Consider the following 115,343-nt stretch of genomic DNA (forward strand, 5'->3'; position numbering starts at 1 on the left):
GCGTCGCGCGACAGATCGACGCCGGCACCGCCTGGCTCATTCCGGCGGGCGCGCGGCACGATTATGCGGGCGTCGGCGAAAACCGGCAGTTGGTGCTGGATTTGCCGGCCGCTTCGCTCGCCGTGCCGGAACGTCTGTTCGAGCGCGCCCGGGCGGTGACGGTGGATGCATCGCTCACGCAGCTCGTGCATCGGATTGCGGCGCACGCCACCGGCGGCGCACAGGGCAATGATCTGGATACCCGCCGTTTTCATTGGGACGCAGCCGCGCGGTTAGGCGCTGCGTTGGTGGCCGATACGGGCGCGGCGGCTGGGGCTCTGGCGCCCGGCGCCGGCCTCGATTTTGCGCGCATCGACCGCTGGCTGCGCGCGCATTTGTCGGAGCCGTTGCGGATCGGCGACCTCGCCGCGCATTGCGGCTTCGGCATGCGGCGGTTTCATCAGCTATTTATCGAGGCCTTCGGCGAAACGCCGCACCGCTATTTACAACGTCTGCGGCTCGATACCTCGATTACGCTACTCGCCGATCCGCGTCTTTCGCTGATCGACATCGCTCTGGAAATCGGTTTTGGCGACCAGAGCGCCTACACGCACGCTTTCACGCGACGCTTCGGGTTGGCGCCCGGTCAGTGGCGCGCATTGCGCCACTAGCCTTTCAATCCACGAGCCACCCGGGCAGACGGCCCGCAGTCACATCGCCAGGAACCCTTCAGCCCGCCAGACCGCGCTCCAGATCGCCGCGGATATCGCCGGCGTTTTCCAGACCCACGGCCAGACGGATCAGGCCTTCGCTAATGCCGGCGGCCGCGCGTGCTTCCGGCGTCACGCGACCATGCGTGGTGGTCGCCGGATGCGTGATGGTCGTGCGCGTGTCGCCGAGATTGCCGGTAATCGAGCAGATCTTCGTGCTGTCGATCACACGCCATGCGTTCGCGCGCATCGCTTCGGGCGTATCGCCCTTCAACTCGAACGACAGAATCGCGCCGCCCGCCTTCTGCTGACGCATCGCCAGCGCGTGCTGCGGATGCGATTCGAGCCCCGGGTAAAACACGCGATTCACGGCCGGATGCGTGTCGAGCCAGCGCGCGATTTCGAGCGCATTCGCAGACTGCTTTTCGACGCGCAGCGACAGCGTTTCCATACCCTTGAGCAGCACCCATGCGTTGAACGCGGACAGCGTCGGCCCGGCGCTGCGCACAAACGGAAACACCTTTTCCATGATGAATTTCTTCGAGCCGACCAGCGCGCCGCCGAGCACACGCCCCTGGCCGTCGAGGAACTTGGTGGCCGAGTGCATCACCACGTCCGCACCGAGCTTCAACGGCTGTTGCAAGGCCGGGCTGCAGAAACAGTTGTCGACCACGAACAGCGCATTCGCGGCCTTGGCGATCTTGCTGATCGCTTCGATATCGGCAACTTCGGTCAGCGGATTCGACGGCGTTTCGAGGAAGAACATCTTCGTTTCGGGGCGCACGGCGTTTTTCCATGCATCGAGATCGGTCGGATCGACGAAGGTGGTCGTGATGCCGAACTTGCTGAAAATCTGCGAGAACATGCCGAGTGTCGAGCCGAACAATGCCTGCGAACTGACCAGGTGGTCGCCGGCCTGCAGCACGGACATCACCACCGACATGATCGCGGCCATTCCGGAGGCGGTGGCCATGCACGCTTCGCCGCCTTCGAGGGCGGCCAGACGGTCCTGGAACATCGAGACCGTCGGGTTCGTGAAGCGCGAGTAGGTGTAATACTCTTCGGAATTCTTGAAGCGCTCGGCGGCGTCCGCGGCACTCGCGAACACAAAGCTCGACGTCAGGAAAATCGCTTCCGAATGTTCGTTGAAGTCGCTGCGTACTGTGCCCGAGCGGACTGCCAGCGTATCGAAGTTCAGGGAGTCGTCCATATTGGTTCTATTTTCCAATGTTCCATGGCTGGGTTCGGCGCACAGGACTCACCTGCGATGAGTCTGCGAGACGCCAAACGGCAGCAACAAAAAAGCCCGCTTTTGCGTCGGCATAAGCGGGCTTCATGTGCGGGGGAAAGCTGGAGCGGAGGCGGACGATTGCGGCTTGCCCACCATTCGCTTTAGCTGTTTTGGGTTGCCCCGCGTCCGCAAGCTGAGATCAAATCGACGCAAGCCGTTATGCTAACACGCTCGCGGCGTGGCGTGCTGCAGGCCACGCCGCGAGCGAGATCGCTCAACCAACCGACAATTGCAGATGCAGTTGCGAGCGCGCCGGACCGCCGCCGTCGATCGCTTCGCTTGCGGCGTCGCGATCTGATTGCGAAGACGGCGCGAGACGCGCGGTTTCGATGCGGTCGAGGTACTCGGTGGTCACATCGCCGGTCACGTAGTTGCCGTCGAAGCACGAAGCCTCGAATTCCTTCAGCGCCGGGTTGATGTCGCGCACCGCCTGCTTGAGCGCGTCAACGTCCTGATAAACGAGATGGTCGGCGCCGATCATCCGCGCGACTTCTTCGTCAGAACGGCCATGCGCGACCAGTTCGCCGCGCGTCGGCATGTCGATACCGTAGACGTTCGGGAATTTCACCGGCGGCGCAGCCGAGGCGAAAATCACCTTGTTCGCGCCCGCATCGCGCGCCATCTGCACGATTTCGTGTGAGGTGGTGCCGCGCACGATCGAATCGTCGACGATCAGCACGTTCTTGCCTTTGAACTCGATGCCCATCGCGTTCAGCTTCTGGCGCACCGACTTCTTGCGCACCGCCTGGCCCGGCATGATGAAGGTGCGGCCCACGTAACGGTTCTTGAAGAAGCCTTCGCGGTATTCGACGCCGAGTTTCTTGGCCACCTGCATTGCAGCCGGCCGCGACGAATCGGGGATCGGCATCACGACGTCGATCGCGACATCGGGCAACTCGCGCTTGATCTTCTCGGCGAGGTAGTCGCCCATGCGCAGACGCACGTTGTAGACCGGCACGCCGTCGAGCACCGAGTCCGGACGCGCGAGATACACGAGTTCGAAAATACACGGGTTCAGGCTCGGATTCGTCGCGCATTGCTGCGAATGCAGATTGCCTTCGATGTCGATGAAAATCGCTTCGCCCGGCGCCACGTCGCGCACGAATTCGAAGCCGATACCTTCAATCGCCACCGATTCCGACGCCAGGATCCATTCGACGCCTTCCGGTGTTTCCTGCTTGCCGAGGCACAGCGGGCGGATGCCGAACGGGTCGCGGAAACCGAGCAGGCCGTAACCGGCGATCAGCGACACGATCGCGTACGAACCCCGCACCCGGCGATGCACACCCGACACCGCCTTGAACAGCGCGGCCGGATCGAGTTGCAGACCCGAGCTGGACAGCTGCAATTCGTGCGCGAGCACGTTGAGCATCACTTCGGTGTCGGAATTGGTGTTGATGTGGCGGCGATCGATGCGGAACATCTCATCTTTCAGTTGCTGCCAGTTGGTCAGGTTGCCGTTATGCGCGAGGATGATGCCGAATGGCGCGTTCACGTAGAACGGCTGGGCTTCCTCTTCGCTCGACGCCGAGCCGGCGGTCGGATAACGGACCTGGCCGATGCCGGTGGTGCCGGGCAGGCTGCGCATGTTGCGCGTGCGGAACACGTCGCGCACCATGCCGTTGGCCTTGTGCATGTGGAAATTGCTGCCGTTCGCGGTTGCGATGCCGGCGGCGTCCTGACCGCGGTGCTGCAGGAGCAGCAGGCTGTCATAGATCAGCTGATTGACCGGGGATTGGGAAACTACGCCTACGATGCCGCACATGGCATGTCCTTCAAAGGTACGAAATTCGTAACGGCGGCCGGTGCCTGCGATGGAGCATGGAAGCAGCCGGATTGCGCCGGAGTACTGCGGGCTTCCTCTGATCACCCGCCTGATCGTCACACACGGACGTAGGCAGCGAGTGTCTCGGGAAGCAGCGGTTTCATTGCGTGCACGCCCTCGACCGCATAGGGCCGAAGCAAGGCGTTGCGCCAGAATTCCTGTTGGGGCAGTTCGGTCAAGCCGGCAAGGGCGACCAGAATCAGCACCAGAATGACCCCGCGTACGAGGCCGAACATCAATCCGAGCGAGCGGTCCACGCCGCTCAAGCCGGTTGCCTGCACGAGGCGGCTCAGGAGCGCGTTCAATACGCTCGCTACCAGCACCACGCCGATCACGACCAGCGCAAACGCCAGCAGCCACTGGGTCAACGCGCCGCCCGGCCATGTGGACGGAATGTACGGCACGACATACCCAACAAAGCGGCAGGCGATGAAAAATGCCGCGATCCAGCCGATCAGCCCGAAAATCTCAGACAAAAAACCGCGCCACGTACCGCGCAGAGCCGATAAACCGATCACCGCCATTACAGCGTAGTCGAAGGCAGTGAACATCGCTCGCTTACTGTGCGGTGCCGCTGTTCGCGCCCGACGTCAGGCCGGCCTCGCGCACCTTGGCAATCGCGGCGCTGGCCGCGGCACGGTCAGCGAACGGGCCGGCGCGCAACAGTGTGAGCGTCGTGCCGTCAGCCTGCTTCCGATGTTCGGTATATGCGGGCACACCGGCCGCTTTCAACTTGGTCAGCCAATTACGCGCATTGGCGTCGTTCGCAAATGCGCCGAGCTGAACCGCGAAACGGCTGCCTGGCGGCGACGCCGGCGTAGCGGAATCGGCGTCCGCGCTGGTGTTCGTGTTCGTCGCGTTCGTCGTGCTCGTGGTGTTCGTGCTGGTGCTATCGGTGCTCGGGGCCGGCGTAATGGCGGCACTATGCGTGGCGGCCGCCGGTTTGGCCGGTTTGACTGGCGCCGACGCAGGAGTCGCGGGAGTCGTATTGGCGGTGACAGCCGGCGCTTGCGACTTCACGGCCGGTTTGGCCGCGGGCGCTGCGCTCGTATCCGCACTCTGCTGCTTTGTCCCTATTGCCGGTGCGGCCGGTGCGGCCGGCGCGAGGCCGGAAGCGGCGAGCGCCGAGTCGGGTGCCGGGTTGTCAGGCGCTACGCCAGCCTGCGTGTCTTCGTCGGTCTTGGCGACCTTCGGCGCGGGGCGGCTTGGAATATCGATGGAGATGTCGTCCGTGACCGGCCTTGGATGCGAATCCAGCACCATGGGCAGGATGACCACCGCCGCCACGACTAGCGCGACCGCGCCGACGAGCCGGCGACGCGCACGCTGCTTTTCGGGCAACGTGGGGTCGAGCAGCATCGCATCGGCGTCCACGGTGCGCTCCGTGCGGCGGGTTCGCCGCTCCACGCGCTCGCCACGAGTGGAACTGGTGTTTGCGCCGCGCCGGCTGGGCGCGTCGTCTTTCTTGCCGAACGAGAAAATTCCCATGAATCGCTTGGTTCGAGCCTGGCGCCCGTTCAGTGTTGCTGCGATTTACGGTAGGCCATGACACCTGCTACCGTATAGAAACTGCCGAAAACCACGATTCTATCATTCTCTGACGCTCGTTTTAGCGCGTCTTGGAAAGCCTCTGCCGGCGTGGCGTAGCGCGTCACGCTGCTATCGTTGCCGTCGCTCACGCCCTGCTCACGCAGAGCCGCTTCGAGTTCTTCCGCAGAAGCCGCGCGCGGAGTGGGCAAATCGGTCACGCACCAATGGTCGATTTCACCCTCCAGGTGCGCCAGCACGCCGGCAATGTCCTTGTCGCGCATCGCGCCGAACACCGCGTACGTGTATGGGAAAAAGCCCATGTTGCCGAGATTTTGCGTCAACACGGCGGCCGCGTGCGGATTATGGCCGACATCGAGCACGATGGCCGGCTTGCCGGGCAGCACCTGGAAACGTCCCGGCAATTCCACGTTGGCCAGACCAAGGCGGATGTCCTGCGCCGAAACCGGCAGCCGGTCGCGCAGCGCTTCGAGACCGGCGAGCGCCGCCGACGTGTTGATCAACTGATTCGCACCGCGCAACGCCGGATAGGCGAGCGCCGAACGGCGCATCGTCGGGCCCACGTAGCTCCATTGCTGGCGCTCGCTGCCCGCCTGCCCTTCGTAGCGAAAATCGCGGCCGAATAGCCACAGTTCGGCGCCGATCTGGTCGGCATGGTCGATCAGGGTTTGCGGCGCCATCGGATCGGCGCAGATCGCCGGCTTGCCCGGGCGGAAAATTCCGGCCTTTTCAAAGGCGATCTTCTCGCGCGTATCGCCGAGATAATCGGTGTGGTCGATATCGATACTGGTGATGATCGCGCAGTCGGTGTCGAGGATGTTGACTGCGTCGAGGCGGCCACCCAGGCCGACTTCAAAGATCACCGCGTCCAGTACGAGCGACGCAAACAGGCTCATGATCGCCAGCGTCGTGAATTCGAAATAGGTCAGTGTGACCGGTTCAGCGAGGCTCAGGCGTGCGGCTTCGACGGCCTGGAAATGCGGCAGAAGGTCCGCGTCGCTCGCCATTTCGCCGTTCACGCGCGCCCGCTCGTTGAACGACAGCAGATGCGGCGAGGTGTGGCAACCGACCGTGAAGCCGGCGCGCAGCAAGATCGATTCGAGGATCGCGCAGGTCGAGCCCTTGCCGTTGGTGCCGCCGACCGTGATGATCGGGCACGCAAACGATAACTGCATCGCGTCACGTACCCTGGAGATGCGAGCCAAACCCATGTCGATGCCGACCGGATGCGCTGATTCAAGGTGCGTGAGCCACGCGTCGAGGGTGGGGAATGTGGTCATCGAGCGAATCGGTGCTGCGTTGCGAGACCGTGATTATCCCGGAAATGACAGCGCGCCGCTTGATCACTCTCGCGGCGCGCTATTTTTTGACTGTCTAACTCACGGCGGCTACGCCTGGACGGGCACGGCGCCGGATCGGTGCGAAGGCTTACGCGACGGCGTCAGCCGGTTGGTGGCTCAACAGCGCCATCAATTGCGCGATTTCTTCGCGCAGCTTGCGGCGGTCGACGATCATGTCCACCGCGCCTTTGGTCAACAGGAACTCGGCGCGCTGGAAGCCTTCCGGCAGTTTTTCGCGCACGGTTTGTTCGATCACACGCGGGCCAGCAAAGCCGATCAGCGCCTTCGGCTCCGCGATCACCACGTCGCCGAGGAACGCAAAGCTCGCCGACACGCCACCCATGGTCGGATCGGTCAGCACGGAGATGAACGGCAGCTTGGCTTCAGCGAGTTTGGTCAGCATGGCCGTGGTTTTCGCCATTTGCATCAGCGACAACAGGCTTTCCTGCATCCGCGCGCCGCCCGAAGCGGTAAAGCAGATGAACGGTACTTTCTGTTCGAGCGCATTCTGCGCGCCGCGCGCGAAACGCTCGCCGACCACCGAACCCATCGAGCCGCCCATGAACGAGAACTCGAAGCACGCCACCACCACGGGCAGCGTGTGGATCGCGCCGCCCATCACGACCATGGCGTCGGTTTCGTCGGTATCATCCATCGCCTCTTTCAGGCGATCCGGGTACTTGCGGCTGTCTTTGAACTTGAGCGCGTCGACCGGGACGATTTCCTGGCCGATTTCGTAGCGGCCTTCCGGATCTAGCAGGCCGTCTAGCCGCTCACGCGCGCCGATGCGCATGTGATGGTCGCACTTCGGGCAAACGTGCAGATTGGCCTCGACGTCGTTGCGGTACAGCACCGCTTCGCACGACGGGCACTTGATCCACAGTCCTTCCGGAATCCCCTTGCGGCTCTTCGGGTCAGTTTGTTTGATCTTCGGCGGCAGCAGCTTATCGAGCCAGCTCATATCGAATCCTTCTGGGGTCAGCGGTCGCGCAAACGGCGGGACGAACCCGCCGTTCAGGCTACAGACGACAAAAATAATTGTTATCGGGCAGTCGCGACGCTATCGAGCGCCTCGCGCACTTCCGCCACGAAGCGGGTGAGCATCTCGGCGGCGGTGTCAGGCGCGGCTTGTTCGAGCAATTGCACGATACGACTACCGATCACGACGGCGTCGGACACTTCCGCCACCGCGCGCGCCGTTTGCGCGTCACGAATGCCGAAACCGACGCCCACCGGCAGGGGTACGCGCGACTTGATGGCCGGGATTTTACTCGCGATGCTGGAAACGTCCAGATTTGCGGCGCCGGTCACGCCTTTCAGAGACACATAATAGACGTAACCACTGGCGATTTTGCCGACTTCGGCGATGCGCTCGTCGGTCGACGTGGGCGCAAGCAGAAAAATCGGATCAATGCCGGCAGATCGCATCTGTTCGGCGAAGTTAGCGCACTCTTCCGGCGGATAATCGACCACTAGCACACCGTCTACGCCTGCGTCCTTCGCTGCTTTGGCGAACGCTTCGGTGCCCATGCGCTCGATCGGATTGGCATAGCCCATGAGCACGACTGGGGTTTTGTCGTTCGTCTCGCGGAAGCGCTTCACGTCGGCAATCACGCTACGCAACGACACGCCCTGCGCCAACGCGCGCTCAGAGGATTGCTGAATCACCGGGCCGTCGGCCATCGGGTCGGAAAATGGCACGCCAAGCTCGATCACATCCGCGCCGCCGGCGGCGAGCGCATGCATGAATTCGACCGTGCGCGCGGGGTCCGGGTCGCCGGCCGTCATGAACGGAATCAGCCCTTTCTTACCCTGCGCGGACAGCGCGGCAAACGTGTTCTTGATACGGGACATGGAAATATTCTCGGGTTTTTGGGTTACTGCGCGCTCATTGCGCCTCGGTTGGCTGCTCGGCTCTGGCCGCAGCCTTTCGCGTTTTGCGGGCAGCAGCGGGAGGCGCTGCGGCGGCGCTGACGCGTTCGCGCGCTATCGCGCAGTAACTTTCATTGATCTCATAGCCGACGAATTCGCGCTTCTGACGAGCGCAAGCGACCGCGGTGGTGCCGCTGCCCATGAACGGGTCGAGCACGCGCCCGCCCTTGGGACAACTTGCCAGCACCATCCGCTCGACAATTTCCAGAGGCTTCTGGGTCGGATGATCGACGCGTTCGGCGTGTTGCCGATGCAGCCGCGATACCGACCAGACATCCTTTGGATTATAGCCAAGCTCCAGCCACTTACTGCCCTCGAACAATTTACGCGAACGCGCCTTCTTCGTGACGGCATCGTACGGGATGCGGACGGGATCGAGATCGAAAAAATAATCTTTCGATACCGCGAAAAAGCCGATGTTGTCGTGCACCGAGGTGAAACGGCGCACGGTTCCGCCCATGCTCGGCACGCGCCGGTCCCAGATGATTTCGTTAATCATCGTGAGTTTGGTCTTCAGAAAACTGAAGATTTCCGGCGCGTACTGCCAGGTGCAAAAGATATACAGCGAACCTGACGGCTTGAGCTTGGGAATGGCCAGCTCGAGCCAACTGCGCGTCCAGGCGAGAAAATCGTCGCCCGAACGCATGTCGGAATCGTTGCCATAATCCTTGCCGAGCCCATAAGGCGGATCGCACAGGATCAGGTCGATCGACCCGTCGGGAATGTTCGCCACATCGGTCAGAAAATCGCGGTTCAACAGCTGGATGCCGGCAGGCACCTGCGGCAATGAAGGTGCAGGCGCCTCGGCCGCCGCAATTTCAGCGGCCGGGTGGGTTTCAATCGCCGGGCGCGGCTCGTCGAACTCGTCGCGCATCGTCGCGGCGCTCAGAACTGGATACCCGATCGCTCGGCGACCGTGTGCATGTCCTTGTCGCCGCGGCCCGACAGATTGACCAGAAGGTATTTGTCCTTCGGCAGCGTCGGCGCGAGCTTCGCGGCATAGGCCAGCGCGTGGCTGGATTCCAGTGCCGGGATAATGCCCTCGATACGGCAGCAATCGTGAAACGCCTTGAGCGCTTCTTCGTCGGTGATGCCGACATATTGCGCACGATTGCTGTCTTTTAGCCACGCATGCTCGGGACCGACGCCGGGATAGTCCAGGCCGGCCGAGACCGAATGCGTCTCAATGATCTGACCGTTCTCGTCTTGCAGGAGATAGGTGCGGTTACCGTGCAACACGCCGGGACTGCCGGCGATGAGCGAGGCCGCGTGACGGCCGGACTCGATCCCGTCGCCGGTCGCTTCCACACCGATCAGCTGCACCGAAGCGTCGTCAATGTAGGGATAAAAGATGCCCATCGCGTTCGAACCACCGCCAACGCATGCAATCACAGCGTCCGGCTGGCGACCGACGAGCTCGGGCATCTGCACCTTGCACTCGTCGCCGATTACGCGCTGGAAGTCGCGCACCATCATCGGATACGGATGCGGTCCCGCCACTGTGCCGATGATATAAAACGTGTTTTCGACGTTCGTCACCCAGTCGCGCATCGCTTCGTTGAGCGCGTCCTTCAGCGTGCGCGAACCGGACGAGACGGGCACAACGGTGGCGCCAAGCAGTTTCATCCGGTAGACGTTGGCAGCCTGACGGCGCACGTCTTCCTCGCCCATATAAACCACGCATTCCATGCCGAAACGCGCCGCGATCGTGGCCGTGGCCACGCCATGCTGGCCGGCGCCTGTTTCGGCGATCACGCGCGGCTTGCCCATGCGCCTCGCGAGCAAGGCCTGACCAATGACGTTATTGATTTTGTGCGCGCCGGTGTGATTCAGATCTTCCCGTTTTAGGAAAACCTGCGCGCCGCCGAGCATGTCGCTCCAGCGTTGAGCGTGATAAATCGGCGACGGACGGCCGACGAAATACTTCAGTTCGCGCTCGTATTCGGCGACGAACTCCGGATCTTTCTGATATTTCTCATACGCGGCGCGCAGCTCGTCAAGTGCGTGAACCAGCGTTTCGGCAACGAACACGCCGCCATATTGGCCGAAATGGCCTCTTTCGTCAGGCAAGTTGTACATATTGACCACTCTTCTCAGTGTGGCGCGCGGCTTTCGTATGAGAAAACCGCGCCGCCAGAATCATTCGGCATCCGCTGCGCGCACCGCGCGTACGAACGCCGCCATCCGGGCGTGATCTTTCACGCCCTTGGCACCCGGCACTTCGATGCCGCTCGAGACATCGACCGCGTACGGGCGCACGCGATGGATCGCATCATTGACGTTTTGCGCGTTCAACCCACCACTCAAAACGGCCCGATGCGCGAGCTCTGCTGGAATAAGTGACCAATCGAAAACCTTTCCGCCGCCGCCATAGCCTTCGACATGGGTGTCGAAAAGAAGACCGCTGGCTGCTGAATAGTTAAGCGCCGATTTTACCAAATCAGCCGGCTGAGTATCCGCCCCGACGCGCAACGCGCGCAACCAAGGCAAACCCGCAACGCCGGCAAGCGCTTCGCACTGCGCCGCGGTCTCGTCGCCGTGGAATTGCAGTAGTGTCAAGCCGACGTTACTGACGACTTCGCGGATCCAGTCCGGCGTCGCGTTGACGAACAAGCCCACCACCGACACGAACGGCGGCACGTCGTGCACCAGTTCGACCGCCTGCGCGACGCTCACCGAGCGCGGGCTCGGCGGATAGAACACGAGGCCGATCGCGTCGGCGCCAAGATCGATTGCCTGCGTCACGTCTTCCGGCTTCGACAGACCACACAGTTTGATGCGGGTACGGCGCGGCGCTGCGTGCTGCTGTGCGCCCTCTTGGGCTTCGGCGGTCAGGTTTTCAGTTGCATTCATGTTTGCGCTTGGTCGGTCCATACGGTACTCCAGGGCACGCTGCCGGTCTGCGGTGCGGGCACGGCGAATTGCTCAGGATAGCCCACCTGCGCGAGGTACAGGCCGTCCGGCATGAAGGTCGGTGCGGCGCGCTCACGATTGCCGCTGGCGAGAATCTCGGCCATCCATGCGGCGGGATGCCGCCCGCGGCCGATGTCGACGAGGCAGCCCATCAGGTTGCGCACCATATGGTGCAGGAACGCGTTCGCCCGGAAGCGGAAATGAATGAAGTCGCCTTGGGGCCGTAGATCGATCGCATACAGATGCTTGACCGGCGTTTTCGCCTGACATTGCGACGACCGGAACGCGGAAAAGTCGTGCTCGCCAATCAGACAGGCAGCGGCGGTGCGCATCGCGTCCACATCGAGCGGCGTGTGGACCCAGCCGGCCCGCGTGGCAAGCATCGGCGAGCGCACCGGGCTCACGTACAGCACGTAATGATAGGTTCGCTCGAAAGCCGAGAAGCGCGCGTGAAACTCATCGGGCATCGGCTTGGCCCATTGCACGGCGATCGACTTCGGCAGGAACGCGTTGGTGCCGCGCACCCACGAGAAATCGGTGCGATCGAGTTCGGTATCGAAGTGCACAACCTGACCGAGGCCATGCACACCCGTATCCGTACGGCCGGCGACAACCGTGTGCACGGGCACTCGCGCGAACTCGCGCAATGCCCGCTCGAGTTCGTCCTGCACGGTGTTGCCGTGCGGCTGCGACTGCCAGCCGCAGAATGCCGAGCCGTCGTACTGGATCCCTAGCGCAATCCGCTTCACGACAACGGTGCGAGGGTCGAGAGCAACGCGCGAGCCTCAGTGCGCGTTCCCGGATCGTTCACTTCGATCACTTCGTTGATCAGCGTGCGCGCGCCGGACAGATCGCCGAGGTCGATGTACTCGGCGGCCAGATCGAGCTTGTTGCGGGCGATTCGCGAGAGATCGATTTGCGTAAAGGCCGGCAGCGGCTGGGCTGGGCTGGGCGGCAACTCGAGATCGAAGTCGAGCTTCAGTGCGCCGAAGCCGACCGCGCCCAGGCCCGCGACTGCCGCGTGACCCGCGGTGCCGGCGGCGATTTCATCGGCGATGTGCGGGGCGTCATCGGGATCGTGCTGCGCAAGGGCTTGCTGTGCCGTGGTTTCCGGGGACACCACCGGTTGCGTCGCCAGCGAGGCGAGTACGTCCAGGGGATCATCGGCCGATTCGATGCGCGGCGGCAGCGGCATGTCGAGACTGCCGAAGGCATCGACGGCGTCGCGCGGAAACTCGCTCGGCACGGCCGGCGTGGACTGAGCGTGCGCGACGGGAGCCGAGTGCGGCGGCGTTTCGCTGTCCGGTTGCCCGAGTCGCGATGTCGTGTGTGACTCGAGGTGCGGCTCCGTGAAATCGATGACGGGCGGCGGGGCGATCGGCGCGTTTGATGCCGGAGCGTCGTCCCATTGCAGGCCGTGATGCTGCTGCTCCGCCTGCACGGCCTCGCTGACCGGTTCGAGCGGCGTCAGCGGCAATGCTTCGGCACCGAGTTCCGCGGCGGCCGCAAGGCTCGCGGCTGTCGTGGCACCGCTGAAGTCTTCGTGATGAGCCGGGGCAACCGGTTCCGGCGCGAAGTCGCTCCGGGCGGCTGGCGCGACGTCGGTGTTCATCTGCAAGGGTGCAAAGGCCGCTGGCGCTGCCGGGCGGTCTTGCCATGGGTCGCGGGGCGCGCTGGTCTCTTGCGTTGGGAGGGCCGCGGTGGCTTGTTCTGCTGCCTTATGTTCTGCTGCCGCGCGCTCCGCTGCTTCACGTTCTGCTGCCTCCCGCTCCGCTGCCTCCCGCTCCGCTACATCACGCTCGGTGGCCTCCTGCGCGGCTGCGCTACGGATCTCCGCTTCGCGTTCCGCTGCGACACGTTCGGCCGTTTCACGTGCCGCCGCCTCGCGTTCTGCGGCCTCCCGTTCAGCCGCACTACGGATTTCCGCTTCACGTTCCGCCGCTACACGTTCAGCCGTTTCACGCGCCGCCGCCTCGCGTTCAGCGCTCCCGAGCGCCACCGCGGGTTGCACTGCCGCGGCGTCGTCAGTCGCAGCCGATGCTTCGCGCGCCGGCATCGGTTCCCGTGTCGAAACGATTTCCGGAGGGACCGTCGCTTTATTCTCCGTCGACGCCGCTTCGTCCAATGCCATCGCGCGCTTCTTTCGACGCAGACGCAAAGCCCCCAGCAACACGACCAGCGCCGCGCCAACCGCCGCCGCCACGCTCAAATTCGTTTGCGACAGGCCGCCTTCGTTCGACGGCGCCACCGCCGTGCCGCCGTGGGCCGGCACAACCGCCGCAGACGACACACCGGCCGCCGGCTGCGCGCCGCTCGAAACGGCGCTCGTCGCGGCCGGCGAGCCGCCGATGCCATGCTTCTGCAATTCCATCAACACGCGATTTTTCAGCGCCAGCAACTGCTGCAAGCTCGAAACCTGGGTACGCGCCTGCGACGCGGGTTGCGCGCCAGGCGCCGCGGCCTCAGCCGCCTCGCTAGCGGAAGGCTGAACGGATCCTGCCCACACATGCGCGCCGCTGGCCGGCGACGCGGCCGCCTGCGAACCCGCCACCGGTGCCGACGAACCCGCGCCCGCGACTGCCGCACTACTCGGCGCAGCCGGATTGGCCTCGGCCGCTGCGCTGGCCGTCCCTGTCGCCGCGGGTGTGGCGGGCTCCGCAGCCCGAGCCGCGGCACTCGCGGCACTGGCTGCGGCGGCATTGACCTGCGCCACGCCACTCGCCACCGCCGCATTCGCTCCAGATACAGACGCAGACGCAGGCGCAGCGACCGGCGCAGACCCCGCAACCGCCGCCGACGCCGCCAGCGCTCCGGTCGCATCCAGCACCGGTACCGTCAACACCGCACCCACGCGCATCCGGCTCGGGTCGTGGCTCATGAAGGCATTGGGATTTGCATCGAACAACGCGCGTGAAGCGCGCACGAGCGTCGCCCGGTCGTGCGACTGGGTAACGGCGATCGCCACGTCGTTCAGCGATTGACCAGGCCGCACCGTATATTGACCGCCAGCGGCGTAGGAAACGAAGGCAGCATCTGGCGCGCTAGCGGCATCGTCAGGCGCCGCCGACGCGTTGCCAATGCCTACGCCGGCCAGCGCGAGAGCCAGGACAGCCGAGGCCGCGAATCGGCCGGTATCTTCATGAGTGAGCATAGCCCGAAGGGGTGACAATCGAAGGTTCATCGGGACCCCTGGCGCGTCAGCGCGCAGCCCTTGTTTGCGGTTGGAAAATGACAAGATAATCGGAGCACACAATGAAAAAAGCGCCGCGCAAGCGCGACGCTTCTTGAGTTTTCTACGCGTCGTGAGCGCGTAGTTTACTTTACTTGTCGAGCACAATGCGAAGCATGCGACGCAACGGTTCGGCTGCGCCCCACAACAGCTGATCGCCGACCGTGAAAGCCGACAGATATTCGCCGCCCATCGCCAGCTTGCGCACGCGGCCAACCGGCACTGTGAGTGTGCCCGTCACCACCGCCGGGGACAGATCGCGCATCGAGGCTTCGCGTTCGTTCGGCACCACCTTGACCCAGTCGTTGCCCGACGCGAGGATGCTGTTTACTTCGTCCAGCGGCACATCCTTGTTCAACTTGATGGTCAGCGCCTGCGAGTGGCAGCGCATCGCGCCGATCCGCACGCAGAGACCATCCACAGGAATCGAACCCGGTGTGCCCATGGCAGGCTTGCCGAGGATCTTGTTGGTTTCCGCGCCGCCCTTCCACTCTTCCTTCGACATGCCGTTGCCGAGGTCCTTGTCGATCCACGGAATCAGCGAGCCGGCGAGCGGCACGCCGAAGTTGTCGGTCGGCATGCGGTCGCTGTTCATGGCGGACAGCACGCGGCGGTCGATGTCGAGAATCGCCGACGACGGATCCGCCAGATCTTCCTTGGCCGCACCGTACAGCGTGCCCATTTGCTGCAGCAGTTCACGCATGTTCTGCGCGCCCGCGCCCGAAGCGGCCTGATACGTCATGGCCGTCATCCAGTCGACGAGGTTTTCGCGGAAGAGGCCGCCCAGCGCCATCAGCATCAGGCTGACCGTGCAGTTGCCGCCGATGAAATTCTTCTGACCCTTGACCAGCGCGTTCTTGATCACGTCGAGGTTGACCGGATCGAGAATGATGACCGCGTCATCTTTCATACGCAGCGACGAAGCCGCGTCGATCCAGTAGCCGTTCCAGCCCGCTGCGCGCAGCTTCGGGAACACTTCATTGGTGTAATCGCCGCCCTGGCAGGAGATGATCGCTTCGCACTTCTTCAGGTCTTCGATGCTTGTGGCATCTTTGAGCTTGGTCTCGTTTTTGGCGAACGACGGCGCGTTGCCGCCCGCATTGCTGGTGCTGAAAAACACCGGTTCGATAAGATCGAAATCGCCTTCCTGCTGCATACGTTGCATCAGGACGCTGCCGACCATGCCGCGCCAACCTACGAGACCTACGTTCATGACTTCATACCCTTCGAGTGGAAACTTCCCCGCATCTTTGCCCGCAGTGACCGCGCGGGGAAGATGAGCGGGCACGACGGACGATCAGCGTTTCGTGATCGTTTTCGGGGTAATCGTTTTAATGGAAGCTTTGGCGGTAATGGCGAGCTCAACCACACGGGCCGTTGTGCCGTGCAGTTTCGAAATCGAGGAGATTTGAGCTGTGTGTGCCATCGCTACAATATACACGAAAACCGGAATCCGGCGGCGTCATCGAACGCCACTGTCGCCCGTATTACGCGCGAATCGGCCTGTTTCGAGGCCAATTCGCGTTTTAAAGGCCGCTTTCAGACTATTTAGCGACCCAACTACTCTGACCCTGCGATCCGCTTTATAGCGCTGCGACCACGGCGTCGCCCATTGCCACGGTGCCGACCTGCTTGCAACCCGGGGTCAGGATGTCGCCGGTACGGAAGCCTTGTTCCAGCACCTTCTTCACCGCGTTTTCGATACGATCCGCCTGTTCCGCCTTGTTCAGCGAATAGCGCAGCATCATCGCGGCCGACAGAATCGTTGCCAGCGGATTCGCGACACCCTTACCTGCGATATCCGGCGCGGAACCGTGCGACGGCTCGTACAAGCCCTTGTTGCTCTTGTCGAGCGAGGCCGACGGCAGCATGCCGATCGAACCCGTCAGCATGGCGGCTTCATCCGACAGAATGTCGCCGAACATGTTGCCGGTGACAACCACGTCGAACGCCTTCGGCGCCTTGACCAGTTGCATCGCCGCGTTGTCGACATACATATGCGATAGCTCGACGTCCGCATATTCCTTCGACACGTCGATCATCACGTCGCGCCAGAACTGCGACGTTTCGAGCACATTGGCCTTGTCCACGCTCGTCAGCTTCTTCTGACGCTTTTGCGCGGCCTGAAACGCGACGTGCGCAATGCGGCGCACTTCGGGTTCCGAATAACGCATCGTGTCGAAGCCCTCCTTCGCGCCTTCGAACAGCCCATCCGGCGATGAACGCACGCCGCGCGGCGCGCCGAAATAAATGTCGCCGTTCAGTTCGCGGACGATCAGGATGTCCAGACCCGAGACGATTTCTTCCTTCAGCGACGAAGCGCCCGTGAGCTGCGGATAGCAGATGGCCGGACGGAAGTTCGCAAACAATTGCAGGTGCTTGCGCAGACCGAGAATCGCCTGTTCCGGGCGCAGCGCGCGTTCGAGCGAGTCGTACTTCCAGTCGCCGACGGCGCCGAACAGGATCGCGTCGGCTTCTTTTGCCAGCGCCAGCGTCGAATCGGGCAACGGGTGGCCCTTTGCTTCGTAGCCCGCGCCGCCAACCGGTGCTTCTTCGAGTTCGAACTTTTCGCCGAGCACGTTCAGGACCTTGACGGCCTCCTTGACGATTTCGGGACCGATGCCGTCGCCCGGCAAGACTGCGATCTTCATGCGATTTCCTTGATGATTTTCTTCGAGACTTTGTGAGCCTGAATCAGCGAACTCGACCTGGGGCCTTTAGCCGACGATCCGATGCGCCAGCCACGGCTGCTTTGCGATCCGCTCTGCTTCAAACTGGCGGATCTTGTCCGCGTGACGCAGCGTGAGACCAATATCGTCGAAGCCGTTCAGCAGGCAATACTTGCGGAAGGCCGCCACTTCGAACGGATATTCAGCGCTGCCGTCAGACGTGCGGACGACCTGCGCTTCGAGGTCGATCGTCAGCTGGAAGCCGTTGAACGCGTACGTTTCGTTGAACAGGTGATCGACTTGCTGTTCGGTCAGCACGATTGGCAGCACGCCGTTCTTGAAGCAGTTGTTGTAGAAAATATCGGCGAAGCTCGGCGCGATGATCGCGCGGAAGCCGTATTGCTGCAGTGCCCACGGCGCATGCTCACGCGAGCTGCCGCAGCCGAAGTTCTTGCGCGCCAACAGCACCGACGCGCCCTGATAGCGCGGCTGGTTCAGCACGAAATCCGGATTCAGCGGACGCTTCGAGTTGTCCTGACCCGGCTCGCCGTGGTCGAGATAACGCCACTCGTCGAACGCGTTCGGACCGAAGCCCGTGCGCTTGATCGACTTCAGGAACTGCTTCGGAATGATCGCGTCCGTGTCGACGTTCTCGCGATCGAGCGGCGCCACGACGCCGGTGTGTACGATGAATTTATCCATGACGCTTGCGCCTGTTTCAAGACCGGGCAATGCGCGTGACGGCTGGAAAGCCGCTCGCCGCACTGCCGGCAAAAATCAAAAACCGCTCATTTATCAGCGTGGTTGCTGATCGAATTACCGAGGTGGGACATGTCCTCGCCGAATCCGTGCACCGTGTTGCAGCCGGCCAGACCGAGCAATAGCCCGGCCAAGGTGCCGAGTGCGAAACGGCGCAATAGAGTGCTGCGATTCATGTTCTTCATCATGCGATTTATCCAAGCTTGCGAATATCGACGAAATGCCCTTCGATAGCCGCAGCGGCAGCCATCGCGGGGCTCACGAGGTGGGTACGGCCACCGGCGCCCTGACGACCTTCGAAATTACGATTCGACGTGGACGCGCAACGCTCGCCCGGATCCAACCGGTCGGCGTTCATGGCGAGACACATCGAGCAACCGGGCTCACGCCATTCGAAACCGGCATCGGTAAAGACCTTGTCCAGGCCTTCGCGTTCCGCTTGCGCCTTCACCAGACCCGAGCCCGGCACGACCATGGCCAGGCGGATGTTCGGTGCGACGCGGCGGCCGAGCTTCTTCACGACGTAGGCCGCGGCGCGAATGTCTTCAATGCGCGCGTTGGTGCACGACCCGATGAAGATTTTATCCGGCTTGATGGATTCGATCGGCGCATTCGGTTCGAGCGCCATGTATTTCAACGCGCGCTCCATGGCGTCGCGCTTGACCGGGTCTTTTTCGCGCTCCGGATCCGGCACGCGGCCGTCCACGGCTGTCACCATTTCCGGCGACGTGCCCCACGTGACTTGCGGCACGATTTCCGCGGCGTTCAACTCGACTACGCGATCGAATTGCGCGCCGTCATCTGACGTGAACTGCTTCCAGTACTCGACCGCGTGATCCCACTCGACGCCTTCCGGCGAGAACGGACGGCCCTTCAGGTAATCGACCGTGATGTCGTCCACGGCGACCATGCCGGCGCGCGCGCCTGCTTCGATCGCCATGTTGCAGACCGTCATGCGGCCTTCCATGGACAACGCACGAATCGTCGACCCGCCGAATTCGATTGCGTAGCCGGTGCCGCCTGCCGTGCCGATCTTGCCGATGATCGCGAGCACGATGTCTTTCGCGGTACAGCCGCGCGGCAACGGGCCTTCGACCTTCACCAGCATGTTCTTGCTCTTCTTCTGCAAGAGTGTTTGCGTGGCCAGCACGTGCTCGACTTCCGACGTGCCGATGCCGTGCGCCAGCGCGCCGAACGCGCCGTGCGTGGACGTGTGCGAGTCACCGCAGACGATCGTCATGCCCGGCAGCGTGGCGCCCTGCTCCGGCCCGATGATGTGCACGATGCCCTGGCGCAGGTCGTTCATCTTGAACTGCGTGATGCCGTAGGCGTCGCAGTTCGTGTCGAGCGTATCCACCTGGAGCTTGGAGATCGGGTCGGCGATGCCGTGGCTGCGATCCGTGGTGGGGACGTTATGGTCCGACACCGCCAGATTCGCGCTGATACGCCACACCGGACGCTCAGCCAGCTTCAGGCCTTCAAACGCCTGCGGGCTGGTGACTTCGTGCAGCAGGTGACGGTCGATATAGAGAATCGTCGTACCGTCTTCTTCCGTGTGGACCACGTGTGTGTTCCACAATTTGTCGTAGAGAGTCTGTGCCATGGTATTCGGGGTAGTATTGACTGCGGGCTGACTGTGTCGGTCGATTATGCCACGCAGAACCACGCTTTGGGCCCCTGAATTACCGAGAAAACCGATAAAAAACAGGGAGTTGGGTGGTAGTGGCGATACCTGTATGGGTGTTACCCGGCATGGGTTGACACAGCGTGCGCTCCATGTGCCGCCACGCCCGCGTCCGGCCCGCGTCCGGTTAACGATCTAGATCGGACCCCAACTTCGCGTCCCAAAACAAAACGCCCCAACGGTCAACCCGTTGGGGCGTTTTTCAATCAATCCTGGCTCACACGTTCCATAACCTTGCGGGCCATGCAACGCGTGACAGACTAACGCTTAGCGTTGCGTAATCGCCTTCGCTTCACGTTGCGTGTCGCCGATGAACAGCTGACGCGGACGGCCAATCTTCTGTTCCGGATCGGCGATCATTTCGTTCCACTGTGCAATCCAGCCGACCGTACGTGCCATCGCGAAGATACACGTGAACATCGACGTCGGAATACCCAGCGCGCGCTGAACGATGCCCGAGTAGAAGTCGACGTTCGGGTACAGCTTGCGCGACACGAAGTATTCGTCTTCCAGCGCGATCTTTTCCAGCGCCATGGCCAGCTTGAACAGCGGGTCATCGTGCAGGCCCAGTTCTTCCAGCACTTCGTGGCAGGTTTCGCGCATCAGCTTCGCACGCGGATCGTAGTTCTTGTAGACGCGGTGACCGAAGCCCATCAGCTTCACGCCCGAGTTCTTGTCCTTCACCTGCTTGATGAACTCAGGAATGTTGTCGACCGAGCCGATTTCTTCCAGCATGTTCAGTGCGGCTTCGTTCGCACCACCGTGCGCCGGGCCCCACAGGCAGGCGATACCGGCAGCGATACACGCGAACGGGTTAGCGCCCGACGAACCCGCGAGACGCACAGTCGAGGTCGATGCATTCTGTTCGTGGTCTGCGTGCAGGATCAGGATGCGGTCCAGCGCGCGCACCAGCACGTCGTTGACCTTGTACTCTTCGCACGGGTTCGAGAACATCATGTGCATGAAGTTCGCGCTGTACGAGAGGTCGTTCTTCGGGTACGCAAACGGCTGGCCGATGCTGTACTTGTACGCCATCGCGACCAGCGTGGGCAGCTTCGCGATCATGCGAATGGCCGACACTTCACGGTGACGCGGGTTATTGATGTCGAGCGAGTCGTGATAGAACGCCGACAGCGCGCCAACTGCAGCAACCAGAATCGCCATCGGGTGCGCGTCACGGCGGAAACCGCGGAAGAAGAAGTGCATTTGCTCATGCACCATTGTGTGATTCGTGACGGTCTTCACGAACTCTTCTTTTTGCTGCACGTTCGGCAGCTCGCCCTTCAGCAGCAGATAGCAGGTTTCGAGGAAGTCAGCGTTTTCCGCGAGGTTGTCGATCGGGTAGCCGCGGTACAGCAGCTCACCCTTGTCGCCGTCGATGTACGTGATCGCCGAATTGCAAGCCGCCGTCGACATGAAGCCCGGGTCGTACGTGAACTTGCCGGTCTGGCCGTACAGTTTGCGGATGTCGATCACGTCCGGGCCGAGAGTGCCCTTGTAAATCGGCATTTCAACGCTCGGCGAATTGTCGCTGAACGATAGCGTGGCTTTAACATCTGACGGGGTCATAGCACATCCTCAATCGAAGTATGGAAACAGGGTTTCGATAATTGCACGCCTGGAACAACGAACCAGCGGCGCCCAGCCCAAGGCGCTCAAGCGTTGCGCAGCAGCTCCAGCACCCGGATCAGATCCGGGTCGTCGGCAAGGTCGCCTTCCGGTTCCTTGCGTACGAGCAGCAAGTCCATCAGGTCGTTATCGCTCAGCTCGAGCAGGCGGGTGAGTGCGCCTACGTCGGCGTCGCTGAGGTCATGCTCATATCGGCTGAAAAAACGTTCAAAGATCAGATCGTTTTCCAGCAAGCCGCGCCGCGCGCGCCAGCGAAGGCGCGCGCGGCGAAGAGGGTCGGACTGATGCGATGTCTGGTCCATCTCAAACAGCGCGGCGAACCATCAATTCCTTGATCTTGCCAATCGCCTTGGTCGGGTTCAGGCCCTTCGGGCAAACATCGACGCAATTCATGATCGTATGGCAACGGAACAGACGGTACGGATCTTCCAGGTTGTCGAGGCGTTCACCGGTCGCTTCGTCGCGGCTGTCCGCGATGAAACGATAGGCTTGCAACAGGCCTGCCGGACCGACGAACTTGTCCGGATTCCACCAGAAGCTCGGGCACGAGGTCGAGCAGCTTGCGCACAGAATACATTCGTACAGGCCGTCCAGCTCGTCGCGTTCTTCCGGCGACTGCAGACGTTCCTTTTCCGGCGGCGGCGTATCGTTGATCAGGTACGGCTTGATCGAGTGATACTGATTGAAGAACTGCGTGAAGTCGCAGATCAGATCGCGCACGACGGGCAGGCCCGGCAGCGGACGCAGCACGATCTTCTGCGGCAGGTCGTTCATGTTCTGCAAGCAGGCGAGACCATTCTTGCCGTTGATGTTCATTGCGTCCGAACCGCACACGCCTTCGCGGCACGAACGACGGAACGACAAGGTTTCGTCCATCGCTTTCAGCTTGAGCAGCGCGTCGAGCAGCATGCGCTCGTGCGAGTCGATTTCGATCTCGTACGTTTGCATGCGCGGTGCTGCGTCCTTGTCCGGATCGTAGCGGTAGATTTCAAATGTACGCTTGGCCATTTCTGAATTCCTTTGACTTGTGCCTTAGAACGTCCGCGCTTTCGGCGGAACCGATTCGACCGTCAGCGGTTGCATGTGAACCGGCTTGTAGTCGAGGCGATCGGCTTCGCTGAACCACAGCGTATGGCGCATCCAGTTTTCGTCGTCGCGATGTTCGAAATCGTTTTGTGCGTGGGCGCCGCGGCTTTCCTTGCGGGCTTCGGCGGAGACCATCGTGGCGCGTGCCACTTCGATCAGGTTCGCCACTTCCAGCGCCTCGATGCGGGCCGTGTTGAACACCTTCGACTTGTCCTTCAGATGGATGTTGTCGACGCGTTCAGCCACGTCGCGAATCTTCTGGACGCCTTCGGCCAGCAGCGCCGAGGTGCGGAACACGCCGGCGTGAGCCTGCATCGTCGAGCGGATGTCGTTCGCGACGCTTTGCGCGTATTCGCCCGACGACGACTTGTCCAGCTTATCCAGACGCGACAGCGCGAAATCAGCGGCGTCAGCCGGCAGAGGCTTGTGATCCTTGATTTCCCTCACGTGCTTGACGATGTGGTTGCCGGCCGCGCGGCCGAACACCACCAGGTCGAGCAGCGAGTTCGTGCCGAGACGGTTCGCACCGTGCACCGACACGCACGAGCATTCGCCCACTGCGTAGAAACCGTTGACCGGCTCTTCGTGACCGCGCGACGTACCCACGACCTGGCCGTGAATGTTCGTCGGGATACCGCCCATCTGATAGTGGATGGTCGGTACGACCGGAATCGGCTCTTTAATACAGTCGACGTTCGCGAACTTCATGGCGATTTCGCGGATCGACGGCAGACGCTTCATGATCGTCTCGGCGCCGATGTGCGACAGGTCGAGCAGCACGTGATCCTTGTTCGGACCCACGCCGCGGCCTTCCTTGATTTCCTGGTCCATCGAACGCGAAACGAAGTCGCGCGGCGCCAGATCCTTCAGCGTGGGCGCGTAGCGTTCCATGAAACGCTCGCCATTCGAGTTACGCAGAATGCCGCCTTCACCACGCACGCCTTCGGTAATCAGCACGCCCGCGCCGGCCACGCCGGTGGGGTGGAATTGCCAGAATTCCATGTCCTGCAGTGCGATGCCCGAACGCGCGGCCATGCCCAGGCCGTCACCGGTGTTGATGAACGCATTCGTGGATGCCGCGAAGATCCGGCCTGCGCCGCCCGTAGCGAACAGCGTGGTCTTGCCTTCGAGAATGTAGACGTCGCCGGTTTCCATTTCCAGCGCGGTCACGCCAAGCACGTCGCCGTCGGCGTCGCGGATCAGATCCAGCGCCATCCATTCGACGAAGAACTGCGTCTTGGCGGCAACGTTCTGCTGATACAGCGTATGCAGCAGCGCGTGACCGGTACGGTCAGCGGCCGCGCAAGCGCGTTGCACCGGCTTTTCGCCGTAGTTGGCGGTGTGGCCGCCGAACGGGCGCTGATAGATCGTGCCGTCCGCATTGCGGTCGAACGGCATGCCCATGTGTTCCAGTTCGTAGACAGCGTTCGGCGCTTCGCGGCACATGAACTCGATCGCGTCCTGGTCGCCGAGCCAGTCGGAACCTTTGATCGTGTCGTAGAAGTGATAGTGCCAATTGTCTTCGCTCATGTTGCCGAGCGATGCGCCGATGCCGCCTTGAGCCGCCACCGTGTGCGAACGCGTTGGGAACACCTTGGACAGCACGCAGACCGACAGACCGGCGCGCGCGAGTTGCAGCGAAGCGCGCATCCCCGAGCCGCCCGCACCGACGATAACCACGTCAAACTTGCGACGCGGCAGAGAATTCTTGATTGCAGCCATTCTTTTACACTCTCCAGAGAATCTGCGCAGCGTAGCCCGCACACGCGAGCAGCCAGACGATCGTCAGCGCTTGAAGCAACAGGCGGATGCCAACGGGCTTCACATAGTCCATCCAGATGTCGCGGATACCAACCCACGCGTGATAGAACAGCGACAGCAGCGTGACAAACGTGGCGAGCTTCATCCATTGCGTCGCGAAGATCGACGCCCAGCCGTCATACGAGAAATCGCGCGCGCCGAAGAACCATGCGAGCAGGATCACCGTGTAGACGGCCATGATGCAGGCGGTAATGCGCTGGGCGAGCCAGTCGCGCAGACCGTAATGTGCGCCGACGACGAGACGCTTCGGACCGATTCGGTTATTAGCTGACATTTTTTTAGAATGCTCCGAAGAGTTTGAGCGCAAAAGCAATCGTCAGAAGCGACGAAACGACCAGAACGACGATGGAAGTTTGCTTGCCCTTCTCTTTGGTCGTGAGGCCGTGGCTTGTGTCCATGAACAGGTGACGGACACCGGCGCAGAAGTGAAACAGGAAGGCCCACGCCAGAACGAGCGTGATCAGCTTGACGATGATGTTGGACAGGAAGCCTTTGAACACTTCGAAGCTAAGTTCGGAAGTGAGGCTTTGATCGAAGAGGTACAGCAGGAACGGAAGAAAAACAAAAAGCAGACCACCGCTCAGGCGGTGCAAGATCGATACTCGCCCCGCTAGAGGAAGACGGTATGCCGTCAATATTTGCCCGATACCGATGTTCCGGAATTCCGGCCTCGGTTTTTTTACGGCTTCAGCCATGCTAGACCCCTACTATGTAGTCACACTAATCCGCAATTTTAGCGCCTTTTTATATCGCGCTGCAGCGGAAACCACCACAGGACCGTTACAGCATGCGCGATAAAGACGCCTTCAAACAGGCGCATGCGTGAGACGCAACGCCTTCATTCAGCCCGATTCAGCTCAGATCGTTCTGATAGTAATACCCGGTTGTGACATACCAACCTCGCCTGACTTCAACCGGCCGGTCTCCATAGGTATAGGACACGCGCTCAACCGAAAGCAATGGAAAACCAGTGGGCACATGCAGCAGATCGGCCACTGAAGGCTCGGCTGCCACCGCGCGGATCTTCTCGGTTGCGCGAATCATGCGGGTGCCGAATTCCGTCTCGAACATCGCGTAGAGGGGACCTTTATACTCCGATAGGCGTTCGAGCGTCAGCCCGCGGAACACCGCGCCGGGTAGCCAGATTTCGTCGAGTACGGTGACCTCGCCGTCGAACTGCAGCAAGCGCTTGATCAGCACCACCGGATCGGCGGGTTTCAGGTCGAGCTGCCGAGCGATGTCCGCCGAAGCGCGCAAACGCCGGCACTCGAGCAAACGGCTGACGTGCGGATGCTCCGCGCCGTCGTCGGCCAGTAATCTGAGGAAGCGAAACTGGGCGCGGTCTTCGTTGTGCGTTGCAACAAAAGTACCCTTGCCCTGGCGGCGTACCAGCAGGTTGTCGGCCGCAAGTTCGTCGATCGCCTTGCGCACTGTTCCCTGACTGACCTTGTATCTCGCCGCCAATTCGACTTCACTAGGAATGATCTCGCCGGGCTTCCATTCACCGGTTTCGAGGCTCTGCGTAATCAAGCCCTTGATCTGCTGATACAAGGGGCTGAAAGTAGGCGACGTGGCGGGTGTGGCAGCGGATACACCCTCGCCCGCGGCGCCATGGCCGCTCGGATTCGTGGTGTTCGCCGGGTTCGAAGTCATCCGCGCATTTCATCATAAAGGGCCCGGCCGCGTCTAGGGATTTCCCTGCAACAGATATGTCTTATATAAGACATAAGATAATGTTGACTTTGTGCCTCCTGACTCCTACACTCCTTGTCGAGCAAGGGTTTGCGGGTTTTTCGGCGGCATGTTTTCATGCAGCATCGCGATGCGCCAGCAGCCACTCTGCACCACGCCGTTCCCTCGCAGTTCAGGTTTCGCCGCCGCCATCCATTGGTCAGACGCCCGCCGAAACGCGCTGTTTGCAGGAGCCCGCACCGTGCAGCGGCTACCCGGCGTCCGATGTCCCGCTCCTCGTGCAGCAGTACAGATTTCCGGCATGGCGGTCGTGCCGCAAGGCGCCGCACGGCCTCGGCAAAGATTCCGAGCCGTACGCGAACAGTGCATTCCGCCGTGTTTCACAACGCTTCGCTGAACGCGCATATAGAATGGCGTTTTCCCTAGCGTCTAACGCATCGTCCTGGAGATTTCTCAATGGCTAAGCCCGCAAAGCGCGTTGCCGTCACCGGCGCCGCAGGTCAAATCGCTTACTCCCTGCTGTTCCGCATCGCCAATGGCGATCTGCTCGGCAAGGATCAGCCGGTGGTCCTGCAACTGCTCGACCTGCCGCAAGCGCAAGCCGCCGTCAAAGGCGTCGTGATGGAACTGGATGATTGCGCATTCCCGCTGCTGTCGGGTGTCGTGATCACTGACGATCCGAAGGTTGCATTCAAAGATGCCGACGTGGCCCTGCTGGTCGGCGCCCGTCCGCGTTCAAAAGGCATGGAACGCAAGGATCTGCTGTCGGCCAACGCCGAAATCTTCACGGTTCAGGGCAAGGCGCTGAACGAAGTCGCGAGCCGCGACGTGAAGGTGCTGGTGGTCGGCAACCCGGCCAACACCAACGCGTACATCGCCATGAAGTCGGCACCGGATCTGCCGAAGAAGAACTTCACCGCCATGCTGCGTCTGGACCACAACCGCGCGCTGTCGCAACTGGCCGCCAAGTCGGGCAAGCCGGTCGCTTCGATCGAAAAGCTGGCGGTGTGGGGCAACCACTCGCCGACCATGTACCCGGATTTCCGCGTTGCAACAGCAGAAGGGCAGGACCTGACCAAGCTGATCAACGACGAAGAATGGAACCGCAACACGTTCATCCCGACCGTCGGCAAGCGCGGTGCAGCGATCATCGAAGCGCGCGGCCTGTCGTCGGCAGCGTCGGCAGCGAACGCGGCGATCGACCACGTGCGTGACTGGGTGCTCGGCACGAACGGCAAGTGGGTCACCATGGGTATCCCGTCGGACGGTTCGTATGGCATTCCGGAAGACATCATCTACGGTGTGCCAGTCACGTGCGAAAACGGCGAGTACAAGCGTGTTGAAGGCCTCGCCATCGACGCGTTCTCGCGCGAAAAGATGGACGGCACGCTGAACGAGTTGCTTGAAGAGCGCGACGGCGTTCAACATCTGCTCGGCTAAGCGGCTGATGCAGACGAACCGGAACTCCAAAGCATTGATCGCGGCGGGTTCCGGTTTTTTACGTGCGAATGCAGGTATGGCGTTTTGCTCCACCGGCATTCGCACCTGATCCGAACGCGTTTTGCGTGGCTGCCTGACAGAGTCCAGCAGAGCGCGTTCGAATCAGACTTCTTCAAACACTATCAGAACCCCTGACGCCGACGATGCGCGCCCTCACACCCGCCGAAGTGCTGTTTGACGGCGAAGTGCCGCCCGCTGTGCTGCCTGCCTGCGATCACTACGCCGGCAGCGAAAAGCTGATGCTGAAATCGCTCGCGTTGCAGCAGCAACTCGGCCCGGTGTTCGACATCACACTCGATTGCGAAGACGGCGCACGGGTTGGCCATGAAGTGGAACACGCGGAACTGGTCGCCTCGCTGCTGGGCAGCGCGCATGATCACTTCGGCCGCGTCGGCGTGCGGATTCACGACTTCGATCACCCGCACTGGCGTGACGACGTGCGTCTCATTCTCCGCGCCGCCAAGCGAGCGCCTGCTTACATCACCCTGCCGAAAATCCGCAATGTGCCGGACGCCGCCGAAATGTGCGCGTTCATCGAGGCAACGCGGCGCGAACTCGGCATTGCTCAGCCCGTACCCGTGCAACTGCTGGTCGAAACCCATGGCGCACTGACGCGCGTGTTCGATCTGGCCGCGCTGCCGGCCGTCGAGGCCCTGAGCTTCGGCCTGATGGACTTCGTCTCCGCGCACAACGGCGCGATTCCCGATACCGCGATGCGTTCGCCCGGCCAGTTCGATCATCCGTTGGTGCGGCGCGCCAAGCTCGAGATTTCAGCGGCCTGTCACGCGCACGGCAAAGTGCCGTCGCATAACGTCAGTACGGAAGTGCGCGACATGAGCGTGGTGGCGAGCGACGCCACCCGCGCCCGCAACGAATTCGGTTACACGCGGATGTGGAGCATCCATCCGTCACAGATCGAGGCGATAGTTGCAGCGTTTGCACCGCGCGACGAAGAAATCACCACGGCCACCGAAATCCTGCTGGCCGCTCAAGCCGCGCAATGGGGACCGACACGTCATCACGACACGCTGCACGACCGGGCCAGCTATCGCTACTACTGGTCGGTGCTGCGTCGCGCGCAGGCCACGGGCCGGGTCGTCCCACAAGACGCCGCGCCGCTCTTCACGGAAGTGGGCGCTAACGGGCAATCCGCATCATGAGTACGACAATCCGCGTGGCAGAAGCCATGAGCAAGCACAAAGGAGATTGCGGGAGATGAGCGAGACAACGCAAACCGCCGGCGCACAAGGCGAGAACGGAGCCCAGAGCGGCTTCAAACCGAAGAAATCCGTCGCGCTGTCCGGCGTGACCGCGGGCAACACCGCGCTGTGCACGGTCGGCAAGACGGGCAACGATCTGCACTACCGCGGCTATGACATTCTCGATATCGCCGGCGCGTGCGAGTTCGAAGAGATCGCCTACCTGCTGGTCCACGAAAAACTGCCGACGCAAGCCGAGCTGACCGCGTACAAGACGAAGCTGAAAGCGCTGCGCGGCCTGCCCGCCAACGTGAAAGCCGCGCTGGAATGGATTCCGGCCGCCGCTCACCCGATGGACGTGATGCGCACCGGCGTGTCGGTGCTCGGCACCGTGCTGCCCGAGAAGGACGACCACAACCTGCCGGGCGCGCGCGATATCGCCGACAAGCTGATGGCCTCACTCGGTTCGATGCTGCTGTACTGGTATCACTACTCGCACAACGGCAAGCGCATCGAGGTCGAAACCGACGACGATTCGATCGGCGGCCACTTCCTGCATCTGCTGCACGGCACGGAGCCGTCGAAGGCATGGGTCGACGCGATGCACGTGTCGCTGAACCTGTACGCCGAGCATGAATTCAACGCCTCGACATTTACCGGCCGCGTGATCGCGGGCACGGGCTCGGACATCTATTCGGCGATCACCGGCGCGATCGGCGCGCTGCGCGGGCCGAAGCACGGCGGCGCCAACGAAGTGGCGTTCGAGATCCAGTCGCGCTATCAAACGCCTGACGAAGCCGAAGCGGACATCCGCAAGCGCGTCGAGAACAAGGAAGTGGTGATCGGCTTCGGCCACCCGGTGTACACGATCTCCGACCCGCGCAACAAGGTCATCAAGGAAATCGCGAAAAAGCTTTCGAAGGAAGCGGGCAACACCAAGCTGTTCAATATCGCCGAGCGACTTGAAACAGTGATGGCAGATGTGAAAAAGATGTTTCCAAATCTCGACTGGTTCAGCGCGGTGTCGTATCACATGATGGGCGTGCCGACGGCGATGTTCACGCCGCTGTTCGTGATCGCCCGCACGGCTGGCTGGAGCGCGCACATCATCGAGCAGCGCGTCGACAACAAGATCATCCGCCCGAGCGCGAATTACACCGGCCCCGAGAATTTGAAGTTTGTGCCGCTAAATAGGAGAAAATAGCGGTCGCTGTGCGCTTTCGAAGCGCGTGCAGTTCAACCCCGCGGTTGCCAGGACCGGTAGCCCGCGTACTGTTCAACTGAAACTAGATAGAAAGGTTTTCTCCATGAATAAGCTGTTGATCGCTGCCGTAGTCGGCGCTCTGTCCACGACGATGCTGACCGTTGCGACCGATGCCGTTGCGCAAACCACCACGCCGGCCACCAAGGCTGTGCCGAAGAAGCCGCAACCGAAACGTCTGATCAAGCGCAAACCGAACCCAGCCAAGGAAGCGAAGGTCGATCCGGTGCCGGAAGGCGCGGAAAAGTGGTCGTGCAACGAAGGTCTGGCCTTCGAACTGAAGGGCGACATGAAGCGTGACCAGATCGTCACCGTCCACTGGGCTAACAAAAATTACAATCTGCCGCGTGAAGCGACCACCACGGGGGCAGACCGCTTCCACGACGCTTCAACGGGTATGGATCTCGTCGTGATCCCGACGAAGGCCATGCTGTTCTCGGACAAGGACAGCTCGCGTCTGGCCGACGAGTGCAAGACGGCAGCGATGCAGCAAGGCGCACCGGCTCCGACGCAATCGAACGCGATCGACAAGACCACCAACTAATCAGTTACATCAGGAAGGCTCCCCGATGTCCGCTCCGATTTCCAACGTGCGACCCGCCCCGGACCCAGTCCTGGTCGATATCGTCGACTACGTGCTGGATTTTCAGATCGACAGCACGCTCGCGCTGGAAACCGCGCGTCACTGCCTGATCGATACGCTCGGTTGCGGACTCGAGGCGCTCACCTACCCTGCCTGCACCAAGCTGATGGGACCGATCGTGCCGGGCACGATCGTCCCCAATGGCGCGAAGGTGCCTGGCACGTCGTTCCAGCTGGACCCGGTTCAGGCCGCCTTCAACATCGGCGCAATGATCCGCTGGCTGGACTTCAACGACACCTGGCTTGCCGCAGAATGGGGGCATCCGTCGGATAACCTCGGCGGCATTCTGGCGACAGCCGACTGGCTCTCGCGCAGTGCCATCGCAGCGGGCAAAGAGCCGCTGACGATGAAAGACGTGTTGATCGGCATGATCAAGGCGCACGAAATTCAAGGCTGTATCGCGCTCGAAAACTCCTTCAACAAGGTCGGGCTCGATCATGTATTGCTGGTGAAACTGGCTTCCACCGCGGTGGTCGGCCAGTTGATCGGTTTGACCCGCGATGAGTTGATCAACGCGGTGTCGCAGGCGTTTGTCGATGGACATGCGCTGCGCACGTACCGCCATGCGCCGAATACCGGCTCACGCAAGTCGTGGGCCGCGGGCGACGCGACTTCGCGCGCCGTGCGTCTCGCGCTGATCGCGAAGACCGGCGAGATGGGCTATCCGTCGGTGCTGAGCGCGAAGACGTGGGGCTTTTACGACGTGCTCTTCAAGGGCAACGCGTTCAGATTCCAGCGTCCGTACGGCTCGTACGTGATGGAAAACGTGCTCTTCAAGATTTCTTTTCCGGCAGAATTCCATGCGCAAACGGCCGTGGAAGCGGCGATGAAGCTGCACGCGCAACTTGCGGCTCAAGGCAAACGCGTGGAAGACATCAGCAGGATCACGATCCGCACGCACGAAGCCGCGATTCGCATCATCGATAAGAAAGGCCCCCTGAACAATCCGGCCGACCGCGATCATTGCATTCAGTACATGATCGCCGTGCCGCTGATCCACGGCCGCCTCACGGCTGCGGACTATGAAGATTCGATCGCGCAGGACGCGCGACTCGATGTACTGCGCGCGAAGATGGAATGCGTCGAAGACGCGCAGTTCACGAAGGATTACCACGACCCCGAGAAGCGTTCGATCGCCAATGCACTGACGATCGAATTCAACGACGGGTCGACGTTCGACGAAGTCGTAGTCGAATACCCGATCGGTCACAAGCGTCGGCGCGAAGACGGGATTCCGTTATTGGTCGAGAAGTTCAGGACCAATCTCGCGCGCCGCTTTCCGGTCAAGCAACAACTGGCGATTCTCGACGTGTCGCTGGATCAGGCAAGGCTCGAAGCCATGTCGGTCAATGAATACGTCGATCTGTACGTCATCTAGTTAAGTACTGTAGTTCCGCGATCAAACCAAGGAAAACACCATGGCCCACAACCTCCACAAAACGCTCAAGGAATTCGACAGCGGTTCCGGCAAAGGCAAGTTCTACTCCCTGCCGCAACTCGGCAAGGCACTGAACATCAAGATCGACCGCCTGCCGGTTTCGATCCGAATCGTGCTGGAATCGGTGCTGCGTAACTACGACGGCAAGAAAATCGCCGAAGAACACATCGAGCAACTCGCGAACTGGAAGCCGACCGCAGCGCGCGTCGACGAAATTCCGTTCGTCGTGTCGCGCGTCGTGCTGCAAGACTTTACCGGTGTGCCGCTGCTCGCCGACATCGCTGCCATGCGCGGTGTCGCGAAACACATGGGCAAGGATCCGAAGTCGATCGAACCGCTGGTCCCGGTCGATCTCGTAGTCGATCACTCGGTGCAGATCGATCACTTCCGCGAAAAGAATGCGCTCGACCTGAACATGAAACTGGAATTCCAGCGCAACAACGAGCGCTACCAGTTCATGAAGTGGGGCATGCAGGCATTCGACACGTTCAAGGTCGTGCCGCCGGGCGTCGGTATTGTTCACCAGGTGAACCTGGAATACCTCGCACGCGGCGTGCACAAGAAGGCCGAAGGCGCGGACACGGTGTACTACCCGGATTCGCTGGTCGGCACCGACAGCCACACCACCATGATCAACGGTATCGGCGTGGTGGGCTGGGGCGTGGGCGGTATCGAAGCGGAAGCCGGCATGCTCGGCCAGCCGGTGTACTTCCTCACGCCGGACGTGGTGGGCGTCGAACTGAAGGGCAAGCTGCGTGAAGGCCTGACGGCGACCGACCTGGTTCTGACCGTGACCGAACTGCTGCGTAAGGAAAAGGTTGTCGGCAAGTTCGTCGAATTCTTCGGCGAAGGCACGAAGTCGCTGTCGCTGCCGGATCGGGCGACGATCGGCAACATGGCGCCGGAATACGGCGCAACCATGGGCTTCTTCCCAGTCGACGAAAAAACCATCGACTACTTCAAGGGCACGGGCCGCACCGACGCAGAAATCTCCGCCTTCGAAAACTACTTCAAGGCGCAGGGTCTGTTCGGTATTCCGAAGGCTGGCCAGATCGACTACACCAAGGTCGTCACGCTGGATCTCGGCACGGTAACGCCGTCGCTGGCAGGTCCGAAGCGCCCGCAAGACCGTATCGAAATCGGTCACGTGAAGTCGACCTTCAGCGACCTGTTCTCGAAGCCGGTGGCGGAAAACGGCTTTGCGAAGAAGTCAGAAGACCTCGACGCGCAATACACGACGAGCAACGGCGTCGACGTGAAGAACGGCGACATCCTGATCGCGGCCATCACGTCGTGCACGAACACGTCGAACCCGAGCGTGCTGCTGGCCGCTGGTCTGCTGGCGAAGAAGGCTGTGGAAGCCGGCCTGACGGTGGCTCCGCACATCAAGACCTCGCTGGCGCCGGGATCGCGCATCGTCACGGAATACCTGACGAAGACCGACTTGATGCAGTACCTCGACAAGCTCGGTTTCACGCTGGCCGCCTACGGTTGCACGACCTGTATCGGTAACGCGGGCGATCTGACGCCGGAACTGAACGAAGCGATCACGAAGAACGACATCGTCGCGGCAGCGGTGCTGTCGGGCAACCGCAACTTCGAAGCGCGTATTCACCCGAACATCCGCGCGAACTTCCTGGCTTCGCCGCCGCTGGTCGTCGCTTACGCGATCGCCGGCAACATCACGCGCGACCTGATGACCGAGCCGGTCGGCAAGGGCAAGGGCGGCAAGGACATCTACCTGGGCGACATTTGGCCGACCAGCGAAGAAGTCAACGAACTGCTCAAGTTCGCGCTGGACGCAGACGCGTTCCGCAAGAACTACTCGGCGCTGACCAAGAAGGGCGACCTGTGGAGCAAGATCGAAGGCGAAGAAGGTCAAGTCTACGACTGGCCGAAGTCGACTTACATCGCTGAGCCGCCGTTCTTCGGCAAGGACTTCTCGATGACGCCGGCCGACAGCATCGCTCCGGTCAAGAACGCACGTGCACTGGGCATCTTCGGTGACTCGGTCACAACCGACCACATCAGCCCGGCTGGCTCGATCAAGGAAGACTCGCCAGCAGGCAAGTGGCTGAAGGCAAACGGCGTGCAGAAGGCCGACTTCAACAGCTACGGCTCGCGCCGCGGCAACCACGACGTGATGATGCGCGGCACGTTCGCCAACGTCCGGATCAAGAACCTGATGATCCCGGCGAAGGCGGATGGCTCGCGCGTGGAAGGCGGCCTGACGATTCACCAGCCGAGCGGCGAGCAGGAATCGATCTATGACGCAGCGATGAAGTACATCGACGCCGGCACGCCGACCGTCGTGTTCGCGGGCGAAGAGTACGGCACGGGCTCGTCGCGTGACTGGGCTGCGAAGGGTACGCAACTGCTGGGCGTGAAGGCTGTGGTCGCACGCAGCTTCGAGCGGATCCACCGTTCGAACCTCGTCGGCATGGGCGTGCTGCCGCTGCAGTTCAAGGGCACGGACAGCGTGCAATCGCTCGGCATCACCGGCGAAGAAACGTACGACATCGAAGGCCTGGGCGCGGACTTCAAGCCGCAACAGGAAGTGACGCTGGTGATTCGCGGCAAGGATGGCAAAGAGAAGCGTGTTGCCGTGCTGCTGCGTATCGATACGCCGATCGAAGTGGACTACTACAAGCACGGCGGGATTCTGCCGTTCGTGCTGCGTTCGTTGTTGGCTGCGTAAGGTATTCGCTTACGCAAGCAGTCACTGCGATCTGTTTTGCAGGGGCTGCGTCCTGTGGAGGACGCAGCCGACTTTGGAAGCCCGGCTTTGGCCGGGCTTTTTTTATGACTCCGCGCGCTTCTGCTGTTACTTGAATGCGTCCGGGTTGTCGGTGATCCTGCGTTGGGTCATGCGGGCATTCCAGCTGGTGTCGGACCGCACGCTTGCACGGATGGTCGGGGCCGGACGATGTTGCTGGGCAGCCCAGTTCATCCACGACGCGTCCTCTGTCGAAGCATCGTCACGTGGTGCGCTGGCGTTGGCGGCCCATTCGGGCTGCTTCGACACCGCGGGCTGGCTAGCGGGATGAGTAGCGCGGTTCAGCGCCACGCGTTCGTCCACATGCGTTTTGGACAGGCGCATGGCCTCGACCGGCTTGACGGTTTTCTTCGCCGGCGTCGCGGTAATGTCGGTGCGGGCTACGACCTGATCCGTTCGCTTGGACGCGACAGCAGACGACGGGACCGACGGTGCGGGATGGCGCGTCGGCCCGGCTTGCTCATCGCGTTGCGCCTCCGGCGAGTCGGCACTTGCCTGAGCCACTGGCGCCGCACTCGCGACCACCTCGACCGGCAAGGCCGGCTTCCTCTCTGCGGCAATCTCAGCTTGCCTGGTGGCAACGGCCGGCGTAACCGCCGCCGCTTTCGTATGTTCCGCGTCCTTCATCGAGCAGGTGACGAGCAGCCAAGTCAGCGCAATCGTGCAACCGGCAAAAATACCTGCCGCCAGCAGGTGGTCCGAGCGCGACGAACGCGCAGAAACCTTGCCTGCCTCCAGATAGCGCTTCGCTTCCGCCATCGCCGCATCAAAACGATGGGAATCCGGGCGTTGCGGCGGCGTCTTGTAGAACAAAATATGCTTTACGCCCGGGGGAAACGGACTCGGACGAGCCTGTTGGGGCTTGCGCTGCACGGCATCCTGGATCGCCTGTTGCGCTGCGGTCCGCGCCTTATGCCGCCGCGAGCCGAAAGGGGGCGGCAAGCCATCGAACGGCCGCGGCTTCGGGATCGCCAGATTGCCTTCGATCAAGGCCAGCGGTCGGTTCATCATAGGGTGCTCCGGTGTGGGTCGATCGCTGCGTCAAGTTGCGTGACCAAAGTCCTGGCGCGAGTCATGAGCGCGTGGATGACAACGACATCGTGTTCCAGCGGTGCGACACTGGCGCGCCGCAGCGCTTCCATCAAACTGCGCGCACCGACCAACCCTACGGCTCCGCTCAATCTATGCAGCAAGGTGCGCTGCCCGGCGATGTCGCCCTGGCGAATCAGACTGCTCAGGTGCTCCAGATCGTCGTCCATGGAATGGCGCCAGGCGCTCAGAAACGTGTGGAGATTGATGCCCTCTTCAGACAATGCGTCGAGATAGCGAAGTTCGAAAGGTTCAGATAGGGCATCTGCGAATACTTCCTGTGACTGCACGGCAATGCCTGATAGGGGAGCCTGCACCTGGCGGGCCGTTTCCGCGGACAACTCCCATTGCTCAACGGTAAACGGCGCACTAAAGCTCGCGCGAGTGCTGGAATCCGAGCCAGCTGCGATGGAGAGCTCGCCTCGCATACGCTGTGCGAGTATCTGGCAGAGCGGTAAGCAGGCATCAGCGCTGCCAAACCGCTCGACTACGGACGATTCATCTGCGCTCGGCCCGAACAGTTGCAACTGAGCGGCGTGAGCGGTGTGCTTACCGGTCTCCGTCACGCTGATAAAAATGCGCTGCGAACCTGCATTCAGCGGCTCCGCCCGCACGACAAGCGAAATCTCGCCACGCGTGCTGAGTTGGATTGTGCGGTCAAGCAGGTGGAAAAATATCTGCCCGAGCCGAGCGCTATCCGCGAGAATGCGCTCGGCCACCGTTTGATCGATGGTCGAGTTCAAGCGCAAGCCGCGCAGAGCCGCAGACGGAGACAACAGCGCGATAACGCCGTCGACGAGGTCACGCAGGTTCGTCGCGGTTTCGTCGAGAACAAAGGCACGCGACTCCAGTGGCGAAGCATCCAGCAAGTCGTGGAGCGTTTGGCCCCAAGTACGCACTGCCGATTGGATCACAGGCATCTGTGCGCGTTGAGCGGACGGCATCGCTGCCGTTTCGAGAGATTCAAGCAGACCTGCCACTGCAGTCAGCGGAGCTTCTGCATAGAGGCGCATCGCGCCGAGCAGCCAGAGCCGCTCCTGCTTTGCGGCGGCGCTCGCCTGGACGGAGGTTGCGGCGCGCGCAGCCTGCTCGCGCTCCTCAGCAGCATCGCACCGGCGTGCCCATTTGTCTTCTGCACGGTGCAGTTTTTCCGCAGCGCGCCTCAGCGCAGCACGAGATAGGCACGCGCCGGCCAGTGCAACGACCGCCGGCGCCGCGAGCGCCACTAGCCACGTTTGCTGCTCGATAGCGGCATCAGTCGCGGCCGTCGCCAGTTGGCTCGCAGCATCGCGGCTACCAGGCGAACCACGCTTAAAGGACCCACTGCCAGCGGTCCCTTCGCGCGAATCAAGGTTGCGGGCCGGTTGCTCGAGTCGCCCGACTGCGTCGCGTGCGGCCAGCGCCGCGGCCGCACGCGAATCGTCGAGTTGCAGCGTCCGCGGCGTGCCGTCGACTAACGGCGCCGCGTTGGCGCGGACCGAGAGCAGGCTCAGCAGTGCAAATGCAAAGAGACAACCCAATACCGTCGCGAAACGGATCGAAGTGAGTCCCGCCGCATTGCGAGGGAATGTGTGAGAGAGGCGCGGCGTGCGACGGCGCGCACGCGCTGAAGAACCAGCCAGGTTCATTTTATTCATAGCCCGCCAAACTCAGTCGATCAGCCTGTGCAGCGACGCAAACTCGATCAGCGCGGCTAACGATGACAAACCCAGTTTTTCCTGGATGCGGCTCTTGTATGTGCTCACCGTCTTGTCGCTTAGAAACAGGCGGCTAGCAATATCCCGGTTGCTCACGCCCCGGGCGAGATATTGCAGCACTTCTACTTCACGCGCCGACAGGGCGCTCAGTCCGTTTTCAGTCGCCGAATTGGCGGTATCGGCCGGGAAGCAGTCATAGCCGAATAGCACCGTTTTTAGCGCAGTAATCAGTTCGCTGATTTCGCGCCCTTTGCCGACATAACCGTTTGCGCCAGCAACACGCGTATAGCCGGCCATGACATGTTCCGGCTTGGCTGAAAGAACGAGAATACAGATTTTGGTATTGTGTGCCCGAATACGGCGAATCATGGATAGACCATCGAGGCGCGGCAAATCGAGATCAAGAATGACGAGATCGGGATTTTCCTCCAGGACCATTTTCAGGCCGTCTTCACCGTCGCCGCATTCTCCGATCAACTCCAGTTCAGGATCGGCACGCAATACGCCAGCTATCGTGCCACGAATCATGGGGTGATCGTCAATAATCACGATTCTTTTCATTTACCGCTCCATTTCTTGATCATTAATCAATGGGCGTAAAACCGAATCGAAATAGCCCAAAAATAAAATAAGAAAAATATTAACAACAATGCTGAAACATTTTTTCGTCTCGGCGAAGTGATACTTCTGCAATATTTGCGAGAATTTTCCCACCCGATTGATTTGAAATTCCCTACGCGAAAATCGTGATTGCGAGCACCTCGAATCAACTAACCTCGAATTGCAGCGCGAAGTGCTTACTTGTCGAACGGCATGTTTGCGTATCCGGGTTGATACGAAGGTCGGGGGAGTGTGCGACGGCCATGCGCACTGTAATGGATGCGGATCAGGCGATGGCGGTGTTGCGGAACTGGAATTCGCTCGAAGTGGGCGGGATGCAGAGAGCCGGATGAAAAGCGAGCGCGAACACCGTCCGCGCTCGTGATACGTATTGCAGTACTACCGGCTAAATAGGATCGCCGGACTGGCGAGGTCCAGCGGTCACACCCGCCTTACTGGCCCTGCGGGTCCTGCTGTTGCATCTGCTGTGCATGCGGCATAGCTCGCGCCTGCGCGTTACTGCGCATGAAATCCAACTCCACGCGGCGATTCGGCGCAAGGCAGTCAATCAACGCCTGCTGGTTACGATTGTTACACTGCACCACCGGGTCGTCCTTGCCGAGACCGCGCGCCGTCATTGGCACACGCACGCCACCATTCTGCAGGTAACGCTTGACTGTGTCCGCACGCTTCGCGGACAACTGACGGTTGTAACTGTCGCTGCCGAGACGATCCGTATAGCCTTCAATTCGAATGTCCGTCACGTCGTTGGCCTGTCCCAGGTCACGAATCAGTTTATCGAGCTTGGTCCTGTCGGCCGGCAGCATGCCCGCCAGATCGCTGCGGTCGAATTTGAACGTCGCGTCACCCGACAGCGTCATCTTTTCCGGAATCGGCGAATCGATCGGCGCTGCGACCGGCGGCGGCGTGCAGGCCTCGAGTGCCGCACCAATGCCCGGCACACGCTTCTCCACGCCATCAACGATGCGCTGGCTCGCGTCGAAATCGCGTGTCCACGCTTCATGGCCGGCGCGAATCAATTCGACCTCGGAGCAGGCGGTCAGGCGCTGCGCCTCCTGGCACTGTGGGAAAAGCGGCGAAGTCTTCGCAGCGAGAATCTGTTTCCACAGATCAGGCCGGACTACCGAGGCAGTTCGCAATTCCGGATTATCGACGGACAGACCCTGACCGGTTTCAAGCGCCGTGGTCAATCCGTTCGCCTGATGCAGTGCCTCCTCGATAAAGCCCCAGCCGTCGTGGAGGGAGCGTTCATCGCGTGCGGCATTTAGCCAGCATTGCGCCTTATCACCAAAATAGTTGTTCTTACGCTCACCTAGGGCGTTCAGGCGTGTCTGCACCGCATTCAGCATGGGACCGTTCTTGGTACTGCTATAGGTTCCGATCCACTGCGGCGTAACCGCGCCGGATGGCTGGTTCTGAGTTGCGCTGAACCCTGTTTGCAGAACCGTAGGGTCCTGAATTTGCAGCCGATCGCGCGTCGCGGATGACGAACATCCTGCGAGCATCGCGGCAAGCGCGATGGCAATTAACGAATACTTCATGTCTGTTCTCATGGAAAGAGGGTCGCACGGAAGCTTCCCGTGCGACCCAGACAGCTAACGTCTTGAGCTTCTACTCAAGGCCTTGCGGCCATTGCTTAGTTGCCGAGGACGATGCCGATACCAGCGCGAACGATGGTGCTATTGCCGCCCGAAGTGGACACGCCAAGGTTGTAGTTGATCGTGCCCTTCTCGTTCCAGCGGGACACGCCCAGACCAATAGCCTGGTAACCACGGTAGTTGGCAACACCCGCGTTCAGCGTGGTACGGCCTGGCAGGTACGGCGTGACGATGTTCAGCGCCGATGCCGATGCAATACCCTTGGCTGCACTACGATCAACGTTGTTGATCGACTGCTGCATGCCACCCATCGCGTTATTCAACTGACCAAGGTTGACCGCGTCGGTCGCCTGCGTACCGGCTGCGACGTTGGTAATCGTGCGCTCGTTACCGGCAGTACCCACCGACACCGTGTTGTCACGATCAGCCACCGAGTTCGAACCCAGTGCGACAGCATTGTTTGCCGTAGCCGACGAATTGTCGCCGAGCGCGACCGAGTGGTTACCCGGGGTCTTCGTGTCCTTGCCGATTGCAATTGCTGCCTCGCCCGATGCAACCGCACCGTTACCGATCGCGATCGCATCTGTACCCGACGACACCGCAGCCGTACCACCGGAGGCCGGGGTATTGATGTTGATGTAGGTCGTGTCACCCGCACCGCCGCCAGCAAGGTTATTTACCTGGCTTTGGAGGCTCGAGAACTGCGAGTAGTTGACCGCATCGGTCGCATTCGCACCCGCTGCAATGTTCGTCAGCACCACCGGCGTCGTTGAATCCACACCGCCGAGCGTTACCTTGCTCCTGGTTGCGTCATCGTAGGCCACGCCGTTCGCCGTGCCGCCACCGCTACCGGCATGGTCAGCAACATACGACTTCATTTGGCCGAAGTTGACAGCGTCCAGCGCATCCGTAGCGTCAGCAACGTTCTTCAACTGAACCGGCGTACCGACGTTGCCGAAGGTAACCGTGTTCTTGCTGGCGTTGTCGTAGGCGACGAACGCGTTCGTCACGTTGCCCGAAGTGTCGACGTTCAAACCAGCGTCCTTCAATTGCTTGAGGTTCACTGCCTGGTCGTCAGCCTTGGCGTCGGCCACGTTTGCCACCGTCACCGGCGTGCCATTGTTGCCAAGCGTCAGCTTGTCGTGCACCGACGTGTCGTACACCACACCGTCCGGCGAACCGGTCGTCGACTTCGCGTCCAACGCGGCCAATGCTGCGCCAACGCCGTTGTACGTGTTGCCGCTCACCGAGTAGGTCGGCGTCGACACCTTGCCGTCCGAACCCACCTTCGCGTTGCCACCAAGTGCTGTTGCCACGCTGTTCGCCGTACCGTACAGCTGCGAACCGTTGATCGCGTCCTTGCTGTTCGTCGTGACCTGGCCTGCCGCTATGTTGGTCAGCGTGACCGGATCATGGCCCGTGCCGCCAAACGTGACTTTGGCCTTCAATGCATCGTCATAAGCAACGAATGCACCCGTCACATTGCCGCTGCTGTCGATGTTCGCGCCCATCGCCTTCAACTGCTGCACGTTCACCGCATCGTTGTTCGCCTTGCCGTCCGCAACGTTCGCCACCGTCACCGGCGGCGTCGCGGTAGTGCCGCCCAGCGTGATCTTGCTCTTCAGCGAGTCGTCATACGTCACGCCGAGTGTCGAACCGCTGCCAGCCTTTGCATCAACTGCCGCGAGTGCTGCGCCCACGTCGCTGTACGTATTGCTGTCCAGCACGTAGGCCGGCTTCGTGACCGTGCCAGTCGAACTCACGCTGGAACCACCGCCCAGCGCAGCTGCAACGCTGTTCACCGTGTTGTAAAGCTGCGTGCCGTTGACCGCGTCCGTGCTGCTCGACGTGATCTGGCCTGCCGCCACGTTCGTCAGCGCGACCGCCGGAGATGCGCTCGAACCGCCGAGCGTCACCTTGGTGCGCAAAGACGTGTCGTAGGCAACCGCGTTAGGCGTACCACCACCCGAACCACCCGACGAAGCGATAGCGTCATTCAGCTGCTTGACGTTCACTGCATCGGTGGCTGCTGTACCCGCTGCAACGTTGACGATCTGACGTTGGGCGGAACTGCTGCCCACCGAGATCGAGTTGTCGCGATCGGTAACGGAACCCGCACCAAGCGCCACGGAACCAATGTTGGTAGCGGTGGCACCTGCACCCAGCGCCATCGAATTTGTCGCCGCACTCGTCACGGTGGCTTTGCTACCGAGCGCAATAGAGCTTGCGGCATTCGCCTTCGTCGACGACCCGATTGCCAATGTGTCGGCATTCTGGGCTTTAGCCGAATAACCGATTGCTACCGCATTGGTGGCTGTGTTATTGGTCGTCGCATCTGCGCCAATCACTGTGGTGTTCAAGGCCAGAGCAGCCGCACCCGAGCCGACAGCCGTCGAACCATCGAGAGAGGTGCCCGCACTAGCACCGATAGCTACCGAGCCGATGCCCATGCCCGTCGCGCCAGGACCAATCGCCATGGCATCCACGGATTCATCCGTAGTTGTCGATGCACCAGCCGTGGTATTCGGGCTCACAGCGATAAAGCTGGTCACCGGTGTGGAGCCCAGCAGCATCGATCTCACGCCGCTCGACTGCTGCGCAAGCTGCGCCTGCAACTTATCCAGTTGACCGACCGTTGCGGCGTCGGTAGCAAGCTTACCATCGGCCACGTTCATGATGCGACGTTCACCGTCTTCCCAGCCGACCGAAATCGTGTTGTCTTCGGTGGTCACCGAATTCACACCGAGCGCCACTGAGCCCGCGTTGATGGCACGTGCGCCCGAACCGAATGCCAACGCACCCGCCTTGCTTGCGTACGACCCGCCACCGATCGCCACGGCCTCGCTGCCAGACGCGATCGCCGCATTCGATGCCGACACCACCTTGATGTACTTCGTGGTTTGGGTGATGTTGTTATTGATCGAGCTGACGGCACCATCAATGCCCACAAGGGCTGCGCCTACATCGGCGTACGTCCCGTTGCTAAGCTTGTAGCTCGGATTCGTGACCGTGCCAGTCGGGCTCACGCTTGAACCGCCGCCCAGTGCGGCCGCCACGCTGTTTGCCGTGCTGTACAGTTGCGAACCATTCACGGCGTCACTGCTAGTCGAGGCGACCGCGCCGTTAGCAAGGTTCGTCAACGTCACCGCTGGAGGCGTACCCGTGCCGGTGCCGCCCAGCGTTATCTTGAGGTGGGACGACGAGTCATACTGCACCGAGTTAGCCGAGGCCGTGCTGGAAGCCGAGGTCACGGCCGCTTGCAACTGGCTCACGTTCACTGCGTCAGTTGCTGCAGAACCAGCCGCCACGTTCGTCAAGCGGCGCTCGTTGCCAACCGAACCCACCGACACTTCGCCTACCGGCGTCGTACCAGACAGCGTACCGCTTGCCGACAGGTAAGCCGCACCGTTCAGATTAGCCGTCGTCGTCGACTTAGCACCCAGCGCCACCGAGTTGTTCGCGCTCGCGTTAGCGTTGCCGCCAATAGCCACAGCATTCGTACCCGTTGCCGAAGAATCAGCCAGCGTCGAATTGGCGTGGAAATACTTGATGCCGCCGCCATTGGTGATGTTGTTCACCGTATTGCTGACGTTCGCCACGTTCTGGTTCGTCTGGAACAGCTGCGTACCATTGACCGCTTCCGTGCTGGTCAACGACAACTCGCCAGCCGTCAGGCCCAAGATTTTCGTCGAGCCGCTTGCACCCTTCAGCTTGATCGTGTTCTTCGTCGTGTCGTCATACGCGACAAAAGCGTTCGTCATGCTGCCGCTGCTGTCGACGTTTGCGCCCATTGCCTGCAGCTGGCCCAAGTTCACCGCGTCCGTGGATTGCGTGCCTGCCGCCAGGTCAGTGATCAGGCGCGAACCCACATCGACCGAGTTGGGGCGGGTGGCCATCGAGTTCGCACCCAGCGCTACCGAGTTAGTACCCGTCGCCTTGGCGTTGCCGCCGATAGCCACTGCGTCCGTACCCGTTGCCGACGAATCGGCGAGCGTCGAATTGACGTGGAAGTACTTGACGCCGGCGTTACCATTGGTGATGTTGTTCACGATGTTCGTGATATTCGACACGCCACCGGCGACGTTCGCCACGTTCTGGTTCGTCTGGTACAGCTGCGTACCGTTGACCGCTTCCGTGCTGGTCAACGACAACTCGCCAGCCGTAAGCTTCGAGATCTTCGTCGAGCCGCTCGCACCCTTCAGCGCGATCGTGTTCTTCGACGTGTCGTCATATGCAACGAATGCGTTCGTCACGTTACCGCTGCTGTCGACGTTCCCACCCATCGCCTTCAGCTGCGCCACGTTCACTGCATCGTTGTTGGCAACGCCTCCTGCCACGTTTGACAGCGTCACCGCCGGTGCCGAAGTACCTGTGCCGCCCAGCGTCACCTTTTTGTGGTCGGTTGCGTCGTACTGGACCGAATTGGCCGAACCGCCGGCTCCAGTTGCAGCCGCTGCGATAGCCGAGCCAACATCCGTATAAGTCTGACCGCCCACCGTGAAGGCCGGATTCTTGATCGTGCCGTCGGCGTTCACGCCTGCGCCGCCACCGATAATATTCGTCACGCCCTTCAATTGGGTGACGTTCACCGCATCAGTGGCCGCCGTACCGGCCGCCATGTTGACGACCTTGCGTTGGTAAGCGCTTGAACCGACAGACACCGTGCCGTCACGATCGGCAACCGAACTCGCGCCGAGAGCAACGGAGTACTGTCCGGTCGCATTGGCTTTGTAACCCACCGCAATGCCTTGCCCATTCGTGGCCGCTGCCTCGGTACCGATTGCTATCGAATCCGAACCCGTCGCCGACGAATCGGCCCCCGTTGAGTTCACGTGGAAGTACTTGACACCGGCGTTACCATTGGTGATGTTGTTCACGATGTTCGTGATATTCGACACGCCACCGGCGACGTTCGCCACGTTCTGGTTCGTCTGGTACAGCTGCGTACCGTTGACCGCTTCCGTGCTGGTCAACGACAGCTCGCCAGCCGTAAGCTTCGAGATCTTCGTCGAGCCGCTCACGCCCTTCAGCGCGATCGTGTTCTTCGACGTGTCGTCATATGCAACGAATGCGTTCGTCACGTTACCGCTGCTGTCGACGTTCCCACCCATCGCCTTCAGCTGCGCCACGTTCACTGCATCGTTGTTGGCCACGCCTCCTGCCACGTTTGACAGCGTCACCGCTGGTGCCGAAGTACCCGTGCCGCCCAGCGTCACCTTTTTGTGGTCGGTTGCGTCGTACTGGACCGAATTGGCCGAACCGCCGGCTCCAGTTGCAGCCGCTGCGATAGCCGAGCCTACGTCGTTGTATGTCTTGCCACCGATCGCATAGGACGGCTTCGTGATCGAGCCATCAGCGCCGTTCACGCCTGCGCCGCCGCCAAGTGCAGACGTCAAGCCAGTCAACTGGCTGACGTTCACAGCGTCGGTGGCTCCCGTACCAGCTGCAACGCTGGTGATCTGACGTTGCGCGGAGCTGTTGCCCACCGAAATCGAATTGGGGCGATCTGTTGCCGAACCTGCACCAAGTGCAACTGAACTAGCATGGGTAGCACTCGCGCCCGCACCCAGAGCCATCGAATTTGTCGCCAAAGGTGCCACGCCGGCTTTGCTGCCGAGCGCAATGGAGCTTACGCCATTCGCTAGCGCCGACGATCCGATCGCCAATGTGTCGGTATTCTGGGCTTTCGCCTTATAACCAATTGCTACCGCATTGTTGGCATTGTTGGTGGTCGTTGCACTTGCGCCAATCACTGTGGTGTTCAAGGCCAGAGCAGCCGCACCCGAGCCGACAGCCGTCGAGCCATCGAGAGAGGTGCCCGCACTAGCACCGATAGCTACCGAGCCGATGCCCATGCCCGTCGCGCCAGGACCAATCGCCATGGCATCGAGGGCGTTATCCGTAGTTGTCGTCGCACCTGGCGTGGTGTTCGTGCTCACAGCGATAAAGCTGGTCACCGGTGTGGAGCCCAGCAGCATCGATCTCACGCCACTCGACTGCTGCGCAAGTTGCGCCTGCACCTTGTCCAGTTGACCGACCGTTGCGGCGTCGGTAGCAAGCTTACCATCGGCCACGTTCATGATGCGACGCTCACCGTCTTCCGAGCCGACCGAAATCGTGTTGTCTTCGGTGGTCACCGAGTTTGCGCCAAGCGCGACAGAACCAGCATTGATAGCACGTGCGCCCGAACCGAATGCCAACGCGCTCGCCTTGCTTGCATACGACCCGCCGCCAATCGCCACGGCCTCGCTGCCAGACGCGATCGCCGCATTCGATGCCGAGACCACCTTAATGTACTTGGTGGTATTGGTGACGTTGCCGCTGATCCCGTCGATGGCGCTATTGATTCCACTGAGCGCGGAGCCGACATCGTTGAACGTGCCAGTATTGCCGAGCGCGTAGGTAGGCGCCGTGACAGTACCCGTCGGGCTCACGCTGGTACCGCCACCCAGTGCTGCCGCGACACTGTTTGCCGTCTTGTACAGCTGCGAACCGTTCACCGCGTCCGTGCTGGTCGAGGTGACCGCGCCGTTAGCAAGGTTCGTCAACGTCACCGCCGGAGGCGTACCCGTGCCAGTGCCAGCACCGCCAAGCGTCAGCTTGTTGTGCAGCGACGAGTCATAGATGACCGCGTCAGGCGAACCGCCGCCCGAGATGTTGGCAAGCGCCGTATTCATCTGACGCAGGTTTACCGCGTCAGTGTCTTTCGTACCCGCAGCCAGGTTGACGATCTGACGCTCCGAACCTAATGCTCCCACTGAGACCGAATTGTCACGGTCGGCCAGCGAGTTCGAACCCAGCGCCACCGCGTTGTCTGCGGTCGCGCTGGCAGCGCCGCCGATCGCAACAGACTCCTTACCGTCTGCCAACGCAGTGGTCAGTGACGAATTGGTTCGGAAATACTTGATGCCGTTGTTGAATATGTTCGTCACAGAACTGGCCTGGCCGGCCAACGCCAAATTCGTCGCGTACAACTGGCCACCATTGACCGCGTCAGTACTCGAGAGTCCCGAGATATCGCCAGGTGCTACGTTTTTCAGCTTGACCGCTGGGTTGCCCGCACCGCCGAGCGTCAGGACATTGCGAGCCGATGAGTCGTACGTGACCACGAGTGGTGAGGCCGCGACACCGTTGTTGACGATATTGTTGACGACGTTCGTGAGGTTAGTCACATTGCCGGTCACGTTCGTTACGTTCTGGTTCGTCTGATACAGCTGCGAGCCGTTTACCGCATCTGTGCTCCAAGCCGAAGAGATGTCACCAGCGATGAGATTGGTGATCTTCGTGCCAGCCGAGCCCTTCAGCGTGATCAGCCCCATTCCGGAATCGTTGTACGTCACGGCATTGGGCACATTGCCGCCACCGCCGCCGCCGCCGACGCTTGCAATTGCCGCATTCAGCTGGTTGACGTTGACAGCATCGGTACCCGCCGCCCCTGCCGTTACATTGGTAATCTGCCTGGTGTACTGCCCCTTGCCATCCGACGTCAGATAGCCAACCGACACGCTATCGTTACGGCTTGCAACCGAGTTCGCACCAAGTGCCACTGAGTTGGATACCAACGCGGACGAGTGGGCGCCGTACGCACTAGAATTGCCTCCCGTAGCCAGCGAGTATGGGCCGGAAGCGACCGAGTTGGATCCGGTTGCTCGCGCATCGCTCGACGGGTCGCTCGATGCAGAGCTTGCAGTGAAATATCGCGTACGGTTATAGAGCTGCGAGCCGTTCACCGCGTCCGCGCTCGTCGTAGACAAAGCACCATCGGCCAAGCTGGTGATTTTATTGCCTGTCATGCTGACGGTATTGACCATCGAGATGCCGGCGGCGCCAGCCAGTTCAAGGCGGCCATCGCTGAAGCCACTTACGTGGACATCGCTGCCGAAGCCCAGTCCGCCGTGCGCGTCTCCCGCATTATTCAACGAGAACGACATATTCTGCACGTTGCAAAGCACTGGTGCCTGACCCAATACCCCATAGGAAGTCGCTGTTGTGTCAATCGACCCTTGGCACAGCTGAAGACTGCCGAAGCCTTCGTTCAAGTCTGAGTCCGCTGCAACTGCCATACCCGGTAACATGGCCGCGCCAATCGCCATGGCGATTGGCATAAACGCAGCCTTCAACGGGCTTGCCGGACGGTCTGCCCCAACCCTGCCGGATGAGATCGTACGGGAAGACCCAGTTCCTGTACCGCAGTGCGCCCGGGCAGTTTCGGGCGCAGCCACCCACGTTCGGGATGCGTCATTCCAGACGCTGATATACGACTTATTCATAAAGCACCTAAATAGAGGGCAAGCCCCGTTTGCAGTTCGATTTGAGAAGTCGTGCGCACACGCTCCCCGCAAAAAACTGGCCGGGCACCTTAATGGCTCGAGCCAAATAATTTTCACGCGTCGTAAATCTAACCGCCGGCTCTATCCCTAAAAATCAGGAAGTGCGAAAAGCGCACAGGAATTTTCCGAATGATCGCGAGATAATTCACAGCGAACTGAATCGCCGCGCCCTGTCTGAATCCGCATTGAGTCATCTGCGACTGAAAATTCCAGTTTCCGGTTATACGTCATTGCCTCGGCACAGTTGCAACAGAATCGATTTGTCAGATACATTGCGTAGGAAAACTAACTAAATAAGGATGATCTGTCTTGGCCTGAGTCCCGCGGCATAGCCCCAACTCGCCCCCTCCCACGCACATAGGCATAGCCAGACAGCACGCTCCGTCGCGCACAGATCGTCCAGTCGATCAGCGAACCAAAGCGCTTTCCCTCACGGCTTATGGTACGAATCCCTGTCACTTGATGGACAGCGCGATATAGCGAACTACAACGCAAAGGTTCAGAAATTTCTCACCCCTGCAAAACCACGCCCACTCCTATACTTCGTCCCGGCACTGTTGCTCGTGCGTTTTGGGCAGTGAATTGTTTATTTCTGTTTCTGTTCAAGACAACTAAGCTTGCAAAGCCGTGTCTAGGCAACATTCAATCTTTTGCATTAACTTTTTGAAATAGAGATCATGAAACTTTCTCAAATTCGCCGCAAGAACAAGCAACTCGGTCAAGGCATGACGGAGTACATCATCATCGTCGCCTTGATCGCCGTCTCGGCAATCGGTGTGTACTCGTTGTTCGGCCAGACCCTGCGTAACCAGACGGCCGGTCTTGCAGTGGAAATGTCCGGTCAGAACGCCCAGAGCAACATCACAACTGCGCAAACCAACGCGAACACGGCAACTACGAACGCCAACAAGACGAAGAACATGGGTAAGTATAACGACAGCAACAACGCCAACTAATCTTCTCAGATTAGCGATATCCATCATGAAACGCTCTGCCCGCAAGGGCAGGGCCAGGGTCGCCGGCGCTAGCGGGCAGGCGCTGGTCCCTGCACTTATGTTCCTTCTGGTCGGCAGTATCGGCCTCTACGTGGCGTTCAACTCGTTCCAGATGACGAGCGCCAAGATCAAACTCCAGAACACCGCCGACGCAGCTGCGTATAGCGCTGCCGTGCTGCAGGCGCGCGACTACAATTTCTCCGCCTATACGAACCGGGCGATGGTCGCCAATCAGGTCACTGCGGCACAGATAGTCGCACTGAAATCCTGGATTGACGAACTTGATTCGACCTACAGCACGTCACAACTCGATGACATCGTCAATGGGATCGCGGATCATCCGGATAGATGGAATGCTCCGAAACGTGTCGGCAAAAATGACATCGCACCCGTGCGCGCCGCGCTGGACGCATTGTTGCCGACTGTAGCCGCCGGCATTGGTTCTCTTAACCGGGCGCTGAGCGTTGCGCAGGCCAACTATCACGCAGCGACCTTCAGCGCCGTACCGGACACAGCAGACGCGATCGCGCAGCAGAACCAGCCCGATACGCGCGTCACGGCCGGATACTTCACAAGTCAACGCAACGCAGTGCAACTGGCGGCGTGGTCCTCCTATACGGCCACCGTCACGCCTGCCGGCCGCCTTGGCCCCGATGATTTTGCCGACGTGGCTACCGACGGCAACACCCTTGACGGCTTCGTCAAGAATCGCGACTCCGTTCGCAGTGTCGCGCCGAGCTTCCAGCAATTGAACGACTCAGCCGACAAAATATGCGGTGCAAACAGCACCTTCACGATCAATGTCACGCACGACGGCGGCACCCAGCTACGCAACGACAAAAAGGGCTGGGAGTCCATCGATGCAAGTACAGCACACGTCAATATCTCCTGTATTGGACCGCTCGAGGCCGAAGCAGGCTTCGGCGGAAGTGCCAACGGCAATATCAACAACTACATGACAAACCCGCCATTCGCTGCCTGGCAAGACTGGGCCGGCTACGGCGGCTACTTCAATTTCGGCTATCAGGGAAGCTCGACCCCGGGATGGCAGGTGCCAGACGCCATGGCGGAGCAGTTCAGAATCGGTCCCGGCCCGTCGCTAGACGCGGCTAACGGCGGCTTGCTGCCCTATCAGGAAACGAGTGGTGCTCCACGTGCCAGCCGGGCGCCGCGCATCACAATCGAAGTGACGCGCAACAGCGACACCTTGGTGAAAACCTTGGGGCTGCGAGGCGGTGGACGGATGGCGGTCAACGACAACACTGCCAGCGGCGCAATGCGCGCGCTGTCGAGTGCCAACGCCTACTTCGTGCGTCCTGATGAGACGTCCCTTGGCAACTCAATCGCTGGCCGCTTGCTGCACGCCAACGAGTGGGCACGCGCCGATCACAAAACCGAATACCCGAGCCTGTTCAGCCCGTACTGGCAAGCCGCGCTCGCACCGGTCAGCGACAGCGAACGCGCCGCCGCTCAGGCAAGCCAGATGTCGGCAGCACTTCAGGCCAAAAAGCAATGAAACTAACCGACACAAGAAAGTCCGCGCAGTCCGGTCAGGCGATGGTGGAATTCCTGGTTTCCATGACGCTGGTGATGAGCGTGTTGCTGCTCGGCATCGTGATGCTTGGCAAGTTCAACGACGTCCGCAACCGGACACTAATGGGTTCGCGTTACGTCGCCTGGGAACGTACCGTATGGACGGACAACGATCCCACGAAGAATTTTGGCAGCAATCCCGCTACCACTGAAGGCTGGTCCGGCACTTACGGCAGCGCTGCGCTAGCCGTCAGCAAACCCGACGCCGACATCCGCCACGAAGTCCTACAGCGATTCATGGTTGGCAACAACGCGCCGCTTTCCGGTAACGATCGGACGCAAAGCCAGTTGCCCGCTGCCCAGCCGGCGATGTGGGCCGACTACGGCGGCAAACCACTGCTCCGCTCAGCAAGCGACATCCTTGTCACCACTAGCGCGAGCAACGACCCTTCGAGCAGTCGGACGACTGCCGCCGTTACGCCATTTGGGTCGGTGCAGACGGGTACCGGTGGTCAGTACACGGCACAACTAAGCTTGCCGACGCGAACGCTGCAATCCGGCACCCTCAGCATCTCGATCGCCCAGGACAGTGGTGTGCTCAAGCGGTTGTGGCCTAGAGACGGCGATTTACCTGCCTTTAGCGGCCTGACATTTACGGACACGAACGTGCTGATGACTAACACCTGGGTGCCGGACGGCACGAACAGCGCCAAGGCCGTGTTTAGCGCAGCGGTGCCGGCTGCCAATGTTGTGCTGGTCCAGCCCTACGGATATTTGGGCTTGCAAAAGTACGCGCCCGAGATCTCGTCGCTTCAGTTTGGCCGGATTCGACAAGATGTCGTACCTCCAAACCGTTTAAGTCCATGAGATTCGCTCATTTTCTTGCGCGCGGCGGCTGGCTCGCCAGTGCACTGCTCTCTGGCGCGGCGTTCGCAGGCACCGTCTGCAACAAACAGCCCGTGCAGCCGCAAAGTGTTCAGGCGATCGGGCGCGACATGATCGTGAACGGTGTGCCCACCTCGGTGGTCGGCGTGCAGTTCAATGGAACGCCGAGCGACGTCTCCCAGCAATTCCGCGAATTCTGGACTGGCGAAGGCGTACGGACCAAAAGCCAACGCGAACCGTCTGGACTGCTGCTCAGTGCCTTGGACGATCAATGCCTCTACGTACTCAGCATCCCGGTTCAACCGGAAAGCGACCGTACCCGTGGACTCTTGAGCGTAATCAAACTCGGCAGCGACGAGGTACGCCGTCAGGTGCCGGACTCCGCCGTGCCGTTGCCAGAAGGCGGTAAGACGGTCTCGGATGTCGAAAGCCGCGACCCTGGTCAAGCCGGGCGCACCTGGTTAATCGAAATGCCCGGTGAAGCGCGCTGGAACGCGCTGCGATACCGAAACCGGCTTGCCGCGCAGGGATGGTCAAGCATCGGTCGTCAACCTGACTATCAGTCTGGCGCTGCGCAATCATCCCAAGGGACAGCATTCGTCATGCAGCGCGGCAGGGATAGCGTAGATGCGAGTTTTTCGGATCGCGGCGGAAAAACCGTAGCGGTGGTTAATGCAACAAGGAGTCGTTGAGATGAAACAAGCCGGTCAAATGAAACGTTTGCGGCACTGCGGATCTTCTGCGGCCCGTCGTAACGGGCAACACGGTCAGGCTTATGCCGAATATCTGGTGATCACCGGTGTCATCGCCGCGATGGTGTGGGCAATTTCGTTCGACCCCAGAATGTCCGGCGTCTCATTGGTTCTCGCCTTCAAATCGCTTTTTAGTGCTTACAGCTTTACTCTCTCGCTGCCCTGATCCGCAAGGATCAATATGTCATGCTTAAAAAAATCAATCTTCGCTCGCTTCTTGGAAATTCCTGGGTACTGCTTATCCTTGCCGTTTTGATCGCAGGTGGCCTGACTTTCCTTCTCTACAAATATCTAACCGACCGTGAGAACAAGCTCAAGGCCGACATGGCTGCCCGCCGCGTGAGCTCGGGCATCGAGGTCGTCGTGCCCGCGCAGGATGTGCCGGTCGGCACGCCTCTGTCGAGCAGCGATTTCGTCTCGCGCGAAATCGCTCCCGATCTCGTCTACGACGACATGATCCGCGCCGACAGTTTCCCGCAGTACCGCTCTTCGCGTCTGGTCAAAGCGGTGCGTCGCGGCTTGCCGCTGCGCGCAGGCGATATCGATGCGCTACGCGGACGCGACTTTTCCGACATTCTGCCGGCCGGGCAGCGTGCGGTGACGGTTGAAATCGACACGGTCAACTCGACCGCATTGATGGTCCGTCCAGGTAATCGCGTCGACGTGTATTGGGTTGGCAAGACCTTTAGCCTGGATCACTCCTCCGACGAAACGAAGATGGCACAACTCATCATGCAGAACGTGCTGGTTCTTGCCACTGGGCAGGACATGCGCCCGCGTGACGCCGGAGAGGCCATGGAACATGATCAGGCGAACGCCAACAGTAGCGCGATGAGCAGGCAGGATGGCATGGGTTACACGACAGTGACGCTGCAGGTGCCGGCCGACGACGCTCCGCGCATCGCCCTTGCACAGAAGATCGGCGGACTGCGCATTATTCTGCGCAACGCCGATGACCACGGTGTGGATGTCCCCGTGCTTGTCAAAGAGAGCGACGTGTTTATGGACGTGGGTCGTAAAAAGACTACGGCTTCAGCGTCAGCTGCCACGGTCGAAGTGATCGCCGGCGGTGGCGCGAACAGCACCGTGCTGACTCCACAAGGCGCATCGTCCGGTGGACAAGACACGCCGCCCGCTGCCGCACCCGCCCCTGCCAACGCGGTGCGGCCCACGTCGAGCGCACCTTCGGACACGGCTGTCCGTCGGCCGAGTGTCTACGAGCAGGCCAACGCGATCGCCCAACAACTGCAGAAAGCCGTTGCACCCAGCGCGTCCAAGCAGAACTAAAGTACAGAGCACAGGTTTCACACAATGAAAGTCAATCACAATGCGACGCCGTTGCGTCGCCGGGTCCTGCCGTCCGTTCTCATCGGCATTCTGTCGTGCAATGCCGCGCCCGCCGCATTCGCACAAGTCGCGGCCTCGTCCGTCAATGATGACGCTTCGGCCAGCGCCCGCGTACTCGAAATGTTCCGTGGCGAGGTCCGGATTCTGCATCTGCCCGGCAGCATCAAACGCATTGCAATCGGCAATGGCAAGCTGATTACCGCGAACGTGGTCGACGGCAGCCTGATGCTGCTTGGCGAGCAGGACGGCATGACTTCGCTCGTGGTGTGGAACGAAAAGGGCATTGCGCTCCAAACCACGGTGCGCATTGCGAAGGCCGAAGTGAATGCTTCGTTGGAACAGCTGCGTGCCGTGCTGAAGTCGGTGACGGGGCTGCGCATCGATGCGATCGGGTCGAATATTGTCCTGTCGGGAGTCGTGCATCGCGACATGGTGGCGATCGTCAAATCTGCCACGCAAGACATGAAGAATGTGATCGACACCACCACCGTCGACGAAGGCGACGCACTCAAGAAGACCGTCCACTTCAAGGTGCAGATCATGGAAGTCACACGTAATGGGCAGAAAAACCTTGGCATTGCGTGGGACAGCAGCTTCAAAGGACCGCAGATCGGTGGCGCCGCAAGCGTCGCGACGGGTGCCGCGAAGGCTGTCACGGCAGGGACGAGTTACTTCCTCGCGGGCATAGCCTCCAACATCACGTCGCAGATCAACTTCGCCATCGAGAACGGCGACGCATTCATTCTGGCCGCACCTGAACTGAATACGAAGAGTGGTGGCACCGCGAGTTTCCTTGCGGGCGGCGAAGTTCCGATCCCACAGGCCGGCGCACTCGGTACGACCAACGTCGAGTACAAACCGTACGGCATCAAGCTGAGCATTATTCCCGTCGTCGATGCAAACAACATCATCTCCGCGCATCTTACGACTGAGATCAGCCAAATTGACCCGTCGGTAACGTATGGCGGCATGCCGGGCTTCCTCACCCGCAACACGAGTTCTGATATTTCGATGCGCGCGGGGGAAACGCTCGCCATCTCCGGCCTCGTCAGCGCGGACATCCTCACTGACAGCAACGGTATGCCGTTCCTCGGCCAGATCCCGATCATTGGCCAACTGTTCCGCTCTGACAGCTTCCGAGCGAAGAAAAGCGATCTTGTGATTTTCGTGACGCCGGTGATTTCCGATCCGGAGCTGGCACCCAACACGGAACTGCTGGCGCGCGCCGACAAACTGGATCGAAAGTACCGCAAAGAATACGGCAATCCGAGTCCGGTCATTGCGGATGAAGAGGTAGCGACGGCCACGCCAGTGCCCCGGCAACCAATTGGGACAACGCCAGCAGTCCTTCCTACGCCGATCCGCAGCACGCCGCCGCAAGAGCCGGTTGTAGAGCAAACGCCCGCGTCCGCTCCGGTTCAAGCGCCACTGCAAACGAACAGCGACACGCCGACTCAACTCATGCAAACGAGGCCACCGGCCAGTACGCCGCCGGCCGGTGTCGCGGATGCGCTACTCATGCTGAACGCCGCGCAACGCCCGCCAGCTGCGCCGAACACCCCGGCCAATGTCGTGCCGCCTACCGGCAACGGCAAGGTGCCGCCGCAGGTCGGCGTGCTCGGCAACTCGGGCAACTCGGGCAACTGATCGGACCTCACGGAGAAGTAAGATGCTCAATTTGCAAGTACACACGCGTAACGCACCCGTGCGCGTATTCCAGATCGATCAGGGCTGCACGATTGGCAAGGATGCCAGCTGCGACATCACGGTCAAGGGCATGTTGGTCGGCAAGCTGCAGGCACGCATTGTGAGGGAAAACAACGCGTACTACATCGAAGATCAAGGCGGAATCGCGGCTACGCTCGTCAACGGCTCACCGATCACACGCTACGGCCCGTTGACGGAGGCAGATCAGATCGAGATCGGCACAACGACCTTGAAGATCGCTCGTGCGCTCGCGACGGCGCAGCCCGTGCCGTTGATGTCCCCCCAGGCGACATCCACTGCGGCCCCGTCCACGCAAGCGTCAGAAACCATGTATGCCGACGCTCAGCGCGCACCTGCTGCGGCCGCGCCTGAAGGCTGGCCCAATCCGGCGGCCGCCACAGCACAATCGCATGTGGCAGCCCAACCTGGTATGTCCGACCCGGCCTCCATGGCCCACGCCGCTTCACCCGCTGCCCCGGCGCCCGTGCCACACGAAAGCGGCGCTCATCAAAGTGCGCCTGCTCCGGAGGCGCCACTGCGCATTCAACCCGCACGCACAAAGAAATCGGCAGCACCGTTGCTTCCCGTTGCGCCGATCAACAGTCCCGCCGGGATCGAACTACGCAAGCTCGCGCACATGAAGGTGATCGCGGCGCTCGACTTGCGCCGTCTGAACGTCGCGCGCATGGAGGACGACGAACTGCGCAAGACTGTCAGCTCGGCGCTCGACGAAATCCTGACTCACGACCCTAAGTTCCGCGCCACCGACATTCCGCTTGAAACGCTGAAGAAGAGCGTATTCGATGAAGTCATCGGACTTGGACCACTTGAGGAGTTGATCGCCGATCCGACGGTGTCGGAAATCATGGTCAATTGCCACGATGAAGTGTTCATCGAGCAATTCGGTCAACTGTCCCGCTCGCCCGTCATCTTCACCGACGATCGCGCGGTGCTTGGTGCGATCGAACGGATCGTCGCTCCGATCGGCCGCCGCATCGACGAAAGCTCACCAATGGTCGATGCACGACTTGCCGACGGCTCACGTGTGAATGCCGTGATCCCGCCTCTGGCATTGAAAGGTCCAAGCATCACCATCCGGAAGTTCTCCAGGCGCAAGCTGGTCGGCGAAGACCTGATCAAGTTCGGCTCAATGTCACCGGAGATGCTCGAGTTTCTGCACACCGCAGTCGAACAGGGCGCCAACATCATTATTTCTGGCGGCACCGGCTCAGGCAAGACGACGTTGCTCAATGTCCTGTCAAGCTACATTCCCGATCATGAGCGTATCGTCACTGTCGAAGACGCGGCCGAATTGCAACTGTCGCAGCCAAACCTCGTCTCGCTCGAAGCGCGCCCCGCAAACATGGAAGGCAAAGGCGCCGTACACATCCGCGATCTTGTGAAGAACTGCCTGCGGATGCGCCCAGACCGGATCGTGATCGGCGAATGCCGTGGCGGCGAAGCGCTGGACATGCTGCAGGCAATGAACACCGGCCACGATGGCTCTCTCACCACTGCGCACGCCAACACGCCTCGCGACTGTATCGCACGTCTGGAAGTGATGACACTGATGGCCGGCCTCGACCTGCCGGTCCAGGCGATACGCGAGCAGATCTGCTCCGCAGTCGACATCATCGTGCAGCAATCCCGCTTTTCCTGCGGCTCACGCCGCGTCACACACGTCACGGAAGTGAGTGGGATGGAGTCAGGCGTCATTACGCTGCAAGACGTGTTTATCTTCAAGGAGGAGGGTTTCAGCGAAGAGGGCAAGATTCAGGGCAAGTTCGTGCCAACCGCTTATATTCCGGATTTCTACCAGGAACTGATCCGCAGACGCATCCCGGTGAATACGGAAATTTTCACGCGAGTGGGATGAGAGGCCCGTCATGAGTCTTCCCATTATTCTCGCGCTGGCATTCATCGGCAGCATATTCCTGATCTGGCTAGTCGCCCGGATGGGTTCATCGTCGCTCAAGGCTGGCTCCAGCCAGATGGCCGGTGAGATCGAATCGTCCCTCGCTGATGCTTTTGTGTTCGTGAACCGGCAAAAGATGGCCGCGTGGAGCATGCTCGCCATCGTCGGACTGCCGATCATTGTTTTCCTGTTGAGTCACAGCATTTTGATCGCGCTGGCAGCCGTGCCGATCGCCATGTGGTTGCCAAAGAAGTATCTGGCGCGCATGCGTAAAAAGCGCATCGAAATGCTCGAAAAGCAATTGCCCGATGCGTTGCTGATGATGTCCGGCGCATTGCGTGCCGGTGCGAGCTTTCCGACTGCGCTCGAAGCGGTCGTGCATGAAAGCGCCGCGCCGATCTCACAAGAGTTCGACCTGCTGATGCGGGAAATTCGCCTCGGCATCGATCTCGACATTGCCATGCGCAACGTCGAAAAGCGTATCCCGATTCCTGACTTCATGATGGTGACGGCCGCCGTCACCATTGCGCGAGAGGTCGGCGGCAATCTCGCCGAAGCGTTGGAGTCCGTCGCACGCACGCTGCGCGAAAAATTGCAGATGGAAGGCAAGATCAAGGCGCTCACCTCACAGGGACGCATGCAGGGCATCGTGATGACGTGTCTGCCGCTGTTCCTTATGCTGGTTCTGCGTTTCATGGAACCGAAGGCGATGGCGCCACTTTTCAATGAACCGGTCGGCTGGGGCACGTTGGCTGTCATCGGCGTGATGGAATTTCTCGGCTACATGTCGATTTCCAAGATCACTAACATCGACGTATAACCTATGCTGCTATTCATTGCTTTTGCCATCAGTATCGGCGTAATTATCGTCGGTGTTATCGCTTTCAAATCGATCAACGGTTTGACCGGCGTCATTCCAGACGAGGATCGCGTTTTCCTCGACCCGTTGCCCAAGTCGCTGCGGATGTTGTGGCCACTCGTCAATTTTGTCGATTTCCATTTCGGCAATATATTCAGCAAAAAACTCGTCGAGAAAACCGATCTGCAACTGCGGCTGACCTCGCTTACGTTCCTGATGAACGCGCGGCAGTTCCTCTCCCTATCGATCATTGCTTCGGTACTGGTCTCGCTCGTCGCGCTTCTCCTGATGCTGGTACTCGGCATGTTTTCGGTGTGGATACTGGTCGGCGTGGCCTTGCTCGGCTACTTCTACCCCCGCATCTGGACACGTGACGTCCGGCGCCGACGTGTGGCACAAATATTGAAGCACCTGCCGATCTACCTCGACTTCCTGACACTCGCTGTCGAGGCTGGCCTAAACATCAATGGCGCTATCCAGAAAGCCGTCGAAAAGGGGCCGGCGGGACCATTGCGCTGGGAGCTGGAGCACGTATTGCGCGACCTGAAATCTGGCCTGAACCGCACGGAATCACTGCGCCGACTCGAGGACCGCTTGCGTATCAAGGAAGTGACGAATCTCGTGGGTGCCGTTGTTCAGGCCGAACGAATGGGTTCGGGGCTGGCGAAATCATTACGCTTCCAATCGGAACAGCGCCGCTCGGAGCGATTTCAGCGAGCGGAGAAGCAGGCGATGGAAGCGCCGGTGAAACTGGTGTTCCCGCTGCTGATGTTCATTTTCCCGATTACCTTCATCGTTCTGGGATTCCCGATCGCGATGAAATTCGTGCAGGAAGGTCTGCTGTGAAATTGACCCGCCTGCACGTCCACGGACATGACACCGGCGTCAAGGTGTCGATCACCGAAACCACACGTGAGCGCATGCGGGGTCTGCTTGACCACGATCATCTCCCGGTTGACGAGGCGTTGCTTCTCAAGCGCTGCGGGTCGGTGCATACGTTCGGCATGCGGTTTGCCATCGACGTGATCTTTCTCGATCGACACCAGCGCATCGTCGCGATCCGTCACGAGGTGCCTAGACGACGCATGTTGTTCAACCTGCGCGCCACGCAAACCCTGGAAATGCCGGCTGGCGCCGCTCAGCAGCTCGGTTTTGTGCTCGGCGCCCCTCTTGAATTTGAGGCCTTCTGGTGAATCACCCAAATTTTGTATCGCAACAGTCTCCGTCGCGCCGGTCGCGATCGATTCGTCGCACTCGGCCGAGCGGTCAGACAGGTCAGTCGATGGTGGAATTCATCATCATTGCGCCATTGCTGTTGTTCATGTGTTTTGGCATTGTGCAGTTCGTCCTGATCTATCAGGCCAAATCGACACTAGATGTCGCGGTTCTTGAAGCCGCGCGTGAAGGCTCGGTCAATAACGGCTCCATGAAAGCGATGCGCGGCGGTCTGGCGCGCGGTCTCGCACCAATCTATGCGCGCTTCGCGGATGCCGACGGCGTAAGCGCCGCACTCGCCCGCGCGCAGGCTGACGCGACCAGCTTCAGCACCATCACGATCCTCAACCCTACGCCGAAGGCCGTGCAGGATTACTCGCGGCCACGTTCCTACCCTGATCAAGGCGCCACATATTCAGAAATCCCCAACGATTCGCTGATGTATCGCGATTCGTCCATACCGGCAGGCGCGACTTCTGGAATGAACATTCAGGATGCCAACCTGTTGAAAATTCACGTGCATTACTGCTATGACATGTATGTGCCGCTGGTGAGCAAGGTGCTTTACTACGCTGTGAATGTTATCGGCAGCATCGGCACGATGGGCATTTTGACGCGCGAGCCGGCAAACAAGAACCAAGACCCGTACGGCTCACCTCAGAAAGGTGACTATTTGTGCAAAGTCAAACTTGAGGATGGCATCGCGACGGGCCGCTGGCCACTGTCATTGGATTCGGAAGCGACGGTGCGCATGCAGTCGCCGCTTAGAAACGCCGCGATGAACGACTCCCCGAATCCCACGGGTTATTGATGACGCACCGCCTGAACGACTGGCTGCGCGCTTCTTCTGACACCGCGACCAAGCGGTGTCGCGCCGTACCGAATGGAACATTGCCGGGCGCACGACTATATCGGTCAATGCTTGTCTACCTGTTCGCAGGGGTGGCGTACTTGCTAGTAGCCGCGCAGGCCGCTGATAGCAAGACCGTGCGCGTCCGTCATGCGTCCGGGGTTGTCATGATGATCGGCGGAACGTCGAACGCTGACGCGATCGTCGCTCCGCCAGTGCCTGCTGCCTTAGCACAATCAGGTGCATTGCTTGACGACACCAGCCGGCTATCGGTTGTGATGCAGCCTGGCGTTCCGCTATCGGCCGCAGCAGCGATCCCGCCGTCTTCCACCTCCGTCACCTCCCGGGTCATGGCGCTTTCGCCGATGATCGCGGAAGCCGCACGCGCCGCCAACCTGGACAGCGCGCTGCTAATGGCGGTGATCGACGTGGAATCAGGCGGCAATCCGCAAGCGGTCTCGCCCAAGGGTGCAACGGGGCTCATGCAGCTAATGCCCGGCACGGGCGCGCGGCACGGCGCGTCCGATCTGTTCGATCCGCGCCAGAACATCGCTGCGGGCGCACGTTATCTGAAGCAGCTGATGCGCCAGTTCGGCGATCTGCAACTCGCGCTAGCGGCTTATAACGCCGGCGAAGGCGCTGTGCAAAAGTATGGTGGACAGATACCGCCGTATGCGGAGACGATGAGTTATGTGCCGAAGGTAATTGCCCAATATAAACGGTATCAGGATGCCACGTCTTCTACGGGCATCATATCGGCGCAAGACGTATCGGACAGCGTTCGCGGACGCTTCTTGCTGGTCCGTTCAGGCGCCGACGATTGAAGATGAAGCAGGAGATCAGTGCTGCTCGACCGAGCCGAGCGCTTCCTGCACAGACACATCGAGACTCTCGAGCGCATTGACTACGAGTGGCAGAAGCGCTTTTGCAAGTGCGACTTCACGCTCTCGCGTGGCTGTTTCCAGTCGTATCAGCAATGCAATTAGCGCCTTGCAGTCGAGCAGGCGTGCGGACCCTGCGATCCGGTGCGCAGCACTGCCCACCATGTCCCACGACTCAGCATCGAAACTGTCGAGCAATAGCGTGAAGGTGGGTCGATTGGTGTCGAGAATTAGCTGAAGCAGGTGTCTGGCAGTACCGGCGTCGTCGCAAGCAAGTTCAAGGACTTTCGCACAGAACGATTGGCGTTCACTGGGTGCAAGCGCATCGTAGTGTTGCGCAGCCAACGCATTGCACAAAGCAATTTCATCGACAGGTGCTGTCAGGACATCGTCAAAGTGCTCGGTCAGCACAGCGCGTGCCGAATCAGAAACGTCGGACGGTACCACCGCAAATCGCAGGCTGTCGGCGGGCAGAGCAGAATGGTGGGGCATAGCCGTCATCTCTCGACCGCAGGACGTCCATTGCACCAACAGCAGCCTCGCCGAAGCCGGCGTCACAGCAGCATCCGCGCAAGACGTAAAACCGAGACGTTCCAGCATTGCACCCAGGACCTTCGCCTGTCCCCACCCAGCATCATCGCCGGTCAGAATTGCATAGTTCATTGTGTCAACCTCACTCATATCATTGCGACGACGCAATCCGGCAGCGGCGCGCCATATCGATTAGTTCAACGAGTGACTTGACGCCAAGCTTTTGCATAATGCGGGTCTTGTGGCTACTGACGGTCTTGTTGCTAATAAACAGTGCATCGCCGATCGCCTTGTTTGACATACCTTTCGAGAGCATCTGCAAAATCACGAGTTCCTTATCCGATAACAGCGTCAGCCTGTCTTCTTCACCCGTCACATTCGCGGAAGGCGACATGCCGACGCCGTTGGCCGTGACCGGAAACACCGTATAGCCCGCCAGCACCGCCTCGACGCCACGCAGGATTTCCTTCATCTCCTGCGACTTTCCAACGAAGCCGTGCACACCGGAGCGCATCACCCGCGGCGCGAACGTAGCCGGGTCCTGACCAGATAACACGAGCAGGCGGATCGACGGATGGGCGAGTTTAAGACGCGGAATGACATCGAGCCCGCTGATACGCGGAATGTCGAGATCGAGTATTGCAAGCTTCGGCCTGTGCTGCCGTGCCATTTCGACAGCAGTTTGCCCATTGTCGGCCTCGATCACTTCCTCAACGCCAAGCAGTTGCATGAGCTGCATCTTGATGACCAGTCGAAATGCGGGGTGGTCATCGATAACGAGAATGGTAGACATATATTGCATTCCTCATGAAAGCTTCCCCTTGTGGCTCCGTCTCCCGACACCCAGCCGCATTCGACCGGATGTGCGAGCAGGTGCGCTCCAGCCTCGCGGCAGGAAACTGCAGGGAATGATTGTTAAGTGGCTCGTCGCTGAGCCGGGATACAACGCCGGCTAGTCGCAATATCGACCGGCTGCACGACGTCGGCATCCGCTAATGCCGACGGTCATTCCTGACGCGTAGGCACGCTATGAAGCGGCGCGTATGAAATCGATTTCGACACGCCGGTTCGGCGCAAGGCATTTCACCAGTTTGTCGCGGGCCGTTTGCTTGCAGGTAACCACCTGATTTGCGCGGCCCTGGCCTTGAGCGGTCATCGGCAATGTCACGCCGTGGCCGCGCAGATATTGCTGGACCGTCTGTGCGCGCTGCAACGACAGACTCTGGTTGTACGTATCGCTGCCGAGACGGTCGGTGAACCCCGTGATCCTGAGCTCGCGTATAGCGGAAACCTGCTTCAGGCTCGTTGCGACATCATCAAGACGTTGCCGACCAGCCGGCAAGATTGCCGCCTCGTCGCTGCCGTTGAAACGGAACATGGAATCGGCGCGCAACGTAATTTTTTGCGGGGCCTGCGCTGCGGGTGCGGGTGTCGCCGTCTGCTTTGCCTGTTTGCATTGCAACGCCGTTTCCGCTGACTTGCGCAAGTTGTCCTGCACTTCCGGCAAGCGCTTTTCGGCGCTGGAGAACCTGCGCGCCCATGCGTCATGCCCGGCTTGCATCAGTTCGACTTCGGCACAGGCAAGCGGCCGTTGCGCCTCCGGACATTGCGCGGTGGCAGGATCAGCCTTGATGGTATTGACGATCTTCCACAGATCGGGGCGCACCGTCGACACAGTACGCAAGGCCGGGTTAGCGGCGGATAACGGCGTGCCGTTTTCGAGGCTCATGGTGATCATCGCCGCCTGACCAATGGCTTCTTCGACGAAGCCCCACTGATCGCTACCCTGCCGTACCTGTTCGCCGGCATCCAACCAGCATTGCGCCTTCGCGTGAAAATAGCTGTTCTTGTCGCCTGGCACCTGATCCAGACGCTGTTGCAACGATGCCAGCGCAGTGCGGCTGCTGACGATCGGCGCGTAGGCCCCGACCCATTGCCCGTTGACCGCGCCGGCGGCCTCGTCTTGCGAGGCGCCAACGCCCGATTTCAGCACGGTGATATCTTCTATGCCGAGCCGTTCACGCGCGGCATGATCCGCGCACCCTGACAGGGCCAACGCGCACGCGAGGATCGTTAGCTGGAGTTTCATTGGTTTTCTGCGTCGAGCGCATCTTCTTTTAAGAAGGTACTGAGTATGAAGAGACGCAGACGGGCGGGGAATGGGAAGATTCTTAGATATGACGTCGGGGAGGCGACGCTCCTCAGAACAGTTGCATCAAGGACCACGAACGAAACTTCGCGATCCTGGGTCGCATCGGCATGAATCTGCTCACGCGCGGACACCTCCGCGTCAAACGAGATTCTGGATCAGCCGATTGTCGTCGACGTTTGAGTGGCGCACCTTGCGGCAGCGATGGGCAAGCCTCTCAGGCTGCCCGATCGTTTCGCGGGTTGCATGACACTCAGGCCTTCACCGCCCGCGCCGCATTGCGCCCGCGCAGCCACTCCAGCGCCAATAACAGACCTGTGGAGAACACAATCAGAATCGTCGCCAGCGCTGCAATTGTCGGGCTGATATTCTCGCGAATCCCGGTGAACATCTGCCGCGGCAGCGTTGTCTGGTCGGCGCCAGCGAGGAACAGCGTCACCACCACTTCATCGAACGACGTGGCGAACGCGAATAACGCACCCGAGATCACGCCCGGCGCGATCACCGGCAACGTGATGCGGAAAAACGTCTTCAGCGGATTAGCACCAAGCGACAGGCTTGCGCGCACGAGGTTGTAGTTGAAGCCTTGCAGCGTCGCCACCACCGTCGTCACGACGAACGGCACGCCGAGCGACGCATGCGCGAGGATCAGCCCGATATAGGTATTGGCCAGTCCAAGCGGCGCAAAGAACAGATACATGCCGACGCCCACCACCACCACCGGCACGATCATCGGCGAAATCAGGACCGCCATTAGCAACGCTTTGCCGCGGAAATTCGCTTTGGTCAGGCCGATTGCAGCCAGGGTGCCGAGCACCGTTGCAACCACCGTCGCGGACGGCGCCACAATGAAGCTGTTCTTCGCCGCCATACGCCATTCATCGGACGCGATCAGATTCTGATACCAGCGCAGCGACCAGCCCGGAATCGGATACACCAGAAACGTGCTCGATGAAAACGACAGCGGCACAATCGCCAGCACCGGCAGGATCAGATACAGCAGCGTGAGCACGGCAAGCGCGCGCAGCGCGAAATACCACACGCGCTCGACCCAGGACGTGTGCGGCGCAAACAGGGGCTTGGCAAGTTTCATCGCGAGTAGGCTCCGATCAGGCGTTCAGCCGAGGCTCAGGGAAGAACGCGTGAAGCGCCCATAGATCACGTACAGCACGAGCGTCGCAGCGAGCAGCAAGCCGCCGAGCGCACACGCCATGCCCCAGTTGATCGTCACGTTGGTGAAGTACGCGACGTAGTAGCTGACCATCTGATCGTTCGGTCCGCCGAGCAGCGCCGGCGTGATGTAGTAGCCGATTGCCAGAATGAACACCAGCAATGCGCCCGCGCCGATGCCCGGATACGTCTGCGGCACATACACGCGCCAGAATGCGGCGAACGGATGACTGCCGAGCGAGATCGCGGCGCGTTGATACGTCGGCGGGATCGACTTCATCACGCTATACAGCGGCAGGATCATGAACGGCAGCAGGATGTGTGTCATCGAGATATACACGCCGGTGCGGTTGAACAGCAGCGCCAATGGATCGTGCAGCAGGCCGCTCGCGATCAGCGCCTTGTTCACCAGCCCCTCGCTTTGCAGAATCACGATCCACGCGGCCACGCGCACGAGGATCGAAGTCCAGAACGGGATCAGCACCAGAATCATCACCAGATTCGCGCGACGGTCGGACAGCGTCGAAATCCAGTAAGCAAGCGGGTAGCCGAGCAGCAGCGCAAAAATCGTCACGGCGGCGCCGATCACGAAGGTGCGGCTGAACACGGCGATATAAATCTGTTGCTCGGGGTCGGTCTCCTTGATGTGACCGAACGCGTCCTGCTTATGGTCTAAAGAAGCCAGCAGATAGAACGGCGAATACGCGCTGGAATTCTTCGCGATCGCCTGCCAGTAGGCGACATCATTCCAGCGCTCGTCGAGTTCGACGAACTTGGCGTGCATTTGCGCGGGGGTCAGCGTCAATGGCTTGCTGTTCTCGTCGACGAACGGCATCGCGCGTGCGGACTTGGCCACCAGCGAGCGATAACCCGGAATCTCGACGTTCAACCGCCGCGCCAGCGCACCCATACCGTCGCTATCGGCGATTGCGGTGAGATCGGTGGCTAGTGCGACGTAAGCGGTGTCAGCAGGCAGCGTCTTGCGGTCCCATCCGCTCAATGCCTTCAGCGTATGCGGCAGCGCGTTGACCACTTCGGGATTTTGCGCGGCGCGCGTCAATAGTGCGCCAATCGGCACGACAAAAATCAGCAGCAGAAAAATGGCGAGCGGCGCAATGAGCAGGAGCGCCATTGCGCGCTTCTTCGCTTCCGCGGCCTTCAACTCGCGTTTGAGCCGAATGCTCGACTCGGGCGTCGAATCAGCGGCAATCGTCATCGTAGTCACACCCGTCTCCAATCCCACGCATCAGGCCGCGCACGCCTGTCGGACCGACATGCGTGCGCGTGGCGTTACATCATTAAAGCGCGGCCTCCAGACGAGACCACGCCTTCTCCCAGCGCTCTGGTTACTTCGAAGCCCACGACGAAAAACGTTGCTCCAGCTCATCGCCGTGATCAGTCCAGAACGCAAGATTCTGCAGCACCGCGTTCTTGCCATTGGCCGGCGAGTTAGGCAGATTGGCGAGCGTCTTCGCATCGAGCGACTTGATCGCGGCCACATTCACCGGACCGTACGCGATGTTATGCGCGTAGTCCTGCTGCGGCTTCGACGAGATCGAATAAGCGATGTACTTCTCCGCCAGCGCCTTGTTCGGCGTGCCCTTCGGAATCGCCCAATAGTCGAGGTCGTAAATGCTGCCGTTCCACACCACCTTCAGGTTCTTGCCTTCCTTCTGCGCGGCGTCGATGCGGCCGTTGTACGCGGTGGACATCACCACGTCACCCGCCACGAGGAATTGCGGCGGCTGTGCGCCCGCTTCCCACCACTGGATATTCGGCTTCAGCTCGTCGAGCTTCTTGAACGCGCGGTCCTGGCCTTCCTTGGTGGCGAGCACCTTGTAGACGTCCTTCGGCGGCACGCCGTCGGCCATCAGCGCGAATTCGAGGTTGTAGCGCGCGCCCTTGCGCATCGCGCGCTTGCCCGGGAATTTCTTTACGTCCCAGAAATCGGCCCAGCCGGTTGGCGCGGTTTTCAGCTTGTCGGCGTTATAGGCCAACGCGGTCGACCACACGAAGAAGCCGACACCGCAGGCTTGCGGGGCTTCCGGAATCAGATCCGACTTCTTGCCGATCTTCGACCAGTCGAGCTTCTCGTACAGTCCTTCGTCACAGCCGCGGCCGATATCGCCGGATTCGACTTCCACCACGTCCCAGTTCACATGCTTCGCTTCGACCATGGCCTTCACTTTGGCCTGCTCACCGTTGTATTCGACGGCGGTCACCTTGTTGCTCGTCTGCGTTTCGAACGGCTGGTTGAATGCGACCTTCTGCGCGTCGCCATTCGCACCGCCAAAATTGACGACCGTCAGTTCGGCTGCATTGACTTGCGCGGCGCCCAGCGCCAGCGCCACAGCACCGACAGCGATGGCGCAGCGCGATTTCCCGATCTTGCTCATGGTGTGTTGCTCTCCTTTGGTGGTGTGCTTCAAGCGAAGTCCAGTACGGCTTGTTATGTGCTGCTTACTTGAACTACTTGCATCGAACAAACTACGTCGAACGGTTTGCGCGATCAATCAGCGTATTCACGCCCCTGCGAATACCCGCAGATGCTCGGGCGCGAACTCCAGCGCGACCGGCGCGCCGGGCGCAAAGGTATCGAGCAGTGCGGTACCGAGCGGCACCTTGACGAAGCACTCGTCCTGCTCCGGCAGGCCACAGCGCATGCGCACGTGGTCGCCGAAATAGATCAGACCGCGCGCTTCACCGGCGAGCGCATTGGCGCCCGGACGGGACACGCCATTTGCGAGCTTCATACGCTCGGGCCGGATGCACGCAACCGCTGGCGTGCCAGCCCGCGCGCCGCCAATATTGCGACCGGTGAGCCGGGTGCCGTCAATCAGATGAAACTCGCAGTACTCGCCGTCGACATTCGCGATCGTGCCGCGCAGCTTGTTGCTGTCGCCGATGAAGTTCGCGACGAACTCGTTGCACGGCGATTCATACAGACGGTCCACGGTATCGAGTTGCTGCACGATGCCCTTATCGAACACGGCGACGCGATCCGACATGGTCAGCGCCTCGCCCTGATCGTGCGTGACATACACGAAGGTCACGCCCAGCTTTTCGTGCAATGATTTAAGTTCGTACTGCATGTGTTCGCGCAACTGCTTGTCGAGCGCGCCCAGCGGCTCGTCCATCAGCACGAGCTTGGGTTCGAACACCAGTGCCCGCGCGAGTGCGATACGTTGCTGCTGACCGCCGGAAAGCTGCGCCGGATAGCGCTTTGCGAAGCTCTCCATGCGCACCATCTTCAGCGCGTTATCCACGCGATGCGCGCGTTCATCCGCGGAAAGTTTGCGCACCGTCAGCGGATACGCGACGTTCTGTTCGACCGTCAGATGGGGAAATAGCGCGTAGTTCTGAAACACCATGCCGATATTGCGCTTATGCGGCGGCACGGTATTGAGCAGCGTGCCGTCGAGCCAGATCTCGCCGCCGGTGGGAAATTCGAAGCCCGCCAGCATCATCAGACACGTGGTTTTGCCGGAACCGGACGGTCCGAGCAGCGTCAGGAACTCGCCCTGGTAAATATCCAGATCGAGCTGTTTGACGACCAGCGTTTCGCCGTCGTACGTCTTGCGCACACCCCGAAAGCTGACGATCACGTCATCGGTTTTCATCGCCCTTGTCTCCTCTGCGTTCCGGCTGGCTCCCTCCGCGAGACGGAGGGATAGTGTCAATTGCGTGGCTCACTATAGTCTCTTACGGTTCTACAATATGGAACCATTTCATTATTCCGGATAGAACCACTTGGACACCGTCATCTTGTCGGATTGGCTCGCGGCGCGGCTCGACCGCACGGCCACCGAACCGGTCTACAGGCAGACGTTGCGGCTGATGCAGCAGGCCATCCTGACCGGCCAGTTGCCGCCCGGCACCAAGCTGCCCAGTTCGCGCTCGCTCGCCGAGGACCTCGGCATCGCACGCAATACGGTACTACACGTCTACGACCAGCTGACCGCCGAAGGCTATGTGATCTCGACCACCGGCAGCGGCACCTATGTCGCCGACACGCGGCCGGATACAGCGGCAGTGAACACGCGCAAGAAACCGGCGGTGGCGAGCGTCGACCAGAAAGGAGAGACGGCCGCCGCGCCCACGGAGACCCCTAAACGCGATCTCAGCGACCTCTCCACGCGCGGACGCAGGCTGATCGATCAGGCCGGTGTGTCCGCCAAACAATGGGGCGCGTTCATGCCGGGCGTGCCGGATGTCGCCGAATTTCCGGCGCGCACATGGAGCCGCTTGCAGGCGAGATTGTGGAAGGAGGCCAATCCCGACCTGCTGACCTATGCACCGGGCGGCGGCTATCGGCCGCTGCGGCGCGCACTGTCCGACTACCTGCGCGTGGCGCGCTCGGTGAACTGCACGCCGGATCAGATCATCATCACCACGGGTATTCACCAATCCATCGATCTGGCGGTGCGCTTATTGACGGACGTCGGCGATCGCGCGTGGGTCGAGGAGCCCTGCTATTGGGGCGCGCGCAGCGTGCTGCAATCGTCCGGCATCACGCTGGTACCGGTGCCGGTGGATGACGAAGGACTCAACCCGCGCGAGCAGGATCTGCAACAGCCGCCGCGCCTCGCGTTGGTCACGCCGTCGCATCAATACCCGCTCGGCATGGTGATGAGCCTCGCGCGCCGCCGCACGCTGCTCGAATACGCGCGCCAGCACAACGTCTGGATCATCGAGGACGACTACGACAGCGAATTCCGCTATGGCAGCCGTCCGCTTGCATCGCTGCAAGGACTCGACGAGGCCGGCCAGGTGATTTACGTGGGCAGTCTGGGAAAAATGCTGTTTCCGGGCTTGCGGATCGGCTACATGATCGCGCCGGAGCATCTGGTGGACACATTCCGCACGGGCGTGGCGGAGTTGTACCGCGAGGGACAGCTGATGCAGCAGGCCGTGATGACCGAGTTCATCATGGACGGCCATCTCACCTCGCACGTGCGGCGCATGCGGGCGCTCTACGGCGAGCGCCGGCAGATTCTGATCGACGCGATCACCGCGCGCTTCGGCGACGAACTACCGGTCATGGGCGACGAGGCTGGCCTGCATCTGGTGCTCGGCCTGCCGGATCACGCAAACGATCGCGCGGTGACGGCAGCCGCTTACGACGCCGGCGTGATCGTGCGGCCACTCGCTGCGTACTACAGCAGCGAAACGCCTGCGCGGCGCGGCTTGCTGCTGGGCTACGCGTGTGTCGCGAATGACAAGATCGGCCCGGCGTTCGACACGCTCGCGCGCGTCATCGAGCAAACGGCGTTGAAAGCGCCGACACGCGCGGCGTGACAGCTTCGCCCGTCGCCGCCCAGGCGCATGGCCTGGGCGGCGCGTTTCATGGCACGGCTGTCACGCCGGGTGGCTCGAACTGTCACTGTCCGAAGGCGTCTGTGGACGCGGTACGCCACGTTCGATGATATGAATCCTGGCGGGACGACCAGCGGCCGCATCGACGTGCGCTTCCTTGAACTCCAGCGCGCCCTCCGCTACCTCGCGCGGCGGCATCACCTTCAGCGCTTCGGGCGTACGGCCAAGCTGCCTCGCGGTAAATGCGGTGTTGTGGTCGACGTTGTCCTTCAGTGACGCGCCCTTGAACCCACTCGCATCGATTTCGTAGATATCGTAGTGACCCGCGCCAAACTCGCTGTCGCCGAACGCCTGCGCGCCTTGTAGTGTCTCGGAGACGATAATCGCGTCCCCCGAAATCATCTTGCCGATGCCGCCGAAATGAGCGGAAGGCTCGAAACCATGTTCGAGAATCGCATCGCGATGGAGACCAGAATCGACTCGATACACCTTGGTGAACGTCGTCTTCTCCAGCATGCCGTTCTCGTTGACACGCATGCCTGCCGGAACAGCCTCCGGACTGAGATCGAGATTGGGCGAACGCGCTCCCACGGCAGACGAAGACGGTAATTCGCTTTGCTTTTGTACTGGTGAACTCGAAGAAGTGCTGTCCGTCGGCGTAGCGGGGGGCGACGGCGGCGCAGACGTATCCATCGGTGTAGCGGGACGCGATGCCGGCGGCGAAGTCGTATCCATCGGTGTAGCGGGACGTGATGCCGGCGGCGAAGTCGTATCCATCGGTGTAGCGGGACGCGATGCCGGCGGCGAAGTCGTATCCATCGGTGTAGCGGGACGTGACGGCGACGGAGCACCAGGCATGCCTTCCGGCGTAGAGGGACGCGGTTGCTCAGGGCCGCCGCCGAGTACCGATATGACTACGGAGGTCGCAATCTGGCCAGGCGTTTGCGATGGGCTTTTGCCTTCGTCTGCGGGCGGGTTAGTGCATGTGCCGCCCGTACGCCAATCGCAGTGTTTTTTTTGAAACTGACCCCAGCTCTCCTTGTTGGATTGCCATTCCGGTTCCTTCTGTGCCCGCCGGGTGCGTGGCTGAGCACCGCGGATGCCACCGTCTACAGTGAATCCGCTCGCGGCGGCGGCTGCATCAACCGACGGTCGAAGTGCGTAGTCACTGAAGGTGTCGCTCCTAAGCCATCCTGTTACGCCATGCATATGAACCTCCTGGCATCGCCGGCGAATTGCCAGCGCTGTAACCATTGTGAGGTTCGACGAGTCTTGCATGTATGGCTATACATACCACCATGTGGTCACTTCAGGCCAAAGTCGACCCGCGAGGTCGCGCCCTTGTCCTTGATGCCGTCCGCGTTCAATTTCGGCGCGACGATAAATACGCGGCTACTGTCGATCTTGCTATCGAAATACTGTTGCACAGCTTGCGCCCTCTGCTGCGCGAGTTGCCGCAGGCTGGCGTCGTCGATCGGTGCGTTGGCGGCCAGCGCGCTCTTCATCTCGTCGTCCGGCACGCTCTTGGTCAGGCCGACAAAATTGCGCGGCTTCTTGAAGTCCGCCGCCTTGTAGGCCTTGGTCAGGTACTTATCGTAATCCTTCGGATCAACGGTAACCGTCGACAGATCGACGCTTTCGCCGTTGCCCACCACGTCCTTGATCTTCTGCTGTTTGACGAGCCGTTCCACGTATTGCGTGCGCAACCCCGCTTCATCGACAGCGGGATCGACGCGGCCAATCAGATCGATACGGATCGACGACTTGTCGGTCAGCACCTTCACGATCGTGTCGAGTTTCTTGTCCGCAGCATCCGAAAGCTTCGCGGAACCCGGTTCGAACTCGACATAGCCCAACTCCTCGCCATTACCACCGAACGCATTGGCGATCAGCGAGAACGGCGCGGTGACGGCCTTCTCCAACAGATTCAGCACCGCATGCCAGATCAGGCCGCCAATGCTGAACTCCGGATTGGACAAGGAGCCCGACACCGGCAGATTCACATCGATTTCACCGCGCGAATTCTTCAGCAGCGAAATCGCGAGACGCACCGGCAGCTTGGTCGCCGTATTGTTTTCGACGTGATCGCCGAACGTGAGTTGATCGATGAAAATATGGTTGTTGGCGTTCAACTGATCGTTGTCGAGCTTGTAGTGTAGATCGACATTCAGCTTGCCTTTGGTGATCGGATAGCCGGCGTATTTCGCCGAATACGGCGTGAGGTTGGTGAGTTCGATATCGTGCGCGCTCGCGGTCAGATCGAGCGCCGGCTTCGCAATCAACGGATTGACCGTGCCGCGAATCGACAGCGGTCCGTTGGCCGCCAGCTTCGCGGCGATATCCACCGGCGCGGACGTGGTCGATTGCGTGCCGAATGCGCCGACCGTGCCCTGGATGCCCACCAGGTTCGCGGTGAAGTTCGGCCTGATGAAGTTGTCGGTGTAGGTCACGCGTCCCTGTTGCAGCACCAGTTGACCGAAATGCAGTTTGACCGGACTTTGCGGCGGCGTTGCCGCGGTCACCGTCGCGGGCGCAGCCGAGGAGGCCGGCGCCGGCGCGGCTGCCAATTCGGGCGCCGACGCGGCTTGCGGCGTCAACGGCACCGGCTCGTGGCCGCTCTTGTCGCGCGTCAGAGATTGCGCGGCGCCGCTTTCGTGCGCGACCACGTCCTTGAGATTGAGCTTGCCTTGTGCGTCGAGCAGCACGCGCCCATAGAACTTCGTGAACGTGACGCGGCCGGCATCGACCATCGTGCCATGCTCGTCGTAGTCCGCCTTCAGGTTGGTCAGCGCAAGCGAACCCCAGCCGGCGAATGGATCCGAAGTCGCCTTGTCGAGCATCCGCACTTCGACAATCGCCATGTCGCCACGGTACGCCGCCTTCAGCGCCTTGGCCTGACTGAGCGTCAGATCGCCGTTCGCGTTGAGCAACGCGCTCGCGATCGTCGCATTCAGCTTGCTGCCGAAATACGGCTCGAAGGCCGCTGCGTCGAGCCGGTTCGCATTCACTTTCACGGCCACCTTGAGCGGTGTCGCGGTGACGTCGCCGGTCACGCCGAGCGTGCCCTTCTTGTTGAGCGTGGCCTGCAGATCGATGGGCAGCGGACGGCTCAGGTCGTCGCTGATCTGCTGCACCTTGAGTTGCAGCGGCGTGACGCTCAGCTTGACCGGGCGCGGCGTGGTGTTGTCGGTGAAATTGGCGGTGGCGTCTTTCAGGCTGAGTTCGCCAATCTTGTAGTGCCATGCGGGCCCTTGCGCCTGCGCCTGCTTCACCGCGTGAATCGCCGTGCGCTGCTCCGCGACCTGATGCGGTCCGGCGAGCGCGGCAAGGTCGATGCTGCCATCTTTCAGACGCTGCGCCTCGATCGTGAGGCCGGTCGTGTCGACGCTCGTGATGTCGGCCGTGCGTGCCGCCAGATCCACCTGCTTGACCCTCACACGGCCCTGCGCCAGCGAGACCACCGGCGCTTTGCTGTCGGGCGCGGCAAGCTTCAGCGATTGCAGATCCAGTTGCGTGTCGGCAACCATCACAGCCGCCGGCGACTTCGACCAGCTGGCGCCGACATTCGACGTCGCTGAAAGCGTGCCGTCGACGATTTGCGCGGCGGTCGCGGTGTCGATATACGGTTGCAGGAGCGGCAGCTTCAACGACTTCAGATCGAGCTTCGCGCTAGCGGTCTTCGCCACGAGGCCCACTGCGCCGGCCACGCCGAGCGAACCACCGCCGTCCTTGAAATCCGTGTTCACGGTGTAGTGCGCGGGCGCGCTGGCCAGCGTCGAAAAATCGGTCAGCGTGACAGCCAGCTTCTGCAGGCCGACGTCGATCGGCCGCGAGGCGGCTTCGTCGTGGACGTTGACGGTTCCCTCATTGAGCGCGAAGCGTTTGATCGTCAGGTCCAACGGCGGTGCGGTTTTGTCAGCAGTGGCCGCACCGGATGCAGCGACCGGCGCGCTCGCCGGACTCTTCGCCGTCGCGGCGGCCGAGCCAGGCGCCGAAGCAGCGGCGGTTCCCGACGCCGCCGGAGCGGGCGCGAACATCCGCTCCACGCTCAACACGCCGTCCTTGTCGCGCGCGAGACTGGCGACGGGCGCGTCGATACGGATATCGTCGAAGTGATACAGGCTCCTGAGCGGCTCGAGCGTCGCCGCCGACACATGCAACGCGCGCGCCGCGAAGAACGGCGCCTTGCTCTGATCGCGCAGATCCACATCGTTCAGATCGACCGTACCCGCCACGCGCAGCGAAGGCGCGTCGTTGGACATCACGAAGTTGAGCTTGAGGTCGGTGGACAACTTGCCGGTCTGCACAATCACCGGCAATTTGGCAGGCACATAAGATATCAGGCGCGGCACATCGAGCCCGTCGAAACGCAACGACACTTCCGACTCGCGCGAAGCGGCAAACGGCTTGGTCTTGCCGTCGATAGCAAGCGGACTGCCGTCGATCCGCGCACGCAGCAACGGCTCGACGAAGATATCGGTCTTCGAGGGCAGCGTGGCGATAAACGGAATCCCGAGCTTCCATTGATCGATCACGTGTGTCGCGCCGAGCAGTTTGTCGTCGAATGTGATCTGGCCGTTTTCGAGCCGGATATTCGACACCGAGAAGAGCGTCGGTTTGCTATTCGGTTCGGCTGGCTGTTTGGCGAACTTCTCGATCAGGTCGGTGAAATTGAAGCGCTGCGCATCGTAGCGAACGATATGAAAGCGCGGCGAATCGAGCTGCACTTCGTCGACGATGGGCGCCGCGCGAAACAGCGAGCTCCACGACGCCTGCACGATGAGCCGCGAAATATCGATGAAATCGCCCGCGCCCCCGCGCTCGCCGATATGCACGCGGTCGGCTTCGAGTTTGAGCGTGTAGGGATTAAGCGCGATACGCCCGATCGTGGCGGGCCGGTCGAGTTGCTTGCTGAGCTGCTGCTCTGCAATGTGGCGAATCAGCGGCGGCGCCGCGAAAAAGCCCAGCAGACCGAACAATACGATGAAGATCAGCAGACCTGTGATGACGCGCCGGGTGCGGCGTGACTGCGCAACATCGCGCACGGTCTGTATGGAAGAGGCGAGTGATGCTTTATTGAGGCTTGCCATGCTCGGTCTTGGGTAATGCGGCGGCAAGCCCGCCGCGAAACGAAAATCCCGCAAGCGGCAGTATAAGTGGTGAATCTTACGCGGGACAGAAATGTAAGCTGCGGCTTACAAATCATCCACGTGAGAACGTCGCGTGTCCGTACCGATTGGGCAGCGGACACGCAACGCTTGATGCATGTCACATCGCGCTGTCACATCATTGCCGCACGACGGCCGGCGGCTGCCAACTGCCGTCGGTGGCTTGCGGCTTGGGTGCGTATAGCCGCAGCACGAGTTGCAGATCGGTACGCGGCGCCGGCAGCCAGTTGCCGCTCTTGCTGCGGGTGGACGACACCGTCACGTCGAGCGAGCCGTCACGATTGCGCCGCACGCCATTACGATCGCCAACCGCCAGACGCGCCGGGGCGCTTTCACCCAACGCGCCGTCCTTCGTATAGGCGGTGATCGACCAGAAGCCGCGCGCGGGCGGCAACTGGTTCGGCGCGAAGTGGATCACGTAACGGTTCGCGCCGTTCAGCGCACGACCGTCGTTGTCCTGGGTGACGACCGCACGCACCTCGTCGTCCTTGGTGCCGATGCCCAGTTGCGCGGAAGCCGCGTAAGCACGCATCGCGTAGTCGGGACCATAGTTGCCCACGCCGTCGCCGAACCAGCTCCAGCCGTTGCCCGTCAGCACATTGGACGGCGGCGTAACGACGCGGTCGCGGCCATCGGCGAGGCCTGCGGTGATCGCATCGCTGGCATTCGGCAGCGTCACCGGCTCGCCCGGGGTCACGCCGAGGTCGGCAAGGAATTTCAGCGCATGCGGATCGGCCGGGGTCGGCGGATTGTCCGGCAAGGCTTGGGCAAGCCGGCTGAAGAAGCCGTTCGCGTCGAGTGCGGCGACCTGCGCGGCCGGCGTGCCGGACGCGGCTGCGGCGTCGCTGCGTGGCGGCGTGATCGACGCCGAGCGCGTATCGCCCGTATAGACGCTCAGCGGCGCCACGCGAATCGCGCGTTGCAGCTTGCGCACCGCCGTCAGGTCGCGCGTCCCGTTCGACTGGATGCGCACGCTCACCCATGCGTTGCGGGTCGGCACGTCGACACGCTTGACGCCATTCGGCAGATTGCCCTGCCAGCCCGGGCCAACGAAGGCGATCGTTTGTGCCTTGATGCCCGCGGCGCGGGTGGCGAACTGCGCGCTGGTCGACCACACCACGTTGGTCCACATGTCGAGCACGCGGGCGTCCACGTAGCGACCGTGCGAGTCGGGCAGCGACACGATCACCGGCTCGCTGCCGACGTCGAGCCAACCGGTCGAATCGAGCGTGTCGAGGCTGGGTTGCGGCGGGTTGGCGGCGCCGACCGGCGGCAAGGCCTGCGCATGACGCAACGTATTGATCGGCGCCCGGCCGGGATCGGTGCCGACCGCGGCATCGCGCGCGACACCCATCAACACCAGCGGATAGCCGAACACGTATGAATCGGCGACTTCGTCCTTGATCCAGCCGGTGGTTTTCTGTGTGGTGGACGGCGTCGACGCGCAACCGGCCAGAAATGCGAGGCCTGCGAACGATGCGCAGGTCAGATGAAGCGAAAACAATTCTCGGCGATTTTTTATCATTCGTTCAGGTGGCGGAACGTGCGGTCCAGGGGATGCGTCGGTGCGCAAGGGAACCTGCTTACGTGGCCTCCCGAAGCCCAGCACAGGAAATCCGCGGTTCGCGATGCCGACACCACCGGGTTGTATCGTATCCTTGCTCACCAGGCAAGCGTAAAGGCAGGAATAGAGCCTGTTCGTAAGCATCCGGCATCTATTTACGGTACGGTTGATGATTTTTGCGATTCCCGTCCAGGTTTTCGCCCACGCAAGCCACCTTTTTTCAACGCCTTCCCGCCCTTTTGTATCCGGAGCGTTTCATGTACATGCCCGCCCATTTTGAAGAGAATCGCCCAGAGGTTCTCCACCGCCTGATCGCCGAGCAGCCGTTCGGCGCGCTGATTACGACCGGGCCGAATGGACTCGATGCGAACCATCTGCCGTTCGAATTTGACGCCGTCCCCGCGGGGGACGCAGTTGCCGGTGAACCGCGTTCCCCTGGCATCCTTCGCGCTCATGTGGCGCGGGCCAATCCGGTGTGGCAGGAAGTCGCGGCCAACCCGGAAACGCTCGTGATCTTCCAGGGGCCGACCGCCTACATCTCGCCGAACTGGTATCCGAGCAAGCACGAAGCCCATCGTCAGGTGCCTACCTATAACTATATGGTGGTGCACGCGCACGGCCGCATCACGGTGCGCGACGACGAGGCGTTCGTGCGTGGCCTGGTCGCTCGGCTCACGCGCAAGATGGAAGCGGGCGAACCGACGCCGTGGAAAATGGGCGATGCCCCGGCCGACTACATTTCGCAGATGCTGGGCGCGATCGTCGGTATCGAGATCGAAGTGACGCGGCTGGTCGGCAAATGGAAGCTCGGTCAGAACAAGACAGCCGCCGATCGGCGCGGCGCCGCCGAAACCCTGCTGGCGCGTGCGAGCGACGAACAGCAGGCGGTCGGCCAGGCCATGCTGGATGCGCCGCCGGCGTTCTGATCTGCGCTTCTCGCGGCCTGCCGGAAAAAAAACGAAAAACGGACTTGACCTTCCCATCATTGGAAGGTCAATACTGGGTTCATGATGCGGCCCGATGCCGCCCGGAGCCTTGCCTGCCATGACCGAACTTGCCACTCCGCAGCGTTCTGCCGACGCTACCGCCGCCCCCACCAGTACCGCCGAAATCGAGATCGGCGGGATGACCTGCGCGTCCTGCGCGTTGCGCGTCGAAAAGGCGCTGGCCAAAGTGCCCGGCGTCACGCGCGCCTCGGTGAATCTCGCGACCGAAAAAGCCCGTGTCGACGGCGACGCGACGCTCGACCCTGAAACGCTCGCCCAGGCCGTGCGCAAGGCGGGCTACGACGCCACGCTCGCGGCAAGCGCCGCTGTTGCCGCGCCGGCGCAGCTGTCACAGTTGTCTCAGGCCGCGGAACTGGCGATCGGCGGGATGACCTGCGCCTCCTGCGCGCTGCGCGTCGAGAAGGCGCTGGCGAAGGTGCCGGGCGTCGCGGGCGCATCGGTGAATCTGGCGACCGAAACGGCCACCGTCAATCTCAGTGACGCGGCGCTGGATCCAAACGCGCTGATCGAAGCCGTCACGAAAGCGGGCTACGACGCGGCGCTGGTTACGCCGCAAGACGCGCTTTCGCCGCCGGAGATCGCCAATGCGCCCGCCGCCAGCAAGCCGGACAAGACGCGCCGCGAACTCTTCGCCGTGCTTGCCGCCGCCGCGCTGACGCTGCCGCTCCTCGTACCGATGGTCGGCGAATGGTTTGGTCTGCACGCGATGCTCTCGCCGTGGTTGCAACTCGGCCTCGCGTCGGTCGTGCAGTTCGTGTTCGGCGCGCGTTTCTACCGGGCGGCCTACCGTGCCGTTCGCGCAGGCGCGGGCAATATGGATTTGTTGGTGGCGCTCGGCACCTCGGCGGCTTACGGCATCAGCGTCTATGAGATGGCGACTCACCCGGGCGACATGGCGCATCTGTATTTCGAGGCGTCGGCGGTGGTGATTACGCTGGTGCGCTTCGGCAAATGGCTCGAAGCCCGCGCCAAGCGCCAGACCACCGACGCGATCCGCGCGCTCAACGCGCTGCGCCCCGACCGCGCCCGCATCCGCGTCGGCGCGGAAGAACGCGAGGTGCCGCTCGCGCAAGTGCGGGTCGGCACGCTGGTGATCGTGCGTCCCGGCGAACGCGTGCCGGTCGACGGCGCGGTGCTCGAAGGCCGCACGCATATCGACGAATCGCTGATTACCGGCGAGAGCCTGCCCGTGCCGAAACAGGTGGACGATCCGGTCACCGCCGGCTCGATCAACGGCGAAGGCGCAATTGCGGTGACGACCACCGCGATCGGCGCCGAAACGACGCTCGCCCGGATCATCCGCCTCGTGGAAAGCGCGCAGGCCGAGAAGGCACCGATTCAACGACTGGTCGACCGGGTCAGCGAGATCTTCGTGCCGGCGATTCTGGCGATTGCAGTGCTGACGATGGCGGGCTGGCTGCTTGCCGGTGCGGGCGGCGAAACCGCGATCCTGAACGCGGTCGCGGTGTTGGTGATCGCCTGCCCGTGCGCGCTCGGACTGGCGACGCCCGCGGCGATCATGGCCGGCACCGGCGTCGCCGCGCGGCACGGCGTGCTGATCAAGGACGCCGAGGCATTGGAAACCGCGCATCGGGTCACGATTGTCGCGTTCGACAAGACCGGCACGCTCACGGTCGGGCAACCTTCGGTGACGGCGTTCGAGCCGATCGGCGGCATCGCTCGCGACGAGGCGCTGGCGCTCGCCGCCGCCGTGCAGCGGCATAGCGACCACCCGCTGGCGCGCGCCGTGGTGAAAGCGCACGAAGCCACGCGTTCCGGCAATGAGGCGATTAACGTCAGCGCCGCGCGCGCGGTGCCGGGCCGCGGCGTGGAAGCCGACGTCGATGGCCGCACCCTCGCACTCGGCAGCACACGTTGGCTCACCGAACTGGGCATTGACCTGTCGCCGGCGTTCATCGCGCGCGCAAAGGAGCTGGAAGCGGCCGGCAACACGGTGTCCTGGCTGATGCAGCGCGGTTCACCGGCGAACACCGCGCTCGCCCTGATCGCTTTCGGCGACACCGTCAAGCCGACCGCACGCGCCGCCGTCGACAGGCTCGCGCAGATGGGCATCAAAAGCGTGCTCGTGACCGGCGACAACCACGGCAGCGCGGCGAGCGTCGCCAAAGCGCTCGGCATCGAAGAATTCCACGCCGAAGTGCTGCCCGACGACAAAGCTCGCGTGATCCGCGACCTGAAGTTCCGCAGCGCGGGGATTGTCGCAATGGCGGGCGACGGCATCAACGACGCCCCCGCACTCGCCGCCGCCGACATCGGCATTGCGATGGCGACCGGCACCGACGTGGCGATGCACGCGGCCGGCATCACGCTGATGCGTGGCGACCCGGCGCTGGTGGCCGATGCCATCGACATCTCGCGCAAGACGTGGCGCAAGATTCAGCAGAACCTGTTCTGGGCCTTCGTCTATAACCTGATCGGCATTCCGCTCGCCGCCTTCGGTTTGCTGAACCCGATGCTGGCCGGCGCGGCGATGGCGTTCTCGAGCGTGAGCGTCGTTACCAATGCGTTGCTGCTGCGTACCTGGCGCGGTGCGCAGGCACGGTGACCGGTCAGTCTCGTCGGCACGTATCCTGTCTTGCCGTGAAGACGCGCCGTGATCAGAATTCGACGTCCAGCTCGTCGATTTCCTCCACCTCCTGCTGTGCGTCGGCAATCCATTGCTGCATCTCGGGCAGCGCCATGATGCGCTGCCCATAGTCGACGATCTCCGGATCGAGCTTGACGTCGTAGGTGACGAAACGCGTCACCACCGGCGCATACATCGCATCCGCGGCGCTGCGCTCGCCGAACAGATACGGTCCACCGTACTGTTTCAGGCACTCGCCCCAAATCGTCACAATCCGATCGATATCCGACTGAGCCCGTGCCCACACCTTGAAGCCCGGAAAGTGCGCTTTGAGGTTCATCGGCAAGGCCGAACGCAGCGAACCAAAGCCCGAATGCATTTCGCCGCAGATCGAACGGCAATGCGCTCGCGCGCGAATGTCTTTGGGCAACAGCGCCGCTTCCGGTTTCAGTTCGTTCAGATATTCGGCAATCGCCAGCGTGTTCCAGATCTCGATGCCATCGTGAACGAGGCACGGCACCAGGATAGACGGCGACAGCAGCAGCAATTCGGCGCGCGCGGCGGGATCGTCGATCGGCATCACGATCTCTTCGAACGGCAGACCGCTGAACTTTGTCAGCAGCCAGCCGCGCAACGACCACGACGAATAGTTCTTGCTGCTAATGGTGAGCGTGGTATTCGCCATACGTTTCTCCTCCAGATGAGGCGTTCAGCCGACGCCCGACGATGCCCGTGCACGCTGCCGTGCACCGGCGCACCAAAGCGCGGCAATTTCGGCCCGCCCGGAGGACTCGCGCAAATGCTATGCCAACGTCGAGCGGCGGTCGCGCCATTGCATAGGCACGATTGGCACATGACTTGCCTCTATACGGGCTCCTTCCTTTTCAGCATTCGTGCGAAGGTTATGAACCTGTTCGCATATCCCACATACCAGGCTTTCGCCGACATGATGTTGCCCATGCGGCACGGCGCGGCACTGGTCAATCATTCGCTCGACGCATGGCCTGCGTTCGGCGAAACAGCGCACGGCCGTTCGATACGCGCGTCCTGCGATCTTCTGACCCTCGCCGGACTTACGCCGGTGCGGCCGCCCTTCGACATCGACAGTGTGGTGACGGAAGGCAAACAGGTGGCGATCGTCGAGGAAATCGCCGCGCATACGCCGTTCTGTTCGCTGGTGCATTTCCGTAAGGACACCGCGCTTTCGCATCCGCAGCCGCGCGTGCTGGTGATCGCCCCGATGTCCGGCCACTTCGCGACGCTGCTGCGCGGCACCGTGCGCACCATGCTGGCCGAGCACGATGTCTACATCACCGATTGGCACAATCCGCGCGACGTGCCGCTCAGCCAGGGCCGCTTCGGCTTCACCGAATTCGTGCAACACGTGATCGACTTCACTGAAACGATCGGGCCCGGCGCGCATCTCTTGGCTGTATGTCAACCGACCGTTGCGGCGCTCGCCGCGGTCGCGCTGATGGCCGCCGACGATCATCCCGCGCAGCCCGCCAGCATGACGCTGATGGCCGGCCCGATCGACACGCGTATCAATCCCACGCGCGTCAACGAACTGGCGAAGAGCAAGCCGATCGAATGGTTCGAACAGAAGCTGATCAGCGCCGTGCCGTTCGGTTTTGCGGGTGCGCACCGGCGTGTCTACCCGGGCTTCATGCAACTGACCGCGTTTATGGCGATGAACCTTGGCCGTCATCTCGACTCGTTCGAGACCATGTATTACGAATGCGCCAAAGGCGATCCGGCCAAGGCCGAGACGATTCGCACGTTCTACGAAGAATATTTTGCGACGATGGACCTGACCGCCGACTTCTATCTGGAAACGGTCGACACGGTTTTTCAGCGGCACGCGCTGCCGCTGCACGCGCTCGAGGTGGAGGGACGCCTCGTGGACCCATCAAAAATTCGCCGGACCGCATTGCTCACCGTAGAAGGCGAAAAGGACGACATCTGCGCTGTCGGGCAGACCCTTGCCGCGCAGGATATGTGTGACCGGTTGAGGCCGTATCTGAAGACGCATCACGTGCAAACCGGTGTGGGGCACTACGGCGTGTTCAACGGACACCGTTGGGAGCGGCAGATTTATCCGCGCGTGCGGGCCGTGATTTACGACAACGAGCCGCGGGCGGTGCTGGTCAGTTCGCAAGCGCGGACGATCCAGCCGGTGTCGGTGGCGGCTGCCGCGGAGGTGACGGCGGCGGCGCCTGCTGCTTCGGCCGTCGTGGGTGTCGAAGTCGGTGTTGCCGTGAGCGCCGCGCCTAATGACACCGGCGACACCGGCACGGATTCGTCCACCATCAAGCCCCGGGCGGCACGCTCACCGCGCCGCCGGCCGCCGGCGACGCAATGAGTTTTTTGCTTTTTTTCCTTCGCGGCGCCGCTATGCGAGCGCCGCGAAGGTCTTTTTCAAGCCGCGACGCTCTTCCATGGCTGCACCGCCGGCACTTCGCACGGGCCTTCGACGTCGATCGATTTGAAATCGGCCGGCGACACGATCTCGATGTACTCCATGTCTTCCGAGTAATCGAACAGATAGTGAACGATGCCCGGCGCCTGATGCACGCAATCACCCGCGGCGACGAGCGTTTCCTTGTCGCCGTACATGAAGCGCGCCCAGCCCTTCAGCATGATCACAATGTGGAAATCGGCCTCATGACGGTGCCAGCCGGTGCCTTGCTCTGGTGCGTGATTCGCCTTGACGAGTTGCGCGAGTACCTTGCCGCCGGTCGCCTGCGCGATGCCCAAATCACGATAGAGGAAAAAGTCGCGCAGGCCCTGATCCTCGTAGGAAGTGTCTTGCGGGCGGACGTGGCTGAATTGCGTGGCGAATTCGGTGGACATGATCGCGCTCCTGGAGAGTGAGCCGGCAGTTGAAAACGACGCGTTGAGGCGTCGGTTGCAAGCATCAAGCGAGCCAGTCATGCGCGGCCTTTGGCTTTGCGTTTGCGGCGGCAATCAGGGGATACCGAGCGGCCTTGCCAGGCGCTGCAAACGCTCTGGCTCGTTACGCTTTCGGCCGGAACATCTGGAACATCTCGCCGATTTCCGCGTAGTCGGCGCGATAGCCCGCGCGCATGATCGGCTGCGCGGCATGGGTGTCGAACAGGCCGTCTTTCAGATAGGCCTCGTTGATGTGCACCCCGACCACCTGGCCGAGGGACAGGTAGTTATCCATCGGCGTGCCGTCGAGCGAATGCAGACGGATCACCTGCAGCAGTTTGCATTCGAGCGCGGCGGGCGATTCGGCTACGTGCGGCACGCCGACGTTGCGCCCCGGCGCTGGCGTGAGGCCGGCAAGCTCGAATTCGTCCACGTGCGCCGCGACGGGGGCCGATGAGCGGTTCATCTGTTCGGCCAGCGGCTTCGTTGCGAGATTCCAGACGAATTCGCCGGTGGCCTCGATGTTGGAGACGCTGTCTTTCCGGCCCTCGCTGCAGAAGCCGATGATCGCCGGGAAGGTGGCGAACGCGCCGAAGAAGCTGTACGGCGCGAGGTTGAGCGTGCCGTCGGTGTCGCGTGAGGAAATCCAGCCGATCAGCCGCGGCGCGACAATGGCCTTGATTGGGTCGTGCGGAAGGCCATGGCCGGTGGCAGGGTCGTAGAAGTAGTGAGACATGGGGCGGATTGGCGGATGGGGTGAAAGGGGGTTATACCGCATAGCGCCCAATTCCAGGTCCGCACGCCACAAAGCCGGTCTTCCATGTGGAAGCACCGGCTTTGTGGACTTCACGCTGCCTCATGCGGCAGCGTCATGCGCGCCTTAGCTTAGTAACGCTGCGGCGGGCGGTGGTCGTCGTGGTGATGCGGATCGTTGTCGTGCGGATGATGGCGCATCCAGTCGTCATGCGCCCAGTAGCGATGGCCGTCGTAATAACGATCGCCATGCCAGCCGATATTGATCGACACACCCACCGGCATCATGTGCGGCTGCCCATAAACAGCAGGACCGTTCTCGACGATGACCCGGTCCTGCGCAAAGGCGCCCTGCGCGAAGGCGCTACCGGCTGCGAGCAGCGCGCCGCCAGCCAGCAAGGTTGCAAGAACCGGACGCGATTTCTTGTTAAAGGTTTTCATGGTGACCTCCCGTCAAAGTTTTGTATCAAGCCAGCGTCCGTGTTCAGTCGTCATCGAACCGCGATTTTCGGTTCGGACCAGACGCCGTCCGCTTGAGACCAACTTTAGCAATGCAAACCGCGTGAAGACGTGAGCACTTGTAAGCACACATTTCAGTGAGGCACGGTCAGTGCCGGGGCGATTTTTTGCGTTCACCGCCCGTCTACAACGTCATGCGCGATGGATCAGGGGCATGAAGTCTGATAACCATGTCAGCCTCGGTTACATTCATTTCGAGGGAGAAATAATCGGGTGCGGTCAGATATTTGGCGGTGAACCGCCAAGAAGAAAAGCCACTGCACGCGTTTCGCGGGCAGTGGCTTCAATGATGCGACGCGCACTCGAGGTGCGCACCCATGCGTGGTGGTCCGCGCTCGGGCTTTACAGCGATACTTTTAGTCGCTCAGCTTGACGCCGAACAACGTGCCTTGCGCCTCGCGCACGCGCTGTGCTTCGCGGCTACGCGCTGCGTACGAGTAGTCCGAATCCAGCGGCAGATGGGGCGACGCAAAGAGGTCGCTGACCTTTTGGAACAATGCAAAAATGAAGCTCATGGCGACTCCCGGTTGGTTACTGCATTAGCTAGGGTTTTCCCTTAAAAAGAATTATAGGGTTTTCCCTAGGCAAAAGCTAGTGCAATGCAACAATTTTTCGGGTGTGTTGGTTTGTCACAGGGATTCGGGGCTTTGGTGCGTCGCGTCATGACAACGACCCCGTTTTTCCAATTTCAGGGGCAAAGCCACCGCAGCCGGCAGACGCCGGCGCGGCGTTCACAGCGGATCAGTGTGGAGCGGCGACTGCTTTGGCTCGGTGTGCATGTTGGGCGCGCGTGCCGCGCTTGCTATGGACGGGAGCGGCAGGGGCTTGCTCAGGCACGGCAGGCGCTGCCGCCGTGGCTGCCGCAGGCACTGCATCGACCGCCACCGCGTTGGCCATCGCCAGGTGCGTGTCGAGCAAGCTGGCCATCGCAGCCTGCTGGTTCTGCATCATCTGCTCGATACGGTGCTGCTGGGCCGTGGTCTCGCGCGTCAGGCGCATCAGGAGCACCGTCTGCGTGATGCCGATTGCGACCGTGACCAGCAACGCGCCCACCACGATCGACAGCATCCATTTCATGCGGCGCGAATGGTCGGTCGCGGCGCGGCGTTGGTCGGCGATCACGCCATATAGGGCGTCGACGGTGTCGGCAAATGCGGTGGCCCGCGCGCGGTCGAGCTCCGGCGCCGCGCGCAGCGCTGCGGCGGCCGCTTCGGCGCGTTGAGCTTCCCTGAAAGACGCGCTAAACGCAGCGTTCGCCGAGACGGATGCCGCGGCGGGCCGCTCGCTGGCCGGCTTGGGCTCGGCGGCAGCAGTGCCTGCAGCTTCAGTTTCGGCGGACGTGCGCTCGGCGGCCGGCGTGGCCACCTCGGCCGCAGCCGCTTCCCGCGACGCCGTGGTCGCTTTGGCAAAGGTCGCAGCAAAGCGTTGCGGCGGCATCGGCGGCTTACCACCCGTCGATGCCGGCGCGGGCGTTTCCGGCTCAGCGGCCTGACGCAGCGCCGTCACGCTGCGCGCGACGGTCGCCGCCGCCATCGTGGACGTGAGCGGCGCCGCCGATTTCTCTTCGACGGCTACGGCTGTCTCTGCAGCGGATTTCGCTTCTTCAAACGCCAGCTCGCGCATCGGCGACAGCGTTGCCCCCTCCGTCGCCATCTCCAGCCCGCTCAATTGCGCATTGACCGGCACCGGTTCATCGGACTTGGCAGCGCGCGGCGCGCGGCGCGCCGCCTTCGCGTCCACAGAAGCCCCGTCGATGGCGTCGATCGCGCCGACTGCTGCCAGCACCACATCGGGTAATTCGAAGCCGTGCAGCGTGCCTTGCCGCACGTCGATGTTCATCGCCTCGAGCGTGGCGCGGGTAGGATCGTCGGGGAACAGGTCTAGCGTGCTGTCGTCGCGCGAGGCATCGCTCAGCTGCGCGAGACGTTGTGCCGAGCGCGCGGCGCGCGCCAGCTTGTTTTCGGTTTCGGTCGAGACAGTGGCCTGACGCCGCTTTTTCGAAGCGGCGCGCGAAGGCCGGGACTGCGGGGATGCTACGGAATCTGCCATAGAGAAATAAGCGGTCGTCGCCGGAAAGCGGGCGCCGAGCACCGCTCGTCAAAGCCATTGGAATTTTTCGAGACCGCATTGTCGCATGGCCGCCCGCCCCTGCCGAAGCCCTTCGCCGACGATTTTCCGCTTTTTAAGACGACGACGCGTCCTGCCGGAACTGCTTGACGCCAGGCAGTTGGCGCAAGCGTGCGCAAATGGCTTCGTATTCGATGTTCGACACACGGTGCAAGGTGATCATCACTTCGTCGCACTCCGGGGCGTCGTCGCTTTGCTGCATGACGAATTGCTTCACACGCGGGCTTGCGGCGCCAAGTTCTTCGTGCAGCGAGTGGAACGTCAGCGCGCCGCGCTCGACGATCATCGTCAGCTGACGCCGTTGCTTGACCGTGATGAAGCGGCGCTCCAGCGGCTTGATGCCCGCGAGGATGATCAGAATGATGATGGTGGCCGCGATCGACGCCGTGTACAGCCCGCCACCGACCGCCAGCCCGATCGCCGCAACCGACCAGAGGCTGGCTGCCGTCGTCAGTCCGCGCACGATTTCGCCGCGCAGCAGAATCGAGCCGGCGCCGAGAAAGCCGATGCCGGATACCACCTGCGCGGCCATCCGCGACGGGTCGAGCGCCACGTGCTCGCCGTTCAACACTTCGGCGAAGCCATACGCGGACACGATCATGATGAGCGTCGAGCCGACGCAGACCAGCATATGCGTGCGTAAGCCCGCGGCCCAGGAAAGACGTTCGCGCTCAAAGCCGATGACGCTGCCGAGCGCCGCGGCCAGCACCAGCCGCGCAACGAGTTCGAGGTTCCCCAACATTGTTTTTCCTCTCTGAAATTATCTGTAGCGCATTGCATGCCCGCGCCGCAGTGGCAGCTGCAGCTGTTTGCTTTATGCTTGGCTGCATGCCGCCGGGCGACTTGCAGCAACGGTTGCGAGCCGCGCGCTGGCGGCCCGTGTAGCATCCGTGCCCGGCACCCCTGTGCCGATAACCGCGCCGCGCCGCCACCGAAGTCCCCAGGCTTTGACTGACCGCATTTGCCCATTGAACTATGCCGAGCATGAACCCTTCCGCCACTTCGACCATCGCTCTCGCCGCCACACTGCGCGATCACTTCAATCGCGTGGTGCTGCCGCTGTGGCGCGGGCCGGGCTTCAACACCGCGCTGAAACTGCCGTACGAAGCTGTGCGCGCCGAGGATCATCAGCCGCTGCCGGCCGAGCGCTATCGTGCGATGGCGTGCGCGCGGCAATTGTTCGTGTTCGCCCAGGCAGGCGATGCGGCACATGCTCGCGTGTTGTTCGACTCGCTGACGCACACCTTTCAGGACACGCGTCACGGCGGATGGTTCTATAGCGTGGACGCGCAAGGCGCGCCGCTCGACACCACCAAAGACCTGTACACGCATGCGTTCGTCGTGTTCGCGTGCGCGGAATACGCGCGCCGCTCGGGTAGTCGCGATGCGCTGGAAGTCGTGCATCGCACGTCGTCACTGATTCAGTCGCATTTCGCCGCTGCGGACGATCTCTTCAACGCCGCATACGCCGCCGACTTCGCCACGGTGACGGGCACGCCGATCCAGAATCCGCTGATGCATTTGACGGAAGCATGGCTGGCCGCCCGCGAGGCAACCGGCGATCACGCCTTCGATGCCGCCTTGAGCCGCCTCGCCGACGCCATTGCGCGTCACTTTGTGCATGCGCCGACTGGCTGCATCGCCGAATTGCCGATTGGCGCCGACGACAACCGGCTGGAGCCGGGTCACCAGTTCGAGTGGTTCTGGCTGGTCAAGCAGGGGGGCACGCTGTTCGAAACCTCGGGCCTCGAGGACGCACTAATTCGCGCGTTCAGTTTCGCGCAGCAACACGGCGTGGACGAGCACACGGGTGGCGTTTGCGCATCACTCGACGAAACCGGCAGGATCAAGGACGCTACCCAGCGGATCTGGGCTCAGACCGAGTATCTGCGCGCCCTGGCGAACCATGACGACCCGGCTGTGCGGGCCGCTCTGCCGAAGCAGGCCGAACGGTTCCAGCAACGCTTTTTGCGCCCGCAAGGCTGGTTCGAATGCAAAACGCCAGCCGGTGAGGTGGCACGCGCCGAGATGCCCTCGACCACGCCCTACCACCTCGCGACGGCCTATCAGGCGTTGCCCGGCGCTTAAACCGACCGACCGATCGGTCGATCAGTATGCTTCGCGTTGCCAGGGTCCCCAATCGGCGTCGGCAGTTTTAAATCGCGTGTAGGTCGCGCTTTGTCCGGTGGGGGTGTCCGATGTGTCGCCGTGGGGCTTCTGATCGGTGGTGTGAAGGGCGAAAGCCTGGCGGTCTTCGGTGTCGATCGTGATCCGGCCAACAGGGTCCAGGGTGCCTTCTTGAGGTGATTTAGACTCCAATATCGCGAGATAGGGGGTCAAACGACTCCAGAACGAGGTGAGTTCATCTTGCAAATAATGTGTCAATGTCTTTCCCGAAAGAGTAATACAGCCAGTTTACCCTACCGGCTGGGTGACCCCTCCAAAATGCCTCGAACGCCTCAAAAGGGCCCTAACGGGGGAATACCCGAATACTTGTTGATTGGCGTCCATCATTAAGACGTGATACAACTCGTACTTCGCGCTCGATCTCGTGTTGAGAAATAGCGGTCGCGAATGCAACACACAACATTTACTGGATTAAAAATGGCAACAGGTACTGTGAAGTGGTTTAACGATGCAAAGGGCTTTGGCTTCATCACGCCGGACGACGGCGGCGAAGACCTGTTCGCGCACTTTTCGGAAGTTCAAGGTAGCGGCTTCAAGTCGCTGCAAGAAAACCAGAAAGTGACGTTCGAAGTTAAGCAAGGCCCGAAGGGCAAGCAGGCTGCAAACATCCAGCCGGCGTAAGTACCGCCAGGTACGCTTAAGTACGCTTAAGCACCCTTCTTAGGCGCTTGCGTCTAATGCAAAATGGCCCGCTCCTGCGGGCCATTTTCTATTGAAATGCCTTCTTTTTGAGCACCCTCGCGGCTCAGATCGCCCGCATTCCGGCGACGGCAAAGTCGGCCGACTGCCCGCGAACCTCATCGATATGTTGCGCGCGCAACACAGATTCCGAAATTTCGAACACGGACACCGCGTCTTTGAGTTGCTGCGTCTGTTGGTGCAGCGAAGCGGCCGCTGCCGCAGCTTCTTCGACGAGCGCCGCGTTCTGCTGGGTCATCTCGTCCATCTGCACCACCGCCTGATTGACCTGCTCGATCCCCGTGCTCTGCTCGAGCGACGACGCGCTGATCTCCGCCATCATCTGCGTGACGCGTGAAATCGACGCCGACACGTTGCTCATCGCTTCGCCGGCATGCTCCACCAGCACCGAGCCGCCCTGGATTTCGGCGACCGATTCGCTGATCAAGGTCTTGATTTCCTTGGCGGACTGCGCGCTGCGCTGGGCCAGTCCGCGCACCTCGCCTGCCACCACGGCAAAGCCGCGGCCCTGCTCGCCCGCGCGGGCGGCTTCGACGGCGGCGTTCAACGCGAGGATATTGGTCTGGAACGCAATGCCGTCGATCACGGAAATGATCTCGGCGATCTTGTCCGAGCTTTGCGCAATGCCGCGCATCTTGTCGACCACCTCGTTGACCACTTCGCTGCCGCGCGAGGTCGCGTGGAGCGCGGTCTCGGCGAGCGCGTTGGCTTCGCGGGCGTGTTCGGCGTTCTGACGCACGGTGGCGGTCAGTTCCTCCATGCTCGACGCGGTTTCTTCGAGCGATGCCGCCTGGCTTTCGGTACGCGCCGACAGGTCGGCGTTGCCGGTCGCGATTTCGTCCGCGCCCAGGTGGATCGAATCGGCGGATTCGCGCACGGTCTTCACGGTACGCGCCACGCTCGCCTGCATTTTCGCGAGGCCCGAGAACAGCCGGCCGATCTCGTTGGTGCCGCGTGAGGCGATCGGCTGGTCGAGGCGTCCTTGCGCAATGCGCTCGAAGTGACGGCCCGCCTCTTCGAGCGGCGCCACCACGCCCCGGCGCAGCGCCGCGTACACCGCGCATGTGCCGGCCACCAGCGCCAGCAGGATCACGAGGCTGACGGCACGGAATGTCGCCATCCGCGCGTCGATCGAATCGAGCGATGCACGGCTCGCGGCCGTGCCGAACTGCACGAAGTTGTGCGACTCGCCGAGGTAGGCGTCCTGGAACGACTGGGTCGGCTGGTCGAGAAACGCCTGGATGTTATTTGAATCGAGAAACTGCACCAGTTCCGCGAGCGCACCGTGCAGCTTCTGATAGCGTTCGGCCAGCGCCGTGGCGCGGGCGCTGTTTTCGTCGCTGGTCTTCGGCGCGCTCATGAAAGCGGCGAACGACTGGTCGGCGGCGCTCAACTGCTCGCGGGCGTGCTGCACGATGTCAGTGGGCTCGCCGCCGCCGCGCCCCATCCGCGTACCGGCACGCGACAGGTTGATACGCGCGTCCATCAGACGCTGGGTCGTTTCGTTGACTGCATCGACCTGCTTCAACGCAATGTTCGACAGGTCGTCGACGTCGTCATGCGTGCGCGTGAGCGACCAGAATCCGAGGCCCACCGTCACCAGCTGAAACACGCAGAACGCGGCCAGGACACACAACAGGCCGGATGCGACCTTGATCTTGCTGAACATCGTGAACACCTGAATTGCAAAAAGAATGACGGGATCTACGCCAGGGTTAACGGCAATTCCGCGCTTTGCTTGAGGCCAATTCCGCCAAAGATCGTCTTACACCCCCTTTTCATCGCACAACTCCGAAATTGCCCTCGTTTTGCACAATAATGATTCGGGGATTTTTCCGAATCACCTTGACGTGGCACGCGCGCGCTTCCTAGAGTGGGTAGGGACTGCACAACGCACGCCAGTGCAGATGCCACTGCGGGCTTCGCCCGAAGGAATCACGATGACCGACCTCCTCGACCGGGCGCGCGGCGCACTGCATGCCCAGCCGTTCAGCATGCTGCTAGGCGCTGAGTTGATGCATACGGGCACCAGCGAACTGACCTTGTGCCTGCCGATCCGTGACGAGTTGCGGCAGCAACATGGCTTTGTGCACGGCGGCGTCATCAGTTATCTCGCCGACAATGCGCTGACGTTCGCCGGCGCGTTGTCGCTCGGGCCGAAGGTCGTGACCGGCGAGTACAAGATCAACTATCTGCGGCCCGTCATCAACGGCACGCTGATCGCGCGCGCGAAGGTGGTCTATGCGGGCCAGCATCAGGCCACCTGCCAGTGCAACGTGTATGTGATGGACGGCAATCGCGAGAAGCTGGTCGCCGTGGCGCAAGGCACGGTCAATCGGATCAGCGATACTGGCGAACACGAAGGAGCCGGTTAACGGCCGGCGCTTGCTCGCCGAGCAGCGCGGCTGAATGAGCGCCATGCGTGATTGACGTCCAGATGTGGAAAGACCGTTCCCGTGTTAATCGAGAACGGTCTTTTTTCAGCAGCAGTTTCTTCTATCTAGATCCGCAGCTCACTCCGCCGCATACGTCTTCTGCGTCTGCTCGCCCAGACCTTCGATCCCCAGACGGATCGTCTGACCCGGCTTCAGGTACACCGGATTCGGCTTCACGCCCATGCCGACGCCCGGCGGCGTGCCAGTGGAGATCACGTCGCCCGGTTGCAGGCTCATGCACTGCGACACGTACGAGACCAGCTTCGCCACGCCGAACACCATCGTCTTCGTGTTGCCGTTCTGATAGCGATGGCCGTCCACCTCGAGCCACAGGTTCAGGTTCTGCGGATCGGCCACTTCGTCGCGCGTCACGACCCACGGGCCGATCGGGCCGAAGGTATCGAAGCCTTTGCCCTTGTCCCACGTGCCGCCGCGTTCGATCTGCCATTCGCGTTCCGACACGTCGTTGATCACGCAGTAGCCGGCGACGTAATCGAGCGCGTTCGCTTCGTCGATATATTTGGCGGGCTTGCCGATCACCACGCCCAGTTCGACTTCCCAGTCGGTCTTTTTCGAGCCGCGCGGAATTTCGACGTCGTCGTTCGGGCCGCAGATCGCGCTCGTCCACTTGTTGAAGATAACCGGCTCGGCCGGCACCGGCAGATTCGATTCGGCCGCGTGATCCGCGTAGTTCAGGCCGATACAGATGAACTTGCCGATCTTGCCGACGCACGGGCCCATGCGCGGATTGCCTTCCACCACCGGCAGCGAAGCCGGATCGAGCGCGCGCAGTTTGGCCAGGCCCTCATCGGTCAGCGCAGTGCCGTCGATATCGCCAACCACTTTCGACAGATCGCGAATCTTGCCTTGTGCGTCGAGCAAACCCGGCTTTTCCTGGCCTTTCGGCCCATAACGAAGCAGTTTCATCCTGACACTTCCTTTTCAGTGATATTCGGTATGCAGGTCAATTCGACCAGCCACCATCGATCACATGCGCATGACCGGTGGTAAACGACGATTCGTCTGACGCGAGGTACAACGCGAGCGCGGCGATTTCTTCCGGCTTGCCGATGCGGCCCATTGGCTGGCGTGCGACAAAAGCCGCCTGCACCGCCTCGAGCGTCGCACCCTGCGCCGCTGCCTGCGCGACGATCCGTTGTTCGAGCGACGGCGAAGCCACCGTGCCCGGGCAGATCGCGTTACAGCGTACACCACGCGTGATGAAGTCCGCAGCAACCGACTTGGTCAGCCCGATCACCGCGGCTTTCGAGGCGCTATACGCAAATCGGTTCGGCACGCCCTTCACGCTCGACGCCGCCGACGACATATTGATGATCGAGCCGCCGCCCCTGTCCAGCATGGCGGGCAGAAACGCGCGGATCATGCGGTACATCGCCTTCGCGTTCAGGTCGAAGGCAAAGTCCCAATCTTCTTCGCTGCATTCGAGGATGTTGCCGGCATGCACGAAGCCCGCGCAGTTGAACAGCACGTCGATCGCGCCGAGTTCGGCGGCCAGCGCCTTGATCGCCGCGCCGTCGAGCACGTCGAGCTTGCGCGCCTCGACCGGCTTGCCGGCGAGTCCGTCGATACGGATATCGGTGGCGATCACGCGTGCGCCTTCGCGCGCGAACAGTTCCGCGGTAGCGAGGCCGATGCCTTGTCCTGCGGCGGTGATCAGGGCCGTCTTGCCGGCCAGTCTTTGTGTCATCTACGACTCCAGTTGAATGGGCTTGTATGGACTTGTGCTGGTCACGTCAAAGCCGATAGAACGCAGCGGCGTTGCCGCCGAAAACCGCTTCACGCTCGTCGTCGCTCAACGATGTGAGCAAGGTGTTCGCCACCGAATGCCACAGCAGATAGTTGCCGTTCAGATCCAGCACCGGCCAGTCGCTGCCCCACATCAAACGCGCGGGACCGAACGAGGCCAGCAGATGTTCGACATACGGTTGCAGCGTTTCCTCGGTCCAGCCAGGCGCGGCTTCGGTTGCGAGCCCCGACAGCTTGCAATGCAGATGCGGAAACCTGGCAAGCCGGGTGATCGCGTCGGCCCAACTTTGCCAGCCCGCATGGCCAGCGCGGATCGGCGGTTTCGCGCCGTGATCGACGACGATACGCAGTGTCGGAAAACGCCTCGCGAAGGTTTCGACGTGTTCGACGTGGCGCGCGTAGATCAGCGCGTCGAACGCGAGATCGTGGGCGATCAGCGCTTCGATCGCGGGCGCAAGATCAGGATTCGCGATCCATGCGTCGTCGGGCAGGTCCTGCAACATCGGCCGCACGCCCTTGAACTTCGGCTCACGCGCGAAAGCGTCGATCACCTCTGCCGCCTCAGGCGACAGCAACGGCACCCAGCCGACCACACCGGCGATCGACGGCTCATGACCCGCGATGTCCAGCAAATACCGTGTTTCGTCGACAGTCGGCGCCGCCTGCACCACCACCGTGCGCTCGACGCCCGCTCGTTCGCGCAGTGGTTTGAGATCCGCCGGGCCAAACGCCCGGTACAAAAGCTTCAGTTCCGGCGTGAGCCACCCATAGTCGCCGCGCGCGGGGTCCCAGTAGTGCTGGTGAGCGTCGATATGCATTGTCGGTCAAGCTTCCGGAACGGGCGCGCGGCTGTCGAGCAAGCCCTTGTCGCGCAACGCGGACCACAGCTCCGCGGGGATCGGCAACTCGAATGACGCCGCGTTCTCACGCAATTCGTCGGCACTGCGCGCGCCGGTCAAGACGCTGGCAACCGCCGGATGCGCATACGGAAACTGCAGAGCCGCGGCTGCCAGCGGCACGCCATGCACGCGGCAGACCGCTTCCAGCCGCGCGACGCGCTCGATCACTTCGCGGGGCGCATCGCCATAATTGAATTTCAGATCGCCTTCGACACCGCGCGCCAGAATGCCCGAGTTGAACGCGCCGCCTAACAGGATGCTGACGCCGCGTTTTTCGCATTCCGGGAGCAGGTCATCGAGCGTGGTCTGTTCGAGCAGCGTGTAACGGCCCGCAAGCAACGCACAATCGATGTCGAACTCCGCCATCACGTCGAGGATCGCCGCGCCTTCATTGACACCCAGGCCGACCGCCTTGACGGCGCCCGACGCGCGCAACGCATCCAGCGCGCGAAAACCGCCGCCTTCGGTCAGTTGCCGCCAATAGTGGGCATTTTTATCGCCATGCGTCACGCGGCCGATATCGTGCACCAGCAGAATGTCGATATCGACAATGCCAAGCCGCTGCTGGCTGTCTTCGAACGACCGCAGAATGCCGTCGTGCGTGTAGTCGTAGATCGCCTGGAAGGGCAACGGGCTTTGCCAGCCTTCGCTGCCGTCGTAGGGCGTGGTGCGCGGCACAAAACGACGGCCCACTTTGGTGGACAGCACGTATTCACTACGCGGATAGCGGCGCAATGCGTCGCCCAGGCGATGCTCAGCTTTGGTGTGGCCGTAATGCGGCGCGGTATCGAAATAACGCACGCCCGCGTCCCACGCGGCCGCCACGGTGGCCTGGGCGTCTTCCTCGGACAGGTCGCGATAGAGGCCGCCCAACGGCGCAGTACCAAGACTCAAACCCGTCACCTGCAACGCGCGACGGCCGATGCCGCGCCGCTGCCCGATCTTCGAACCGCCCGTTGCCGTCATGAGCCGCACCTCCTATTTGTGTTTTAGCACGCGCGGACCCTGTTTGCCCAGCGCACGCAAGGATCGCTAACGATCGTTCAGTTCGGCTCGATCGCGACGACCCGGCGCGTCGGAGCGGCGCTCGACGGCAAGCAGGCCGGCCCCACGGGTTCGAACGTCTTGTACGTGAGGATAAATTCCTGATGACCGAGCGTTTCCGATTTCGACGCCGCCCCGCACGACACCGCGACGGTTTGATCGAACACTTCGCGGCCTACTTCGTCGAGCGTGCCGCGGCCTTCGAGAATGCGCCCCGCATCCACGTCCATGTCGCCAGCCAGATTGCGATAGGTCGTCGGGTTCGCGCACACCTTGATGACCGGCGAAATCGCCGAGCCGACCACCGAGCCGCGTCCCGTGGTGAACAGGATCACGTGCGCACCGCAAGCGATCAGCTCGCCGATTTCCGCGTTGTCGCTGATATTCGGGAAGCCGAAGCGCGGTTCGCCGTCCGGCACGACGTCGAGCAGATAGAGGCCGCCGGTCGGCGGAATATCGCCGGGTTTGATGATGCCGACAATCGGCGACGCGCCGCTCTTCGCATAGGCGCCCAGCGACTTTTCCTCCTGCGTGGTGAGGCCGCCATCCGCGTTGCCGACGGCGAAGCTGCCGTGCCCGAGAATCGAGTAATAGCGCGCTGCCTTGGCTACGCAGGCGATGATTTCATCGCCGAGTTCCGGCCGCGCCGCGCGCGTTTTCATGTGGAATTCGCAGCCCACCAGTTCGCCGGTTTCCTCGAAGATGCAGGTGGCGCCCGCGTCGATCAGATGGTCGAACGCGCGGCCCACGGCCGGGTTCGCCGTGATGCCGCTGGTGCCGTCCGAGCCGCCGCAAATCGTGCCGATCACCAGTTCGCTCAGCGCCATCGGCACTTTCTGTTGCAAGGCGAGTTGCTCGCGCGCGCCTCGAATCCAGTCCACGCCATACTGAATCGTGCTGCGCGTGCCGCCTTTTTCCTGGATCGTCAGCACTTCGACGGGGCGGCCGCTTGCACGCACCACGTCGACCAGATAGTGCTTGTTCATGCTCTCGCAGCCGAGCGACACGAACAGCACCGCGCCCACATTCGGATGCGTGGTGAGACGCTCCAGCATCGTCTCCGCGTAACCGTTCGGGTAGCAGCCCGGAAAGCCGATCAGATGCACCGGCGGTTCGCGCTCCGCCTGAGGATCGTCGAACGCGTCGAGCGGTTCGCGAAACTGCGTGACGATCTCACGCGCGACGTGATGCGCGCACTCGACCAGATACGCCACCGCGACCACATTGCGGATGCCTTTGCGGCCATCGCTGCGCAAGTAGCCTTGCAGCGTCGGCTGCTGCGCGGTGGCAGATGCCAGGGATGTGTCAGTCATGATGGTTCCAGCGCGGCGCTCGGCCACGGCATTGTGCACAAATCAGTGATGGACGAACTCGTGGCCCGCGTCGTGCGTATAGGTGGGCAGGTAATCGCTTTCGAGGTTGTGCGTATGCAGATGCGCGCCGCGCGCCACCGCTTCGGTCACGTGGCCGATCACCGCGCCGTAGCGCAGCACCTTGTTGTCTTTCGCCAGTTCATGACGCGCCACCTTGTGTCCGAGCTCGATGGTTTTGGTCAGCGTCACGCGCTCGCCTTCGATCTCGACCTGCGTGCCCGCTTCGAGGCGCGCCGCCGCAATCAGGCAGTTGTCGCTCGGGCTCAGCAGGATCAGGCGAATGTCGGTGTCCAATGGATGGCTCATGATAAGTCTCCGTGATGCGTGCGCATTAGTTCTGCCCTTCGCCACTGGCGAGGCGCGCGACCATCAGCGAGCCGAGGATGATGGCGCCGTAAATTGCCTGAATCCAGAACGACGGCACCTGGGCCAGCGTCAGCAGGTTCTGCACGACGCCGAGCAGCAGCACGCCGGTGAGCGCGCCGAACATCGTGCCCTTGCCACCGTCGAGCGAAATGCCGCCGATCACCGCCGCCGCGAACACCGTGAAAATCATGCCGTTTCCCTGGTTCGCGTTGATCGCGCCGACATAGCCGGTCACGATCAAGCCGCCAACCGACGCGAGCATGCTGCCGAGCACGAATACGCCCCACGTGATGCGCTCGACGCGAATGCCCGCTGCGCGCGCCGCTTCCGGATTGCCGCCAATCGCGTACAGCGCACGGCCCAGACGGTGATAGCGCAACACGAATGCGGCGATCGCGAACGCTACTGCCGCGAGCCAGACGGACAGCGGCAATCCCAGCACGATCGTAGTAGCCAGCGAGAAGAACGACGGCGGCATATCGAACAGCGTGCCGCCTTTGGTCGCGCCGACCAGCATGCCGCGCAGCACGATCAGCATCGCCAGCGTGACGATGAAGGCGTTCAGCCGCAAACGCACCACCAGAAATCCGTTGATGAAACCGATCACCGCGCCGACCACGACAATGGCAAGGAGGCCTGCCGCAGCCGGCCATTGCATGCCGAAGCCCGCTGACGCCGCCGGCATCACCAGCATCGCACCGATGGCGGGCGCGATGCCCACCGTCGATTCGAGCGACAAATCGAACTTGCCGGTCAGCACGATTAAAGATTCGGCGAGCACAACGAGCGCCAACGCGGCAGAAGCGCCCAACACGCTGATCAGATTCGCGCGCGTCAGAAAGCTCGGGCTCACAAACGCGCCGATCACGATCAGCAAGACGAGCGCGGGCACCAGAGCCAACTCACGCAGACGTGCGAATTCGGAGCGCGCGCGTTTGCCTCGCAACGCCTCGGCGCCCGACTGCGTCTGGGCCTGGCCTTGAGCCGTGCCAAATGCGGGGCTGGGCACACTATTCTTCATGAAGACTGACTCCTTCAACGGATGCGATCAGATCGTGGTCCTGCCAACCGGCGGGAAATTCGGCCGCGACACGGCCACGGAACATGACCAGCACACGGTCACAGGTACGCAGGTCGTCGAGTTCACCGGACACGACGAGCACGGCTTTGCCGTCTTCACGCACGCGGTCCACGACTGACAGCAAAGCTTCTTTGGATTTCACATCGACGCCGGCGGTCGGGTCGATCAGGACCAGCACGTTGGGATCGGTGGCCAGCGCGCGCGCCATCACCACCTTCTGCTGATTGCCGCCAGATAAACCGGACACGACATGCTCGGGACCTTGAGCGACGATACCGAGCGCGTCGATCATCTTCTGGCCGAAGGCGTTTTTCTTCGCCGGTGGCGCAATGCCGAATTTGCCGAGCAGGCGCGCGATCGTCATCGAGGCGTTTTCGGCAACCGATTGCGTCAGCACCAGTCCTTCGTGATGACGGTCCTTCGGCACGCAGCCGATGCCATGCGCCAACGCCGCGGGCACATCGCCCGGCGGCAGCGTGGCGCCGTCCACGCTGATCGAGCCGCGTGTCGCGGCGCGCAGCCCGGCGATTGCTTCTGCGACACTCGTGCGCCCGCTGCTGGTCGCGCCGGTCAAGCCTACGACCTCGCCGCGTTTGACGGTGAACGAGACGCCTTGATAGTCGGAGCCGGCCAGATCCTTGACTTCGAGCGCGACGGCGGTATCCACGGGCAAGGCATCGCGCGCCGCCGCATCGGCGACGGCGAGTCCGCCGCGCTCGCCGGTCATCGCTTCGATCAGTTGCTCGCGCGGCAATGCGGATACCGGGGCGCTGACGATATGCCGCGCGTCGCGCAACACGGTCACCGCCTGGCAAATCTCGTACACCTCCTGCAGATGGTGCGAAATAAACAGAAACGTCACCCCCTCGCGCTGCAACTCGCCGATGCGCCGGAACAGACGCTTGATTTCGTCGCCATCGAGTTGTGCAGTCGGTTCATCGAGGATGATGAAACGCGCGCCGTACGAAAGCGCGCGCGCGATTTCCACCAGCTGCCGCGCTTCCACCGTCAGATCGCCGGCGCGCGCATCTTCGCGCACGTCGATCTTCCAGTGGTCGAGCAACGCGCGCGCATCGCGGCGCATGGCGTGCCAGTCGATCACGCCATGTCTTGACGGCTGCCGGTTGATGAACAGATTTTCCGCGACACTCAGATCGCGGATGATCGTCGAATGCTGATAGACACAGGCCACGCGCTCGCGCCACGCATCGCGATCCGCAATGGATGGCGCGGCCGCGCCGCCGAAACGCACCTCACCCGTATCCGGCTTGCGCAGTCCGGTGAGGATCGACACCAGCGTCGATTTTCCAGCCCCGTTACGCCCGACGAGCGCATGCGACTCGCCGGGCATCACGCGGATGCTCACGTCTTTCAGCGCGGCCGTGGAGCCGAAGCGTTTGGTGATCTCAAACGCTTCGACGACGGGCACGGAGGGCGTCGGCTCGCTCATTTGACCGTGTTTCCCCACAACGCCTTGTCGTCGACATTCGACTTCGTCACGAGCGGTGCGGGCAACTGGTCTTCGAGAACGCCGGGCGCCAACTGGATGATGTTGCTGCCGTGATCGGTCGGGCCCGGCTTGAAGGTTTGTCCGGCAAGCGCCGCCTTGATATAGAACAGGCCGTATTTCGCGTACGAATCGGCGGGCTGCGACACGGTGGCGTCGATGTCGCCGCGACGGATTGCGTCGAACTCCTGAGGAATACCGTCGTTGCTTACGATCACCACATGCTTCGCGTCGCCGGTGGGGAATAGCATCTGTTTGCGGCGCAGCGTTTGCAGCGTCGGCGACAGATAAACGCCGCCCGCCTGCATGTAGATGCCCTTCACGTCAGGGTTCGCGGTGAGCAGGCTATCGAGCGCGGTGGCAGCAACGTCGCCCTTCCAGCTCGCCGGAATCTCCAGCAGCGACAAGCCCGGATAACCCTTCAGACACGAGCGGAACGCTTCGGAACGGTCACGTCCATTCACCGATGCCAGGTCGCCCATGATCTGCACGACCTTGCCCGACTTCACGTGCTCGCCGATGTACTTGCACGCTTTCTCGCCATAGGCGCGATTGTCCGCGCGCACGACCATCGCGACTTTGCCTTGCGTCGGCGCGACGTCCACCGCGACGACCGGGACGTTCTTCGCTGCGGCGGCGTCGAGCGCGCGGCTGATCGCCGCCGAATCGAGCGGGCCGATCACGATGCCCTTGGCGCCGAGATTCAGCAGATTGTTCATGTCGGTGATCTGCTGCGCGGGGTCGCCATTCGAATTGACCGGGGCGAGAATGTCGATGCCCATGTCCTTCGCGTACTTGGGCAGATAGTTGTTGTACGACTGCCAGAATGGCGACGTGAGAAGCGGCAGACCGAGGCCGACCTTGCCGCTGTCCGCGGCTTGCGCGGCGCCGTGGAAACCCAGGCTGGCGACGCAGGCAGCCACAGCCGCCGCAATTACGACTTTCCGACTCAAACCACGAGCCGCGTGCGGCCCTTGTACGATCGACATGGTTGTCTCCTGTCGGTCCGGAGTTAGCGCTTTAGCTGTCGACCGGAGTTAGCGCCTCAGCGCTTATTCCGGTCCCATGCAAAGCTCTTAGTCCGGCCCCATGCAAAGTAATGCGTTGTTGAACTGCGTGAACCCGCAGATGGCTGACGGGCACTTCGTCCTGCGCTTTTTTATCGTCTGATGTATTGGTGTGCGTTTATTCACCAATGAACGTATTATTCATATACGGACTTTTTTAAGTCAAGGAATGTGCACTGCACCAATCGTCCGTGTTTTCCCTGGCCACGCCGGGCGTCGCACGGAAATCCCTACGCACTACACTCACGCGCCAGATAATGAGAACTGCACACGAAAGCTCACTCGCCATGGATGCGGAAGATAAAGACGACGACCGTTACCGCGCCCCGGCGCTCGACAAGGGCCTCGATATCCTCGAACTGCTTGCCGAGCAGAAGGAAGGGCTTACGCGCGCTGAAATCACCAAGCGGCTGGGACGCAATGCCAGCGAGATGTACCGGATGCTCGAGCGGCTGGTCGCGCGGCAGTACGTGGTGCGCTCGGCGGCCGGCGATCGTTATTCGCTGAGTCTGAAGCTATATGCGCTCGCGCATCGCCATCCGCCGATGAACCGTTTGATCTCCGAAGCGTTGCCGCTCATGCAGCGCTTTGCCGATTCTGCCGAGCAGTCGTGTCATCTGGTGGTGTACGACCGCGGCAATCTGCTGGTGATCGCGCAGGTGGACGGCCCGGGCACGTGGGGCATTTCGGTGCGGCTCGGCTCGCGCGTCGGTCTGATCGACACGGGATCGGGACGTGTGATGCTGGCGTTCCAAAGCGCGGAGCAGCGCGAGAACATGCTGCACGAGCACACCAAGGTCAAAGGCGAAGTCACGATCGATCGCGACGCGCTGGAACAGGCATGCGAGCGGATTCGCGCGGACGGTTTTTCGCAGAAGGACAGCCAGCAGACGTTCGGCGTGACCGACCTGACCTTCCCGATTCTCGGGCCGTCGGGCCAGGCGATTGCGGTGCTGACATGCCCGTACATGCGACGCATCGACGAATACGTGGCGCCACCGCTGGAGGAGGCCACGAGCCTCCTGCGCGAGACGGTGCAGGCGTTGTCGATGTTTCGGGAGCACGCCGCCTAGCCTGACGCTGCGGTAAGCGGATTGGTGCGGCAGGTGGCTGCACAAAGTCTCCCTCCCCCGCACATGGTTTAGAATGGCGACCCTCTCAAAATTCACGCCGCATGGGGCCCCCTCATGCGCGCCCAACGATCAAGCAATGGCGAAACTTCTGACCGATTCCGAATTCCAGCGTTTTTCCGAACTTCAGCAGAAGCAGTCGAGCTTCACGATCACGCCCGAAGAAGCCGACGAACTGCGCGACATCGTCGCTCATGCGCAAAAGCGCCGTGACGACCGCGCCGCAGCGATGCAAAGCATCGAGACTTTTATTCAGCAATTCGACATCAGCCCTGACGAGCTGTTTTCGGCCGAGCAGATTGGCGACGCCGCGCGCACCTTCGGTCTGATTCCGGCCGCCAAGAAAGAACGTGTGCTGCCGCCGCAATTCACGTTCAACGGCAAGCCGTATCAATGGACGGCGCGTCCGCTGCCGGACGATATCCGCGTGCCGCTGTTCGACGCCTTCACGGCCGGCGAGTCGGTGAAGTCGTTCATCGCCACGCCGAAGGACGCGAGCCGTTGCGCGGCGACCATCGCGCGCCTGGAACGCGAAACCGGCGCGGTGTACGCCGACGCGTGGCTGGAAGAACTGGCCGTGTCGCGCACGCAGGTCGACGAAGCGTCGGCCAAGCTGCCGGCCTGACGCCTACGCGCTCTCCTGCACCGCTTCATCCAACGCCATCCTGAAGCCGACCACGCTCGGATCCTCGGTCGGCGTGATGGTGAAACCGCGGGACCGGGCGAGCGCGATCATCGGCGCGTTTTCCCGCAACGCCTCGCCCACCAGCCAATGGATGCCGCGCGCCCGCGCGTACTTGATGATCCGGTCCATCAGCAACTTGCCGAGCTTTCGGCCCTTCTGGTCCGAGCGCACGGCGGCCGCGAACTCCGCGGTTTCGTTATCGGGATCGGCGACGGCGCGCACCACGCCCAACGTCCGCGCGAATCCTTCCTCGCTTTGCACGGTGGCGATCAGCGCCATCTCACGGTCGTAGTCGATCTGCGTCATCCGCGCCAGTTGCGAGTGATCGAAGCTGCCGACCGCGCCGAAAAATCGCAAACGCAAATCCTCGGGCGTCATCGCCTCGACGAAATCGTGGTGCGCCGCCTCGTCTTCCGGACGGATCGGCCGCACCGTGATCCGCAGACCTTGCCAGTCGAGCGTCTCTTCGAAGCGGCGCGGATACGGCACGATCGCGAGCCGGCTGCGCGTCGACGCGATGCTCAGGGTCGGTTCGACCACCACCGCATGGTCGCTGAACACCCGCAGCGTCAGCGCGAGGCCAACGATCTCCTTGACGTCGCAGACCGCCTGCGAGAGCGCCGTCAACGCGGCCAACGCGGGCTCCGGTGCAATGAGCCGCGCGTAACGCGAGCGCGAGACGATGTCGCGCGCCAGGATCGGATTGAGCGGGGGCAGGCCATAGACGCGCAGCGGCTCGGACACGCCATCTGCCGACGGCGCGGTGAAGCGGAACACGGGGCCGAAGTTGTCGTCGTCGTGAAGCTCGACGACAAGGTCGACGACGGGCTTCCTGGTCTGCAGGGCGACCAGTTCTGCGCAAGGATCAGGTTCCTGTGCCGCGCGTTCGTCGGCCGCTGCTTCCGGTTGTGCTTGCACGTCCGGTTCAACGCTTAATCCAAAACGCTCGAGAAACGCTGCCGCTGCTTGTCCGGTTAGTTGGTGCTCACCTGCGGCGAGTGCCGCGCGGGCCTGTGCCTGGGCGGCATCGATCGCGTCTGGAACCTGCGCCGGCAGACCTTCCGGAGTCTGCATCAGCAACTCGCGCCCCATACGGTAATCGACCAGCCGGGCGAACGCGCGCGCGAGCCGCTGCGGCGTCGTATGAACCGGGATGCCTTGTGCGTGCAGCGCGTCCCGCGTCGCCGCATCCACGCCCCCGAAGAAACACGCCAGCAGGCCGCGGTAGGCGAAACGCTGATTCGCGATCAACGCCTGAGCGACCTCGCCGACCGGCGCGCCGTGGGTCGACGCGTGGACCACGAAGGCCGTGCCGGTGCTGCGATGGTCGGCGAGCAGCTTGAGCGCGGTGCCGAAGTGCTCGGGGCGGGCGTCGTCGCCGAGTTGCAGCGGGTTGCCCGGCACCGCGTAGGGCAGCGCTTCGGCCAGCGCCGGATTGACTTCGGCGGGCCACGGCGCGAGCGTGTCGCCGGCGGCGACGAAGGCGTCGCGGGCAAGCGTGGCGAGGCCGCTGTCGCTCGTGATCAGCGTGGCCGTGGCGCCCGCCGCGACACGGCCCACGCCCAGGGTCTCGATTTCGTCGAGCAGATCGTCGAGCGCGTCCACGCGCACCATGCCCGCGCGACGGAAGGCTGCCGTGTACAGCGCGTCGACGGGATCGGCGCGGCCCGAGCGCAACGCCAGCACCGGCTTGTTGCGCGCCGCCGCGCGGGCCGCCGACATGAACTTGCGCGCGGCCCGCACCGTATCCAGTTCGAGCAGGATCGCGCGGGTGCCGGGATCGCTCGCCAGATAGTCGAGCACGTCACCGGCATCCACGTCGGCCTCGCCGCCCAGCGCCACAGCGTGCGAAAACCCCAGTCCGCGCGCGTGCGCCCAACCGAGCACGGCGTTGGTCAGCGCATTGGACTGCGACACCCACGCCACGCCGCCCGCCTTCACCGTGCACGACGGCGCGCCCAGATGCGCGCCCAGCGCCGGCGACACCACGCCGAGACTGCCCGGCCCGACGATGCGCAGCAGATTCGGACGCGCCGCCGACAATGCATGCCGCAGCGCGAGCCGGTCCGCATCGCAGCGCACCTCACCGACGATGATTGCCGCGCGGGTGCCCAATCCGCCCAGCTTGTGGATGATGCCAGGCCAGCTGTCCGGCGGCGTACAGATCAGCGCGACGGTGGGCGCTTGCGGCAGATCGCCGACGTCGCCGATCACCGCGCGACCGTCGAGCGTGTCGTATTTCGGATTGACCGGCCAGACGGGGCCATTGAAGCCGCCTTCGAGCACGCGCTTCCATACCATCGCGCCGGTGCTGCCCGGGCGCTCGGAAGCGCCGATCACGGCGACGGATTTGGGTCGGAACAAGGCGTCGAGATTGCGAACGGTCACGGGCGCTCCGCAAAGTGGAGAAGGCGCGCCCGGTGGCCGGCGCGCGTCTTCGTCAGGATAGGCGAAGTCGAGGCCTTGCGCGGGGCTTGCGAATGGACGGCATGGCGTGCACGAATTTCCGCTTGATCCGCGCCAACGCGCATCGGAATTTTTTTAGCGTACTCAGGCAAAATATCGAGCTGAAATGCGACAATCCTGGAGACGCCTCGCGGCACATTGGCCTGAGAAACCGCAGGCCGATGACCGCCCGCATGACGCGTCGGAGACAACGCGCGGCAGTGAGCGCGGCACACACATGGATTCCGCGGTCGCGGCACGACACGAGCCGGGCCGCAACGGATGACCAAGAGACAGAAGGTGATTTATGCGGCGCTTGCCATCGCTGATCGCGTTGCGCTTCTTCGAAGAGACAGCCCGCCATATGAGCTTCAATCGCGCGGCCACGGCGCTGTGCGTGACGCAAGGCGCGGTGAGCCGGCAGATCAAGCTGCTCGAGGAATCGCTCGGCGCAAAGCTGTTCGAGCGCGATCACAAGGGTATCCGCCTGACGCCCGCCGGGCTGCAATTTCTGCCCTGCCTCTCCGAAGCCTTCGACACGATCGAACGCGGCTTCCGTCACATCACCGCGGCCAAAGGCCGTCGCCGCCTCGTACTCGCCGTGCCGCCCACTTTCGCGACCCAATGGTTTTCGCCGCGGCTTGGTTCGTTAGCGGACGAGTTGCCCGATGTCGAACTGTCTGTGCGCACCTCACCTACCGAAGACTGTCACTGCGATGTCCGCTTCGGTCGTGACGCGCTGGCGGGTGCGCATTCCGAATTGCTGATGATCGAACGCCATGTGCTGGTCGGCGCGGCGCGTCTGCTCGGGCAACCGCTCGACATGCTGCTCGAACATATGCCCGCGCTGCATGTGCTGCATAACGACGCCAGGCTGGACCTGTGGCCGAACTGGCTGGCAAAGGCGGGCATGCCCGCGCGTTACGCGGAAAACGGCATCGAGTTCTCCACGCTGGAGCAGGCGATTCATGCGGCGCGCAAGGGCGCGGGGCTGGCGATCGTCGACCGGAACATGATCGTCGAAGAACTGGCGGACGGCAGTCTCGCGCAGTTTTCCGATATCGAAGTGGCAGGTCCGTTCGGTTATTGGCTCGACGTGGCGCAACGCCACGCGGCGCTTGAACATGTGCAGGCGTTTGCCGGGTGGATGCGGGAAGAGGTTTTGAAGATGGGGTGAGGTTCGCGAGGGTGCGCGCAGCCATTCGGTTGGTCCTCCTGTGGCGTCGGTTTCCCGGCGCTCAATTCAGATTTTTCCTATTTTATTAAGAATTTTCCTATTTTTATCGAGACATCGGACACCGAGAATTAGCTACGCCGGTGTGACCCTATCACGTCTTCGTGATCGTGGCATGAAGCTATAGCCGATTCAGCTGCGCGGCGCTTCACGCTCGATCACCAAGCCTTCTTCAGGCGATGTCACCAATCCCGTTTCCACGGCACCGGCCTTTTTTGCATGGCGACGAGACCTTCGCCGCCAACGATGTGACCTCGCCGCCAACTATTTTCCAAGTCAAGGTGCGACATGAACCGCTTGAAAACCCGCAGCGCCGGCGTCCGGTACGCGTCAGGCTCGCTAAATCATCAACCGCGCACGGCGAGTCTGTTGCGCATTGTTCGCTTCACGTGCCAGGCGTTACTGATCTTTTTGCTTTTTGGAACGGCAGCTCGGGCCGAGTGCTATTGGATTAACGGTGCGGGGCCTCAAAACTTCACATACAGTATTCCGCAAATTACTATCCCGCGTAATGCTACGGTCGGAACCGTTATCTACGATGCACCCGCGCAGGCGGCGTCCCCCGCAGGAGGCTATTACGCCAACTGTGAGGGGGGCACAGCCTATTCATACGCCGTAAGCGGCGGCACTCAGATCATCACCAATCCCAACACATTTGCGACGAATGTACCGGGCATCGGCATGCGGTTCTATAGATTCAATGGAGCAAGGTCGTATTTCGGACAAGGAGTTTCGGGCAATTACGGCGGTCAATGGGGCTATGGTGGAGCGACGTTCGGCGTCGAGGTGGTCGTAACAGGGCCGATCGCAAGCGGAACGATAAATGGAGCGCTGGTCGGAAAATTTACACAAGGTTCGCTGGCGATCGTGACGATGAATGTCACCGCCGCCGTCATCACGGCGTCCACCTGCCAGATTGTTGCTGATCAGAACGTCAATATGCCGCTCGTCGGGTCTAAGGAACTGCCGACCGTAGGTTCGATGGCTGGCAACTCGCCATTCACCATTTCGCTCACCAACTGCCCGGCCGGCATGAACAAGATCACCTACCAACTCGATCCGCCGGCCGGCGCGATCAATGCAACCGCAGGAACGTTTCTCGCTGGGTCCGATTCGACGGCGACAGGCGTTGGTTTTGTGCTTAAGGATTCTTCCAACGCTGCGGTGGGCCTCAGCACGCCTCTACAACTGACCGCCTATAGCTCGTCTACAGGTGGCACATATCCGATTCGCCTTGCCGTGCAGTATTACCGGACCGGGACGCTTGGGACCGGCATATTGAAAGGTACGCTCACCTATACGATTTCGTATCAGTAGTGGAGGCACGGTCGATGCCGAGATCGAAGTAGCCGGGGTTTTCGGTTACTGACTCGACGTGGTCCAACGCCATGCCGCGCCTGGCATGTGCAGGCGTTTGCCGGCTGGATGCGCAAAGAAGTTTTGAAGATGGGGTGAGGTTCGTGGAGCCAGGCGTCCTCGCTTATGGATTCGCTGCGCCGGGCTCGCGCCCGTCCTTCACACGCCAAACCTTGCATACCAATATTTAATGACCCACAAGCGCAAGGGCTGAACTTTGGCAAGCCTCATCCAAACGGCCAACATTGACCATTTAGCCTGAACAAGCGACCGCCATTACATGCGAAGGGCATCCCGCAAAGCCGCATCACGGCGAGTCGTGCAGCGCGCCTTCTTGAAGAGGCATCAAAAGTGACTGAGAAAGCTTCGTCTACCGCACAGACCACGGAGTGCGAACAAGCCTCCACAGATCAATACCGACAACCACACGAACCCTGCACAAAAAAAGCCCCGTCACTCGACGGGGCCTTTTTAATGATCGGTCAGTGTTGGCGTACTGACGCGGATACCCGCTTACATCGACTTCTTGAACGGCGCGCCCGAGTGCTCGCGCAATTCATTGAAGACAATCTTCGGCCACGCCTTCTGCGCGACTTCAATCTCCGACACGTGCGATGCCAGATACGTCGGCGCATCCGATGCGTCGAGCGCGATCCGGGCCGCGTATGAGTCGGTGAAACGGCGCAGTTCGGCTGCGTCGTCGCTGGTCACCCAGCGCGACATCCGGTAGCGCGCGGGCGCCATCCGCACGTCGACCTTGTATTCCGTCGACAAACGGTGCGACACCACTTCGAACTGCAGTTGGCCGACCGCGCCAAGAATCATCAAGCCGCCGACTTCCGGACGGAACACCTGAATCGCGCCTTCTTCGCCGAGTTGCTTCAGCGCTTCGCCGAGCTGCTTTGCGCGCATCGGATCAACCACTTCCACGGTCTGGAAAATTTCGGGCGCGAAGAACGGCAAACCGACGAATTGCAGCTGCTCGCCTTCAGTCAACGTATCGCCGAGGCTCAGCGTGCCGTGATTCGGAATACCGATGATGTCGCCCGGATACGCCTCGCTGACCGTCTCACGACGCTGCGACAGGAATGTCACCACGTTATTCGCACGGAACGTCTTGTTCGTGCGCGTCACCTTCACCGCCATGCCGCGTTCGAAATGCCCCGAGCACACACGGATGAACGCCACGCGGTCGCGGTGCGCCAGATCCATGTTCGCCTGCACCTTGAACACGACGCCCGTGAACTTCGGCTCGTCCGGCATCACCGGACGCTGAACGGTCATGCGCATGGACGGCGGCGGCGCCAGATCGACCAGCGCGTCGAGAATTTCCTTCACGCCGAAGTTATTGATCGCCGAGCCGAACAGCACCGGCGATTGCTGACCCGCGAGGAACTGCTCGCGATCGAAATCGGGCGACGCGCCGGTGATCAGGTCGATTTCTTCCTTCGCCTTGACCCAGGCATGGCCGAAGCGCCGTTCGCCTTCTTCGTCGCCCAGCGCCTGCAGGGTTTCGACCTCGCCGCCCGCCTTATCCTGCCCGGCGCGGAACAGGCGCACCTGGTCGCGCTGGATGTCGTAGACGCCCTGGAAGTCCTTGCCCATGCCTATCGGCCATGTGAACGGCACAGCGGCCACGCCCAGATGCTGTTCGATTTCGTCGAGCAGTTCGAGCGGCTCGCGCACTTCACGGTCGAGCTTGTTGATGAAGGTAACGATCGGCGTCTTGCGGCTGCGGCAGACTTCGAGCAGCTTGAGCGTTTGCGCTTCGACGCCGTTGGCGCCGTCGATCACCATCACGGCGGCGTCAACCGCGGTCAGCACACGGTACGTGTCTTCGGAGAAGTCTTCGTGGCCCGGGGTGTCGAGCAGGTTGATCACGGCGTCGCCGTACTCGAACTGCATCACCGAGCTGGCCACCGAAATGCCCCGCTGCTTTTCGATCTCCATCCAGTCGGAGGTCGCGTAGCGATTGCTCTTGCGGCCCTTCACGGTACCGGCGATCTGGATCGCGCCCGAGAATAGCAGGAGCTTTTCCGTCAGCGTGGTCTTGCCCGCGTCCGGGTGGGAAATGACCGCGAACGTGCGGCGGCGTTTGAGTTCGGAGACTGACATCGGGTCTGGCGGTCACGGATAGGGGTTCGGGCGGTCTCCGGAAGCTTGTGGCTTCCGGTCTGCCGCGCCTTGCGCGGCGGCGTCGAGCTGCTGCGGGAGCCGGGTCTTAAGCCCCGCGTCACGCGGCAACTCCGCCGCGTCGCAACCAGGTTACGAACGGGCGTTTGGAAATACGGGAATTGCCGGCACAGAACAGCGCAGGGAACGAATGATACACGTCATGGGGGCAGACGTATCTAAAACGGGCTTGGGGTCATATGCGACCCGGCGGTGCGGGGACGTTATTGCACGCTAACTGAAACACGGACAAGTCACGTCGCCGTCCGTCGAACAAGTCAACTGGGACTATGACGCAACAGACAGGACGGCGACATCTGACACATCAGCCGATGCCCCCTTATTGATAGCTCATTGTGAAAATAGCTGACGCATTGACGGCGCCCGGTGTCACTTGCGCCGCACCCAGCTGGTAGTACTGACCGTAGAACTGGAACGAATCGTTTCCCGTTGTGCCAGAGCTCAGCTGACGCGCGGCATCAAGAGTTATCGGCGCCCACGATGCATCGAGCAGTTGCACACCGACACCCGTCGCCGAGCCGGTCGAAGCCAGAACAGACCCGATCCCCGAATTACCCGATGCGGAAGTAAATGTCACGGCAACCTTGACACCCGATTCGCAGCTGAGGCTGATGGAGAAGGGGGTCCTTGCGGCGACGGCTCCGGCAGCGTTCAGTGCCGAAGGGCTGATGGGCACCATGGGGATGGTCTGGTTTGCCGTGGCGGATGTAACCGAGCAGGTAACCGGTCGAACCGAAGTGCCGTTGGCAACGGACAACGCGCTGGCGGCGCTGCTGTTATTGAGTGCGGCCCGGGTATAAATACCTGTGTTGTAGCTCGCGGCGCTCGAAATCGTACCAGCAACAATCGACCCAGTCTTGACCAGTTCGAAGGTGCCGGAAACGCTGAAACTTCCGTCTGCCGCTGTCGTTCCGAGTAGCGATGTTGTCGAGGAACATAGGCCAGTGCCAACCAGCGGCGTCCCACTGCTGTTGCGCATCCGCATCCCGACACCGGCCATGCCGGTCGTGTACACACCCGTCATGCCGGCCACTGCGGTTTGCGTCGAGGGACACGCAACGATGGGTTGATTAAAAAGATTGGAAGCGGAGCATTTGCCCGAGAGCGTGAAGTTCTGGGCGGTTCCCGGAATCACATTGCCAACTGCGAGCGAGTTCGATACGGCTATGGTGCCATACGTAAACGACATCGGCAGATTCGCCACCGGACAATCCGCTCGGGCGCTGGCAGCCCAGCCAAGTGCCAGCGTAACGAGAACAAGCGCGTGCAGGAAGCACTGCTTTACCAACTTCAATTTAAACATCGTGCTCACCTTTTCGATTCACTAATCTGACTACCCACTGAAACGATATCCGCACGTACCGCTTCAACTCCACCCAGGCAATGCCCTTCCACTGACATATAAGCCGCACCCGCTTTGCCACTCTGCTTCGGCAACACATAATCAATCTGGCACTGCTCAGCCGCCGCCGCGCCCCACTTCACGAACAACGAGCCCTTGTCCTCCAGCCCGCGCGCGAAAATCCGGCTGTCCTGTGCAACCACGCCAACGGTCTTACCGTTTCCATCCACCACATCCACGCCGAACGGCAGAGCGTTATCGCCCAGCCGCGGCGCACGAATCAGCGCTGCACGCCCGCTCACCGTCTTGTACTTGATCATCACCACCGAACCGAGACGCGGCACCGTCTGCTCGGACGTCGACTCGAATTCGACATCGGTCGACGAGCCCTTCGGATCGATGTCGACGGTGTTGATGCCGTACGGCGTCAGGTAAGGCACCACCGCATAACCGCGGCTATTGAGCTTGACGCCCGGCGCGCTGGTCACATTCGCACCCGCGGCGCCCGGCGCTTCGACAATGCCAAAGGTGTCGCCAACCGTTTGCGAGAAAGTCACGCCGCCCGGATGCGCGACAACGGATCCGCTGATGCCAGCCGACGCCTGGCGCGAATTCGAACCCGCGCTCGCCGATGCCGTCATCTGCGCATACGGCGCGCGATACGTACCGCTCACACCCGTGTTCGCCGTGCTGTTGCCATTGCCCGCGCCATACGAGCCATACGCGTTGTACGAGTACTGGTTGCTGTCGCCGAGCGAGCCGCTCACGTTGGCTTGCAGGTTCGTATTGCCGCCCGAGCTCGACAGATTCGTCGACATAAGCGGTGAATGCTGGCTGTGGCCGAGCGGAATCGTCGTGCTGACCATGTACTGGTTCGACATGGCACCGTCCGAGTTGCGCGTACGTCCGGCGGTGAGACTGTAGGTGCCGTACTTGTAGCTGTTCGTGTAACCGGCTTGATAGAACGTATCGCTGCCGCTGTGATTCCAGTACTGTTGCGCCGACGCGTTCAGAAACACGCTGCCGTGGTCCTTGAAGTTCTGATTGACGGTGACCTGAAAGCGGTTGCGCTGGCGATACACCGAATTCATATCGCCGCCGCGCATCGCGAGATCGCGCACAGAGGCCGCATCCGAGAGACTCATGAAACCCGCCGTCGAATAACGGTAGGCCGCCACCGCAATATTGGTGTTAGTCGGGTCGATGAATTTGCTGTAGCCAACGCGCAAGCTGGTGCCACGAATCGTGCTCTGGTTCGGAACCTGGGTCTGCGCACCCGTCACGTCGGCGGAAAAAGCACCCAACTTCGTGTTCAGTGCCGCGCCAATGTCTGCCGCCACATAGCCGTTCGCCGCGATACCGCCGCCGTATGCCGTGACCGTATTCGTCAGGCCGCGCTGCAATGTGAACTGCGCGAAATTCGGCTTCGTTTCCAGCGTCGAGTTGCGCAATTCACCGGCAGTGACCGAGAAGCGGGTCGTACCCGGCCGCAAAGATTGAGCAACCGACGCATAAGGCACGGTGAACGTCTTCGTCCGTCCATCGGCTTCGGTAACGGTCACGTCGAGATTGCCGCCGTAACCGGTCGCATACAGGTCGTTGATTTCAAACGGGCCCGGCGAGACGCTCGTCTCATAGATCACCTGGCCGTTCTGGCGTACCGATACGCGCGCGTTGGTCTCGGCCGTGCCGCGCACCACCGGCGCATAGCCGCGCAGCGATTCCGGCAGCATCCGGTCGTCGGTTGCGATCTGGGCGCCGCGGAACTGGACGCTGTCGAACACATCGCCCGTGGTGTTGCCATCACCCACCGTCACCTGCGATTTCAACGCGGCAACGTCGTGCTGCACGTAGGTCGCGATGTTGTCGAAGTGCGTGCCTTGACCCGTTGCTTGCGATACCGACGACTGGTGCCGGAAATGCCATGCACCGATGTTCACGCCGGCATTCAGGCCGAGGTAGCTCTGCGTGGAGTCCATGCCGGAACTGGCGCTGTGATAGGTGTTCGCGTTGTAGCTGATGAAGCCCGCGTTCACGCCCGTTTGCCACATATCCGGCGGCACGTAGCCGCGCGCAGCGTTGCGCATGTACTTCTGCGGCACGCTCAACGTGAGCTTCTGTTCGGAGAAGTCGAAATCGACGCTTGCATCCGGCACCATGGCCGCCAGGTCGATGCATTCGTCTTTATTCGCCGCAATCGTCTGACCCGGCGCCTTTGCGCCCGCATCCACACCCACTTTGGCAAAATCAACGCCGAGCGTTTCCAGCATCTGACGGCTGAAACAAGCACGCGCGGTTTGTCCTTCGCCAGTCGCCAAAAAGCGCACGTCCTGGCGCGCCACACGAATGTCGTTGACCCAGAGATCGACCGAATACACGCCCGGCGAAACCATGTTGCCGCGCGAGAAACGCGCTACGTCGACGGTTTGCTTCGGGTCCGTGCGCAGAAACGTCGTGTCGAACTGGACGGAGGAGTCGTCCTTGCCGGTTTCGGCAGCCTTCACGCTCGCCGACTGGACGCCGCCCAGCACCGCGAACACCGACAGGACAACTACGGCGACGGGGCTCAGGCCGAACGTACCAGAACATTCACTGGTGCGCGCGTGCGACCGATGGCGAGGTGAGAGTTTCATCATTCAACTGACTTCCAATGTCTTACTACAGGCGTGCGTCGTCCTTGTGCGTTGCTTGGGCAATGCACGCCATCGTCGAAAAAGGGTAAGCAGGGGCGGGAGGCTGCCCCGACCGGCAAGCTACTGCGGGTTATTGGTCGAGCGTCACGTCGCCATCGAGGGCGCCGCCGTAATCGCTGATTGCGCTGTAGTGAACCTTCGCGCCTGCCGGTACGCCATTCATCTTTGCGACCGGCAAGACCACCGATGCGCGGGGCGCCACCATGCCGCCCTGTTCGTTTTTGAAGGTATGGCCACCGCTTGCGACATCGACTTCGCTAAACGACACGTAGTACGGCGTCGGATTCGTGACGCTCACCGCCTGGCCCTTGCCATCCGCTGACGCGGCAATCTTCCAGCTCAATTGCGCCGGCGCATCTTCTGCCTTGCCCGGCAGCTTCGCCGGACGCACAAAAACCTTGATGCGGGTGCGGTACGCAAGCTGCAACGAATTGACGTCGGCCGCGCCGTTTGCCTTCGGCGGAATGTCCAGCACGTTGAGCCAGTACACCGATTCACGATCCTGCGGCAACGCTTCGCCGCTATACATCACGCGCAGCGTCTGTGCTTTCTTCGGGTCCATCCGGAAGATCGGCGGCGTAATCACAAACGGCACCTTGATCTCGCCGGGTTTCGCATCCGGGTTGCCGTCGTCCATCCACACTTGCACGAGCGACGGGTTGCGGCTGTCGTTATCCAGCTTGACGGTGACTTCGCGTTGCTCGAGCGGATACACCACTCGTGTACCGCCGATCGTCACGCTTGCATGTGCGCTGCTTGCGAGAAGCACACATGCAAAACCGAATCCCATCGTCATTTTTCCGAGCAACTTCATCACATCACCTTTAGAAAATAATCTTGAAAATTAACCGTTAAAAAG

At 61.7% G+C, this 115,343-nt stretch carries 93 protein-coding genes (1 of these 93 cut by a window edge); 31 read left to right on the plus strand and 62 right to left on the minus strand.

Annotation, left to right across the window (positions count from 1 at the left end):
- Positions 1-650, plus strand: the 3' portion of a protein-coding gene (locus PQR27_RS31720) for an AraC family transcriptional regulator (RefSeq protein ID WP_408527514.1). Its footprint begins 130 nt before the window's first position; only the last 650 of its 780 coding nucleotides appear in the window; its start codon lies off the left edge, out of view; it ends in the stop codon at positions 648-650.
- Positions 651-708: 58 nt separating this feature from the next.
- On the opposite strand, the gene PQR27_RS31725 is transcribed toward PQR27_RS31720, so the two are convergent.
- The 24 genes from PQR27_RS31725 to PQR27_RS31840 form a co-directional block, all read right to left on the minus strand.
- Positions 709-1,899, minus strand: coding sequence for an O-succinylhomoserine sulfhydrylase (locus PQR27_RS31725; RefSeq protein WP_408527515.1), 1,191 nt, complete (start codon positions 1,897-1,899; stop codon positions 709-711).
- A 295-nt stretch (positions 1,900-2,194) separates the two neighbouring features.
- The gene (gene purF, locus PQR27_RS31730; RefSeq protein WP_408527516.1) at positions 2,195-3,745 is read right to left on the minus strand and encodes an amidophosphoribosyltransferase; all 1,551 of its coding nucleotides are present in this window, start codon (positions 3,743-3,745) and stop codon (positions 2,195-2,197) included.
- A gap of 116 nt (positions 3,746-3,861) precedes the next feature.
- Positions 3,862-4,356 (minus strand): CvpA family protein, encoded by a 495-nt coding sequence (locus PQR27_RS31735; RefSeq protein WP_408527517.1) that lies wholly within the window; start codon positions 4,354-4,356, stop codon positions 3,862-3,864.
- Positions 4,357-4,363: 7 nt separating this feature from the next.
- Positions 4,364-5,293: an SPOR domain-containing protein gene (locus PQR27_RS31740; protein WP_408527518.1), complete on the minus strand. Its 930-nt coding sequence runs from the start codon at positions 5,291-5,293 to the stop codon at positions 4,364-4,366.
- A 29-nt stretch (positions 5,294-5,322) separates the two neighbouring features.
- A complete protein-coding gene (gene folC / locus PQR27_RS31745; protein WP_408527519.1) occupies positions 5,323-6,633 on the minus strand; it encodes a bifunctional tetrahydrofolate synthase/dihydrofolate synthase in 1,311 nt (436 codons plus the stop codon).
- 148 nt (positions 6,634-6,781) lie between these two features.
- Positions 6,782-7,654, minus strand: coding sequence for an acetyl-CoA carboxylase, carboxyltransferase subunit beta (gene accD / locus PQR27_RS31750; RefSeq protein WP_211611824.1), 873 nt, complete (start codon positions 7,652-7,654; stop codon positions 6,782-6,784).
- 80 nt (positions 7,655-7,734) lie between these two features.
- Positions 7,735-8,547 (minus strand): tryptophan synthase subunit alpha, encoded by an 813-nt coding sequence (trpA, locus tag PQR27_RS31755; RefSeq protein WP_408527520.1) that lies wholly within the window; start codon positions 8,545-8,547, stop codon positions 7,735-7,737.
- 34 nt (positions 8,548-8,581) lie between these two features.
- Entirely contained in the window at positions 8,582-9,499 is a 918-nt protein-coding gene (locus PQR27_RS31760; protein WP_408527521.1) for a DNA-methyltransferase, read from the minus strand.
- An 11-nt stretch (positions 9,500-9,510) separates the two neighbouring features.
- Positions 9,511-10,704 (minus strand): tryptophan synthase subunit beta, encoded by a 1,194-nt coding sequence (gene trpB, locus PQR27_RS31765; protein ID WP_408527522.1) that lies wholly within the window; start codon positions 10,702-10,704, stop codon positions 9,511-9,513.
- Positions 10,705-10,764: 60 nt separating this feature from the next.
- Positions 10,765-11,478: a phosphoribosylanthranilate isomerase gene (locus tag PQR27_RS31770; protein ID WP_408528367.1), complete on the minus strand. Its 714-nt coding sequence runs from the start codon at positions 11,476-11,478 to the stop codon at positions 10,765-10,767.
- Complete coding sequence (truA, locus tag PQR27_RS31775; RefSeq protein WP_408527523.1) at positions 11,475-12,287, minus strand: tRNA pseudouridine(38-40) synthase TruA; 813 nt, start codon at positions 12,285-12,287, stop codon at positions 11,475-11,477. The genes PQR27_RS31770 and truA overlap by 4 nt, the downstream gene beginning before the upstream one ends.
- Entirely contained in the window at positions 12,284-14,719 is a 2,436-nt protein-coding gene (locus PQR27_RS31780) for a FimV/HubP family polar landmark protein (protein ID WP_408527524.1), read from the minus strand. Before PQR27_RS31780 ends, truA begins: the two co-directional genes overlap by 4 nt.
- A gap of 139 nt (positions 14,720-14,858) precedes the next feature.
- On the minus strand, positions 14,859-15,980 hold the full coding sequence (gene asd / locus PQR27_RS31785) for an aspartate-semialdehyde dehydrogenase (RefSeq protein WP_027805102.1): 1,122 nt from the start codon (positions 15,978-15,980) through the stop codon (positions 14,859-14,861).
- Positions 15,981-16,350: 370 nt separating this feature from the next.
- Positions 16,351-17,418 carry a 3-isopropylmalate dehydrogenase gene (gene leuB, locus PQR27_RS31790; RefSeq protein WP_408527525.1) on the minus strand — a complete coding sequence of 356 codons (1,068 nt, stop codon included), beginning with the start codon at positions 17,416-17,418 and terminating at the stop codon, positions 16,351-16,353.
- 66 nt (positions 17,419-17,484) lie between these two features.
- Positions 17,485-18,138: a 3-isopropylmalate dehydratase small subunit gene (gene leuD, locus PQR27_RS31795; RefSeq protein WP_408527526.1), complete on the minus strand. Its 654-nt coding sequence runs from the start codon at positions 18,136-18,138 to the stop codon at positions 17,485-17,487.
- An 86-nt stretch (positions 18,139-18,224) separates the two neighbouring features.
- Positions 18,225-18,383: an entericidin A/B family lipoprotein gene (locus tag PQR27_RS31800; RefSeq protein ID WP_201077771.1), complete on the minus strand. Its 159-nt coding sequence runs from the start codon at positions 18,381-18,383 to the stop codon at positions 18,225-18,227.
- 5 nt (positions 18,384-18,388) lie between these two features.
- A complete protein-coding gene (gene leuC, locus PQR27_RS31805; protein ID WP_408527527.1) occupies positions 18,389-19,798 on the minus strand; it encodes a 3-isopropylmalate dehydratase large subunit in 1,410 nt (469 codons plus the stop codon).
- Positions 19,799-20,146: 348 nt separating this feature from the next.
- On the minus strand, positions 20,147-21,448 hold the full coding sequence (gene gltA / locus PQR27_RS31810; RefSeq protein ID WP_408527528.1) for a citrate synthase: 1,302 nt from the start codon (positions 21,446-21,448) through the stop codon (positions 20,147-20,149).
- Positions 21,449-21,534: 86 nt separating this feature from the next.
- Positions 21,535-21,810 (minus strand): FAD assembly factor SdhE, encoded by a 276-nt coding sequence (locus PQR27_RS31815; protein WP_408527529.1) that lies wholly within the window; start codon positions 21,808-21,810, stop codon positions 21,535-21,537.
- 1 nt (position 21,811) lies between these two features.
- Positions 21,812-22,516, minus strand: a complete 705-nt coding sequence (locus PQR27_RS31820; RefSeq protein WP_054034792.1) for a succinate dehydrogenase iron-sulfur subunit — start codon at positions 22,514-22,516, stop codon at positions 21,812-21,814.
- A gap of 24 nt (positions 22,517-22,540) precedes the next feature.
- Complete coding sequence (gene sdhA / locus PQR27_RS31825; protein WP_408527530.1) at positions 22,541-24,316, minus strand: succinate dehydrogenase flavoprotein subunit; 1,776 nt, start codon at positions 24,314-24,316, stop codon at positions 22,541-22,543.
- A gap of 4 nt (positions 24,317-24,320) precedes the next feature.
- Entirely contained in the window at positions 24,321-24,689 is a 369-nt protein-coding gene (sdhD, locus tag PQR27_RS31830) for a succinate dehydrogenase, hydrophobic membrane anchor protein (RefSeq protein ID WP_408527531.1), read from the minus strand.
- Between the two features lie 4 nt (positions 24,690-24,693).
- Entirely contained in the window at positions 24,694-25,110 is a 417-nt protein-coding gene (gene sdhC / locus PQR27_RS31835) for a succinate dehydrogenase, cytochrome b556 subunit (RefSeq protein WP_054034790.1), read from the minus strand.
- Positions 25,111-25,267: 157 nt separating this feature from the next.
- A complete protein-coding gene (locus PQR27_RS31840; RefSeq protein WP_408527532.1) occupies positions 25,268-26,068 on the minus strand; it encodes a GntR family transcriptional regulator in 801 nt (266 codons plus the stop codon).
- Between the two features lie 495 nt (positions 26,069-26,563).
- Here PQR27_RS31840 and PQR27_RS31845 point away from each other — a divergent pair, with 495 nt between their 5' ends.
- The 6 genes from PQR27_RS31845 to acnA all read left to right on the plus strand — a co-directional run bounded on the left by PQR27_RS31845 (position 26,564) and on the right by acnA (position 34,846).
- On the plus strand, positions 26,564-27,547 hold the full coding sequence (locus tag PQR27_RS31845) for a malate dehydrogenase (RefSeq protein ID WP_228875747.1): 984 nt from the start codon (positions 26,564-26,566) through the stop codon (positions 27,545-27,547).
- Positions 27,548-27,750: 203 nt separating this feature from the next.
- The gene (locus PQR27_RS31850) at positions 27,751-28,767 is read left to right on the plus strand and encodes an HpcH/HpaI aldolase/citrate lyase family protein (protein WP_408527533.1); all 1,017 of its coding nucleotides are present in this window, start codon (positions 27,751-27,753) and stop codon (positions 28,765-28,767) included.
- Positions 28,768-28,822: 55 nt separating this feature from the next.
- The gene (gene prpC, locus PQR27_RS31855) at positions 28,823-30,010 is read left to right on the plus strand and encodes a bifunctional 2-methylcitrate synthase/citrate synthase (protein WP_408527534.1); all 1,188 of its coding nucleotides are present in this window, start codon (positions 28,823-28,825) and stop codon (positions 30,008-30,010) included.
- Between the two features lie 103 nt (positions 30,011-30,113).
- Positions 30,114-30,611 (plus strand): hypothetical protein, encoded by a 498-nt coding sequence (locus PQR27_RS31860; RefSeq protein WP_408527535.1) that lies wholly within the window; start codon positions 30,114-30,116, stop codon positions 30,609-30,611.
- Between the two features lie 25 nt (positions 30,612-30,636).
- Complete coding sequence (locus PQR27_RS31865) at positions 30,637-32,088, plus strand: bifunctional 2-methylcitrate dehydratase/aconitate hydratase (protein WP_408527536.1); 1,452 nt, start codon at positions 30,637-30,639, stop codon at positions 32,086-32,088.
- A gap of 40 nt (positions 32,089-32,128) precedes the next feature.
- Positions 32,129-34,846 carry an aconitate hydratase AcnA gene (acnA, locus tag PQR27_RS31870; RefSeq protein WP_408527537.1) on the plus strand — a complete coding sequence of 906 codons (2,718 nt, stop codon included), beginning with the start codon at positions 32,129-32,131 and terminating at the stop codon, positions 34,844-34,846.
- Between the two features lie 126 nt (positions 34,847-34,972).
- Here the strand turns inward: acnA and PQR27_RS31875 are convergent, their stop codons facing one another.
- The 5 genes from PQR27_RS31875 to PQR27_RS31895 all read right to left on the minus strand — a co-directional run bounded on the left by PQR27_RS31875 (position 34,973) and on the right by PQR27_RS31895 (position 48,199).
- Positions 34,973-35,935: a hypothetical protein gene (locus tag PQR27_RS31875; RefSeq protein WP_408527538.1), complete on the minus strand. Its 963-nt coding sequence runs from the start codon at positions 35,933-35,935 to the stop codon at positions 34,973-34,975.
- On the minus strand, positions 35,932-37,650 hold the full coding sequence (locus PQR27_RS31880) for a sensor histidine kinase (RefSeq protein WP_408527539.1): 1,719 nt from the start codon (positions 37,648-37,650) through the stop codon (positions 35,932-35,934). Before PQR27_RS31880 ends, PQR27_RS31875 begins: the two co-directional genes overlap by 4 nt.
- A 12-nt stretch (positions 37,651-37,662) precedes the next feature.
- Positions 37,663-38,271, minus strand: a complete 609-nt coding sequence (locus PQR27_RS31885; RefSeq protein WP_408527540.1) for a response regulator — start codon at positions 38,269-38,271, stop codon at positions 37,663-37,665.
- A gap of 491 nt (positions 38,272-38,762) precedes the next feature.
- A complete protein-coding gene (locus PQR27_RS31890; RefSeq protein WP_408527541.1) occupies positions 38,763-39,872 on the minus strand; it encodes an OmpA family protein in 1,110 nt (369 codons plus the stop codon).
- Positions 39,873-39,967: 95 nt separating this feature from the next.
- Complete coding sequence (locus tag PQR27_RS31895; RefSeq protein WP_408527542.1) at positions 39,968-48,199, minus strand: YadA-like family protein; 8,232 nt, start codon at positions 48,197-48,199, stop codon at positions 39,968-39,970.
- 737 nt (positions 48,200-48,936) lie between these two features.
- On the opposite strand from PQR27_RS31895, the gene PQR27_RS31900 reads away from it, so the two are divergent.
- The 13 genes from PQR27_RS31900 to PQR27_RS31960 all read left to right on the plus strand — a co-directional run bounded on the left by PQR27_RS31900 (position 48,937) and on the right by PQR27_RS31960 (position 61,141).
- Entirely contained in the window at positions 48,937-49,215 is a 279-nt protein-coding gene (locus tag PQR27_RS31900; protein ID WP_408527543.1) for a Flp family type IVb pilin, read from the plus strand.
- 25 nt (positions 49,216-49,240) lie between these two features.
- On the plus strand, positions 49,241-50,770 hold the full coding sequence (locus tag PQR27_RS31905; protein ID WP_408527544.1) for a pilus assembly protein TadG-related protein: 1,530 nt from the start codon (positions 49,241-49,243) through the stop codon (positions 50,768-50,770).
- Positions 50,767-51,654: a hypothetical protein gene (locus PQR27_RS31910; RefSeq protein WP_408527545.1), complete on the plus strand. Its 888-nt coding sequence runs from the start codon at positions 50,767-50,769 to the stop codon at positions 51,652-51,654. Before PQR27_RS31905 ends, PQR27_RS31910 begins: the two co-directional genes overlap by 4 nt.
- A 92-nt stretch (positions 51,655-51,746) precedes the next feature.
- Positions 51,747-52,364: a hypothetical protein gene (locus PQR27_RS31915; RefSeq protein WP_408527546.1), complete on the plus strand. Its 618-nt coding sequence runs from the start codon at positions 51,747-51,749 to the stop codon at positions 52,362-52,364.
- Position 52,365: 1 nt separating this feature from the next.
- On the plus strand, positions 52,366-52,590 hold the full coding sequence (locus tag PQR27_RS31920; protein ID WP_408527547.1) for a hypothetical protein: 225 nt from the start codon (positions 52,366-52,368) through the stop codon (positions 52,588-52,590).
- Between the two features lie 20 nt (positions 52,591-52,610).
- On the plus strand, positions 52,611-53,711 hold the full coding sequence (gene cpaB / locus PQR27_RS31925) for a Flp pilus assembly protein CpaB (RefSeq protein WP_408527548.1): 1,101 nt from the start codon (positions 52,611-52,613) through the stop codon (positions 53,709-53,711).
- 24 nt (positions 53,712-53,735) lie between these two features.
- The gene (locus tag PQR27_RS31930) at positions 53,736-55,418 is read left to right on the plus strand and encodes a type II and III secretion system protein family protein (RefSeq protein WP_408527549.1); all 1,683 of its coding nucleotides are present in this window, start codon (positions 53,736-53,738) and stop codon (positions 55,416-55,418) included.
- A 22-nt stretch (positions 55,419-55,440) separates the two neighbouring features.
- Entirely contained in the window at positions 55,441-57,354 is a 1,914-nt protein-coding gene (locus PQR27_RS31935) for a TadA family conjugal transfer-associated ATPase (RefSeq protein WP_408527550.1), read from the plus strand.
- Positions 57,355-57,364: 10 nt separating this feature from the next.
- On the plus strand, positions 57,365-58,213 hold the full coding sequence (locus PQR27_RS31940) for a type II secretion system F family protein (RefSeq protein WP_408527551.1): 849 nt from the start codon (positions 57,365-57,367) through the stop codon (positions 58,211-58,213).
- A 3-nt stretch (positions 58,214-58,216) separates the two neighbouring features.
- On the plus strand, positions 58,217-59,098 hold the full coding sequence (locus tag PQR27_RS31945; RefSeq protein WP_408527552.1) for a type II secretion system F family protein: 882 nt from the start codon (positions 58,217-58,219) through the stop codon (positions 59,096-59,098).
- Positions 59,095-59,445 carry a DUF192 domain-containing protein gene (locus PQR27_RS31950; RefSeq protein ID WP_408527553.1) on the plus strand — a complete coding sequence of 117 codons (351 nt, stop codon included), beginning with the start codon at positions 59,095-59,097 and terminating at the stop codon, positions 59,443-59,445. Before PQR27_RS31945 ends, PQR27_RS31950 begins: the two co-directional genes overlap by 4 nt.
- An 89-nt stretch (positions 59,446-59,534) precedes the next feature.
- Positions 59,535-60,278: a TadE family protein gene (locus tag PQR27_RS31955; RefSeq protein WP_408527554.1), complete on the plus strand. Its 744-nt coding sequence runs from the start codon at positions 59,535-59,537 to the stop codon at positions 60,276-60,278.
- A gap of 107 nt (positions 60,279-60,385) precedes the next feature.
- A complete protein-coding gene (locus PQR27_RS31960) occupies positions 60,386-61,141 on the plus strand; it encodes a lytic transglycosylase domain-containing protein (RefSeq protein WP_408527555.1) in 756 nt (251 codons plus the stop codon).
- Positions 61,142-61,156: 15 nt separating this feature from the next.
- Here the strand turns inward: PQR27_RS31960 and PQR27_RS31965 are convergent, their stop codons facing one another.
- The 7 genes from PQR27_RS31965 to PQR27_RS31995 form a co-directional block, all read right to left on the minus strand.
- Positions 61,157-61,861 (minus strand): Hpt domain-containing protein, encoded by a 705-nt coding sequence (locus tag PQR27_RS31965; RefSeq protein ID WP_408527556.1) that lies wholly within the window; start codon positions 61,859-61,861, stop codon positions 61,157-61,159.
- 19 nt (positions 61,862-61,880) lie between these two features.
- The gene (locus PQR27_RS31970) at positions 61,881-62,522 is read right to left on the minus strand and encodes a LuxR C-terminal-related transcriptional regulator (protein WP_408527557.1); all 642 of its coding nucleotides are present in this window, start codon (positions 62,520-62,522) and stop codon (positions 61,881-61,883) included.
- Positions 62,523-62,756: 234 nt separating this feature from the next.
- On the minus strand, positions 62,757-63,818 hold the full coding sequence (locus tag PQR27_RS31975; RefSeq protein ID WP_408527558.1) for an OmpA family protein: 1,062 nt from the start codon (positions 63,816-63,818) through the stop codon (positions 62,757-62,759).
- Between the two features lie 313 nt (positions 63,819-64,131).
- Positions 64,132-64,971, minus strand: coding sequence for an ABC transporter permease (locus tag PQR27_RS31980; RefSeq protein ID WP_408527559.1), 840 nt, complete (start codon positions 64,969-64,971; stop codon positions 64,132-64,134).
- A 24-nt stretch (positions 64,972-64,995) separates the two neighbouring features.
- Positions 64,996-66,264, minus strand: a complete 1,269-nt coding sequence (locus PQR27_RS31985; RefSeq protein ID WP_408528369.1) for an ABC transporter permease — start codon at positions 66,262-66,264, stop codon at positions 64,996-64,998.
- A 130-nt stretch (positions 66,265-66,394) separates the two neighbouring features.
- Positions 66,395-67,444: an ABC transporter substrate-binding protein gene (locus tag PQR27_RS31990; protein WP_408527560.1), complete on the minus strand. Its 1,050-nt coding sequence runs from the start codon at positions 67,442-67,444 to the stop codon at positions 66,395-66,397.
- Positions 67,445-67,570: 126 nt separating this feature from the next.
- Positions 67,571-68,668: an ABC transporter ATP-binding protein gene (locus tag PQR27_RS31995; protein WP_408527561.1), complete on the minus strand. Its 1,098-nt coding sequence runs from the start codon at positions 68,666-68,668 to the stop codon at positions 67,571-67,573.
- Positions 68,669-68,798: 130 nt separating this feature from the next.
- Between PQR27_RS31995 and pdxR the strand changes: the two genes are divergently transcribed.
- On the plus strand, positions 68,799-70,346 hold the full coding sequence (gene pdxR / locus PQR27_RS32000; RefSeq protein ID WP_408527562.1) for a MocR-like pyridoxine biosynthesis transcription factor PdxR: 1,548 nt from the start codon (positions 68,799-68,801) through the stop codon (positions 70,344-70,346).
- A 60-nt stretch (positions 70,347-70,406) separates the two neighbouring features.
- On the opposite strand, the gene PQR27_RS32005 is transcribed toward pdxR, so the two are convergent.
- The 3 genes from PQR27_RS32005 to PQR27_RS32015 all read right to left on the minus strand — a co-directional run bounded on the left by PQR27_RS32005 (position 70,407) and on the right by PQR27_RS32015 (position 77,057).
- A complete protein-coding gene (locus PQR27_RS32005) occupies positions 70,407-70,880 on the minus strand; it encodes a hypothetical protein (RefSeq protein ID WP_408527563.1) in 474 nt (157 codons plus the stop codon).
- A gap of 788 nt (positions 70,881-71,668) precedes the next feature.
- The gene (locus tag PQR27_RS32010; RefSeq protein ID WP_408527564.1) at positions 71,669-75,454 is read right to left on the minus strand and encodes a DUF748 domain-containing protein; all 3,786 of its coding nucleotides are present in this window, start codon (positions 75,452-75,454) and stop codon (positions 71,669-71,671) included.
- Between the two features lie 196 nt (positions 75,455-75,650).
- A complete protein-coding gene (locus PQR27_RS32015) occupies positions 75,651-77,057 on the minus strand; it encodes a DUF1254 domain-containing protein (protein WP_408527565.1) in 1,407 nt (468 codons plus the stop codon).
- Between the two features lie 296 nt (positions 77,058-77,353).
- On the opposite strand from PQR27_RS32015, the gene PQR27_RS32020 reads away from it, so the two are divergent.
- Positions 77,354-78,022, plus strand: a complete 669-nt coding sequence (locus tag PQR27_RS32020; protein ID WP_408527566.1) for an FMN-binding negative transcriptional regulator — start codon at positions 77,354-77,356, stop codon at positions 78,020-78,022.
- 118 nt (positions 78,023-78,140) lie between these two features.
- Positions 78,141-80,669 carry a heavy metal translocating P-type ATPase gene (locus PQR27_RS32025; RefSeq protein ID WP_408527567.1) on the plus strand — a complete coding sequence of 843 codons (2,529 nt, stop codon included), beginning with the start codon at positions 78,141-78,143 and terminating at the stop codon, positions 80,667-80,669.
- 52 nt (positions 80,670-80,721) lie between these two features.
- Here PQR27_RS32025 and PQR27_RS32030 read toward each other — a convergent pair whose 3' ends face one another.
- Complete coding sequence (locus PQR27_RS32030; protein ID WP_408527568.1) at positions 80,722-81,375, minus strand: glutathione S-transferase family protein; 654 nt, start codon at positions 81,373-81,375, stop codon at positions 80,722-80,724.
- Between the two features lie 219 nt (positions 81,376-81,594).
- Between PQR27_RS32030 and PQR27_RS32035 the strand changes: the two genes are divergently transcribed.
- Positions 81,595-83,052: a polyhydroxyalkanoate depolymerase gene (locus PQR27_RS32035; protein ID WP_408527569.1), complete on the plus strand. Its 1,458-nt coding sequence runs from the start codon at positions 81,595-81,597 to the stop codon at positions 83,050-83,052.
- 56 nt (positions 83,053-83,108) lie between these two features.
- Here the strand turns inward: PQR27_RS32035 and PQR27_RS32040 are convergent, their stop codons facing one another.
- From PQR27_RS32040 to PQR27_RS32065, 6 genes are all read right to left on the minus strand, one after another.
- Entirely contained in the window at positions 83,109-83,543 is a 435-nt protein-coding gene (locus PQR27_RS32040; RefSeq protein WP_408527570.1) for a cupin domain-containing protein, read from the minus strand.
- 163 nt (positions 83,544-83,706) lie between these two features.
- Complete coding sequence (locus PQR27_RS32045) at positions 83,707-84,318, minus strand: flavin reductase family protein (protein WP_408527571.1); 612 nt, start codon at positions 84,316-84,318, stop codon at positions 83,707-83,709.
- A gap of 149 nt (positions 84,319-84,467) precedes the next feature.
- Complete coding sequence (locus PQR27_RS32050) at positions 84,468-84,776, minus strand: hypothetical protein (protein ID WP_408527572.1); 309 nt, start codon at positions 84,774-84,776, stop codon at positions 84,468-84,470.
- 434 nt (positions 84,777-85,210) lie between these two features.
- Positions 85,211-85,369, minus strand: coding sequence for a hypothetical protein (locus tag PQR27_RS32055; RefSeq protein WP_408527573.1), 159 nt, complete (start codon positions 85,367-85,369; stop codon positions 85,211-85,213).
- Positions 85,370-85,595: 226 nt separating this feature from the next.
- Positions 85,596-86,903, minus strand: coding sequence for a hypothetical protein (locus PQR27_RS32060; RefSeq protein WP_408527574.1), 1,308 nt, complete (start codon positions 86,901-86,903; stop codon positions 85,596-85,598).
- Between the two features lie 133 nt (positions 86,904-87,036).
- Positions 87,037-87,723: an MgtC/SapB family protein gene (locus PQR27_RS32065; RefSeq protein WP_408527575.1), complete on the minus strand. Its 687-nt coding sequence runs from the start codon at positions 87,721-87,723 to the stop codon at positions 87,037-87,039.
- A 233-nt stretch (positions 87,724-87,956) separates the two neighbouring features.
- On the opposite strand from PQR27_RS32065, the gene PQR27_RS32070 reads away from it, so the two are divergent.
- A complete protein-coding gene (locus tag PQR27_RS32070; protein ID WP_408527576.1) occupies positions 87,957-89,069 on the plus strand; it encodes an AGE family epimerase/isomerase in 1,113 nt (370 codons plus the stop codon).
- Between the two features lie 21 nt (positions 89,070-89,090).
- On the opposite strand, the gene PQR27_RS32075 is transcribed toward PQR27_RS32070, so the two are convergent.
- Positions 89,091-89,366 carry a hypothetical protein gene (locus PQR27_RS32075; protein ID WP_408527577.1) on the minus strand — a complete coding sequence of 92 codons (276 nt, stop codon included), beginning with the start codon at positions 89,364-89,366 and terminating at the stop codon, positions 89,091-89,093.
- A 219-nt stretch (positions 89,367-89,585) separates the two neighbouring features.
- Here PQR27_RS32075 and PQR27_RS32080 point away from each other — a divergent pair, with 219 nt between their 5' ends.
- Positions 89,586-89,789, plus strand: a complete 204-nt coding sequence (locus tag PQR27_RS32080; protein ID WP_007178724.1) for a cold-shock protein — start codon at positions 89,586-89,588, stop codon at positions 89,787-89,789.
- A 124-nt stretch (positions 89,790-89,913) separates the two neighbouring features.
- On the opposite strand, the gene PQR27_RS32085 is transcribed toward PQR27_RS32080, so the two are convergent.
- Positions 89,914-91,536: a methyl-accepting chemotaxis protein gene (locus PQR27_RS32085; protein ID WP_408527578.1), complete on the minus strand. Its 1,623-nt coding sequence runs from the start codon at positions 91,534-91,536 to the stop codon at positions 89,914-89,916.
- Positions 91,537-91,807: 271 nt separating this feature from the next.
- Between PQR27_RS32085 and PQR27_RS32090 the strand changes: the two genes are divergently transcribed.
- On the plus strand, positions 91,808-92,242 hold the full coding sequence (locus PQR27_RS32090; RefSeq protein WP_408527579.1) for a PaaI family thioesterase: 435 nt from the start codon (positions 91,808-91,810) through the stop codon (positions 92,240-92,242).
- A 138-nt stretch (positions 92,243-92,380) separates the two neighbouring features.
- Here the strand turns inward: PQR27_RS32090 and PQR27_RS32095 are convergent, their stop codons facing one another.
- From PQR27_RS32095 to PQR27_RS32135, 9 genes are all read right to left on the minus strand, one after another.
- Positions 92,381-93,229 carry an ureidoglycolate lyase gene (locus PQR27_RS32095; protein WP_408527580.1) on the minus strand — a complete coding sequence of 283 codons (849 nt, stop codon included), beginning with the start codon at positions 93,227-93,229 and terminating at the stop codon, positions 92,381-92,383.
- 37 nt (positions 93,230-93,266) lie between these two features.
- Positions 93,267-94,010: an SDR family oxidoreductase gene (locus PQR27_RS32100; RefSeq protein ID WP_408527581.1), complete on the minus strand. Its 744-nt coding sequence runs from the start codon at positions 94,008-94,010 to the stop codon at positions 93,267-93,269.
- A 46-nt stretch (positions 94,011-94,056) separates the two neighbouring features.
- Positions 94,057-94,887 carry an amidohydrolase family protein gene (locus PQR27_RS32105; protein WP_408527582.1) on the minus strand — a complete coding sequence of 277 codons (831 nt, stop codon included), beginning with the start codon at positions 94,885-94,887 and terminating at the stop codon, positions 94,057-94,059.
- 6 nt (positions 94,888-94,893) lie between these two features.
- Positions 94,894-95,934 (minus strand): aldo/keto reductase, encoded by a 1,041-nt coding sequence (locus PQR27_RS32110; protein ID WP_408527583.1) that lies wholly within the window; start codon positions 95,932-95,934, stop codon positions 94,894-94,896.
- Positions 95,935-96,011: 77 nt separating this feature from the next.
- Complete coding sequence (locus tag PQR27_RS32115) at positions 96,012-97,325, minus strand: UxaA family hydrolase (RefSeq protein ID WP_408527584.1); 1,314 nt, start codon at positions 97,323-97,325, stop codon at positions 96,012-96,014.
- A 42-nt stretch (positions 97,326-97,367) separates the two neighbouring features.
- Positions 97,368-97,691 carry a UxaA family hydrolase gene (locus tag PQR27_RS32120; RefSeq protein ID WP_408527585.1) on the minus strand — a complete coding sequence of 108 codons (324 nt, stop codon included), beginning with the start codon at positions 97,689-97,691 and terminating at the stop codon, positions 97,368-97,370.
- 25 nt (positions 97,692-97,716) lie between these two features.
- Positions 97,717-98,772 (minus strand): ABC transporter permease, encoded by a 1,056-nt coding sequence (locus tag PQR27_RS32125; RefSeq protein ID WP_408527586.1) that lies wholly within the window; start codon positions 98,770-98,772, stop codon positions 97,717-97,719.
- Positions 98,762-100,282 carry a sugar ABC transporter ATP-binding protein gene (locus PQR27_RS32130; RefSeq protein WP_408527587.1) on the minus strand — a complete coding sequence of 507 codons (1,521 nt, stop codon included), beginning with the start codon at positions 100,280-100,282 and terminating at the stop codon, positions 98,762-98,764. Before PQR27_RS32130 ends, PQR27_RS32125 begins: the two co-directional genes overlap by 11 nt.
- Positions 100,279-101,328: a sugar ABC transporter substrate-binding protein gene (locus PQR27_RS32135; protein WP_408527588.1), complete on the minus strand. Its 1,050-nt coding sequence runs from the start codon at positions 101,326-101,328 to the stop codon at positions 100,279-100,281. The genes PQR27_RS32130 and PQR27_RS32135 overlap by 4 nt, the downstream gene beginning before the upstream one ends.
- A gap of 365 nt (positions 101,329-101,693) precedes the next feature.
- Here PQR27_RS32135 and PQR27_RS32140 point away from each other — a divergent pair, with 365 nt between their 5' ends.
- Together PQR27_RS32140 and PQR27_RS32145 are read left to right on the plus strand one after the other, a co-directional pair.
- The gene (locus PQR27_RS32140; RefSeq protein WP_408528370.1) at positions 101,694-102,479 is read left to right on the plus strand and encodes an IclR family transcriptional regulator; all 786 of its coding nucleotides are present in this window, start codon (positions 101,694-101,696) and stop codon (positions 102,477-102,479) included.
- Between the two features lie 136 nt (positions 102,480-102,615).
- Complete coding sequence (locus PQR27_RS32145) at positions 102,616-103,161, plus strand: hypothetical protein (protein WP_408527589.1); 546 nt, start codon at positions 102,616-102,618, stop codon at positions 103,159-103,161.
- A gap of 3 nt (positions 103,162-103,164) precedes the next feature.
- Here the strand turns inward: PQR27_RS32145 and PQR27_RS32150 are convergent, their stop codons facing one another.
- Positions 103,165-105,609, minus strand: a complete 2,445-nt coding sequence (locus tag PQR27_RS32150) for a bifunctional acetate--CoA ligase family protein/GNAT family N-acetyltransferase (RefSeq protein WP_408527590.1) — start codon at positions 105,607-105,609, stop codon at positions 103,165-103,167.
- A gap of 364 nt (positions 105,610-105,973) precedes the next feature.
- Between PQR27_RS32150 and PQR27_RS32155 the strand changes: the two genes are divergently transcribed.
- Together PQR27_RS32155 and PQR27_RS32160 are read left to right on the plus strand one after the other, a co-directional pair.
- A complete protein-coding gene (locus PQR27_RS32155; protein ID WP_408527591.1) occupies positions 105,974-106,843 on the plus strand; it encodes a LysR family transcriptional regulator in 870 nt (289 codons plus the stop codon).
- Between the two features lie 345 nt (positions 106,844-107,188).
- The gene (locus PQR27_RS32160) at positions 107,189-108,217 is read left to right on the plus strand and encodes a fimbrial protein (RefSeq protein WP_408527592.1); all 1,029 of its coding nucleotides are present in this window, start codon (positions 107,189-107,191) and stop codon (positions 108,215-108,217) included.
- A gap of 552 nt (positions 108,218-108,769) precedes the next feature.
- Here PQR27_RS32160 and PQR27_RS32165 read toward each other — a convergent pair.
- The 4 genes from PQR27_RS32165 to PQR27_RS32180 all read right to left on the minus strand — a co-directional run bounded on the left by PQR27_RS32165 (position 108,770) and on the right by PQR27_RS32180 (position 115,298).
- Complete coding sequence (locus PQR27_RS32165; RefSeq protein WP_408527593.1) at positions 108,770-110,371, minus strand: peptide chain release factor 3; 1,602 nt, start codon at positions 110,369-110,371, stop codon at positions 108,770-108,772.
- A 397-nt stretch (positions 110,372-110,768) separates the two neighbouring features.
- On the minus strand, positions 110,769-111,752 hold the full coding sequence (locus PQR27_RS32170; protein WP_408527594.1) for a fimbrial protein: 984 nt from the start codon (positions 111,750-111,752) through the stop codon (positions 110,769-110,771).
- A 5-nt stretch (positions 111,753-111,757) separates the two neighbouring features.
- Positions 111,758-114,424, minus strand: coding sequence for a fimbria/pilus outer membrane usher protein (locus PQR27_RS32175; RefSeq protein WP_408528372.1), 2,667 nt, complete (start codon positions 114,422-114,424; stop codon positions 111,758-111,760).
- A gap of 130 nt (positions 114,425-114,554) precedes the next feature.
- A complete protein-coding gene (locus PQR27_RS32180; RefSeq protein WP_408527595.1) occupies positions 114,555-115,298 on the minus strand; it encodes a fimbria/pilus periplasmic chaperone in 744 nt (247 codons plus the stop codon).
- Positions 115,299-115,343: the final 45 nt, after the last annotated feature.

The organism is Paraburkholderia fungorum (assembly GCF_046027215.1).
GTDB lineage: Bacteria > Pseudomonadota > Gammaproteobacteria > Burkholderiales > Burkholderiaceae > Paraburkholderia > Paraburkholderia fungorum_D.

What these genes read in the sequence shown, in the direction of transcription:
- PQR27_RS31725 (WP_408527515.1), bottom strand. Translation starts at nt 1,899, where the DNA reads ATGGACGACTCCCTGAACTTCGATACGCTGGCAGTCCGCTCGGGCACA.
- purF (WP_408527516.1), bottom strand. Translation starts at nt 3,745, where the DNA reads ATGTGCGGCATCGTAGGCGTAGTTTCCCAATCCCCGGTCAATCAGCTG.
- PQR27_RS31735 (WP_408527517.1), bottom strand. Translation starts at nt 4,356, where the DNA reads ATGTTCACTGCCTTCGACTACGCTGTAATGGCGGTGATCGGTTTATCG.
- PQR27_RS31740 (WP_408527518.1), bottom strand. Translation starts at nt 5,293, where the DNA reads ATGGGAATTTTCTCGTTCGGCAAGAAAGACGACGCGCCCAGCCGGCGC.
- folC (WP_408527519.1), bottom strand. Translation starts at nt 6,633, where the DNA reads ATGACCACATTCCCCACCCTCGACGCGTGGCTCACGCACCTTGAATCA.
- accD (WP_211611824.1), bottom strand. Translation starts at nt 7,654, where the DNA reads ATGAGCTGGCTCGATAAGCTGCTGCCGCCGAAGATCAAACAAACTGAC.
- trpA (WP_408527520.1), bottom strand. Translation starts at nt 8,547, where the DNA reads ATGTCCCGTATCAAGAACACGTTTGCCGCGCTGTCCGCGCAGGGTAAG.
- PQR27_RS31760 (WP_408527521.1), bottom strand. Translation starts at nt 9,499, where the DNA reads ATGCGCGACGAGTTCGACGAGCCGCGCCCGGCGATTGAAACCCACCCG.
- trpB (WP_408527522.1), bottom strand. Translation starts at nt 10,704, where the DNA reads ATGTACAACTTGCCTGACGAAAGAGGCCATTTCGGCCAATATGGCGGC.
- PQR27_RS31770 (WP_408528367.1), bottom strand. Translation starts at nt 11,478, where the DNA reads ATGAATGCAACTGAAAACCTGACCGCCGAAGCCCAAGAGGGCGCACAG.
- PQR27_RS31780 (WP_408527524.1), bottom strand. Translation starts at nt 14,719, where the DNA reads ATGAACCTTCGATTGTCACCCCTTCGGGCTATGCTCACTCATGAAGAT.
- asd (WP_027805102.1), bottom strand. Translation starts at nt 15,980, where the DNA reads ATGAACGTAGGTCTCGTAGGTTGGCGCGGCATGGTCGGCAGCGTCCTG.
- leuB (WP_408527525.1), bottom strand. Translation starts at nt 17,418, where the DNA reads ATGAAGATCGCAGTCTTGCCGGGCGACGGCATCGGTCCCGAAATCGTC.
- leuD (WP_408527526.1), bottom strand. Translation starts at nt 18,138, where the DNA reads ATGGATAAATTCATCGTACACACCGGCGTCGTGGCGCCGCTCGATCGC.
- PQR27_RS31800 (WP_201077771.1), bottom strand. Translation starts at nt 18,383, where the DNA reads ATGATGAAGAACATGAATCGCAGCACTCTATTGCGCCGTTTCGCACTC.
- leuC (WP_408527527.1), bottom strand. Translation starts at nt 19,798, where the DNA reads ATGGCACAGACTCTCTACGACAAATTGTGGAACACACACGTGGTCCAC.
- gltA (WP_408527528.1), bottom strand. Translation starts at nt 21,448, where the DNA reads ATGACCCCGTCAGATGTTAAAGCCACGCTATCGTTCAGCGACAATTCG.
- PQR27_RS31815 (WP_408527529.1), bottom strand. Translation starts at nt 21,810, where the DNA reads ATGGACCAGACATCGCATCAGTCCGACCCTCTTCGCCGCGCGCGCCTT.
- PQR27_RS31820 (WP_054034792.1), bottom strand. Translation starts at nt 22,516, where the DNA reads ATGGCCAAGCGTACATTTGAAATCTACCGCTACGATCCGGACAAGGAC.
- sdhA (WP_408527530.1), bottom strand. Translation starts at nt 24,316, where the DNA reads ATGGCTGCAATCAAGAATTCTCTGCCGCGTCGCAAGTTTGACGTGGTT.
- sdhD (WP_408527531.1), bottom strand. Translation starts at nt 24,689, where the DNA reads ATGTCAGCTAATAACCGAATCGGTCCGAAGCGTCTCGTCGTCGGCGCA.
- sdhC (WP_054034790.1), bottom strand. Translation starts at nt 25,110, where the DNA reads ATGGCTGAAGCCGTAAAAAAACCGAGGCCGGAATTCCGGAACATCGGT.
- PQR27_RS31840 (WP_408527532.1), bottom strand. Translation starts at nt 26,068, where the DNA reads ATGACTTCGAACCCGGCGAACACCACGAATCCGAGCGGCCATGGCGCC.
- PQR27_RS31845 (WP_228875747.1), top strand. Translation starts at nt 26,564, where the DNA reads ATGGCTAAGCCCGCAAAGCGCGTTGCCGTCACCGGCGCCGCAGGTCAA.
- PQR27_RS31850 (WP_408527533.1), top strand. Translation starts at nt 27,751, where the DNA reads ATGCGCGCCCTCACACCCGCCGAAGTGCTGTTTGACGGCGAAGTGCCG.
- prpC (WP_408527534.1), top strand. Translation starts at nt 28,823, where the DNA reads ATGAGCGAGACAACGCAAACCGCCGGCGCACAAGGCGAGAACGGAGCC.
- PQR27_RS31860 (WP_408527535.1), top strand. Translation starts at nt 30,114, where the DNA reads ATGAATAAGCTGTTGATCGCTGCCGTAGTCGGCGCTCTGTCCACGACG.
- PQR27_RS31865 (WP_408527536.1), top strand. Translation starts at nt 30,637, where the DNA reads ATGTCCGCTCCGATTTCCAACGTGCGACCCGCCCCGGACCCAGTCCTG.
- acnA (WP_408527537.1), top strand. Translation starts at nt 32,129, where the DNA reads ATGGCCCACAACCTCCACAAAACGCTCAAGGAATTCGACAGCGGTTCC.
- PQR27_RS31875 (WP_408527538.1), bottom strand. Translation starts at nt 35,935, where the DNA reads ATGATGAACCGACCGCTGGCCTTGATCGAAGGCAATCTGGCGATCCCG.
- PQR27_RS31880 (WP_408527539.1), bottom strand. Translation starts at nt 37,650, where the DNA reads ATGAATAAAATGAACCTGGCTGGTTCTTCAGCGCGTGCGCGCCGTCGC.
- PQR27_RS31885 (WP_408527540.1), bottom strand. Translation starts at nt 38,271, where the DNA reads ATGAAAAGAATCGTGATTATTGACGATCACCCCATGATTCGTGGCACG.
- PQR27_RS31890 (WP_408527541.1), bottom strand. Translation starts at nt 39,872, where the DNA reads ATGAAGTATTCGTTAATTGCCATCGCGCTTGCCGCGATGCTCGCAGGA.
- PQR27_RS31895 (WP_408527542.1), bottom strand. Translation starts at nt 48,199, where the DNA reads ATGAATAAGTCGTATATCAGCGTCTGGAATGACGCATCCCGAACGTGG.
- PQR27_RS31900 (WP_408527543.1), top strand. Translation starts at nt 48,937, where the DNA reads ATGAAACTTTCTCAAATTCGCCGCAAGAACAAGCAACTCGGTCAAGGC.
- PQR27_RS31905 (WP_408527544.1), top strand. Translation starts at nt 49,241, where the DNA reads ATGAAACGCTCTGCCCGCAAGGGCAGGGCCAGGGTCGCCGGCGCTAGC.
- PQR27_RS31910 (WP_408527545.1), top strand. Translation starts at nt 50,767, where the DNA reads ATGAAACTAACCGACACAAGAAAGTCCGCGCAGTCCGGTCAGGCGATG.
- PQR27_RS31920 (WP_408527547.1), top strand. Translation starts at nt 52,366, where the DNA reads ATGAAACAAGCCGGTCAAATGAAACGTTTGCGGCACTGCGGATCTTCT.
- cpaB (WP_408527548.1), top strand. Translation starts at nt 52,611, where the DNA reads ATGCTTAAAAAAATCAATCTTCGCTCGCTTCTTGGAAATTCCTGGGTA.
- PQR27_RS31930 (WP_408527549.1), top strand. Translation starts at nt 53,736, where the DNA reads ATGAAAGTCAATCACAATGCGACGCCGTTGCGTCGCCGGGTCCTGCCG.
- PQR27_RS31935 (WP_408527550.1), top strand. Translation starts at nt 55,441, where the DNA reads ATGCTCAATTTGCAAGTACACACGCGTAACGCACCCGTGCGCGTATTC.
- PQR27_RS31940 (WP_408527551.1), top strand. Translation starts at nt 57,365, where the DNA reads ATGAGTCTTCCCATTATTCTCGCGCTGGCATTCATCGGCAGCATATTC.
- PQR27_RS31945 (WP_408527552.1), top strand. Translation starts at nt 58,217, where the DNA reads ATGCTGCTATTCATTGCTTTTGCCATCAGTATCGGCGTAATTATCGTC.
- PQR27_RS31955 (WP_408527554.1), top strand. Translation starts at nt 59,535, where the DNA reads ATGGTGGAATTCATCATCATTGCGCCATTGCTGTTGTTCATGTGTTTT.
- PQR27_RS31960 (WP_408527555.1), top strand. Translation starts at nt 60,386, where the DNA reads ATGCTTGTCTACCTGTTCGCAGGGGTGGCGTACTTGCTAGTAGCCGCG.
- PQR27_RS31965 (WP_408527556.1), bottom strand. Translation starts at nt 61,861, where the DNA reads ATGAACTATGCAATTCTGACCGGCGATGATGCTGGGTGGGGACAGGCG.
- PQR27_RS31970 (WP_408527557.1), bottom strand. Translation starts at nt 62,522, where the DNA reads ATGTCTACCATTCTCGTTATCGATGACCACCCCGCATTTCGACTGGTC.
- PQR27_RS31975 (WP_408527558.1), bottom strand. Translation starts at nt 63,818, where the DNA reads ATGAAACTCCAGCTAACGATCCTCGCGTGCGCGTTGGCCCTGTCAGGG.
- PQR27_RS31980 (WP_408527559.1), bottom strand. Translation starts at nt 64,971, where the DNA reads ATGAAACTTGCCAAGCCCCTGTTTGCGCCGCACACGTCCTGGGTCGAG.
- PQR27_RS31985 (WP_408528369.1), bottom strand. Translation starts at nt 66,264, where the DNA reads ATGACGATTGCCGCTGATTCGACGCCCGAGTCGAGCATTCGGCTCAAA.
- PQR27_RS31990 (WP_408527560.1), bottom strand. Translation starts at nt 67,444, where the DNA reads ATGAGCAAGATCGGGAAATCGCGCTGCGCCATCGCTGTCGGTGCTGTG.
- PQR27_RS31995 (WP_408527561.1), bottom strand. Translation starts at nt 68,668, where the DNA reads ATGAAAACCGATGACGTGATCGTCAGCTTTCGGGGTGTGCGCAAGACG.
- PQR27_RS32005 (WP_408527563.1), bottom strand. Translation starts at nt 70,880, where the DNA reads ATGCTGGAGAAGACGACGTTCACCAAGGTGTATCGAGTCGATTCTGGT.
- PQR27_RS32010 (WP_408527564.1), bottom strand. Translation starts at nt 75,454, where the DNA reads ATGGCAAGCCTCAATAAAGCATCACTCGCCTCTTCCATACAGACCGTG.
- PQR27_RS32015 (WP_408527565.1), bottom strand. Translation starts at nt 77,057, where the DNA reads ATGATAAAAAATCGCCGAGAATTGTTTTCGCTTCATCTGACCTGCGCA.
- PQR27_RS32020 (WP_408527566.1), top strand. Translation starts at nt 77,354, where the DNA reads ATGTACATGCCCGCCCATTTTGAAGAGAATCGCCCAGAGGTTCTCCAC.
- PQR27_RS32025 (WP_408527567.1), top strand. Translation starts at nt 78,141, where the DNA reads ATGACCGAACTTGCCACTCCGCAGCGTTCTGCCGACGCTACCGCCGCC.
- PQR27_RS32030 (WP_408527568.1), bottom strand. Translation starts at nt 81,375, where the DNA reads ATGGCGAATACCACGCTCACCATTAGCAGCAAGAACTATTCGTCGTGG.
- PQR27_RS32035 (WP_408527569.1), top strand. Translation starts at nt 81,595, where the DNA reads ATGAACCTGTTCGCATATCCCACATACCAGGCTTTCGCCGACATGATG.
- PQR27_RS32040 (WP_408527570.1), bottom strand. Translation starts at nt 83,543, where the DNA reads ATGTCCACCGAATTCGCCACGCAATTCAGCCACGTCCGCCCGCAAGAC.
- PQR27_RS32045 (WP_408527571.1), bottom strand. Translation starts at nt 84,318, where the DNA reads ATGTCTCACTACTTCTACGACCCTGCCACCGGCCATGGCCTTCCGCAC.
- PQR27_RS32050 (WP_408527572.1), bottom strand. Translation starts at nt 84,776, where the DNA reads ATGAAAACCTTTAACAAGAAATCGCGTCCGGTTCTTGCAACCTTGCTG.
- PQR27_RS32055 (WP_408527573.1), bottom strand. Translation starts at nt 85,369, where the DNA reads ATGAGCTTCATTTTTGCATTGTTCCAAAAGGTCAGCGACCTCTTTGCG.
- PQR27_RS32060 (WP_408527574.1), bottom strand. Translation starts at nt 86,903, where the DNA reads ATGGCAGATTCCGTAGCATCCCCGCAGTCCCGGCCTTCGCGCGCCGCT.
- PQR27_RS32065 (WP_408527575.1), bottom strand. Translation starts at nt 87,723, where the DNA reads ATGTTGGGGAACCTCGAACTCGTTGCGCGGCTGGTGCTGGCCGCGGCG.
- PQR27_RS32070 (WP_408527576.1), top strand. Translation starts at nt 87,957, where the DNA reads ATGCCGAGCATGAACCCTTCCGCCACTTCGACCATCGCTCTCGCCGCC.
- PQR27_RS32080 (WP_007178724.1), top strand. Translation starts at nt 89,586, where the DNA reads ATGGCAACAGGTACTGTGAAGTGGTTTAACGATGCAAAGGGCTTTGGC.
- PQR27_RS32085 (WP_408527578.1), bottom strand. Translation starts at nt 91,536, where the DNA reads ATGTTCAGCAAGATCAAGGTCGCATCCGGCCTGTTGTGTGTCCTGGCC.
- PQR27_RS32090 (WP_408527579.1), top strand. Translation starts at nt 91,808, where the DNA reads ATGACCGACCTCCTCGACCGGGCGCGCGGCGCACTGCATGCCCAGCCG.
- PQR27_RS32095 (WP_408527580.1), bottom strand. Translation starts at nt 93,229, where the DNA reads ATGAAACTGCTTCGTTATGGGCCGAAAGGCCAGGAAAAGCCGGGTTTG.
- PQR27_RS32100 (WP_408527581.1), bottom strand. Translation starts at nt 94,010, where the DNA reads ATGACACAAAGACTGGCCGGCAAGACGGCCCTGATCACCGCCGCAGGA.
- PQR27_RS32105 (WP_408527582.1), bottom strand. Translation starts at nt 94,887, where the DNA reads ATGCATATCGACGCTCACCAGCACTACTGGGACCCCGCGCGCGGCGAC.
- PQR27_RS32110 (WP_408527583.1), bottom strand. Translation starts at nt 95,934, where the DNA reads ATGACGGCAACGGGCGGTTCGAAGATCGGGCAGCGGCGCGGCATCGGC.
- PQR27_RS32115 (WP_408527584.1), bottom strand. Translation starts at nt 97,325, where the DNA reads ATGACTGACACATCCCTGGCATCTGCCACCGCGCAGCAGCCGACGCTG.
- PQR27_RS32120 (WP_408527585.1), bottom strand. Translation starts at nt 97,691, where the DNA reads ATGAGCCATCCATTGGACACCGACATTCGCCTGATCCTGCTGAGCCCG.
- PQR27_RS32125 (WP_408527586.1), bottom strand. Translation starts at nt 98,772, where the DNA reads ATGAAGAATAGTGTGCCCAGCCCCGCATTTGGCACGGCTCAAGGCCAG.
- PQR27_RS32130 (WP_408527587.1), bottom strand. Translation starts at nt 100,282, where the DNA reads ATGAGCGAGCCGACGCCCTCCGTGCCCGTCGTCGAAGCGTTTGAGATC.
- PQR27_RS32135 (WP_408527588.1), bottom strand. Translation starts at nt 101,328, where the DNA reads ATGTCGATCGTACAAGGGCCGCACGCGGCTCGTGGTTTGAGTCGGAAA.
- PQR27_RS32140 (WP_408528370.1), top strand. Translation starts at nt 101,694, where the DNA reads ATGGATGCGGAAGATAAAGACGACGACCGTTACCGCGCCCCGGCGCTC.
- PQR27_RS32145 (WP_408527589.1), top strand. Translation starts at nt 102,616, where the DNA reads ATGGCGAAACTTCTGACCGATTCCGAATTCCAGCGTTTTTCCGAACTT.
- PQR27_RS32155 (WP_408527591.1), top strand. Translation starts at nt 105,974, where the DNA reads ATGCGGCGCTTGCCATCGCTGATCGCGTTGCGCTTCTTCGAAGAGACA.
- PQR27_RS32160 (WP_408527592.1), top strand. Translation starts at nt 107,189, where the DNA reads ATGAACCGCTTGAAAACCCGCAGCGCCGGCGTCCGGTACGCGTCAGGC.
- PQR27_RS32165 (WP_408527593.1), bottom strand. Translation starts at nt 110,371, where the DNA reads ATGTCAGTCTCCGAACTCAAACGCCGCCGCACGTTCGCGGTCATTTCC.
- PQR27_RS32170 (WP_408527594.1), bottom strand. Translation starts at nt 111,752, where the DNA reads ATGTTTAAATTGAAGTTGGTAAAGCAGTGCTTCCTGCACGCGCTTGTT.
- PQR27_RS32175 (WP_408528372.1), bottom strand. Translation starts at nt 114,424, where the DNA reads ATGAAACTCTCACCTCGCCATCGGTCGCACGCGCGCACCAGTGAATGT.
- PQR27_RS32180 (WP_408527595.1), bottom strand. Translation starts at nt 115,298, where the DNA reads ATGAAGTTGCTCGGAAAAATGACGATGGGATTCGGTTTTGCATGTGTG.